This window comes from Arthrobacter globiformis, from assembly GCF_030818015.1.
GTDB lineage: Bacteria > Actinomycetota > Actinomycetes > Actinomycetales > Micrococcaceae > Arthrobacter > Arthrobacter globiformis_C.
Genome location: NZ_JAUSZX010000001.1, coordinates 1,592,441 through 1,707,783, shown reverse-complemented (window position 1 = coordinate 1,707,783; position 115,343 = coordinate 1,592,441). Strand labels below are relative to the sequence as shown.

At 67.6% G+C, this 115,343-nt stretch carries 84 protein-coding genes, 1 tRNA gene and 1 pseudogene (2 of these 86 running past the window's edge); 38 read left to right on the top strand and 48 right to left on the bottom strand.

Annotation, left to right across the window (positions count from 1 at the left end; translation table 11 throughout):
• The 14 genes from QFZ23_RS07815 to QFZ23_RS07750 all read right to left on the bottom strand — a co-directional run.
• Nucleotides 1–2,478, bottom strand: the 5' portion of a protein-coding gene (locus tag QFZ23_RS07815; RefSeq protein WP_306921873.1) for an FtsK/SpoIIIE domain-containing protein. It extends 1,983 nt beyond the left edge of the window; the window shows 2,478 of its 4,461 coding nt (coding positions 1–2,478); the start codon lies at nucleotides 2,476–2,478; its stop codon lies beyond the left edge, outside the window.
• Nucleotides 2,475–3,179 carry a hypothetical protein gene (locus tag QFZ23_RS07810; RefSeq protein WP_306921871.1) on the bottom strand — a complete coding sequence of 235 codons (705 nt, stop codon included), beginning with the start codon at nucleotides 3,177–3,179 and terminating at the stop codon, nucleotides 2,475–2,477. The genes QFZ23_RS07815 and QFZ23_RS07810 overlap by 4 nt, the downstream gene beginning before the upstream one ends.
• A 68-nt stretch (nucleotides 3,180–3,247) precedes the next feature.
• Nucleotides 3,248–4,903, bottom strand: coding sequence for a serine/threonine protein kinase (locus tag QFZ23_RS07805; RefSeq protein ID WP_306921869.1), 1,656 nt, complete (start codon nucleotides 4,901–4,903; stop codon nucleotides 3,248–3,250).
• Nucleotides 4,900–6,690 carry an FHA domain-containing protein gene (locus tag QFZ23_RS07800; RefSeq protein ID WP_306921867.1) on the bottom strand — a complete coding sequence of 597 codons (1,791 nt, stop codon included), beginning with the start codon at nucleotides 6,688–6,690 and terminating at the stop codon, nucleotides 4,900–4,902. The genes QFZ23_RS07805 and QFZ23_RS07800 overlap by 4 nt, the downstream gene beginning before the upstream one ends.
• Nucleotides 6,677–7,555 (bottom strand): PP2C family protein-serine/threonine phosphatase, encoded by an 879-nt coding sequence (locus tag QFZ23_RS07795; protein WP_306921865.1) that lies wholly within the window; start codon nucleotides 7,553–7,555, stop codon nucleotides 6,677–6,679. Before QFZ23_RS07795 ends, QFZ23_RS07800 begins: the two co-directional genes overlap by 14 nt.
• Nucleotides 7,552–8,679: an RDD family protein gene (locus tag QFZ23_RS07790; protein WP_306921863.1), complete on the bottom strand. Its 1,128-nt coding sequence runs from the start codon at nucleotides 8,677–8,679 to the stop codon at nucleotides 7,552–7,554. The genes QFZ23_RS07795 and QFZ23_RS07790 overlap by 4 nt, the downstream gene beginning before the upstream one ends.
• Before the next feature lie 278 nt (nucleotides 8,680–8,957).
• Nucleotides 8,958–11,399 carry a transglutaminase family protein gene (locus QFZ23_RS07785; protein ID WP_306921861.1) on the bottom strand — a complete coding sequence of 814 codons (2,442 nt, stop codon included), beginning with the start codon at nucleotides 11,397–11,399 and terminating at the stop codon, nucleotides 8,958–8,960.
• Nucleotides 11,396–12,706, bottom strand: coding sequence for a DUF58 domain-containing protein (locus tag QFZ23_RS07780; RefSeq protein WP_306926737.1), 1,311 nt, complete (start codon nucleotides 12,704–12,706; stop codon nucleotides 11,396–11,398). Before QFZ23_RS07780 ends, QFZ23_RS07785 begins: the two co-directional genes overlap by 4 nt.
• Nucleotides 12,707–12,737: 31 nt before the next feature.
• Nucleotides 12,738–13,709: an AAA family ATPase gene (locus tag QFZ23_RS07775; RefSeq protein WP_306921859.1), complete on the bottom strand. Its 972-nt coding sequence runs from the start codon at nucleotides 13,707–13,709 to the stop codon at nucleotides 12,738–12,740.
• Between the two features lie 63 nt (nucleotides 13,710–13,772).
• Entirely contained in the window at nucleotides 13,773–19,877 is a 6,105-nt protein-coding gene (locus tag QFZ23_RS07770; protein WP_306921857.1) for an Ig-like domain-containing protein, read from the bottom strand.
• A gap of 230 nt (nucleotides 19,878–20,107) precedes the next feature.
• Complete coding sequence (locus tag QFZ23_RS07765; protein ID WP_306921854.1) at nucleotides 20,108–21,286, bottom strand: adenylate/guanylate cyclase domain-containing protein; 1,179 nt, start codon at nucleotides 21,284–21,286, stop codon at nucleotides 20,108–20,110.
• Nucleotides 21,276–21,875, bottom strand: coding sequence for a PH domain-containing protein (locus QFZ23_RS07760; RefSeq protein ID WP_306921852.1), 600 nt, complete (start codon nucleotides 21,873–21,875; stop codon nucleotides 21,276–21,278). Before QFZ23_RS07760 ends, QFZ23_RS07765 begins: the two co-directional genes overlap by 11 nt.
• Nucleotides 21,868–22,884, bottom strand: a complete 1,017-nt coding sequence (locus QFZ23_RS07755; protein WP_306921851.1) for a biotin--[acetyl-CoA-carboxylase] ligase — start codon at nucleotides 22,882–22,884, stop codon at nucleotides 21,868–21,870. The genes QFZ23_RS07760 and QFZ23_RS07755 overlap by 8 nt, the downstream gene beginning before the upstream one ends.
• Nucleotides 22,885–23,013: 129 nt before the next feature.
• Nucleotides 23,014–23,916 carry an SDR family oxidoreductase gene (locus QFZ23_RS07750; RefSeq protein ID WP_306921850.1) on the bottom strand — a complete coding sequence of 301 codons (903 nt, stop codon included), beginning with the start codon at nucleotides 23,914–23,916 and terminating at the stop codon, nucleotides 23,014–23,016.
• Between the two features lie 230 nt (nucleotides 23,917–24,146).
• On the opposite strand from QFZ23_RS07750, the gene QFZ23_RS07745 reads away from it, so the two are divergent.
• The 5 genes from QFZ23_RS07745 to QFZ23_RS07725 all read left to right on the top strand — a co-directional run bounded on the left by QFZ23_RS07745 (nucleotide 24,147) and on the right by QFZ23_RS07725 (nucleotide 30,224).
• Nucleotides 24,147–25,730, top strand: coding sequence for an acyl-CoA carboxylase subunit beta (locus QFZ23_RS07745; protein WP_306921848.1), 1,584 nt, complete (start codon nucleotides 24,147–24,149; stop codon nucleotides 25,728–25,730).
• On the top strand, nucleotides 25,727–25,954 hold the full coding sequence (locus tag QFZ23_RS07740) for an acyl-CoA carboxylase subunit epsilon (RefSeq protein WP_306921846.1): 228 nt from the start codon (nucleotides 25,727–25,729) through the stop codon (nucleotides 25,952–25,954). The genes QFZ23_RS07745 and QFZ23_RS07740 overlap by 4 nt, the downstream gene beginning before the upstream one ends.
• Nucleotides 25,955–26,141: 187 nt before the next feature.
• Entirely contained in the window at nucleotides 26,142–27,842 is a 1,701-nt protein-coding gene (locus QFZ23_RS07735; RefSeq protein WP_306921845.1) for a DUF885 domain-containing protein, read from the top strand.
• Nucleotides 27,843–27,998: 156 nt separating this feature from the next.
• Complete coding sequence (locus QFZ23_RS07730; RefSeq protein WP_373427859.1) at nucleotides 27,999–29,402, top strand: dicarboxylate/amino acid:cation symporter; 1,404 nt, start codon at nucleotides 27,999–28,001, stop codon at nucleotides 29,400–29,402.
• A 117-nt stretch (nucleotides 29,403–29,519) separates the two neighbouring features.
• Complete coding sequence (locus QFZ23_RS07725) at nucleotides 29,520–30,224, top strand: alpha/beta fold hydrolase (protein ID WP_306921844.1); 705 nt, start codon at nucleotides 29,520–29,522, stop codon at nucleotides 30,222–30,224.
• A 59-nt stretch (nucleotides 30,225–30,283) separates the two neighbouring features.
• On the opposite strand, the gene QFZ23_RS07720 is transcribed toward QFZ23_RS07725, so the two are convergent.
• Nucleotides 30,284–30,847, bottom strand: a complete 564-nt coding sequence (locus QFZ23_RS07720; RefSeq protein WP_306921841.1) for a hypothetical protein — start codon at nucleotides 30,845–30,847, stop codon at nucleotides 30,284–30,286.
• A 178-nt stretch (nucleotides 30,848–31,025) separates the two neighbouring features.
• Here QFZ23_RS07720 and QFZ23_RS07715 point away from each other — a divergent pair.
• From QFZ23_RS07715 to QFZ23_RS07705, 3 genes and pseudogenes are all read left to right on the top strand, one after another.
• Nucleotides 31,026–31,838: pseudogene (locus tag QFZ23_RS07715) on the top strand (MMPL family transporter); the annotation flags it as partial.
• A gap of 30 nt (nucleotides 31,839–31,868) precedes the next feature.
• Nucleotides 31,869–32,528, top strand: a complete 660-nt coding sequence (locus QFZ23_RS07710) for a Maf family protein (RefSeq protein ID WP_306921839.1) — start codon at nucleotides 31,869–31,871, stop codon at nucleotides 32,526–32,528.
• Between the two features lie 102 nt (nucleotides 32,529–32,630).
• Nucleotides 32,631–34,442 carry an acetyl/propionyl/methylcrotonyl-CoA carboxylase subunit alpha gene (locus tag QFZ23_RS07705; RefSeq protein WP_306921837.1) on the top strand — a complete coding sequence of 604 codons (1,812 nt, stop codon included), beginning with the start codon at nucleotides 32,631–32,633 and terminating at the stop codon, nucleotides 34,440–34,442.
• Between the two features lie 97 nt (nucleotides 34,443–34,539).
• Here QFZ23_RS07705 and QFZ23_RS07700 read toward each other — a convergent pair whose 3' ends face one another.
• Nucleotides 34,540–35,949, bottom strand: a complete 1,410-nt coding sequence (locus tag QFZ23_RS07700) for an MFS transporter (protein ID WP_306921835.1) — start codon at nucleotides 35,947–35,949, stop codon at nucleotides 34,540–34,542.
• Nucleotides 35,950–36,229: 280 nt separating this feature from the next.
• On the opposite strand from QFZ23_RS07700, the gene QFZ23_RS07695 reads away from it, so the two are divergent.
• The 5 genes from QFZ23_RS07695 to QFZ23_RS07675 all read left to right on the top strand — a co-directional run bounded on the left by QFZ23_RS07695 (nucleotide 36,230) and on the right by QFZ23_RS07675 (nucleotide 42,835).
• Nucleotides 36,230–37,654, top strand: a complete 1,425-nt coding sequence (locus QFZ23_RS07695; protein ID WP_306921832.1) for an MFS transporter — start codon at nucleotides 36,230–36,232, stop codon at nucleotides 37,652–37,654.
• Between the two features lies 1 nt (nucleotide 37,655).
• Nucleotides 37,656–39,911 (top strand): molybdopterin oxidoreductase family protein, encoded by a 2,256-nt coding sequence (locus QFZ23_RS07690; RefSeq protein ID WP_306921830.1) that lies wholly within the window; start codon nucleotides 37,656–37,658, stop codon nucleotides 39,909–39,911.
• Nucleotides 39,908–41,470 carry an FAD-dependent oxidoreductase gene (locus QFZ23_RS07685; RefSeq protein ID WP_306921828.1) on the top strand — a complete coding sequence of 521 codons (1,563 nt, stop codon included), beginning with the start codon at nucleotides 39,908–39,910 and terminating at the stop codon, nucleotides 41,468–41,470. The genes QFZ23_RS07690 and QFZ23_RS07685 overlap by 4 nt, the downstream gene beginning before the upstream one ends.
• A gap of 114 nt (nucleotides 41,471–41,584) precedes the next feature.
• Nucleotides 41,585–41,905, top strand: coding sequence for a hypothetical protein (locus QFZ23_RS07680; protein ID WP_306921826.1), 321 nt, complete (start codon nucleotides 41,585–41,587; stop codon nucleotides 41,903–41,905).
• A gap of 222 nt (nucleotides 41,906–42,127) precedes the next feature.
• Nucleotides 42,128–42,835 carry a hypothetical protein gene (locus QFZ23_RS07675; protein ID WP_306921824.1) on the top strand — a complete coding sequence of 236 codons (708 nt, stop codon included), beginning with the start codon at nucleotides 42,128–42,130 and terminating at the stop codon, nucleotides 42,833–42,835.
• A gap of 112 nt (nucleotides 42,836–42,947) precedes the next feature.
• Here the strand turns inward: QFZ23_RS07675 and QFZ23_RS07670 are convergent, their stop codons facing one another.
• Entirely contained in the window at nucleotides 42,948–43,322 is a 375-nt protein-coding gene (locus tag QFZ23_RS07670; protein WP_306921822.1) for a hypothetical protein, read from the bottom strand.
• Between the two features lie 182 nt (nucleotides 43,323–43,504).
• Nucleotides 43,505–44,920 (bottom strand): NAD(P)H-quinone dehydrogenase, encoded by a 1,416-nt coding sequence (locus QFZ23_RS07665; RefSeq protein WP_306921820.1) that lies wholly within the window; start codon nucleotides 44,918–44,920, stop codon nucleotides 43,505–43,507.
• 117 nt (nucleotides 44,921–45,037) lie between these two features.
• Here QFZ23_RS07665 and QFZ23_RS07660 point away from each other — a divergent pair, with 117 nt between their 5' ends.
• Nucleotides 45,038–45,856 (top strand): purine-nucleoside phosphorylase, encoded by an 819-nt coding sequence (locus QFZ23_RS07660; RefSeq protein ID WP_306921818.1) that lies wholly within the window; start codon nucleotides 45,038–45,040, stop codon nucleotides 45,854–45,856.
• Here QFZ23_RS07660 and QFZ23_RS07655 read toward each other — a convergent pair.
• Nucleotides 45,853–46,347 carry an RrF2 family transcriptional regulator gene (locus tag QFZ23_RS07655; protein WP_306921815.1) on the bottom strand — a complete coding sequence of 165 codons (495 nt, stop codon included), beginning with the start codon at nucleotides 46,345–46,347 and terminating at the stop codon, nucleotides 45,853–45,855. The two genes, QFZ23_RS07660 and QFZ23_RS07655, sit on opposite strands and share 4 nt — an antisense overlap.
• 132 nt (nucleotides 46,348–46,479) lie before the next feature.
• Here QFZ23_RS07655 and QFZ23_RS07650 point away from each other — a divergent pair, with 132 nt between their 5' ends.
• Nucleotides 46,480–48,234: a phospho-sugar mutase gene (locus tag QFZ23_RS07650; protein ID WP_306921813.1), complete on the top strand. Its 1,755-nt coding sequence runs from the start codon at nucleotides 46,480–46,482 to the stop codon at nucleotides 48,232–48,234.
• Nucleotides 48,235–48,260: 26 nt separating this feature from the next.
• Here the strand turns inward: QFZ23_RS07650 and nirD are convergent, their stop codons facing one another.
• The gene (gene nirD / locus QFZ23_RS07645; protein WP_306921811.1) at nucleotides 48,261–48,623 is read right to left on the bottom strand and encodes a nitrite reductase small subunit NirD; all 363 of its coding nucleotides are present in this window, start codon (nucleotides 48,621–48,623) and stop codon (nucleotides 48,261–48,263) included.
• 296 nt (nucleotides 48,624–48,919) lie between these two features.
• On the opposite strand from nirD, the gene nirB reads away from it, so the two are divergent.
• From nirB to QFZ23_RS07615, 6 genes are all read left to right on the top strand, one after another.
• Complete coding sequence (gene nirB / locus QFZ23_RS07640; protein WP_306921808.1) at nucleotides 48,920–51,550, top strand: nitrite reductase large subunit NirB; 2,631 nt, start codon at nucleotides 48,920–48,922, stop codon at nucleotides 51,548–51,550.
• 2 nt (nucleotides 51,551–51,552) lie between these two features.
• Nucleotides 51,553–52,587: a uroporphyrinogen-III C-methyltransferase gene (gene cobA / locus QFZ23_RS07635; protein ID WP_306921806.1), complete on the top strand. Its 1,035-nt coding sequence runs from the start codon at nucleotides 51,553–51,555 to the stop codon at nucleotides 52,585–52,587.
• A gap of 14 nt (nucleotides 52,588–52,601) precedes the next feature.
• Nucleotides 52,602–53,753, top strand: coding sequence for a uroporphyrinogen-III synthase (locus QFZ23_RS07630; protein WP_306921804.1), 1,152 nt, complete (start codon nucleotides 52,602–52,604; stop codon nucleotides 53,751–53,753).
• Nucleotides 53,754–54,001: 248 nt separating this feature from the next.
• Nucleotides 54,002–54,862 carry an FAD-dependent oxidoreductase gene (locus QFZ23_RS07625; RefSeq protein WP_306921802.1) on the top strand — a complete coding sequence of 287 codons (861 nt, stop codon included), beginning with the start codon at nucleotides 54,002–54,004 and terminating at the stop codon, nucleotides 54,860–54,862.
• Nucleotides 54,863–54,945: 83 nt separating this feature from the next.
• On the top strand, nucleotides 54,946–55,689 hold the full coding sequence (deoC, locus tag QFZ23_RS07620) for a deoxyribose-phosphate aldolase (protein ID WP_306921801.1): 744 nt from the start codon (nucleotides 54,946–54,948) through the stop codon (nucleotides 55,687–55,689).
• Between the two features lie 46 nt (nucleotides 55,690–55,735).
• Complete coding sequence (locus tag QFZ23_RS07615) at nucleotides 55,736–55,969, top strand: hypothetical protein (RefSeq protein ID WP_306921799.1); 234 nt, start codon at nucleotides 55,736–55,738, stop codon at nucleotides 55,967–55,969.
• 64 nt (nucleotides 55,970–56,033) lie between these two features.
• On the opposite strand, the gene QFZ23_RS07610 is transcribed toward QFZ23_RS07615, so the two are convergent.
• Together QFZ23_RS07610 and mfd are read right to left on the bottom strand one after the other, a co-directional pair.
• Entirely contained in the window at nucleotides 56,034–56,855 is an 822-nt protein-coding gene (locus QFZ23_RS07610) for a metal-dependent hydrolase (protein WP_306921798.1), read from the bottom strand.
• A gap of 5 nt (nucleotides 56,856–56,860) precedes the next feature.
• The gene (gene mfd, locus QFZ23_RS07605) at nucleotides 56,861–60,586 is read right to left on the bottom strand and encodes a transcription-repair coupling factor (RefSeq protein ID WP_306921797.1); all 3,726 of its coding nucleotides are present in this window, start codon (nucleotides 60,584–60,586) and stop codon (nucleotides 56,861–56,863) included.
• Between the two features lie 295 nt (nucleotides 60,587–60,881).
• Between mfd and QFZ23_RS07600 the strand changes: the two genes are divergently transcribed.
• From QFZ23_RS07600 to nhaA, 4 genes are all read left to right on the top strand, one after another.
• A complete protein-coding gene (locus QFZ23_RS07600) occupies nucleotides 60,882–62,351 on the top strand; it encodes an SDR family oxidoreductase (protein ID WP_306926734.1) in 1,470 nt (489 codons plus the stop codon).
• Nucleotides 62,352–62,398: 47 nt separating this feature from the next.
• Entirely contained in the window at nucleotides 62,399–62,896 is a 498-nt protein-coding gene (locus QFZ23_RS07595; protein ID WP_306921796.1) for a DUF2505 domain-containing protein, read from the top strand.
• 4 nt (nucleotides 62,897–62,900) lie between these two features.
• On the top strand, nucleotides 62,901–63,122 hold the full coding sequence (locus tag QFZ23_RS07590) for an SCO4848 family membrane protein (RefSeq protein ID WP_306921795.1): 222 nt from the start codon (nucleotides 62,901–62,903) through the stop codon (nucleotides 63,120–63,122).
• Nucleotides 63,123–63,311: 189 nt separating this feature from the next.
• On the top strand, nucleotides 63,312–64,700 hold the full coding sequence (gene nhaA / locus QFZ23_RS07585) for a Na+/H+ antiporter NhaA (RefSeq protein ID WP_306921793.1): 1,389 nt from the start codon (nucleotides 63,312–63,314) through the stop codon (nucleotides 64,698–64,700).
• A 43-nt stretch (nucleotides 64,701–64,743) separates the two neighbouring features.
• Here the strand turns inward: nhaA and sufU are convergent, their stop codons facing one another.
• The 9 genes from sufU to QFZ23_RS07540 all read right to left on the bottom strand — a co-directional run bounded on the left by sufU (nucleotide 64,744) and on the right by QFZ23_RS07540 (nucleotide 76,969).
• Entirely contained in the window at nucleotides 64,744–65,193 is a 450-nt protein-coding gene (gene sufU / locus QFZ23_RS07580; RefSeq protein WP_306921791.1) for a Fe-S cluster assembly sulfur transfer protein SufU, read from the bottom strand.
• A gap of 29 nt (nucleotides 65,194–65,222) precedes the next feature.
• Nucleotides 65,223–66,548, bottom strand: a complete 1,326-nt coding sequence (locus QFZ23_RS07575; RefSeq protein WP_306921789.1) for a SufS family cysteine desulfurase — start codon at nucleotides 66,546–66,548, stop codon at nucleotides 65,223–65,225.
• A gap of 510 nt (nucleotides 66,549–67,058) precedes the next feature.
• Nucleotides 67,059–69,821, bottom strand: coding sequence for a LuxR C-terminal-related transcriptional regulator (locus QFZ23_RS07570; protein WP_373427858.1), 2,763 nt, complete (start codon nucleotides 69,819–69,821; stop codon nucleotides 67,059–67,061).
• A complete protein-coding gene (locus tag QFZ23_RS07565) occupies nucleotides 69,799–72,537 on the bottom strand; it encodes a LuxR C-terminal-related transcriptional regulator (protein ID WP_306921785.1) in 2,739 nt (912 codons plus the stop codon). The genes QFZ23_RS07570 and QFZ23_RS07565 overlap by 23 nt, the downstream gene beginning before the upstream one ends.
• A gap of 174 nt (nucleotides 72,538–72,711) precedes the next feature.
• Nucleotides 72,712–73,296 (bottom strand): aminoacyl-tRNA hydrolase, encoded by a 585-nt coding sequence (pth, locus tag QFZ23_RS07560; RefSeq protein WP_306921783.1) that lies wholly within the window; start codon nucleotides 73,294–73,296, stop codon nucleotides 72,712–72,714.
• A gap of 118 nt (nucleotides 73,297–73,414) precedes the next feature.
• Entirely contained in the window at nucleotides 73,415–74,026 is a 612-nt protein-coding gene (locus QFZ23_RS07555) for a 50S ribosomal protein L25/general stress protein Ctc (RefSeq protein WP_306921781.1), read from the bottom strand.
• Between the two features lie 272 nt (nucleotides 74,027–74,298).
• Nucleotides 74,299–75,279: a ribose-phosphate diphosphokinase gene (locus QFZ23_RS07550; RefSeq protein ID WP_306921778.1), complete on the bottom strand. Its 981-nt coding sequence runs from the start codon at nucleotides 75,277–75,279 to the stop codon at nucleotides 74,299–74,301.
• Between the two features lie 5 nt (nucleotides 75,280–75,284).
• A complete protein-coding gene (glmU, locus tag QFZ23_RS07545) occupies nucleotides 75,285–76,775 on the bottom strand; it encodes a bifunctional UDP-N-acetylglucosamine diphosphorylase/glucosamine-1-phosphate N-acetyltransferase GlmU (protein WP_306921776.1) in 1,491 nt (496 codons plus the stop codon).
• Between the two features lie 122 nt (nucleotides 76,776–76,897).
• A tRNA-Gln gene (locus QFZ23_RS07540) sits at nucleotides 76,898–76,969 on the bottom strand.
• Nucleotides 76,970–77,215: 246 nt separating this feature from the next.
• On the opposite strand from QFZ23_RS07540, the gene QFZ23_RS07535 reads away from it, so the two are divergent.
• Nucleotides 77,216–77,815: a TetR/AcrR family transcriptional regulator gene (locus QFZ23_RS07535; RefSeq protein ID WP_306926732.1), complete on the top strand. Its 600-nt coding sequence runs from the start codon at nucleotides 77,216–77,218 to the stop codon at nucleotides 77,813–77,815.
• Between the two features lie 7 nt (nucleotides 77,816–77,822).
• Here QFZ23_RS07535 and QFZ23_RS07530 read toward each other — a convergent pair whose 3' ends face one another.
• The 5 genes from QFZ23_RS07530 to QFZ23_RS07510 all read right to left on the bottom strand — a co-directional run bounded on the left by QFZ23_RS07530 (nucleotide 77,823) and on the right by QFZ23_RS07510 (nucleotide 84,088).
• Nucleotides 77,823–79,649, bottom strand: coding sequence for an ABC-F family ATP-binding cassette domain-containing protein (locus tag QFZ23_RS07530; RefSeq protein ID WP_306921774.1), 1,827 nt, complete (start codon nucleotides 79,647–79,649; stop codon nucleotides 77,823–77,825).
• 34 nt (nucleotides 79,650–79,683) lie between these two features.
• Entirely contained in the window at nucleotides 79,684–80,652 is a 969-nt protein-coding gene (locus tag QFZ23_RS07525) for a 4-(cytidine 5'-diphospho)-2-C-methyl-D-erythritol kinase (protein ID WP_306921772.1), read from the bottom strand.
• Nucleotides 80,652–81,539 carry a 16S rRNA (adenine(1518)-N(6)/adenine(1519)-N(6))-dimethyltransferase RsmA gene (gene rsmA / locus QFZ23_RS07520; protein ID WP_306921770.1) on the bottom strand — a complete coding sequence of 296 codons (888 nt, stop codon included), beginning with the start codon at nucleotides 81,537–81,539 and terminating at the stop codon, nucleotides 80,652–80,654. The genes QFZ23_RS07525 and rsmA overlap by 1 nt, the downstream gene beginning before the upstream one ends.
• Before the next feature lie 203 nt (nucleotides 81,540–81,742).
• Nucleotides 81,743–82,930 (bottom strand): resuscitation-promoting factor, encoded by a 1,188-nt coding sequence (locus QFZ23_RS07515; RefSeq protein WP_306921768.1) that lies wholly within the window; start codon nucleotides 82,928–82,930, stop codon nucleotides 81,743–81,745.
• Nucleotides 82,931–83,200: 270 nt separating this feature from the next.
• A complete protein-coding gene (locus QFZ23_RS07510; protein ID WP_306921765.1) occupies nucleotides 83,201–84,088 on the bottom strand; it encodes a TatD family hydrolase in 888 nt (295 codons plus the stop codon).
• A gap of 236 nt (nucleotides 84,089–84,324) precedes the next feature.
• Here QFZ23_RS07510 and QFZ23_RS07505 point away from each other — a divergent pair, with 236 nt between their 5' ends.
• The 4 genes from QFZ23_RS07505 (at nucleotide 84,325) to QFZ23_RS07490 (ending at nucleotide 91,054) form a co-directional block, all read left to right on the top strand.
• Entirely contained in the window at nucleotides 84,325–85,434 is a 1,110-nt protein-coding gene (locus tag QFZ23_RS07505; RefSeq protein WP_306921763.1) for an AAA family ATPase, read from the top strand.
• A 14-nt stretch (nucleotides 85,435–85,448) separates the two neighbouring features.
• Complete coding sequence (locus tag QFZ23_RS07500; protein WP_306921761.1) at nucleotides 85,449–86,873, top strand: DUF58 domain-containing protein; 1,425 nt, start codon at nucleotides 85,449–85,451, stop codon at nucleotides 86,871–86,873.
• Nucleotides 86,870–89,410 carry a transglutaminase family protein gene (locus QFZ23_RS07495; RefSeq protein ID WP_306921759.1) on the top strand — a complete coding sequence of 847 codons (2,541 nt, stop codon included), beginning with the start codon at nucleotides 86,870–86,872 and terminating at the stop codon, nucleotides 89,408–89,410. The genes QFZ23_RS07500 and QFZ23_RS07495 overlap by 4 nt, the downstream gene beginning before the upstream one ends.
• A 234-nt stretch (nucleotides 89,411–89,644) precedes the next feature.
• A complete protein-coding gene (locus tag QFZ23_RS07490) occupies nucleotides 89,645–91,054 on the top strand; it encodes an MFS transporter (protein ID WP_306921756.1) in 1,410 nt (469 codons plus the stop codon).
• Nucleotides 91,055–91,146: 92 nt separating this feature from the next.
• On the opposite strand, the gene QFZ23_RS07485 is transcribed toward QFZ23_RS07490, so the two are convergent.
• Together QFZ23_RS07485 and rsmI are read right to left on the bottom strand one after the other, a co-directional pair.
• Nucleotides 91,147–92,697 (bottom strand): NAD-dependent succinate-semialdehyde dehydrogenase, encoded by a 1,551-nt coding sequence (locus tag QFZ23_RS07485; RefSeq protein ID WP_373427857.1) that lies wholly within the window; start codon nucleotides 92,695–92,697, stop codon nucleotides 91,147–91,149.
• 241 nt (nucleotides 92,698–92,938) lie between these two features.
• Nucleotides 92,939–93,760: a 16S rRNA (cytidine(1402)-2'-O)-methyltransferase gene (gene rsmI / locus QFZ23_RS07480; RefSeq protein WP_306926730.1), complete on the bottom strand. Its 822-nt coding sequence runs from the start codon at nucleotides 93,758–93,760 to the stop codon at nucleotides 92,939–92,941.
• A 189-nt stretch (nucleotides 93,761–93,949) separates the two neighbouring features.
• Here rsmI and QFZ23_RS07475 point away from each other — a divergent pair, with 189 nt between their 5' ends.
• Together QFZ23_RS07475 and QFZ23_RS07470 are read left to right on the top strand one after the other, a co-directional pair.
• Nucleotides 93,950–95,656 (top strand): dolichyl-phosphate-mannose--protein mannosyltransferase, encoded by a 1,707-nt coding sequence (locus tag QFZ23_RS07475; protein WP_306921752.1) that lies wholly within the window; start codon nucleotides 93,950–93,952, stop codon nucleotides 95,654–95,656.
• A 55-nt stretch (nucleotides 95,657–95,711) separates the two neighbouring features.
• Nucleotides 95,712–97,541 (top strand): AMP-dependent synthetase/ligase, encoded by a 1,830-nt coding sequence (locus QFZ23_RS07470; RefSeq protein WP_306921749.1) that lies wholly within the window; start codon nucleotides 95,712–95,714, stop codon nucleotides 97,539–97,541.
• A gap of 82 nt (nucleotides 97,542–97,623) precedes the next feature.
• On the opposite strand, the gene QFZ23_RS07465 is transcribed toward QFZ23_RS07470, so the two are convergent.
• Nucleotides 97,624–98,850, bottom strand: a complete 1,227-nt coding sequence (locus QFZ23_RS07465) for a TIGR01906 family membrane protein (RefSeq protein WP_306921747.1) — start codon at nucleotides 98,848–98,850, stop codon at nucleotides 97,624–97,626.
• A gap of 157 nt (nucleotides 98,851–99,007) precedes the next feature.
• On the bottom strand, nucleotides 99,008–100,000 hold the full coding sequence (locus QFZ23_RS07460; RefSeq protein WP_306921745.1) for a stage II sporulation protein M: 993 nt from the start codon (nucleotides 99,998–100,000) through the stop codon (nucleotides 99,008–99,010).
• A gap of 69 nt (nucleotides 100,001–100,069) precedes the next feature.
• Here QFZ23_RS07460 and QFZ23_RS07455 point away from each other — a divergent pair, with 69 nt between their 5' ends.
• Nucleotides 100,070–100,882 carry an RDD family protein gene (locus QFZ23_RS07455; RefSeq protein WP_306921742.1) on the top strand — a complete coding sequence of 271 codons (813 nt, stop codon included), beginning with the start codon at nucleotides 100,070–100,072 and terminating at the stop codon, nucleotides 100,880–100,882.
• An 8-nt stretch (nucleotides 100,883–100,890) separates the two neighbouring features.
• Here QFZ23_RS07455 and QFZ23_RS07450 read toward each other — a convergent pair whose 3' ends face one another.
• The 4 genes from QFZ23_RS07450 to QFZ23_RS07435 all read right to left on the bottom strand — a co-directional run bounded on the left by QFZ23_RS07450 (nucleotide 100,891) and on the right by QFZ23_RS07435 (nucleotide 104,527).
• Nucleotides 100,891–102,123 carry a L,D-transpeptidase gene (locus QFZ23_RS07450; RefSeq protein WP_306921740.1) on the bottom strand — a complete coding sequence of 411 codons (1,233 nt, stop codon included), beginning with the start codon at nucleotides 102,121–102,123 and terminating at the stop codon, nucleotides 100,891–100,893.
• Nucleotides 102,124–102,276: 153 nt separating this feature from the next.
• Nucleotides 102,277–103,758: an adenosylhomocysteinase gene (ahcY, locus tag QFZ23_RS07445; protein WP_306921739.1), complete on the bottom strand. Its 1,482-nt coding sequence runs from the start codon at nucleotides 103,756–103,758 to the stop codon at nucleotides 102,277–102,279.
• 52 nt (nucleotides 103,759–103,810) lie between these two features.
• Nucleotides 103,811–104,050, bottom strand: coding sequence for a Trm112 family protein (locus QFZ23_RS07440; protein ID WP_306921737.1), 240 nt, complete (start codon nucleotides 104,048–104,050; stop codon nucleotides 103,811–103,813).
• Nucleotides 104,051–104,143: 93 nt separating this feature from the next.
• Nucleotides 104,144–104,527, bottom strand: coding sequence for a DUF3499 domain-containing protein (locus QFZ23_RS07435; RefSeq protein WP_306921735.1), 384 nt, complete (start codon nucleotides 104,525–104,527; stop codon nucleotides 104,144–104,146).
• 122 nt (nucleotides 104,528–104,649) lie between these two features.
• On the opposite strand from QFZ23_RS07435, the gene QFZ23_RS07430 reads away from it, so the two are divergent.
• Nucleotides 104,650–105,162, top strand: coding sequence for a metallopeptidase family protein (locus tag QFZ23_RS07430; protein ID WP_306921733.1), 513 nt, complete (start codon nucleotides 104,650–104,652; stop codon nucleotides 105,160–105,162).
• 57 nt (nucleotides 105,163–105,219) lie between these two features.
• On the opposite strand, the gene QFZ23_RS07425 is transcribed toward QFZ23_RS07430, so the two are convergent.
• Genes QFZ23_RS07425 through QFZ23_RS07415 form a run of 3 tightly spaced genes read right to left on the bottom strand, consistent with a single transcriptional unit; the run spans nucleotide 105,220 to nucleotide 110,847 of the window.
• Nucleotides 105,220–106,917: a DUF5719 family protein gene (locus QFZ23_RS07425; RefSeq protein WP_306921732.1), complete on the bottom strand. Its 1,698-nt coding sequence runs from the start codon at nucleotides 106,915–106,917 to the stop codon at nucleotides 105,220–105,222.
• Complete coding sequence (locus QFZ23_RS07420; protein WP_373427856.1) at nucleotides 106,910–110,257, bottom strand: glycosyltransferase; 3,348 nt, start codon at nucleotides 110,255–110,257, stop codon at nucleotides 106,910–106,912. Before QFZ23_RS07420 ends, QFZ23_RS07425 begins: the two co-directional genes overlap by 8 nt.
• Nucleotides 110,258–110,286: 29 nt before the next feature.
• Nucleotides 110,287–110,847 (bottom strand): WhiB family transcriptional regulator, encoded by a 561-nt coding sequence (locus QFZ23_RS07415; protein WP_306921730.1) that lies wholly within the window; start codon nucleotides 110,845–110,847, stop codon nucleotides 110,287–110,289.
• Between the two features lie 350 nt (nucleotides 110,848–111,197).
• Between QFZ23_RS07415 and QFZ23_RS07410 the strand changes: the two genes are divergently transcribed.
• Nucleotides 111,198–111,896 (top strand): TIGR03089 family protein, encoded by a 699-nt coding sequence (locus tag QFZ23_RS07410; protein ID WP_306921729.1) that lies wholly within the window; start codon nucleotides 111,198–111,200, stop codon nucleotides 111,894–111,896.
• Nucleotides 111,897–111,958: 62 nt separating this feature from the next.
• Here QFZ23_RS07410 and QFZ23_RS07405 read toward each other — a convergent pair whose 3' ends face one another.
• A complete protein-coding gene (locus QFZ23_RS07405; RefSeq protein WP_306921727.1) occupies nucleotides 111,959–112,525 on the bottom strand; it encodes a GtrA family protein in 567 nt (188 codons plus the stop codon).
• A 196-nt stretch (nucleotides 112,526–112,721) separates the two neighbouring features.
• Between QFZ23_RS07405 and QFZ23_RS07400 the strand changes: the two genes are divergently transcribed.
• The 3 genes in view from QFZ23_RS07400 to QFZ23_RS07390 are tightly spaced (at most 9 nt apart) and all read left to right on the top strand, a layout consistent with a single transcriptional unit that may run on beyond the window.
• A complete protein-coding gene (locus QFZ23_RS07400) occupies nucleotides 112,722–113,915 on the top strand; it encodes a 5-(carboxyamino)imidazole ribonucleotide synthase (RefSeq protein ID WP_306921726.1) in 1,194 nt (397 codons plus the stop codon).
• Nucleotides 113,912–114,499, top strand: a complete 588-nt coding sequence (gene purE / locus QFZ23_RS07395) for a 5-(carboxyamino)imidazole ribonucleotide mutase (protein WP_306921725.1) — start codon at nucleotides 113,912–113,914, stop codon at nucleotides 114,497–114,499. The genes QFZ23_RS07400 and purE overlap by 4 nt, the downstream gene beginning before the upstream one ends.
• 9 nt (nucleotides 114,500–114,508) lie before the next feature.
• Nucleotides 114,509–115,343: the 5' portion of an LCP family protein gene (locus QFZ23_RS07390; protein ID WP_306921724.1), read on the top strand. It continues 818 nt past the right edge of the window; only the first 835 of its 1,653 coding nucleotides appear in the window; it begins with the start codon at nucleotides 114,509–114,511; its stop codon lies beyond the right edge, outside the window.

The following is a 115,343-nucleotide window of genomic DNA, read 5'->3' as shown; positions in this document are numbered from 1 at the left end:
AACCACGCCGTCCACGAATTCGGGCACCTCGGTGGCCAGGGCAGCGAATTCATCCACCACGATCACCAGGTAGGGCGGGGCCTCGGGATCGGCCTCGCGCTGGAGCGCGAGCAGGTCCTTGGCCTTCTTCCTGTTGAGCAGGTGCTCGCGGTAGTGGAGCTCAGCCCGCAGCGAGGTGAGGGCGCGGCGCACCAGGTGCGGCGAGAGGTCGGTGACCAGGCCCACGGTGTGCGGCAGGTGGACGCAGTCGGCAAACGCGGCGCCGCCCTTGTAGTCCACGAACAGGAAGCTGACGCGGTCCGGGCTGTAGGCAGTGGCCATGCCCATCACCCAGGACTGCAGGAACTCGGACTTGCCGGCGCCGGTGGTGCCGCCCACCAGCGCGTGCGGCCCTTCGTTCTTCAGGTCCAGGTGCAGGGGCTCCACGCCCTTGGACCCCACGAGGGCACGCAGCGAGCCGTTGTCCTTGCGGTTGGCAACGGCGGTGGAGCGGACGGAGTTGTTCTCCTGCCAGCGTTCAGCCACGGCCTGCGGCTTGTCGAGGAAGTCCTTGCCCACCAGCGCCGCATAGGACACGGCCCGCGGCAGGTTCGAGTCGTCCTCGATGGGCTTGCCGGCGTCTACCACGGGCGAGAGCATGCGGGCCAGCTGGCCGGCCAGTTCAGCGTCAAGGCTTTCACAGCTCACGGGGTAGGTGTGGCGTCCCAGCCGGACCTGGCCGGTGGTGGTGCCGTGCTCGCCGTCCACCGCCATGAAGTCACGGCAGGCCGCCGGAAGGGATTCGACGCCGGCAGCCACCCACAGCACGTGGACACCGGTATCGGGCCCGCGCTCCACGAGCCTGGTCAGCCGGCCGCGGTCCACGGGCGCGTCGTCCTCGACGATGACCAGCACCGACGGCAGCACCGGCGGCGGAACGTCCGCGGTCTCTTCGAGGACGCCCGCCCGATGTGCGGGGCCCTCTGACCGCATGGCGGCCTCGCGGAGTTCCACGAGGTCCTCGATCCGGGCGAGCAGGCTGGTTCCGCCCGCCGAGCCGGCAGCAAGGTGGTCGCCGCCGAGGGGGCTGTGGCTCGAGCCGACGTGCGGCAGCCACTGCAGCCAGTTCCAGCGTTCCCGGGACCGCGCCGAGGTGATGGCGGCCACGGCTACTTCCGCCGGGGAATGCAGGCCCACGAGCTGGAGCACCACGCCCCGTGCCACGTCATCGACGAGTCCGCGGGGCCCGGCGAGGCCGAACGAGCCGGCGGACCGCAGCTGGGATACCACCGGCACGCCCTCGATTTGCCGGAACTGGTCCAGGCAGTCCTCGATCTCGCGCCGGTACTCCGTCTCGGTCTCCGCGGTGTTCGGCTCCTCGAACGGAATCCGGGACGGCACCGTGCCGAGCCCGAACCGGAGGGCCAGGAACCCGGAGTGTTCCGGCCGGTGGGTCCAGAGCAGGGGGCCAAGCTTGTAGATGGAGTCGACAGTGTCACTGACGGACGGCGCTTCCTGGAGCCGGACGGCCCGCTCCACGCGCTGCAGCTCGGTGGTGTCCTGCCGGAAGGCTGCCATGGCCTCCCTGAACTGCTTCAGCTGTTCCTTGCGCTCGCGCTTGTTTTGCAGCTTCTGGTCCACGTAGTGGCCCACGATGAACAGCGGCATCATCAGCATGAACAGCATGGACAGCAGGCTTTGGGTCACCGCGAACAGCACCGCGCCCATCATCAGAGGGGCGATCAGCATGATGTAGGGGAACGGGTGGTGGTCCTGCCGCTTGGGTCCGGCCGGGGGCACGCGCTTGCCGGGGGCGAACCGGGGCACCACCCGCGGGGAGCGGTTGAAGTCCACCAGGGGCGACGTCGGAGCTGCCGCACCGCTGCGGGCCAGCGGCACCACTGTCAGCTCGGTGTCGCCCAGGGTGACGGTGTCGGAGGAATTCAGGGTGGCCCGGGTGACGGGCAGCCCGTCCATCTGAAGGCCGTTGGCGGAGTTCGTGTCCACGATCTCGATGCTCTCCCCCACCGTGATGCGCGCGTGCCGCTTCGACGTCAGGGGGTCGGTGAGCCGGACGTCCACGTTCCGGTCCCGTCCGATGTAGCTGGTGCCGGAGGGCAGGGAAAACTCCCGGCCGACGTCGGGCCCCGAGACTATCCGGAGCGTCGCCGCGGCGGGGCCGCGGTCCGCGGCATGGCCGGCGTCGTTGGGGTTACCGAACTGGTCGCTCACCTGGGTAAGCGAAACGACCGACCCGGGCCGCAGCCCGGATTCCAGCAGGTTGTCCGCCCGGTCAAGGACGATGCCGCGCATACCGCCGGCCACGAATGCCTCGTCGATCCGGAGTGAAAGGTTCGGCGGAGCGGGCTCCTGCCGCCGGGCGGGGTCGGCGGTCCACAGTTCGGTGGCGATGTCCGCGACGGTGGCGCGGCCGTCCACGGTGACGGCCAGATCCCTGGCCTCGGCAGGATCCCGGCGCAGGGTCAGTCGGATCCTCATGCTTCGCCGTCCCCGCGCATCTTTTCCAGGAGGTGGAGGTCGTCGGCGGTGACCAGGTGCGAGGTGACCGCGTGCTCCACAAGGCGTGCCCGGCGGTTGGTGGCCAGCTTGCCGCCGCCTCCACGAAGGCCGGCCACCCCGGCCCGGTCCAGTTTGTCGCACACGTTGTCCAGCTTCCGGTTGAACCGGGTGATTGCCCAGCCTAGGGTCCGGGCCGCCTCTGCGGAGGACGGAATGGCGCTGAATCCCGTGCCTTCGCGCCGGAGCATGGGCTCGGCGAGCGCCACGATGAGTGCTTTCTGGGAGTCCGTGAAGACCACCGGGCCGATGGTGGTGTCGCCGCCACTGGCTTCGCTGCTGGTCTCCTGCCGGAACGACGGGGTTTTCAGGTGGACGGCGAATTCGTAGGTGGTGGGTCCGGCCGTGAAGATGACGCTGGTGTGGCTGAAGACGAGCGGCAGCCGGGCGCCGGGTGAGAGCCAGGCCTGCATGCCGCCGGATCGGTCAGCCACCGTGGCGGAAAGCCGGCTGCCCACGTTGCTGAGCCACCAGATGCCGTCGTACCTGGCAATCTGCAGGAAGCGCCGGTGCAGGTACGGGTTGTCGTCCACCTCGAGGTCGCCCTCGCGGCCGATGCTGAAGATGTCCTCATCGGTCGGTTCGTACCACTCGCCGCAGAAATCTATGGCCAGGTCTCCCATGTTTTCCCGTCTTGTCGCTGGGTCTGTTGTTGCTGGGCGGCTGTTGGTGCTTCTCGCGCCGCAGGGTGCTAGAGGCACGCGATGGAATCCTCGCCCGCCGGTGATGCGGATCCATCGCTGCGGACGATGATCACCTGGACGCAGGTGGGTTCCGCCGGATTCGCCGTGACGTCCACCCGGGTGGCCGACGTCGACAGGTAGCTTCCGCCGCCTTTGACCGTTTTGATCCGCCACTTGTAGGTGTCCCCGGGCTTCGGCTGCGGGTTGGTCCAGGTGAAGCGGACCTTTCCTTGCGCGCCTGCGCTGCCGGCGAGCTTGGCGACGTCCGGCACGGACCCGTCGTCGATGGCGTCGGCGGGCGGCTTGCTGACCGTTTCGGTGGGCCGGGCCTCGGGCTGCGGCGCGGCCGATGCCACTACAATGCCCACGATGACCGCCAGCACCAGGAGCGTTCCGCCGGAGATGGCGAGCCACAGGTTGCGCTTCCCGCGGTCTACCGGCTGGTCCCCCGGCTGGCCGGGTGCATCATCCCCGGCAGCTTTGGGCTGGTGGCTTCGCAGGACCGTGGCGTCGGCCCAGTCCTCCGCTGCCGGCTCCCGTGCCGCTGTCGCAGGGGCCGACGGCGGGATGCCGGGTGCCTGCCCAACGACCCGCCCCGGCGTTGGTACAGCGGGGCCCGGCGCCCGTGTTGGTACAGCAGGGCTCGGCGCCGGCCCGGCTCCCCCGTCCAGCGGCTTGGTGCGGGCCGGGAACGTGGGGGCGCTTCCGGTCCGGTCGGGGTCGATGGAGGCGACGTTGCGGACCCGGGTCTCTTCCACGCCGTCGTCCAGGTGCACGTCCTCCGGCAGGCGCTCCTCGAGCACCTCGAAGGGCGTGACGGACAGGTTGAGCTCGGCCTGGATCCGCTGCAGCGCCAGGGCGAAAGCGTGGGCCGACGAGTAGCGTGAGGCCGGCGACTTGGCCATCGCCGTTGCCAGGGCCAGTTCAAGGGATTCCGGCACGTCGGCGCGGCTCAGCCGGGGTACGGGCAGGTTGGTGATGCGCGAAATGAGCTCGCGCTGGGAGTTGTCGGCGCCCGGCAGCACGAACGGCGACCGTCCGGCGAGAAGTGTGTACAGCGTGGCGCCGAGGGCCCACACGTCCACCAGCACGCCGTCGACATTGCCGTCCCTGAACTGTTCCGGCGGCGACCAGGGGATGGACATCCCGGCGTCCTCGTCGACGTCGCCGGCCAGTGTGCCGGAGATGCCGAAGTCGGTGAGCGCCGGACGGTTGTAGTCGGTGACCAGGATATTGGCGGGCTTGATGTCACGGTGGGCGATGCCGGCCCGGTGCGCCGTTTCGACGGCGGAGGCCACCTGGATGCCGACGGCCAGGACCTCGTCCACGCTGAAGCGCTGCCGGCGGTACCGGACGTCCAGGCTGGGCCGGGAGCAGTACTCCATGGCGAGGTAGGAATGCCCGTCCTCGGTCACCTCGGCTTCAAAGATGGTGACGATGAAGGGGTGCGACGACAGCTGGGCCATCAGGTTGGCCTCGGACTCAAACCGGCGGCGGGCGCCCTCCGTCTTGAGGCCGGACAGCAGCACCTTCACGGCCACCTTGCGGCGCGGCCGGTCCTGCTCATAGAGGTAGACGTCAGAGAAGCCGCCCGATCCGAGCAGGCTGACGTAGTTGAAACCGGGAATGCGGGGCGGTGGCGCCGCCGGCCGCTTGGAACTCACAGGATCTCCTCAAAGCGCAAGGAAACGTCATCGCCGAGTTCTGCGATGTCGCCGTCCAAGATAATGGCCATTTCATTCTGGGCAAGGCGCCGCGGCGGTTGCCCCTCGCGGATCAGCACGGTGCCGTTGGTTGCTTTCAGGTCGCAGAGCATCACGTGCCAGCCCTCCAGCCGGACCTCCACGTGCGACCTCGAAATGTCGCCGCCGGGGCTGGCAACCTGGACCAGCCGCGGCATGGTGCCGCCCTGGACCCGGGACACGGACGGCTGCCGCCCGATCACGAGCGACTGTTCGAGGTCGATCAGCTCCCCCGTGGACAGCCGCAGCCGGCCCAGCCTTGGGCGCGGCACCTGGATGGCGACGTCGGGCAGCTGCGCCCCACAGGTGAAGCACTGTCCGCTGGTGGGAGGGTTGGCGTGGCCGCCGTGGCAAACACGGGCCAGCACCATGGGGCCGTTGCCTGCCGCAGCCCCTTGGCCGGGTTCCTGTCCCTGCCCTGCCTGCTGCCCTCCGGGCGCGGGGAGATCGCTCTTGAGGATGGTCTGACCGTCGTGGTCGCCTTCCGCCGCCTCGCGCGGCTCGGGCACGGGGATGAACGACGGCGGGACCTGGGGTCCTGAGAACGACGGCGGGACCCCCGGTCCCGGGGCACTGTCGCCGCCGGTCGCCCACGGCACTGAGTCGATCAGTCCTGATGGTGCGGGGGCTGACGGGGGCGCCGGAGCTGCTGCCTCACGGGCAATGACGGGCGGGCCGGCTTCCGGAGAGCCGGCATCCTGGCCCGCAATTTCCTGGCCCGCAATTTCCTGAACCGCTGTTTCCTGGATTGCGGTCTCCGGAACTGCCCTCTCCCCGACTGCGGGGGCACCGCCGTCGTCCTCCTGGCCGGTCCGCACGGCGGCGCCCTCAATGCTGCGCACCACGGTCTTGTCCCAGAGATGGTCGTACGAGCTGGTGAGTTCGGTGGCTGGGCTGTCTTCCTGACTCAGTGACTCCTGGGACGGTGATTCCTGGGACGGTGATTCCTGAGACGGTGATTCCTTGGGCAGTGCTGCCTCCGGCAGTGCTTCCTCGGGCAGCGTCCCGGCAGTGGCAGCGCCGGTCCCGGTGAATCCGGTGATGGTTTCCTGCAGCCCCGCAACTGTCTCTGCCGACACTTCCTGCACAGGCTCTGCCGACAGGGAAAGGTCCTCGGCGGGCGCCACCATGGTCTCGGCCGACGCCTCCAAAGGCGGGGCAGAGGTAGATATTGTTGCAGTTTCCAGGCGGAATGACGGGAGACTCCCGGGTTCGGTGACGCTGACGCGCAGCGACCGCAGAAGCACCGCCCCTTCCACCAGGGGCAATTCAGCGACAGGCAACGCAGCGGCCGGCATTTCAGCAACGGAGCCCGGCTCCGACGAACCGGACTGCGCTGTCGCGGCTGCGGGGACCGCCACGCTGAACCACTCGGGTGCATCCATCCATCGCTCGGTCCAGGTGGTGACGTTCCGGCCGTCGAGTTTCACGGGACCCGACGGGAGCCGGACTGTCATGTCGATCTCGCCGCGCAGGAATACCCGCAGCGAGTCGCTAAACCCGATGATCCCGAACCACGGGCTGGCGGACAGCGGCGCACCGAACCCTCCGGTCACGGCATGAAGAACCTCGGATGCGTCCGGGCCTTTCGCCAGCAGATCCCACACCGTGCTGACCAGCGGGCCCGGAGTGGCGGGGTCAAGGATCACCGCAGTTCCCGACCGGATGAGGCCTAGCCATCCGCCGGGGACATAGCTAGCTGAGGCCATTGACGGCGTCCTCGCTTCCGGCACGCGGCAGCGTGTCCTCCTCTTCCGCGTCGGCAGCGGTCCGGGGCGCCGTCGTCGCGACACCGGCATCGTTGAGCACGTTCCTGGCATCGACGACGATCACCGTGATGTTGTCCCGGCCGCCGCGTCTCAGGGCTGCCTGGATCAGGGCATCCACGGCCTCCTGTGGGTCCTCGACCGTGCTGAGGATGTCCAGCATCTGTCCGTCCGTCAGCTCCCCGTTGAGACCGTCCGAGCACACCATCACCCGGTCACCCTCCTCAATCGGCAGGAGCCAGTAGTCAGCTTCAGTCTCGTCGCCCGCGCCCAGCGCTCGCGTCACGACGTGCCGGCGCGGATGAACCGCCGCCTCCTCGGCGGTGATCGAGCCACTCTCGACGAGTTCCTGGACCTCGGAGTGATCCACGCTGACCTGCGAGAGCCGGCCCTGGCTCAGCCGGTACGTCCGGGAATCCCCGATGTTCATGACCAGCCAGTAGGGAACACCCATCTGCTCCACCACCACCACGCCGCTGAGCGTCGTTCCGGCCCGCGAGCCGGTGGCGGAGCGGATGGATTCGTCGGCGCTGGCCAAGTACTGCTGCACCACTCCCGCGGTGGCTGTGCGCTCCCCCGTGGCCAGTTGCGGCAGCTGTGCCAGCGCCCGCACGCACATGCCGCTGGCCACCTCGCCGGCTTCATGGCCGCCCATGCCGTCAGCGACGGCGAACACGGGATCCGAGGCAATGTACGAGTCTTCATTGAGCTCGCGGCGAAGGCCCCGGTCGGTTCCGTAGCCGTAGCTCAGCTTGAGGCCGGGCTCTCCGCCGGTCCCTGGAGTTCCGGCCACCTGCTGTGAATTCATGCGTGTCCTACGTTGAAGGTGCGGTCCCCGAAATGAACTGTGGTTCCGGGGCTGACATATGCGGGCACGCCCGGCTGCAGCGCCGTGCGCATGCCGTCGGGTGTGGTGACGGCGCTGCCGTTGGTCGAATGGCGGTCGGTTACCCAGATGCCGGTGCAGTCCGTGAGCAGGTGGAGGTGCGTCTTGGAAATGGTCCTGCCGGGGTCCGGAACCGGCAGGAGCTGCGCCTGCGATTCCCCGGCGGCGGGGGCAGGATTGCGGCCGATCAGGACGGTCCGCTCCAGGCGGAAGTCGCGGCCGTCGTCGAGCGTTATCCTCAGCACCGCCTCAGGCGCGTCCTGGCGCACCCCGGCGCGCACCTGGGTGCGGTCCATCGCGTCATCCGGATGGACCGGCGGGCCCGGGGCTGCAGGCGGGAGCGGCTCCGCTGGGGTTTGGGAAGCAACCGGGCCCGGGACAACCGAGGTCCGGGAAGCAACCGGGGAGGCCACCTGCTGCACCGGGGGCAGGTCCAGTGGTGCGAAGCTGTACGGGCCTTCGATGCCGCCGGTGGCCACGGGGTTGCGGCCGTTCACGACGTCGAACACGAGGGTCTTGGCCGCACGGTCGTGCCAGCCGCGGAGCTTGCCGTTCCGGTCCCAGGCGCTGGATACCACAACGACGACGGCCCAGGCGGTTCCGAGGAGCAGCAGCGGCCCCAGGATCAGCAGGGCGGCGTCGAACCACCTGAAGACCGCCACCAGTACTGCGGCAAGGACGGCCAGCAGGATGCCGGCACCGGTCACGATGCCCCGCAGGAACACAGCACCGAGGCCCGGCGCGTAGCCGTCCTTGTCGGCGCTGCGGATGCCCATGAGCTGGTTACCGATGGTGTTGCCTGAGCGGCCCTCGACACCTGCGACGGCGAACGCGTAGACAAGGGTCAGTCCGGCTCCGATGCTTCCAAGGAGCGCCAGCAGGCTTGTGTCGTAGATGATGAGTCCGGCGCTGCGCGTGCTCGTGATGCCTGCGAACCCGAAGGACAGCAGAACCGTCAGGATGGCCACCGGCGCAAGCCAGTCGAGGACGGCTGAGCCGAGGCGTTTGCCCGGCGCCGCTGGAACCAGCGCAAGAGTGCCTGACATCTCCGATCCTTCCCCCAGCCCTACCGGGATGCTACCGGGAATCGGAGCGGCTTGCCTCCCGCCGCCGCGGGGTGTGACTCCCCGATCGAGCCGGGCTGCCCGGTTGACCATGGCTCCCCTGTTGGGAAGCGGGGTGCCGCACGCACCGCAAAAGCTCGCTCCGGCGCGGACAGTCTGCCCACAGCGCAGGCACGGCCCTGGTCCGTCCGCGGCTACAGGCCCGGCGGCTGCTGGCCTCTCCCCAGCTCCGGGCCCCCCGCCGGTCACAAACGAACCGGTCACCGCCGGAACCCCCGCGCGGCCAGGGCCGTCCTGGCCTCGGCCAGCAGCGACCGTGGCGAGAACCGCGCCTGCTGACGCCGCCAGAAACCAACGGTTCGGGTCATCTCCTTGAGCGAGCCATCCACGACGTCCCAGTACTCCCGCACCTCATCCTCACTCGGCTGTCCCGCCCCGAAGATGGAGGCGTCCGCCCGGTGCGCGAGCAGGGTTGTGGTGGTCCCGGTGGCGGGAAAGGCCGCAGCGACGACCGCAGCCGTTTCCCGCCTGGTTGCACGGTTGTCCACGGCGGCACCCATGTCCGTTGCCAGGCTAAGGACCTCGTTCCAGCCCCCGCCGACGCGCTGGGCAGGATGGCCGCCGGTGAAGCGGGCCTTCCGGCGCCGGGACTTAAGCAGGGCGATGAGCAGCAGCGGCAGGGCGAGGACGCCGACCGGAATCATGGCGATGCCAATGGCCGTGAGGATGGGACCCCAGAGCAGCCAGGGGTTGTTCTTCTTCTCGTCGGCGTCGAGCGCGTCGGGAGAGGAGTCCGGCGGCAGGTCAGCCGGTTCCTGCGGCGGTGGCGGCGGCTGCAGGACCTGGGGCTTCGGCTTGGACTTGTTTTCTGGATCGGGCGGAATGGGAATGTTGTCCTTGGGCGGTGTGGGGTCGAAGGCCACCCAGCCCACCCGGTCGAACGCCACTTCCACCCAGGCATGGACGTCCTTGCCCAGGATCTTGATTTCGCCGGCACCGTTCTCCGGGCTCTTGGGGTCCGGATAGAAACCCATGACCACGCGTGACGGGATGCCCAGGTGCCGCAGCATCAGGGACATCGCCACGGCATACTGCTCGTCGTCGCCCAGCATCTGCTTGGCGGTCAGCAGGTCGCGGATGCGCGCCGCACCGTGCCCGGAGACGCTGGGAAGCTGCCCGTCGGCGATGAGCCCGTTGCTGAAGGCGCCCTTCTTCTGGAAGTGTGCCTCGATCTGCCGGACCTGGTCCACGGCGGTCGGGGCGTCCGCGGCCAGGTCATTTGCCTGGGCACCCACCACCGGCGGCACGTCGGTGGTGTCAGGAAGGCTGACCCTGGCGAAGTCGTATTGCGTCAATTGTCCGTGCTCGAGCTTCACCGGGTCCGAGACCTGGACGGTGTAGGAATCGCCCCGGGACAGGCCCTGGGTGGTCACCGCCGTGTCGGTCCCGGAGTTGAAGTACAGCCCCGAGGCGGCGCCGGACGAGCCCGGGCCAAAGCTGAGTCCGGTGGTCTTCCGGCCGCCCGGAACGAAGTAGCCCTGATAGTCATCAATGGTGATGTCCAGGCTGTAATCGTTCGTCGGCACCGCGTCCGTGGAATCGGCAAGGGTGTTGATCGATTTCGCATCACCCACCTTGCTGAAGCTGCCGGAGCCGTTCGGATCCATCGTGTAGTTGGTGCCATTGAAGGAATCGAGTGCCCCGAGCCGGACGCGCGCGTCCTTGGGCAGCCCCTTGACGGTGAACAGGGCTTCGTCCTTCTTGTCCTTGACGAAGTTGCGGAAGCTCGCCAGCGGCGTGACGTAGGCCTTGGGGTCAAAGGGCGGTACGACGACGTTGCGGAGGACGCGCCGCTCGTCACCGCCGGCGATGAGCGGCGACACCGCCGCGGTGATTCCCACCGTCGCCGCCAGCACGGCGGCTCCGGCAGCCAGGCGGCGCATGCGCGCCTTCCCGGCCGTGCCGGCGTCGTGCTGGGGACGGTTCACGGAGACCTTGTGCGTGTCGCGCCGGCGCAGGGCGTCCCGCCGGAAGGTGGCCCAGGCGATGCCCACCACCGTCAGTGCGATGCCCCTTTCCACCGTCAGGAACCCGGCGTTGGTGCTGAAGGCGATGCCCGTGACGAACAGGACCAGGACCGGCAGCAGCGGCCAGTAGGGGCTCCGGATCCGCCAGGTCAGGATGCCGGCGGCAACTGCCGTGATGAGTGAGCTCAGGAAGGGGACGATCAGCACGCCGCCCGCGGTGCCCACCGGCACTCCTACGGTCAGCATGTCCTTCCACGAGAAGACGACGCCGAGCAGCAGCGTCCGCAGCGATGCCAGGCTGGGGAGGAACCCAGCCACCGCGGCGTCGGGCACGGCCAGGGCCGTCCCCAGAACCAGGTAAGCGCCGAAGGCCAGGGCTGTGGTGATCAGCAGGCCCAGCCGGAAATGGGCGTTGCCGGCTGCGATGGCCAGGCCCAGGATGATCCCGCCAAAGCCGGCAACCAGGTAATGGGGGTCGCCGCCGAAGCTGAGGCTGAACCCGAGGACACCCAGCCCGAGCAGAATGGAGAGGGCACCGCCGTCGAGCACAAAATGCCACGGCGGCCGGCCGTCCGCGAACGCGGACCCGGCAGCAGGCCGGGCTGAACGGCGGGTGCTGTCTGAACGGCGGGGGCTGTCGGAACGGCGGGGGCGGAGACCGGTGGCCTCACTCATGCTGCCGCCTTTCGCAGGACGGAGGGAAGGTCGGAGAGGTCACCGACCGTGAGGACGGTCAGGTCGCCGATGTTGGCGCGGGCCGGGGCAGCCCCAAGGTCGACGAGCACGGCGAGACTTCGGACGCCGGGCGGCACCGAGGCGGCGGCCGAGCGCAGCTGGGTGGGCGTCACGTGGCTGCCCACGACGAAGAAAACCACCGAGGCGTTGGGCACCGTGTCGGCAAGGGTGCGGGCGAGGTCGACGGCGGTCTTCCGCAGCGGGCTGCCGGCGATCCGGGTCATGTCGTCCAGCATGTTGCGGCCGGTCTCGCAGCGCAGCGGACCGACCTGCGTCAGGACGTCCAGCTCGCGCTGCTCGCGGATGGCCTGCCGGCCGATGGACGCGGCTGCCGATATGGCCAGCTCGAATTCCTCTTCCGACGCGTATTCGTCCGTGTTGATGGACAGCGAAATGGCCAGGTGGGCGCGGCGGGTTTCTTCGAACTGGCGGACCATGAGCTTGTTGGTCCGGGCGGTGGTTTTCCAGTGGATGTGCCGCCTGTCGTCCCCCGGGACGTAGTCGCGCAGGGCGTGGAAGGAGACGTCGGCGCTGGACAGTTCAGTGGTGGGCATGCCCTCCAGGTCGCGGATGAAACCGGCGGCGGAACCGGCAAGCGCCACCGTCCGGGGGTGCACGTACAAGTCCTCCGGTTCCGTCCAGAGCACCTGCCGGCGGAGCAGGTGCAGCGGATCAGCCCGGACGGAGCGCACCGGCCCCACCACGATGACGGCCCTGCGCGCCGTGGGGATGGTGAAGAGATCCTCGTGCACCTGCTGCGGCTTCATGCGCGGAAGGTGGAAGACGGCAGTGGCTGCCCCGACGGGCAGTTCGAGGTCAGCGGGCAGGAGCGGCCGGGCCGACGTGTTGGACACGGCGATGCTTCCAACGGCGCTGTCCCCCACCGCCACCCTGGTCCGGGCCAGGTCGAGCAGGACCCCGTACGAGGACCTGCCCATGATGAAGCCGACGGCGATGACGAAGAGCACCAGCGCCGCAATGGCTGCCGCCTTGGCTTCCTGCCAGCCGTAGGCGTTTCCGGCCGCCCAGAGGAGAACCGCTGCGGCCAGCACGGACCAGCCGAGGACGCTGACCACGGACAGGACGGGCCGGACATGGCGGCCCCACACGGCACCCGCTATCCGCCAGGCGGGACCCAGCGCGAGGCTCGCGGTGCTGCTGACCTCCGACCACACCCTGGACGGTCGACTTTGGGGCCGCACCCTGGGCAGCCGAACTTTGGATAGCCGAAGTTTGGGTAGCCGCATCCTGGACCACTGCACTTTAGACGGCCGCACCTTAGACGGCGGCGCGCTGCTGCGGCGCTGCGACATCGGCCAGGACGCGTCCCAGCACGGCTTCGGCCGTTGCCCCGGAGAACTCGGCTTCGGGGTCCATCACGAAACGGTGGGTCCAGACGACGCCGGCAAGGTCCTTGATGTCGTCCGGCAGGACGAAGTTGCGCCCCTGGCCCGCGGCCCAGACTTTGGCCGCCCGGACCATGGCGAGGGCGCCGCGCACCGACACACCCAGGCGGGTCTCGGGAGCGTTGCGGGTTTCCTCGCAGAGCCGGGAGATGTACTCAAGCACGGCGGTGTCGACGTGCGTGGTGGCGGCGAGGTCCGCCATGTCAGCGACGGCCTGCGTGGTGATGACGGGCTGCAGGTCCCGGGACCGGTCCTTGAGGTTGCTGCCGCCCAGGAGCTGGACGGTGGAGGCGTGGTCCGGGTACCCGATGGAAGTCTTGATCAGGAAGCGGTCCAGCTGGGCCTCGGGCAGCCGGTAGGTGCCCGCCTGCTCGATCGGGTTCTGGGTGGCCAGCACCATGAACGGGCGGCCGGCTTCGTAGGTGGTGCCGTCCACGGTTACGCGGGACTCCTCCATGACTTCCAGCAGCGCCGACTGCGTCTTGGGCGAGGCCCGGTTGATTTCGTCGGCGAGCACGATGTTGCTGAAGATCGGCCCCCTGTGGAATTCGAACTTCTGGGTCTTCTGGTCGTAGATGGTGACGCCGGTGACATCCGAGGGCAGTAGGTCCGGCGTGAACTGGATGCGGCTGTTGGACCCCTGGACGGTGGCCGCCAGGGCCCTGGCGAGCGAGGTCTTTCCTGTGCCCGGGGCGTCTTCGAAGAGGACGTGGCCTTCGGCGAGCATCGCAGTGAAGGTCAGGCGGATGACGTGGGCCTTGCCCAGGACCGCCTGGCCCACGTTGGCAACAAGCTTCTCGAACGTCCCTGCAAACCAGGCGGCCTGCTCGTTAGTCATTGTCATTGTTGTTCCTCTTCTGTGTCATTCCAGGCATATTCGTTCTCAGCAGGCGGTGGCCCGGCACGGTCAGCACTGGCCCACGCCGGGGCCCCGGATGTCGACGGTGACGCCCTTGACGTACCAGCCTTTGTGAGGCCCGCCGTCCATCAGGTACCACCGGCTGCCGTTGTTGTAGATGTCCGCCCAGCAGGTTGTGGGGATCCAGCCGTCGGAGTAGGACACCCAGTTGGCGTCGCTGCCACCGCAGCTGCGCGTCGCAGCGTTGTAGCGGTCCGGGACGCCGGGCTTGCCAGGGCAGCTGTTGTTGTCACTCTGCTTGACCCTGACTTCTGTCAGCGGCGGCGTGGGATCTGCGCCTGACGTGGCAGCTGCCGAGCCCGGCTGTCCGCAGTCCTTGTCCCCGTCGGTGCCGTTGCATGCACGGACCTGAAGGGTATGCCTTTGGTTCCAGCCTCCGGCGTTGCGGCTGTACTGCCGGTCCAGACCCACCGACCGGAATCCTGTGCCATCAAAGTTGACTTCGTAGCGGTTGATTACGCGCCCGTTGTCGTAAGGCTTATTCCATGTCCAGTGAACCTGAGGGTCCCCCTTGGCTGACGCCTCGCCGGTAACCACCGGAGATGCGGGCGCCCCATACGGCACGGCCGAGCCAATGGCCTTGCCGTCACCGGAAATGTTGTTCTTGGTGGAGAAGGCAATGATGTTGACCGTGATGTTCTTGCCGTTCGGCTGCCCGTAGATGGTGCCGCCCGGGGCGTTAATCGGACCGGAACCGTAGGCAGTGGACCAGCGGTAGCCAATCTCCGATGCCTGCGATCCGTTTCGCTGGGCCTGGGTCAACGGCGTGAAGGTGACCTTCAGCTGGCCGGTGTTTCCCGGCGCATGGACGGTGCCGCCGCTCACGGTACCCGGCTTGCCGGCGGCCCGGATCGGCGCGGACTGGGCGCTGGTCCCGGACGTGCCGGCTTTGTTCGTGGCGGAAACAGTGAACGCGTAGTCCGCTTCGGAGTTGTCCACCGTGACGTTCAGGGACGTTCCGGAAGTCACCTTTTGGCTCTTGACCACCGATCCGCCGCGCAGCGTGGTCAGAGTGTAGGCCGAGACTGCATCGCCATTGTTGTCCGGAGCTGGCCAGCTGACGTTCAGCTGGGACTGGCTGCCCACAGGGCCGGCCCCAGCCGCGGTGGGGGCTGCCGGCGTCACAGGCACGCCGGCCGGCACCTCGGCAGCGGAGTAGGTGCTCCACTCCGAGGGGTCCTTCGCATCGTTGCGGGCGAGGACGCGTACCTTGTAGGCGACCCCGTTGGTAAGGCCCTTCCAGACGTAGCTGGTGGACGTCAGGTTCTGGATCTGCGGGTTCTGGCCGCTGGGTGCTGGCGAGATTTCCAGATCGTAGGACTTGACCGGCGAACCCTTGCTTGCCGGTGCCTTCCAGGCAACGGAGAGCTGCTTATCGCCGAACTTCAGCGCGGGGGCCAGCGGCATCTCGGGCTTGACGTCGGGCCGGACCTCGGCCGAAACCGGTGACCTGCCGGACTCGCCGAAGTCGTTCGTGGCCGTCACCTGGAAGTGGTACCTGGTGTTGTTCACCAGGTTGTTCAGCGTGCACGAGTTGGCCGGGCAGTCCTGCTTGAAGCCGCCCTCGCCGTACACCGTGTACTTGGTGATGGGTGATCCCCGATCCGCCGGCGCCGTCCAGTTCAGCAGCGCCGTACGGTCGCCAACGCTCTGCGCCTGCGGCGTGGTCGGGGCGAGAGGCTCGTCCTTGACGGTGAGTCGGATGCGGGCGGTGGCGTACCGGGACGAGTCATCGGTCTTGTCCCCCACGGTGTAGGACACAATCAGGGTGCCGGAGAACCCGGCCGACGGCGTGACCGTCACCGCGTCGCCGCTGATGGCGGCAGTGCCCTGGCCCGTTTCGGTGGCGACGCCGATGATTTTCAGCGGGGAATCCGGGAACGGGTTGGCATCATTCGCCATCACCTTGACTGTCATGGGCTTGCCCGCGGCGGCATTTTCCTCCACGTCGTCGTTGGCGACGGGCTTGGCCCGGTTGGTTGCCGTAACTGCGAGCCGGAACGTGGCGGTGGATTCAAGGCCGCGCGGGTCCTTCGCCTTCACCTGCACGGCGCCCCCGTCACCGGTCCTCACGCCGTCCTTCGCCGAGACTTTGAGAGACGCGCCGTCGATGGCCACGTTGAAGCCCTGGGGAACTGCGCCGGCGATCTCGTACTTCATGTTCGCGGCGTCGTCGCCATCCGGGTCGGTGGTCAGTTTGGCCAGGTCGGCCGCGGCGGAGTCACCCAGCGGAACATCCACCGAGCCGCCGAGCAGCACCGGCGGGTTGTTGCGGTTGGGGTCTGGCAACACCTTGGTGCGGATGCTCAGCGTGGATTTGAGGCCGGCGGGGTCGTCCGGGCCCGAGCCGTCCGTCACCTCGAAGGTGATGGACCCCGGGCCCACGTAGTCCCTGTCCGCCGTGTACTTGACGGCGGAACCGTTGCCGGCCACCGGATTGCTGCCGTCCGCACCGATGAGCTTGATCCGGTCGGTCTGGGTCAGCCGGGGCGAACGGCCGTCCCGCACCTTGACCCATTCGGCGAGGTCTGCGGTCACAGACTGGCCGGCGACCACTTCGAGGACCTCATCCTTGGCCAGGGTGGGAACCTGCTGGCCCAGGCCCGGCACCCAGATGATCGCCGTCGACTTCTGGCCGTCGACGTCCTCAACCGTGTAGGGCACCAGCTGTGGCTGCTCGGTCAGCCCGACGATCATGTTGCCGTCCGGCCCCGGGCGCGCGGTCTCGGCGGCGCTGCTGACCTTGAGGTTCTCGCCCACGCCGTCAGGGTCCTCGTCGTTCTTGAGGACGGGGACGTCGACGGCGGTTTTACCGAGCGTCTGCGCGGAGGTCACCCGGTCATCCCGGGCGATCGGTGCCTGCAGCGGGACGTTGCTGTCCACCACCATCCTGATGGCTGCCTGCGCGGAGGCTCCGCGTTCGTCGGCCACGGTGTAGCGGACGTTGACGGTACCTTCCGTGGCCGGAGCCTGCAGCAGGATGCGGCCGCTTTGCCTGCTGACCGTGGCTTTCAGCGCGGCATCGGCCTCGATGCCGTCGGTGAGGATCCGAATCAGGTCCCCGTCCGGATCGGTGTCGTTGCCGGCAGCATCGACGGCGATCTGCCGCCCGGGCCGGACCTTGACCTGGTCGTCCACGGGAGTGGGCTTCTGGTTGGTGTCGCTGCGGGGTGCGATGCCCACGGTAACGGTGCCGGTGTTTACGGCGCCCTGCCGGTCCACGACCTTGTAGCGGAACGTATCGGTTCCGGCGCCGTTTCCGGCCGCGACGAAGTCGATGAAGTTGCTGCCCGCCGTCGCGGTGCCCATGCCGGGCGTGCTGTCGATGCCGGTCAGCTGGACGGAGTCACCGTCGGGGTCAATGCCGTCCAGCGGCACCGGAATGCGCACCGTGCCGGCCGCCACCACCCGAGCCGTCAGGTTTTGGGGCTGCGGGCGGGAGTTTTCGGCGCCCTCCAGCGGCAGGATGTGGATGGTGACGGCGGCGGCGCTCTTCTGGCCCTGCGGGTCCACCGCGTTGTAGATGGCGCGCACGGTCTTGGGCTGGCTCCCGGCGATGAACCGGAGGGTGTTCTCCGAGACGAAGCTCTTGCCGTCCTCCGCCGGGACGGCCTGCGGCAGGAGTGGGTCTACAGTCAGCTTTTCGCCCTGCGGGTGGGTGTCATTGTCCAGCACCGGGACGGTCACGACGTCATTGACGCGGACGTTGACCTCATCGGGTTTGGGCTGCGGCGCCTCCACCACAGCCGGGGCGGGGACAGGCACCACCGAGACGCTTCCCGTGGCGGAAGATTTGCCGTTGGACATCGTGTAGCGGAACAGGAAGGGGTCCTTGGTGCCCGCGATGTCGGTGATCCGCAGGACGCTGTGGTCGATCACGCTCACCGACGCCGTGGCGTTCTCCGGCACCGCGACGGACTGCAGGACCAGGACGCCCCCGGAGGGGTCCGAGTCGTTGGCCAGCGGGTCCAGCAGCACGCTGCCGCCCACCGGCAGGAGTGCCACGTCATGGACGGCGACGGGATTTCCCGAGTCCTTGCCGGATTCCACATCCACCCGGATGAGGCCCTGGCTGCTTTGCGGTCCATTGCTGGCGAGGTACGTCAGGTAGACCGGGCCCGGGGTCCGGCTGCGGAAGGTGAAGGTGCCGCCGTCGGTGACAGGTCCCAGTTCTGCAGCTCCGCTGGCTTCCACCTGGGCGAGGCGCAAGGCGCCGCCGTTGGGATCGACGTCGTTCTTCAACGGCGCGATGACCAAGTCCTGGCCCACCACCGCCGTGACGTGGTCGGCGTTGACCACGGGAGCGAGCGCTCCCGGCGGCTGGACGTTGACCGCCACCTTTCCCGTTGTGGTGGCGCGGCCGTCCCAGACGGTCACGGTGACACTTTTCTTGCCGGCCGAGGCGCCGGAGTCCTGGTACGTGAGCAGACCGTCGCGGCGGACCTTGACCTGGTCCTGTTCGTTGTCGGCGGTGGCTGACATCAGGACGAGGTCGTCGCCGTCGGGATCGGCCCAGTCGGTGAGGATGTTCTGGCTGACCGTCTTGCCCTGCTCCACGAGGAGTGTGGTGGGGTCGCCGCGCTTGAAGGCCGGGGGCCGGTTCTCGTCCGCCCCCACGACGCTCAGGCTTACCTTGCCGCCGGCGGACAGGCCGCGGCCGTCCGCCGCGGTGTAGTCGAAGGTCTCTGTCCCCGGTGCGGCGTCGGCCGGTACCGTGATCTGGAAGGCGGACCCGCCGTAGATGCTTTCAATGCTGCCGGCCTGCGGGCCTTCCGCACTGAGTGACGCGGTCAGCACGTCGCCGTCGGGGTCGGAGTCGTTGTCGAGGACGCTCAGGACAGTGGTTCGCCCCGGCCGGACGCCGACGACGTCGGGTTTCGTTTCCGGGGGACGGTTCGGTTTGGTGCGGTCCGGCAGAACGTTGATGGTGTTGTCGTCGGCCGACTCCTCATCGGGGTCGTCAGCCTGGTTCTTGGACGGGACAACGTCGTCCCAGTTGTTGACCAACTGCATGTTCTGGTTGACCAGCCACACGTTTCCCGAGTTCACGTCGTTCAAAACCACCACGTCCCGGTTGACGCGGAACACGTAGCGGGGCGACGCACTGGCTTTGGGCACGGCCACGTTTTTGTTGTCCGAGTCATTGGCGCAGTCCCGGACGTACTTGTTCGCCCCGGACCATGCTGCGTGGACGCAGCCGCCCAGCTGCACCGGCGCTGCCGGCACCCCCTGGCCACCGAACGTCACGGTCTTCGCGGCGGATCCGTTCAGCGGCTGTTTGAGGAGTGCTTTGCTGGTGGCCACGGCCACGGAGTCTGACGCCGGGCCTGACTGCTGGAGCTTCGCCTCCCGCGCGTCGGCCAGCGGCACTTCGCGCCCGCCGGGCAGGAACAGTTTTCCTGCGGCTGCATCCAGGACCACAGGCTGGTCCCCCACGACGGCGAGCTGGAGGTCCCCGGCGCCCTTCAGCCCGTCCCACGTGCTGTGCTCGGTGTCGGTGGCTGCCCCAGCGGCGTCCACCGTGGTCACAGTGACCTGCCCCGTCTTCGGATCAGCCGAGTAGATCCGGTCATCCGGGCCGACGGCGGACACGAGACCCGGGGATCCCGACACGGCGGGCTCGCTGGACTCCTCGTCGAAGGCGTTAACGGTTGACGGGGACATGGCCCACATCTTGCCGGCGGAAGGGTCGGTGACCGAGATGACGTCGGCGCCGAAGCTCACCTGTGCCGTACCGGGAAGCCTCTTGTCGCCGCCCAGCCGCATATTGGCGGCGGACACCTGGTTCAGGGTGGCGCCGGATTCGTCGTCGACGAACACCTTGCCGGCATTCTGCAGGACATCGAACGTGGTGCTGGCCGGGGTCACGGCACCGTCAAGGACCCGCGAGGGGTAGTTGAGCCGGCCGACGGCGTTGCGGGCCTTGCTGACCACCCAGACGCCGCCGTCGTTAAGGTCAACCTCGGTTGTCTTGAACCCCGGGTAGATCACAGCACCGGCCACCAGTGCCGCAGCCGCAGCGGAAAAGACGGTTCCGGTGACGATCTTGTTGCGGCGTTTCCTCAGCCCCAGCCTGCCGAACAAAGTTGACACAGCGTTATTATTCCCCTGAAATCACAGCCGCCTGAGCGCGGCTTACTAGCCCCTGATGTTCATCACGGGCCGGTGACATTCCGCCACTCCCCCATAGAGACGCCGGAACAATTCTGAGTCTCGACTATTACATGGGCACCGGCGGCTTGTCCAAGAACAGCCCTATGGCCATCCGTTACCCCGTCAGCCTACCCGCGCAGTCCGGCCCGGGCGATGGGGAGGACTGCCCACTAGTCCAGGACCAGGCCCTTGCCCCGTCCCCGTGCCAGGGTCACCGGCTGGATCTCCCCGAATCCCCGGACGTTCTCCACGTCCTGCGGAATCAGCACGAACCGCTCGTCCTGGTCCAGCGCTGCCGCGGTCATCGAATCGACCAGCACGGTCCCCGGATCGGCGAGTGTGGTGAGGCGGGCAGCAAGGTTTACGGTGGGCCCGTAGATGTCGCCAAGGCGGGAGAGGATCCGTCCCCAGACCATGGCAACACGGGCCTCGGGCAGGATTTCGTCCCGGGTGAAGGCCTCGGCCAGGGCAAGGGAGATTTCGGCGCCCGCTGCCGGGGTCTCGGCGATGTAGAGGACTTCGTCGCCCACGGTTTTCACCAGCCGGCCGCCGCCCACCGAGATGATCTCCGCGCACTTGTTCTCGAACCGCTGCACCAGCTTGGCGAGCGTCTTCTCGTTCATCCGCCGGGAAAGGCTCGTGTAGGACACCAGATCGGCGAAGCCCACGGCACGCGCCAGGGGAAGCGGGGCGTCGTCCTCGTCACCCTCGCGGCCTTCCTCGCTGGCCTGCAGGCCGGCTTCAGCACGGACGGCGAGCCGCTGCACGCCGGCGTTGAGCTGGCGCCGCCAGGAATAGACGAGCATCTCCTCGAGGGGGTCCACCAGCGCGGGCAGCTCATGGACAAGGCGCTTGCGGGCCTGGGCGTCCGTAAGCCCCTGTTCGTGCACCATGTCCTCGACCAGGGCCTCGATCTGCCACACCACCATGCGGTCCGTCATCTGCCCGATGGCACGGGTCACCGAGATGGCGGCCTCCTCGGTGAGCATTCCGGCCCGGACCATGCCCACAGCCGTGGACAGGGCGGCCTGGTCGCGTTCGGTGAAGGCGACGTCGTCGTCACCGAAGTTGGGGAAGCCCAGTGCACGCCACAGCTTGCGCGCCGAGAGCAGCGACAGGCCAACGCCGCCCGCTACCTCGCGCCGGCGCAGCTTGCGTTCCCCGCCCAGAAGCCTTGCCTCGAGGGATTTTGCCGCGATTCGTTCCGCGGACAGGGTACCGGTGGCCGGATTTCCGACGACGGCGTCCGTCACCTCCCGGTGACCGGTGCCCTGCGCGCCGCCGGCCTCGACTGTGCCGGCCTCATGGGTGCCTGCCTCCTGGCCGCCGCGCTGATCCTCATCGTTCATCTCTTCCACCTTCTCTCACATCCCGCGGAAACCGGGCGCCGGGCTCATCCGGCGCCTGACCCAATCCAAATGGTTCGTCATCCGGAAGCTCTTCAAGGGCATCCAGCAAGAACCTGTGGAAGGTGGCAACTTCCGGCACATCCTTCAGCACGGTGCCGAAATGGTGCCCGGCATCCAAGGATATATTCCCCGAACGCAACATCCGCTGGAGCATCGACTGGCTGATTGTGACATTACGCACTGAGACCAGGAAAACCTGCCGGTCCCGGCGCCGGAGCATGCCGTAGCGCGCCAGGACCCGCTGGCTGGTCAGGAAATACCTTGTGGTCTGCCACCGCAGCAGCCGGGGCAGGCAGTACCCCAACAGGATCCACAGGCCGGCAAGCACGCAGCCGGCCACCGCCCAAAAAGTCCATTCCCTGGTGATGGCAGGGGCCAGCGCGGACAGGCCGCCGCGGATAATCCACGCGCTCGCAAATGCAGCCAGGGCGGGCACCACAATGAAAACCACCGCCGGGAGGAACAGCACCCTGGGCTGCGGGCGGGTCACCACGATGACCTGCTCGCCCGGGAGGAGTTCTTTACGCATAACCGCTTTCGCCGGACCCCTGCTTATCAGAGCTGTGCCTCCCGGAGCTGAGCTTGTCAGAGGCGTTTTTGGCAGACGTCTCCGGCGACCACGGCCGCAGGTGGACCACGTCCCCCGCAGTCACCACGTGCTCATGGGCAGAGGCATCCACCACCAGCAGGGACCCCGAGTCATCAAGCCGGGAAGCGTGGCCGATGATTTCGTGGTCGCCCGGCAGCTGGGCGCGGACCTGCTGGCCCAGGGTGACCATCGCCGTTTCGACGCGCTTGTGCAGCGACGGCCCGCCGGCAAGACCGGCCGTGGCGTCGCCGTCGGCGTTGCAGAAGCTGCGGTACAGCGTGCAAAAACGGGACAGGTAGCTCTTCAGCAGCGCGGTGCGGTCCACCGTTCCGCCACCTTCCAGCTGGACGGACGTGGCTGTGGGCACCGGCAACTCGTCCTCGGTGAGCGTGACGTTCAGACCCGTGCCGAGGATGACAGGCGGCACCGAGCCGTCGCCCAGGGGGCCGAGCTGGGCGAGGATGCCGGCAATTTTCCCGCCGCGCACCAGGACATCGTTCGGCCACTTCAGCTCAGCGGGAATGCCCGCTGTCCCATCCAGGGCGTCGCGCAGCGCGACGGCGGCCAGAAGGGAAAGCCATGAGTAGGTCTGGGTGGGCAGGGGGCGGCCGTCAGCATTGACGGGCCGCAGCACCAGCGAGACCAGCACGGAGCTGCGGGCGGGCGCCTCCCAGGCGCGGTCCAGGCGTCCGCGGGCGGCAGTCTGATGCTCCGCCGTCAGGACTGCCAGGTCCGGCCAGGCCTTGGGGTCGACGGCCACGGCCCGCAGAAGGTCGGCGTTGGTGGACCCGGTTGTCTCCACGACCGTCAGCTGCGCGATGCCGGTGCCGGCGAGGAAGTTGGCGTCGGACAGGGCGTCCCGGTCCAGAGGCGGCCGGTCGGGCAGGCCCTTCGCTCCGCTGAGATTCTCCTGCGGTTCACGGCTATCGTCAGGGCGTGCGGCATCCATAGTTGAATCCTAGCGACTCGCCGGGCCGCGCGGCCGGGAAAGCCTCGGTCAGAGGCCGGCTCACAGGAAGATGCCAGCTAATCGGAAGATACGGCCCACGGAATAATGCCGCCCACAGGAGGTGCCGGCTCACAGGAAGATGTCCTGGACGAGGTCTGCTTCGGCAGCCCCCAGGCTGTAGGGCCGGAAATCCGTGACTCCGGCGGCGGCCAGGACGTGCTCGTCCGTATAGAAGTTGCCGGTGTTGGTGCCTTCAGCGGTACTACTGCCCGTCCGGTCCGCGGCCCCCGTGAGCACGGCATGGGCGGCGTCGGCCATGATCTCCGGACCGCGGGCCGCCCGGACCATTGCCTCACCGCCGGCCATGTTCCGGATGGCTGCCGTATCGATCAGCGTCCGCGGCCACAGCGAGTTGACGCAGATGCGGTCGTTCCTGAGCTCCTCCGCCAGGCCCAGCGTGGTCAGGCTCATGCCGTACTTGGCCATGGTGTACGCCAGATGCCTGCCCGCCCACTTCGGGTCGAGGTTCAGGGGCGGCGAGAGCGTGAGGATGTGGCCGCCGGAGGACTTGCGCAGCGCCGGCAATGCCAGTTTGGAGAGCAGGAACGTGCCGCGGACGTTGACGTCCTGCATGAGGTCGTAGCGCTTCATGTCCACTGCGTCGGTCCGCGAGAGGTCGATCGCGGAGGCGTTGTTGATGACGACGTCGATTCCCCCAAAGCGGCCGACGGCGGCGTCCACGGCGCGCGCGACGTCGTCGTCGTTCCGGACGTCCCCCACCAAAGGCAGGGCGCTGCCGCCGGCGGCCTCCAGTTCTTCGGCGGCGCTGTAGACGGTACCCTCGAGCTTTGCGTGCGGCTCGCCGGTTTTGGCGAGCAGCACCACATTGGCGCCGTCGCGCGCCGCCCGCCGGGCGATCGCCAGGCCGATGCCGCGGCTGCCCCCGGACATCAGGATGGTCCGGCCCCGAAGGCTGCCGGTGGCCCGGTACGGCGTAGCCGGAACTGGGTAAGCGTCGCTGCTCGAAGTCATAGGGACACTCTAGCCGCAATTTGTTACCCGTGAGTAACATCCGCGCTTCCGGCGACGCCACGAACGAAAATTGTAGGAACCCTACAGCGGTCCCGGGAATTTGCGTCACTAGACTAGCCATCAGGGCTTTGGATTTGTACGGATGCTACTTAAACCGGCAGCCAGGGCCCGCGTTACGCTGCCGCAGCAGAACAGCCACAGCACAACAGCTACAGAGCCGGAGACACTTCATGAGCCACGATCTGACCACGACGGCGGGAAAGATTGCCGATTTCCGCGACCGCCAGGCCCGTGCTGAGCAGCCGTCCGGCCCTGAAGCCATCGAGAAGCAGCATGCGCGCGGCAAGAACACCGCCCGCGAGCGCATCGACCTGCTCGTGGACGAAGGCTCCTTCGTGGAGTTCGACGCCCTTGCGGTCCACCGCTCCACCGCCTTCGGCATGGAGAAGAAGAAACCGCTCGGTGACGGCGTCGTGTCGGGTTACGGAACCGTGGACGGCCGGCTCGTGGCCCTCTACAGCCAGGACTTCAGCGTCTACGGCGGCTCCCTGAGCCAGGTCAACGGCGAAAAGATCGTGAAGGTCCAAGAGTTCGCGCTGCGCAACGGCTGCCCGGTGGTGGGCATCAACGACGGCGGTGGCGCCCGGATCCAGGAGGGTGTTGCCTCGCTGGCCATGTTCGCGGACATCTTCCGCAACAACGTCCACGCTTCCGGCGTGGTGCCCCAGATCTCCCTCATCATGGGCCCGTGCGCCGGCGGCGCAGCCTACTCCCCCGCGCTGACCGACTATGTGGTCATGGTGGACAAGACTTCGCACATGTTCATCACCGGCCCCGACGTCATCAAGACGGTCACCGGCGAGGACGTGGACATGGAGACCCTCGGCGGCGCCCGGCAGCACAACGCGACCACCGGCACGTCCACCTACCTGGCCTCCGACGAGGCCGACGCCATCGAGTTCGTCCGCGAACTGCTGGACTTCCTGCCCTCCAACAACCTCTCCGAGGCGCCGGTGCAGGAGCACCAGCAGGAGCTGGAGCTCGACGACGACGACCTCACACTGGACACGCTGGTCCCGGACTCCGCGAACCAGCCCTACGACATGCGCAAGGTCATCGAACAGATCGTCGATGACGCCCACTTCCTGGAGATGCAGTCGCTGTACGCTCCGAACGTGATCATCGGCTACGGCCGCGTCGAAGGCCACACGGTGGGGATCGTGGCCAACCAGCCGCTGCAGTTCGCCGGCACCCTGGACATCTCGGCGTCCGAAAAGGCGGCCCGCTTCGTCCGCCACTGCGACGCCTTCAGCATTCCGATCATCACGCTTGTCGATGTTCCCGGCTTCCTGCCGGGCAAGGACCAGGAGTTCCAGGGCATCATCCGCCGCGGAGCCAAGCTCCTCTACGCCTATGCCGAAGCCACCGTGCCCAAGCTGACCGTGATCACCCGCAAGGCCTATGGCGGCGCCTACATTGTGATGGGCTCCAAGAAGCTCGGGGCTGACCTGAACCTCGCGTGGCCCACCGCCCAGATCGGCGTGATGGGCGCACAGGGCGCCGTCAACATCCTCTACCGGCGCGACCTCGCCGCCGTTGCCGAGGCCGGGGGCGACGTGGAGGCCAAGCGCGCCGACGTCATCCGGCAGTATGAGGAAGAGCTGCTCAACCCGTACCAGGCCGCAGAGCTGGGCTACGTCGACGCCGTCATCGCGCCCTCGGACACCAGGCTGCAGATCATCAAGGGACTGCGGGCGCTGCGCGACAAGCGTGCGAGCCTGCCCACGAAGAAGCACGGGAACATCCCGCTGTGAGCGCCCGGAATCCGGCGGTTGGGCCGGCCGAAACCCTGTTCTCCGTTACCAAGGGCGAACCGACGCCCGAGGAGCTGGCGGCGCTTACCGCCGTCGTGCTTTCCCTGGGTCCCGCCGCAGCGGACGGCCCAGCGAAGCCGAGCACGCGGCACTGGGTGCGGCGCCAGCAGCTGCGGCTGGAGCCGACACCGGGTCCGGGAGCCTGGAAGCGAAGCCGGGGCTAGGGTCCGTCCCCACCGCCTCCCTAAGGAAACCTCGCTTCGCTCGGCCAGGAAACCTCCCCGCTGCCTCCCCAATCTCGCAAGCTCGATTTGGGCCCCTCGGCGGCGTGGGCCCAGGCGGCGGAGGCCCCTGCTACTGAATAGTTCAGTGAGTCTTTCATAACCGGAATCCCGCGGTTAGTCTCGTGGGGTGACTACTGAATCTGCAGCCCCAGCGCGCCCCCGGACCGCCATTGACGCCGTCGCCGACGCCCACACCGACGCACTCGTTGTCCTGGACCCGAGCCTGGCCACCACGCTCGGCATCCCGGGGCATGACACCGAGTTCCAGGACTTTTCCCCTGCCGGACTCGGCAGGTTCGCCACCGCAGAAAGAAAGACCCTGGAGGCCCTCGAGGGGCTGGAACCCGTCGACGACGTCGACGCCGTCACCCTCGATGCCCTGCGCGAACGCCTCGGCCTCCAGCTGGAGATCCACGACTCGGGCTGGAATCTCGCCGAGCTGAACAACATCGATTCCCCGGCGCAGAACATCCGGTCGATCTTCGACCTCATGCCCACGGACACCGAGGAGCACTGGGCGAACATCGCGGGCCGCACGCACAGCGTGCCGGCGGCCATCAGCGGCTACATCGAGTCCCTGCGGACGGCCAAGGAGCGCGGCAAGGTCTCGGCCCGGCGCCAGGTGTCGATCGTGATCGAACAGACCACCAAATACGCCGCCGAGGACGGCTTCTTCGCCAAGCTCGCGGCCGAAGCCAAAACCGCGGACGGCCCGCTGCCGGCGGAACTGCAGGAAAAGCTCGACGCCGGTGCCGCCGCTGCCCGGGGGGCGTACGCCGGGCTGGCCGCGTTCCTGCAGGAGGAGTTGCTGCCCGTGGCGCCGGAGAAGGACGCCGTGGGCCGGGAGCGCTACGCCCTCGCCTCGCGGGTGTTCCTTGGCGCCGCCGTCGACCTCGAAGAAACCTACGCGTGGGGCGTTGAGGAACTCGAGCGGATCATTGCCGCCCAGGAACAGGTAGCTGGGCAAATCAAGCCGGGCGCCTCCATCGCGGAGGCCAAGGAGATCCTCAACAGCGACCCCGCCCGCCGGATCAGGGGAACAGATGCCCTGACCGCATGGATGCAGGAGCTGTCCGACCGCGCCATATCCGATCTTGCCGGCGTCCACTTCGAGATTCCCGACGTCATGAAGACGCTTGAATGCCGGATCGCGCCCACTGACGAGGGCGGCATCTATTACACGGGGCCGACGGACGACTTCAGCCGGCCCGGTCGGATGTGGTGGTCCGTTCCCGCAGGCGAGGACTCCTTCACCACCTGGGCCGAAACCACCACGGTGTTCCATGAGGGCGTTCCCGGCCACCACCTGCAGGTGGCCACCGCCGTCTACCGCCGCGAGCTGCTCAACAGCTGGCGGCGCAACGTCTGCTGGACGTCGGGACACGGCGAGGGCTGGGCCCTGTACGCCGAAAAGCTCATGGAGGAACTCGGCTACCTTAAGGATCCGGGCGACCACATGGGCATGCTGGACATGCAGCGGATGCGGGCTGCCCGTGTGGTGTTCGATATCGGGGTGCACCTGGAGCTTGACGTGCCCGCACGCTGGGGAACGGGCACGTGGACACCGGAGAAGGGCTTCGATTTCCTCAAGGCCAACCTGGACATCAGCGAGGGCAACCTTCAGTTCGAGTTCGCACGCTACCTCGGCTGGCCGGGCCAGGCCCCGTCCTACAAGGTGGGACAGCGGCTGTGGGAACAGATCCGCGAGGAACTCGAAGCCCGGCCGGATTTCGACCTCAAGGCCTTCCACACCAAGGCACTAAACATCGGCTCCGTGGGCCTCGACACCCTGAAGCGCGCCATGCTCGACTCGCCTGACCGCCGCTGAGGCGAGATGTTTGCCACACGCGCCGCGGGAATAACTTAATAAAACACCGGCCTCGCGCCGATTACCGGGCATCGGGACCATCAACCACTCATCCACACGCGTAATATTTCTCAATGTCCGCTGGAAGCTGTATTTTAGGCGGCCTAGCTTGTTCTGGTGAGCAATCAAACCACTTCATCCACGGCCGGGCGCCCCGGCTTCCAACTGCCCCGGTGGGCAGGTTCCTTCGGCTTCCAGATCATCGCGGCCCTGATCGTCGGGCTGGGGCTTGGCCTGCTGGCCAAGTACACCGGCAGCACAAAGACCAACCCCAACGGGCTGGGCGCTACGCTGCAGACCATCGGCTCCAGCTACGTGTCACTGCTGCAGACCGCCGTCGTGCCGCTGATCTTCACCGCCGTGGTGAGCTCCATCTCCAACCTGCGTGAGGTCTCCAACGCGGCGCGGCTGGCCTGGAACACGCTGCTGTGGTTTGCCATCACGTCGCTGGTCGCCGTGCTGATCGGCATCGGCCTGGGCGTGCTCCTGCAGCCGGGCGCAAACACCGGAATCTCCGGCGACGCGGAGTACGACGGCAAGCAGGGCGACTGGTGGGCGTTCCTCATAGGCCTGTTCCCCAAGAACTTCCTGGGCCTTGGCGCCAGCTCCACCGTCACCGGCTCCGGCGCCGTAACCACGTCCGTCAGCTTCAACGTCCTGCAGATCCTGGTCATCGCCATCGCCGTCGGCGTTGCCGCCCTCAAGGTGGGCAAGCAGGCCGAGCCGTTCCTGGCCCTCAACGCCTCTGCGCTGGCCGTCATCCAGAAGGTGCTGTGGTGGATCATCCGCATCGCACCGCTGGGCACCGTGGGCCTGATCGGCAACGCGGTGGCCGTCTACGGCTGGGACACCATCGGCTCACTGGGCAAGTTCACGGTTGCCATCTACCTCGGCCTCGCCCTGGTGCTGTTCGGCGTCTACCCGGTCCTGGTCCGCTCCCACGGCCTGTCGGTCAAGCAGTACTTCTCCGGCGCGTGGCCGGCCATCCAGCTGGCCTTCGTTTCCCGCTCCTCCATCGGCACACTGCCGCTGACCCAGCGCGTCACTGAGCGCAACCTCGGCGTTCCCCGGGGCTACGCCTCCTTCGCCGTTCCGCTGGGCGCCACCACCAAAATGGACGGCTGCGCGGCAATCTACCCGGCTGTAGCGGCCATCTTCGTAGCCCAGTTCTTCGGGATCCAGCTCGACTTCAGCCAGTACGTGCTCATCGCCCTGGTTTCCGTCCTCGGGTCCGCTGCGACGGCGGGAACCACCGGCGCCGTCGTCATGCTGACGCTGACCCTGTCCACGCTGGGACTGCCGCTGGCCGGCGTCGGACTCCTGCTGGCCATCGACCCCATCCTGGACATGGGCCGCACGGCGGTCAACGTCGCCGGCCAGGCACTCGTGCCCGCCATTGTGGCCAAGCGCCAGGGAATCCTCGACGAAACCCTCTACAACGCACCCCGCACCGGGGAGGCCTTCCGCGAGGAAGAGGCGCCCGCCGCCGCCGAGCGTGAACTGGCCGAGTCGAAGGCCTGATCGCCCCTTGAATGCGTGTGCCCCGGGAGTTCCTGAACTGGCCCCGGGGCACACGCATTTTAAGTCCGGCCGCCCAAATGGGCCCCGGGCGGCGGGCAGCAAGGGTAGGGTACCGGCATGGACATCATTCTGGTTCCCGGTTTCTGGCTCGATGGTTCCTCCTGGTCCGGTGTCACTCCCCCGCTTGTGGAGGCCGGACACCAGATCCATGCGCTGACCCTTCCGGGGCTCGAAGGGAAGGACGCCAAGCGGACCGGCATCGGGCTCCGCGACCACATCAACGCGGTCGTGGAAGCGATTGACGGCATTGAGGGCCCGCTGGTCCTCGTCGGCCACTCCGGCGGCGGGGCCATCATCCACGGCGCCGTGGACGAGCGCCCGGACCGCGTAATCCGGGCCGTGTACGTGGACAGCGGACCACTCGGGGAAGGCGGGGTCATCAATGATGAACTGCCAGCTGACGGTGACGAGATCCCCTTGCCCTCATGGGACGTGTTCGACGACGCCGACCTCACCGACCTCGACGACGGGCTGCGGGAAGCATTCCGCGCACGGGCCATCCCGCAACCAAAGGCCGTGGCCTGCGACAAGCAGCACCTGCACGATGTGCGCCGCTACGACGTCCCTGCCACGGTGATTGCCTGCGAGTTCCCGTCCTCATTGCTGACGGAGTGGATGGACGCCGGGCACCCCTACGTTGAAGAGCTCGCCCGCATCCGCGATGTGGAGCTCGTGGATCTTCCCACCGGGCACTGGCCCCAGTTCACCAAGCCCGCGGAACTCGGAGCGGCAATCCTCTCCGCCGTCGACCGGACAAGCTGACAGACCAGCCCCTCCGGCATGGACCAGACCACGCCGGGTTCCGGGCCCGCTGACCGGGCCTAGTGGCCGCCGATCACGCCCTTTTCCACGGCCTTCGTCACGGCGTCGGCTTCGGACTGGGTGAGCGTGCCGTCCTTCACCGCCTGATCGAGCCGGCTCTTCAGGGCAGCCGCACGGCCCGCCTGCGCCTGGGTGCGAAGTTCCTCGAGTGCGGCCTTGACCTTGGCTTCATCGATGCGCAGGGATTTGGCCAGCGATGCTGCCAGCGCACCCTCCTTGGCTGCCCTGTCCGGTTTGGTGCCATCGGTGCGGGGGCCGCTCGGACGGTTGGCCTGGCGGAATGCCCGCAGGGCGTCCTCGAGCTTGGCCTGATCCACGCCCAGCTTGGCCGCGAGCACCGCGGCGTCCGCTTTGACCACCCCGTGACCGCGGCCACGTCCATCTCCGTGCCGGCCGCCGTCGAAACGCAGCCCGTCAGCGGGACCGCTGGATGTACTGCTTGATGTGGGGGTAAGCGCCGGAGTGGCTGTTGTTGTGGCTGCCATTCCGCTGACACCGAATCCGGTGCCAAGTGCCAAGGCAGTCGCGCCCAGTCCGAGAGCCACCTTCTTTGAACGCTCCATGGTCCGCTCCTCGATTCGCCGGCCTTGAGGCATCATTGCCGCCGTGCCGGCCACGACAACAGGATGCACCCTCCTCCTCAAGAACGTCTCTTGTCCGGCTGTGAAGACGCTGTGAATTTTGCCGTGCAAGCTGTGAAGCATTCCAAGCACAGTTGCGCAGAGTGCAAACTTGCAAACCCCGAAGGAAGGGCCGGCAAGCGCAGGCACCGTCAACGCGGTCTCCGGCATCCGCGCCGAGCGCGCCGAAATCGAGGACTCCACCGGAGTCAGCATCGGCCTGACCGGCCAGACGGCAGGCAACATTGACGTTTCCACCAAGCTGGGCGAGGCCTTGCCGTCGTACCTGGCCATCGTGGTGGGGCTCTCGCTGATCCTGCTGCTGCTGGTGTTCCGCTCGATCGTGGTGCCGCTGCTGGCGACCGGAGGCTTCCTGCTTTCGCTTGCGGCCGCATTCGGCGCCGTGGTGGCGGTCTACCAGTGGGGCTGGCTGGGTGCGGTGTTCGGCGTCGACAACCCCGGCGCCGTGCTGAGCTTCCTGCCGATCATCCTGATCGGCGTGCTGTTCGGGCTGGCCATGGACTACCAGATGTTCATCGCCTCGGGCATGCGTGAGTCCTTCATGCGCGGCGAGTCCGCCAAGGACGCCGTCCGCTCAGGCTTCAGCCACGCTTCCGCGGTAGTCACCGCTGCCGCCATCATCATGGTCAGCGTCTTCGCGGGCTTCATCTTCTCGCACCTGAACATGTTCCGGCCGCTCGGCTTTGCGATGGCATTCGGCGTACTGGTCGACGCCTTCGTGGTGCGCATGACGATCGTTCCGGCGGTCACGTACCTCCTCGGCGAGAAGGCGTGGTGGCTGCCGCGCTGGCTGGACCGCATCCTGCCGGATGTTGACGTCGAAGGGGCGAAACTCCGCACGCCCGAGCACGCAACGGCGGCCGCGCCCGACGCCGAGCCGGATGCGGAGCCCTTGGAGGTCGCCGCTAGGTGAGCAATTGCCGGGATGAATTAAGCTGGAGCCGTGACCCGCCTCATCCTTGCCTCCCAGTCCCCCGCCCGCACCAAGCTCCTGACTGAGGCCGGCATCGAACACGAGGTCCTCGTGTCCGACGTCGACGAGGACGCCGTGCAGGAACGCTACGGCGTTACCGATCCGCACGACACCGCCTTGCTCCTGGCCCGCGCCAAGGCCGAGGCCGTCGCGTCGCTGCCGGAGGCCGAGGGGGCCCTGGTGCTCGGCTGCGATTCGGTTTTTGAGTTCGACGGCGAGTCGCACGGCAAGCCGTACACAGTGGACGTGGCCCGGCAGCGGATGCTGCGGATGAGCGGCAACAGCGGGGTCCTGCACACCGGCCACTGGCTGGTGGACTGCCGCGACACGGACGACGACGGGGGCTCCGGCGCCACGCTGGGCAGCGTCGCCTCCGCCGAGGTGCACTTCATGGAGATGCAACTCGCGGAGATCGACGCCTACATCGCCACCGGCGAGCCGCTCCACTGCGCCGGCTCCTTCACGATCGACGGCCTGGGCGGCGCTTTCATCCGGAAAGTCGACGGCGACCCGCACGCCGTCGTCGGCCTGTCGGTATCCACCCTGCGCTCCCTGCTGGCCCAGGCGCACGTGAGCATCACCGAGTTCTGGCAGGACCTGCCCGACTCAGCAATTCCCGGGGAGTTGTAGCTTCCCTACAAAGACCGGGCCTCTTACACGCGGATTCCGCCAGCAATATCAGCGGAATCCTCAAAATCAGGCTAGGCTCCCTGAAGGAAAGAAGGAGACGTCTTGTCAGTAAAGCCGGAGCAGTCCGCAGGTCCAGTGCATTCAAAACTCACCAAGGTTCTGATCGCGAACCGCGGTGAGATCGCCGTCCGCATCATCCGCGCAGCCCGGGACGAGGGCATCGCCTCCGTCGCCGTTTACGCGGACCCTGACCGGGACGCCCTCCACGTCCGGCTCGCCGACGAAGCATATGCCCTGGGCGGCAACACGGCAGCCGAGTCCTACCTCGTGATGGACAAGCTGCTCGACGTGGCCCGCCAGTCCGGCGCCGACGCCATCCACCCCGGCTATGGCTTCCTGGCCGAGAACGCCCAGTTCGCAGCCAAAGTCATCGACGCCGGCATCACCTGGATCGGCCCGTCGCCGGAAGCCATCTCCGCACTCGGCGACAAGGTCCGGGCCCGCCACATCGCCGAGAAGGTGGGCGCCCCGCAGGTGCCCGGCACCGCCGACCCCGTTGAGTCCGCGGAAGAAATCCTCGAGTTCGCGGACAAGTTCGGCCTGCCCGTGGCCATCAAGGCCGCCTTCGGCGGCGGGGGCCGCGGCATCAAGGTGGCCCGCACCCGCGAGGAAATCCCCGAGCTCTTCGATTCCGCCGTCCGCGAGGCCACCGCAGCCTTCGGCCGTGGCGAGTGCTTCATCGAGCGGTTCCTCGACTCCCCGCGCCATGTCGAAACCCAGTGCCTCGCCGACGCGCACGGCAACGTCGTGGTCGTCTCCACCCGCGACTGCTCACTCCAGCGCCGCAACCAGAAGCTCGTGGAGGAGGCCCCGGCCCCCTTCCTGACGGAGGAGCAGAACCGGCGCCTCTACGAATCATCCAAGGCCATCCTGAAGGAAGCCGGCTACCTCGGCGCCGGAACCTGCGAGTTCCTCGTCGGCCAGGACGGCACCATATCCTTCCTCGAGGTCAACACCCGCCTGCAGGTGGAGCACTGCGTCTCCGAGGAAGTCACCGGCATCGACCTGGTCCGCGAGCAGTTCCGCCTGGCCTGCGGCGAAGAGCTGGGCTACGGCGACCCCGAGGTCCGCGGGCACTCCTTCGAGTTCCGCATCACCGGCGAGGATCCGGGCCGCAACTTCATGCCCGCGCCCGGCACCGTGAGCACCCTGAAGAACCCCACCGGCCCCGGTATCCGCATTGACTCCGGCATCGAAGAAGGCGACGTCATCAGCGGCAACTTCGACTCGATGCTCTCCAAGCTGATCGTCACCGGAGCGAACCGGCCCCAGGCCCTGCAGCGTGCCCGCCGCGCCCTCGAGGAGATGGTGGTGGAAGGCATTCCCACCGTCATTCCCTTCGACCTGGCCGTGGTCAGCAACCCGGCGTTCGCGCCGGCCGAGGGTCCGTTCAGCGTCCACACGCGCTGGATCGAAACCGAGTTCGTCAACGACCTTCCCGCATGGACGCCCAACGGCGCCGCACCGGAGGGTGAGGACGCCACTGAGCGCCGCACCGTGGTGGTGGAAGTGGGCGGCAAGCGCCTGGAGGTGGCACTGCCCGCCAGCCTCGGCTTCGGCGGAGCCGCAGCAGCCGGCGCTAAGCCGGCCAAGTCCAAGAAGCGCAGCCGCACCGGCGGCGCCACCGCCGCCGCGGGCGGGAACGCGCTGGCCTCCCCCATGCAGGGAACAATTGTTAAGGTGGCCGTGGCCGACGGCGACGTCGTCGCCGAAGGTGATCTCGTCGTCGTACTTGAGGCGATGAAGATGGAACAGCCGCTCACAGCACACCGTGCCGGCACCATCACCGGCCTGTCCGCCGCGGCTGGCCAGACGGTGGCGGCGGGCGCCGTCATCGCAACGATCGAAGACTAAGGCGCCGGAGCCTAGGGCGACCCACGACTAGACAGCGCATGAAAATGCCCGGTGTGATCCACACCGGGCATTTTCGTTTCCCATCTAAACCTGGAAATCAGGCCACGTTGTTCTCGTAGTCCGTGTCCTTGGTCTCCCTGCTGATCCACAGGGCGACGAGCGTCAGCACTGACATGACGCTCAGATAAACGCCCACCAGGACCGGGCTGCCTTTCGCCGATTCCCACAGCCACACGGCGATGAACGGTGCAACTGCGGCACCCAGGATACTGGAGACGTTGTAGCTCACAGCCGACCCGGTGTACCGGACGTTGGTCGGGAACAGCTCCGGCAGCAGCGCGCCCATGGGGCCGAAGGTGAGGCCCATCAGGGTGAAGCCCAGGACCAGCAGCGCCATGGTGCCGATAAAGCCGCCGCTGAACAGCGGTACGAACAGGAGGCCGAAGACAAAGATGCCCGCGGTCACGCCGATCAGCATCTTGCGGCGGCCGTACTTTTCGGCCAGCGGACCCGAAACCAGCGTAAAGATTCCGAAGAACACCACGCCAGCGATCAGCATCCAGAGGAAGTCGTTGCGCGTATAGCCCAGGCCCGGAACAAAGGCAGCTGCGGCGGCCTCTGTCATGGGCTTACCGGTCTTTTCTGCCGCCGCCTTCGCGGCTTCCAACGTGGCCGGGCGGGTGCCATAGGTCAGCGTGAAGGTGGTCATGAGGTAGAACAGCACATACGTGGCCAGCATGATGAACGTACCCAGGATGAGCGGACGCCAGCTGGTCTTGAAGACGCGTCCGATGGGCAGCTTGGCCACCTCGTTGGATTCAAGGACCTTAGTGAAGGCCGGTGTTTCGATCAGCTTGAGCCGGACGTAGAGGCCGATGATGACCATGACGGCGCTCACCAGGAAGGGCACGCGCCAGCCCCAGGCTTCGAAGGCCGCCGGGGTCAGGGTGTAGCTGAAGACCAGGAAGATCACGTTGGCAATGATGAAGCCGATCGGCGCGCCCAACTGCGGGAACGTGCCATAGACCGCGCGCTTGTTGGCGGGGGCATTTTCAGTGGCCAGCAGCGCCGCCCCGCTCCATTCGCCGCCAAGGGCCAGGCCCTGCGCAAAGCGCATAATCACCAGCAGCGCCGGAGCCCAGAACTCCCAGCCGGGCACTGTGGCCGTGGGAAGGCAGCCGATGAGGAACGTGGCAATACCCATGGTCAGCAGGGAAGCCACCAGGGTTCCCTTGCGGCCAAACTTGTCGCCGAAATGGCCAAAGACCACGGACCCGAGCGGGCGGGCGATGAACGCGACGCCGAAGACTGCGAAGGAGCTCAGCAACTGGGTGGTTTCGTTCTGGCCCGGGAAGAACAGCTTCGGGAAGACGAGCACCGCGGCGGTGGCGTACACGTAAAAGTCGTAGAACTCGACGGTGGTGCCGATGAGGCTAGCGACAATCACGCGGCCGCGCGAGTTCACCGTCTTGGCGGAGCCGGACTGCGAGGTGGCAGTGGATGACATGTGGGGGACGCTTTCATGAGAACTGGCGGACCTCGCGTGGAAGCCCGTCCAAACATAGGGATAAAACAGAGTTCAATCTTAGTTCCCGCCGTCCACTCAACGGACAAGCGGTCCGTTATACGGACTTTCGGATTTGTCTCAGCATGAGGTCGTCCGCCAAGCCTAACGCTGTCCAAAGCGGCCTGATAGGCAAATGTCACAGCACGTTAACAAACTGCGACCGTCTGCGAAACGCGGCTTCCCTACCTTGGAAGGACAACATTCCCCAAGGAGGTATACCGTGACTGCTGACCGCACCGCAGACGCCGGAACCCACAATTCCCTCGATCTTGCCGCCGCCACCACCACCGACGCACCCGCCCTGGAAGTGCGTCCCGGCCGCTGGATCGCCAACTGGGACGCCGAGAACAAGCACCAGTGGGAATCCCAGGGCCGTTCCATCGCGCGCCGCAACCTCAACTGGTCCATCTTCGCCGAATTCCTTGGCTTCGTCGTCTGGCAGCTCTGGTCCATCGTGGTGGTCCAGCTTCCCGCCGCAGGATTTACGTTCAGCACCTCCGAAATCTTCTGGCTGATCTCCATGCCGAGCCTCGTAGGCGCCACGCTCCGGATTCCCTACACGTTCATGGTTCCGCGCTTCGGCGGCAGGAACTGGACCATCGTCTCCGCCCTGCTCCTGCTGATCCCCTCGACCGGGCTGGCCCTGTGCGTCTCCAATCCGGAAACACCGTTCGGCGTCATGCTGCTGGTGGCTGCGCTGGCTGGCTTTGGCGGCGGCAACTTCGCCAGCTCGATGGCCAACATCACCTTCTTCTACCCCGCCCGTGAAAAGGGCTGGGCACTGGGCCTGAACGCCGCCGGAGGCAACCTCGGCGCAGCCGTGGCGCAGCTTGCTGTCCCGATCGCCATCACGCTGCTGGCCGCCGGCACGGTCAACCTGCCCGTAGCCGGCCTCATGTGGGTGCCGCTGATCCTCCTGGCAGCCTTCGGCGCCTACAAGTACATGAACAACCTCACGAGCGCCAAGGGCGACGTGGCCGGGTCCCTCGCAGCCATCAAGGAACCCCACCTGTGGGTCATGGCCCTGCTTTACATCGGAACGTTCGGCTCCTTCATCGGCTTCGCCGGCGTTTTCCCCAAGCTCATCAAGGACTACTTCCCGGCCTTCTCCTCCATCTCCGTCGGCGCAGTGGCACTCTCGCTGGCCTTCCTCGGTCCGCTGGTCGGCTCGCTGGCCCGCCCCTACGGCGGTCGGATGGCTGACCGCATGGGCGGAGCCCGGATGACCGTGACAGCCTTCGCCTCCATGGCCGTCATCACGCTGACGATGATCTGGACCCTGCCGCTGAAGAACTTCTGGCTCTTCCTGGTCCTGTTCCTGATGCTGTTCACGGCCAGCGGCTTCGGAAACGGCGCCACCTACCGCATGATCCCGGTGATCTTTGCCACCTCCAGCCGCGCGGCCCGTTCCGGGGCCAGCTCGGTGCAGACGCAGCGCCTCGCCTCCTCCGCGCTCGGCCTGATCTCCGCCATCGGAGCCTACGGCGGGTTCGTCATCCCGCAGGTGCTCAACGCCTCCAACACCGCGAGCGGCTCCTACACCCCGGCCTTCTACGGCTTCGTCGGAGCGTACGCCTTGATGCTCACCGTCTGCTGGTTCTGCTACATCCGCAACGCCAATCGAAACGCGATGGGACACGTCTAACATGACCAAAAGCGCCGACACGCACTGCCCTTACTGCGCTTTGCAGTGCGCCATGACGCTCAAGTCCCCAGCGGCTAAGGCCGCAACGGGTCTGACCCCGGCTGTCCAGCCGGGGTCAGACCCCGTGCCGGCTGCTCCCGCCCAAACCGGAGTAGCACAGGCCGGACAGGACGGGGCAGCCCTGACCGCGCCCGCCCTCGAGGTCAGCGGCCGCGACTTCCCCACCAACCGCGGCGGCCTCTGCCGCAAGGGGTGGACGTCGGCGTCGCTCCTCCAGCACCCCGGACGCGTCACCGAGCCCATGTTCAAGGGTCCCGACGGCGTCTTCCGCCCCATCTCCTGGGACGAGGCCCTGGGCCGCGTCACCGCCGCTGTCAAGGACGCCCGCGCCAAGTACGGTGCGGACTCCGTCGGCGTCTTCGGCGGCGGCGGCCTCACCAACGAAAAGGCGTACCAGCTGGGCAAGTTCGCCCGCCTCGCGCTGGGCACCTCCCGGATCGACTACAACGGCCGGTTCTGCATGTCGTCGGCAGCCGCCGCGGGTATGCGCGCCTTTGGCCTGGACCGGGGGCTCCCCTTCCCGCTTGAGGCGCTGGACACGGCCAGCACCATCCTGATGCTCGGCTCCAACGTCGCCGAGACCATGCCACCGTTCGTCCAGCACCTGCAGGGCGTCCGCGACGCGGGCGGCCTCATCGTGGTGGACCCGAGGCGTTCCGCCACCGCCGCGTTCACCTCCGACGGCGGCGGCATCCACCTGCAGCCCCTTCCGGGCACCGACCTCTCGCTCCTGCTGGGTCTCTCCCACGTGGTGATCCATGAAGGCCTGCTCGACGCCGACTACATCCAGGCCCGCACCACCGGCTTCGACGCCGTGGTCCGGTCCGTCAACGCCTACTGGCCTGAGCGCGTCCAGTCCATCACCGGCGTTCCCGCCGAACTCATCCGCGAGACGGCCCGGCGGCTGGCCAGCGGCGCCCGCCGGGGCGGCAGCTACATCCTGACCGGACGCGGCGTGGAGCAGCATGTGGACGGCACCGACACCGCCACGGCAGCCATCAACCTCAGCCTCCTGCTGGGCCTGCCCGGCAGCACCCGCAGCGGCTACGGCACACTCACCGGCCAGGGCAACGGCCAGGGTGGCCGCGAGCACGGCCAGAAAGCCGACCAGCTGCCCGGCTACCGCAAGATCACCGATCCCGCCGCCCGGGCACACATGGCGAAGGTCTGGAACGTCCCTGAGTCGCTCATTCCGGGCCCCGGCCTGCCGGCCGTGCAGCTGCTCAAATCACTGGGACAGCCCGACGGCGTCCGCTGCCTTCTGGTGCATGCCTCCAACATCGCGGTCGCCTCGCCGGACGCCAACGCCGTCATCCGCGGGCTCCGCAGCCTGGATTTCCTGGTGGTCTGCGACTTCTTCATGTCCGAGACCGCAGCCGAGGCCGACCTCGTCCTGCCGGTGCTGCAGTGGGCCGAGGAGGAAGGCACGCTGACCAACCTCGAAGGCCGCGTCCTCCGCCGACGCCAGGCGATCCAGCCGCCCGCCGGTGCCCGCAGCGAGCTGTGGATCATGGCCCGGCTGGCCGAGGCCCTGGACGCGCCGTCCACGTACAGCGACGATCCTGAGACGGTCTTCGAGGAGCTGCGCCTGGCCTCCGCCGGCGGAGCAGCCGACTACTCCGGCATCGATTACGCCATGCTGGACAGCGGCGCGGCCGCGTACTGGCCCTATCCCGCCGGCAGCACCGGAACCCCGCGCATGTTCCTGGATGCGTTTGCCCATCCGGACGGCAAGGCGGTCATGACACCGGTGGCGCCCCGACGGCGTCGTAATCCAATGGCGAATCCTGACCCGGCCGCCAAACCCATGACCCTCATTACCGGCCGCCTGCTGGAGCACTACCAGTCGGGCGCGCAGACCCGGCGGGTGGCGGAGCTCCTGGCCTCCCAGCCCGAGGCCAGGATGCAGATCCACCCGGCTGCTGCCGCGGCCATGGGCATCACGGAGGGCGCCGAGGTTTCGGTGGCGAATGAGCGCGGCGAAGTGGTCTGCCGGGCCGAGCTCAGCACCGCCATCCGCCCCGAGACTGTCTTCCTGCCGTTCCACTTCCCCGAACTGGAAAGTGCAAACCGGCTGACGGAAGCGGCCACGGATCCCATTTCGGGAATGCCCGAATTCAAGTTCAACAAAGTGTGGGTCCGGCTGGCAGCGGACGCCCGAATCACCAGTGTTCTTCAGACATCGGAGGCCTCATGAGCGAGCAGATTGTAATTGTCGGATTCGGTCCGGTGGCAGCCCGGCTGGTCGACGAACTGCTGCCGGCCTTGCGGGCCGGGCAGGTGGGGTTGACGGTCATCGGCCAGGAAACGGAGGCCGCGTATAACCGCGTGCTAGTAGCCGACCTCGGGGTTGGCCGCACCACTCCACAGGCACTGGCCCTGGCCGACGCCGCAGCCCTGGTGGCCGACGGCGTGGACGTCCGGCTGGGCGTGAAGGTCAGGCGCGTGGACCGCGCACGGCAGACCGTCAACCTCTCCGACGGCACCTCGGCCCGCTACGACCGGCTGGTCTTCGCCACCGGTTCACGGCCCGTGATCCCCAACCTCACAGGGCTTAATCCGGACCCTGCAGCTCCCGTCCTCCCGCCGGGTGTCACGGCACTCCGCGACCTCCGCGACGCCGAGGTACTGCGCAAGGCAGTGGAAGGCCGCAAGCGTGTGGTGGTCCTGGGCGGCGGCGTGCTGGGGCTCGAGACGGCCCTCGCGGCCGCGGAGGAAGGCGCCACGGTCACGGTGGTGCACAACGGCCCCCACCCGCTGGGCCGCAACATCGACCGCGGCGGCGGCGCCGTCCTGGCCGCGAGCCTGCGCAACTGCGGCGTCAGGATGGCCGGCAACGCCCGCTCTACGGGCATTGAGCACAACGCGCCTGGCGGCGGGTTCTCGGCTTTGCTGCTCGACGACGGATCGGCGATCGACGGCGACCTGCTGGTCCTGTCCTGCGGCGTCCGGCCGCGCATTGAGCTCGCCGAGGGCTGCGGGCTCTCCACCGGAACAGGAATTCTGGTGGACCACCGGCTGCGCGCACACCACGAGCCGCACATCTTTGCCATCGGTGACTGTGCCGAGGTCCGCTGCCCGGATCCGGCCTGCATCGAGTGCCGCACCGCGCGGGGACCGTCCGGCCTGGTGGGTCCGGGCTGGCGGCAGGCCGAATGGCTCGCAGAATACCTCCTGCTACTGTCCGAGGGTGCCGTGGAGGACGCCGACTCACTGCCCCCGCTCCCCCAGGAAAAGCCGGGCGTGATCGTGCTGAAGGCCCGCGGCTTGAACATGGCGGTGGCCGGGGACAACTCCGCAGAACCCTGGGATGAGGAAGTCCTGACGGCCGGCGCCGTCAACGGCAGGCCGCGCCTGCAGATCGCCCAGTGGGCCGACCCCGAGCACGGACGCTACGTCAAGATGACCACCCGCGGTGGAGTGCTGGAGGGCCTGGTCAGTGTGGGCATGCCGCGCACCGCGGGAGAGCTGGTGCAGCTCTTCGAGCGCGGCGCCGAACTGCCCGCGGACAGGTCCCTCCTCCTGCGCCTCGACGGACCCGACCAACTGGCGTCGGCGGGTGCCTCCAACGACCCCGAGAGCACGGTGTGCCGCTGCGCCGGCGTGAGCGGAGGCAAGATCGCCGATGCGGTCGAGGGCGGCTGCTCCACGGTGGCCGAGGTTTCCGCGGCAACCCGTGCCGGTACCGGCTGCGGCGGCTGCCACGACGACATCAAGGGGCTGATCGAGCGGCACTTTCAGGGAGCTGCCGCCTGAAGGCTGACTGCCCTTCGTCCATTCCGCCTCCGAGGCGGCCGAAGTGGTGGCGACGTTTCGCGTACATGCACGCTTCCCGCCGGGTCCGACCTCTTCTTTCCCCTCATTAATATCGTGGACGTTGAAGCCAAGGCGGATCACCGCACACCTGGTGACGTTCGAAAAATACTCGCCAGCTTGGACGTCAAGAAGGGTACGAGTAATTTGACGGTTACTTTCGACGGTAAGACTATCGGCCCGGACGTCATTCGGTACGAGGAAAGCCCTATTTTTGCGGTCGCCCTTCCCAAGCACAATATCTTTGGCACTCCGGCGGGGGTTTATGATCCGCGCGCGGATAACGGTTACTACGCTCTCATCCGAGGGCTACTCCAGGAGAGCAAACGCTCAAATTCATGGGCGCATATACCGGATCGCTTTTCTCATTCTCTATAAATGCAACGTACCATCTGACCATCACCGGCTGACCAGCAATCCCACGCTCTGCTGGCCGGGCCTGCCGAATGTGACAGGCGGATAAATCGCCCCACGCCTCGGCAAGTCTGGCCAGCAGGCAACTCGCTGGATCCTGCGTAACTTCGTCTGGCAATCAGTTGGCTTTCAGGTGCCGCGTCACACAAATCGGGCATGCCGCGGCCGGCCGGTAGCATCGGGAGCATGAATGCCGACGAAGACGACGACATCACCGAAGAGCTGCTGGCCGACGCCGAAAAGCTCACCGGGCTGAGCCTTGAACTCCTTGGTCTGGACCCCCACCCCGATGACATGACCGCCGAACAGCGGCTCCAGTTCGACCCCGAGGACCTAGCCGAGATGGCCACCGCCAGCCCGGACGAGCGGGAGCGGTCAGTACACCAGACCCGCTTGCTGGCTGGCCTGCTGTGGAACTCGTCCAGCATCCTCATCGACCAACTGTTCCGCGACCTTGGCTCGCTGCAGGGACTGGACACCGTCACACCCGAGGTCATCGCCGGAACCTCGGTGCTGTCGTCGCTGCCCCCGCAGTTCGCTCCCAGCTATGACGCCAAGTTCACGCAGCGGTTCATTGTGGTGGCATCGGACGTCACCGCATCGCTTGCCCGCGGCTGGACAGCTCCGGGCTGCCTCGCCGGCGGGCTCGCCGTCCATTGCCTGCTCGATCAGGCCCGGATCACCGAGGACATCTACGAACTGGACCTCCCCGAGGAATGGCGGGCCATCGTTGAGGAAGTCCTGCTGGAGGACGCCGACTCTGAAACCCTGTACGCGGACGGCGCCGGCGAAGCGGACACCGCCGTCGAACAGAACCTTGGAAACCTGGATATCCGGCACTGGTTCGAACCCTTCGCTCCCGGCGACGCGGTTCCCCCTTACGCCTGCTCCTGAGCCGCCGGCACAACGAGAATTCAGCACATGCAGAGAGCCCGATGGCATGCCATCGGGCTCTCTGTGCTGAACTTTTCCGCCGCAATTGCCTGCGCCACAAGCCGCCGGATACTTACCGTCCGCGTCCGGCTTCCGTGGCTGTGATGTTGAAGGAACCGTCCAGCTTTACTGTCGCCCGCGAGCCGTCAGCCTTGGTGATGTGGGCTTCGTAGACCGCACCCTCGGCGTCGGTCTCAACCCGGTGAACCGTCGCGCCGGGGTTGGCCGCCAGCACCGCGTTCCTCACCCGTGTGGCGGTGCTCCCCGTCAGCAGCTGCTCGGTGATCCCGTTGGCCTGGTGGCCACCTTTGGCGGAGTCCGTGCTGGACTGGCTTCCCGTGTTTGTGGACGAGGCAATGACGGGGTAGCCCATGGCAAGGTAGGCACCACCGCCCACGAGGGCCGCTACGAGGGCGGTGTTTATTGCGGCTTTTTGAACTGTGATCATGGCACGCTCCTGGCTTCCGCGGTCCGACCGTTCGGAAGAAAATCTCCGCATAGCTGACCGCTGGTGATCGGTCTGTCGGAGCCCGGTGCCGCCAATCCCGGGGATCGACAGTCTGAATTTTACTCAGCTCTGCCGGTGGCGACTAGGAGACTGCTGTCATTCACAGGTTGGGCGGCGACCACTTACATGTGTACGTGAAGGCGTCGTGCCGCTTCGGAGATGGAGCCGCTCAGCGACGGGTACACCGTGAAGGTGCTGGCGACGTCGTCGACGTGCAGTTTCTGCTTCACCGCGATGGAGATGGCGAAGATCAACTCCGACGCATTGGCGCCCACCACCACGCCGCCGATCACAGTGCCAGATCCCTTGCGGGCGAAGATCTTGACGAAGCCGTCCTTGACGTTGCGCATCTTGGCGCGCGCGTTGCTCTTCAGGGAGAGCTTGATGATGTCACCCTGGTACTTGCCGGACTCGATCTCGGCCTCGGAGACACCCACGGACGCGATCTCGGGCGACGTAAAAATGTTGGACGCCACCTGGTGCAGCTTGATGGGGGTCACCTGGTCGCCGAGGAAGTGCGCAATGGCGATCCGTCCCTGCATGGCGGCGACCGAGGCGAGCGCCAGGACGCCGGTGCAGTCGCCGGCAGCGTAGATGTTCGGGGCAGTGGTGCGGGACACGCCGTCCACCTTGATGTGGCCGCTTTCGGTCAGCGCCACGCCGGCTTCCTCCAGGCCGATGCCGGCGGTGTTTGGGATGGAGCCCACACACACGAGGCAGTGGCTGCCGGTGACCTTGGAGCCGTCACCGAGGGTGACCACCACGCCGTCGTCGGTCCGTTCCACCGTCTCGGCACGCGAACGGGACAGCACCTTCACGCCGCGGCGTTCGAAAACCTCTTCCAGCACCTCGGCAGCGTCCGTGTCGGAACCCGGAAGCACGCGGTCGCGGCTGGAAATGAGGGTGACCTTCGAGCCCAGGCCGTTGTAGGCGGAGGCGAACTCGGCGCCGGTCACGCCGGAGCCCACCACGATCAGTTCCTCCGGCAACTCGTCCAGGTTGTAGATCTGTGCCCAGTTCAGGATCCGTTCGCCGTCCGGCCGTGCCGTGGGCAGTTCCCGCGGGTGTGCCCCGACGGCCAGCAGGATGGCGTCAGCCTCGACGGTTTCGGTTCCGTCGGCGGTCAGGACCTCGATGGTGTGGTTGTCCACCAGCTTGCCGGAGCCGTTCAGGATGCGGACGTTCTGGTGCTCCAGGCCGGTCTGGATGTCGACGGACTGCTGGCGGGCGAGGCCGAGCAGGCGGTCGTTGATGTGCTTGAGATCGGCGCGCATGACCGGAACGAAATCCCCGCCGTCGACGTCGAACTTGACTCCCAGCTCGCCGGCACCGCTCACGCGGGTCATCAGGTCCGCCGTCGCGATCAGCGTCTTGGACGGCACGACGTCGGTCAGTACCGCGGAGCCGCCGAGGCCGGAGCGCTCGATGATGGTGACTTGGGCTCCCAGCGAGGCGGCCACCATGGCGGCTTCATAGCCACCCGGACCTCCGCCGAGAATTGCGATTCGGGGGGCGCTGAAATCAGGATGCATAGTCACAAACGACCATTCTCCTGCATCCTGCGCCGGACCACCAACCGTCCTGGACGGGTCGAGCAGCCCCAAGGGGCGCGTTTCTGCTGCCCGCACCGGCTCCGGCACGGTAGCTTGGACCGGGTGAGCACAACAGATTCCCTGGACCCGGATCCCTTCGAAGCAGCGCGGACGGCCGCGGACTACATCGCGTCGGAGACCGGCGTCGAAGCCCACGACACCGCCCTGGTCCTGGGCTCAGGCTGGGCCGAGGCCGCCGACCTCATCGGCGAGACCACCGCGACGCTGGCAGCCTCGGAGGTCCCCGGCTTTTCGGCTCCTGCTGTGGAGGGACACGTGGGCACGATTCGTTCCGTGCTGACCCGGGAAGGCAAGCGCGCACTGGTCCTCGGCGCCCGCACCCACTACTACGAGGGCAAGGGCGTGCGCGCCGTTGCCCACGGCGTGCGCACCGCGGCCGCCGCCGGCTGCCGGACCCTGGTGATCACCAACGGCTGCGGCGGACTCAACGAAGACTGGGCGCCCGGCACCCCCGTGCTCATCAAAGATCACATTAACCTCACCGCGACGTCCCCGCTCGAAGGCGCAACCTTCGTGGACCTGACTGACCTGTACTCATCGCGGCTCCGGGACCTGGCCCGGGACGTCGACCCGTCCCTGAACGAAGGTGTCTACGCCCAGTTCACCGGCCCGCACTACGAGACGCCCGCCGAGGTGCAGTACGCCAAGCGGATCGGTGCCGACCTGGTGGGCATGTCGACTGCGCTGGAGGCCATCGCCGCCCGGCACGCCGGCATGGAGGTCTTTGGCATCTCGCTGGTCACCAACCTCGCGGCCGGCATCAGCCCGACCCCGCTAAGCCATGAGGAAGTGCTCGAAGCCGGACACGCTGCCGGGCCGCGCATTTCCAAGCTCCTGGCGGAAATCATCGGCCGGCTCTAGTCCCGCCCGTTGTTTGTGGCGAGGAGTTGGGCGAGCGAGTCGGCACGCGCCTGGGGAAAACGCCGTTCGAGGGACTGCGCAATGCCTGCCACGGTCTGCCGCGCGAGTTCGGTGCGCCAGGCCAGCTCCGCATGGCGCATGGACTGCGAAATGATGCAGCTCCGAAGGTAGTCCTCGTCCGCGTCACCGCCGGGGCAATTCGCCAGGATGCCGTCGCAGCGGAACGCCAGGTCCCGGCCTTCGATGGCCAGCACCACGTCCAGCACCGAGATCCGGTCAGCACGGCGCGCCAGCTGGAACCCTCCCTTGGGGCCGGACACGGACTGCAGGACGCCCGCCCGCACCAGGCATTGAAGCTGCTTGTTCAGGTATGCCGGCGGCAGCTTATACAGCTCGGCCAGCCGGCCGCTGCTGATCGGTTCTCCCGCGGGCGCCCATGCCATGTTGACGCAGCAGTGGAGAGCCCACTCCACCCCCTGGTTCAACTTCACAACCCAGACGTTACGTGTCCAGAATTTTTGCTGTCAAGCAGCATTCCGGCGGCCACGAACGGGTGGAGTTATGACAGGTCCGCTGCGCTGTCCGGCACCGCTCCGCCGGGTTTTGACGATAGTTTGGTTTCCATGACGCCTTCCGAAGCCGATCTGCAGCTGCTCAACGACGCCCGTGCCTGGGCTGCCCAGGATCCGGACCCGCTCACCGCGGCAACGCTGACCGAACTCGTGAAGCTCACCGAGGCCGGCACGCCCGCGGCCCGGCAGGACCTCGAAGACAGCTTCCGGGGAACACTGCAGTTCGGAACGGCGGGCCTGCGCGCTGCCCTGGGACCGGGGCCCAACCGGATGAACCGCGTCGTGGTCCGCCGCGCAGCGGCGGGCTTCGCCAATTTCCTGGTCCGGACGGTGGCGGAGGCTGCGCCCGGCACACGGCCGCGCGCCGTCGTCGGCTATGACGCCCGCTACAACTCAGACATCTTCGCCGCGGAGACGGCGGCGGTGCTCACCGCGGCCGGAATCGAGACGTTCCTGATGCCGGCTGCCCTGCCAACGCCGCTGCTGGCGTATGCGGTCCGGGCGCTGGAATGCGACGGCGGTGTGATGGTCACTGCCAGCCACAACCCTCCGCAGGACAACGGCTACAAGGTGTACCTCGGCCGTCATGCCGTGGAGGAAAACGGCCGGGGCGCGCAAATCGTGGCGCCGTACGACGCCGTGATCGCCACCGAAATCAGCAACGTGGGCGACCTTGCCTCGATCCCACTGGCCCAGGACGGATGGACGGTCCTGGACGCCGGGATCGTTCAGGACTACGAGGCCGCCACGGCGGGGCTTGCCAACCGCGGGCTGTTCCCGGCCCGGAACCTGAAAATCGTCCTGACACCGTTGCACGGCGTCGGCGGCACCACGGCTGTCGCCGTCCTCCGGGCAGCCGGGTTCACCGACGTGACGCTGGTCAGCGAGCAGGCCGAGCCAGACCCGGACTTCCCCACCGTGAGTTTTCCCAACCCCGAGGAACCGGGCGCGCTGGATCTGGCGCTTGGCGCGGCGATGCAGGCGGACGCGGACATCGTCCTGGCCAACGACCCGGACGCGGACCGTGCCGCGGTGGCCGCGAAGGACCCGGACACGGGTGCGTGGCGGATGCTGCGAGGCGATGAGGTGGGCGCCCTCCTGGGAGCGCATGTCGTGGCGCGGCTGGCCGCCGCGGGGGTGGACGACTCCGAAGGGGACGCGGGCGGCGGAGTATTCGCCAATTCGATTGTTTCGTCCCGGCTGCTTTCACGCATCGCCGCGGCAGCCGGGTACGCGCACGAGGAGACGCTTACAGGATTCAAGTGGATTTCCCGCGTGCCGCGCCTCGTCTACGGCTATGAGGAGGCCCTGGGCTACTGCGTTGCACCGGATCTGGTCCGCGACAAGGACGGACTGTCCGCCGCGGTGCTGATCGCGGAGCTGGCGGCCGCAGCCAAGTCCGAGGGCAAGACGATCTTCGACACCCTGGATGAGCTGTACCTGGTCCACGGGCTCCACGCGAGTGACCAGCTGAACATCCGCGTGGGTGACCTCGGCCTGCTGGATGCCATGATGAACCGGCTGCGCGTGAACCAGCCCGAATCATTTGGCGGTTCAGCCGTGGAGTCATTCGTGGATCTGGCCGAAGGCAGCGAACAACTGCCCCCGACCGACGGGCTGCTCTATGTGACCCGCGACCTCAGCCGGGTGATCATCCGGCCAAGCGGCACGGAGCCGAAACTCAAGTGCTACCTGGAGGTCATCAAGAGCGTCGGGTCTGCAGCCGAACTGCCCGAAGCCCGGCTGGCTGCCAGGGCCGCGCTGGACCAGGTGCTCACTGACGTGCGCGAGGCCCTGGGCCTGTAACCGGCCCGGTGGCTCTGTAAGAAGCCTTAGAGCTCAACCTCGATGACGCCATCGACGATGCGCGTGGCGAACGTGGCCAGGCGCAGGTCCGCGTTGCCGAAGCACTCGCCCGTCTCGAGGTCGTAGACCTCCTTGTGCAGCGGCGAGGCGATGGTGGGGCGCGTGCCGCGTGATCCGAGGATGCCGCGTGCCATGACGAAGGCGCCGGTGGCCGGATCCTCCTGAGCTACGGCGAAAACCTCACCTGGCGCCGTGCGGAACAGGGCCACCTGCTGGCCGGCCACGAGTGCCGCTTCGCCCCAGGCCAGTTCCAGGTCCTCCACGGCGCAGACGCGGTGCCAACCTGCATATCCGGTGGCGAGATCCTCAAGTTCCAGTGTTGCCGTCATGTCCGGCTCCTCTCCCTTTTTGCGTGCTTTCCGGCGGCGGGCCGGTCCTGCGAGACGTGTAATTGCGCCTGCTGTAGCCGCCGCTGCGGCCGTATACCAAAACTAGGGCGGCGGTGTTTCGACGGGGTGCAGTCAATGTGTCAAGAACGTAAAAGACACCTCACATGGCCCGAAACAAGCCCGTGATGCAGAAGTTAAGTTCACGAAACAATTGGGAAACTGAAGCGAAACTGCGCCTCCCTAGTCTGGATGGACAAGCTGCAGAGCACCGTCTGCGGCCCAGCGAAAGGCCCACAGTGACCGAACAGACTTCAACCTCATCGACTCCGCGCCGCATTGTGGTCGCCGGCGGCGGCCCTGCAGCCCACCGTTTTGCGGACGCCATGCATGCCCGGGGCCTCGAAGGCTGGCACGTAACTGTTCTGACCGAAGAAGCCCACTTGCCCTATGACCGCGTTGCCCTCAGCAAGGCCCTCACGGACAGCACCGTTGACCTGACGCTAGGTGCGGCTTCCATGTGGGAACACGAGTCGCTCACCCTGCGGACCGGCGAGCGCGTGGTGAAGATCAACACCGCGGGCAAGTCAGTTGAAACCGCAGCCGGCAACACCTATGAATACGACGAACTGGTGGTTGCCACCGGTTCCGACGCCGCCCGGCTCCCGCTGCCCGGCGCCGAGCGCGTGCACGTCTACCGCACCCTCGAGGACGTCTGGGCCATCAACAAGTCCATCGTCGAGCTGACTGAAAAGCTCGGCCGCAAGGTCAACGCCGTCACCATCGGTGGCGGGCTCCTGGGCCTCGAATCCGCGGCCGGCACCGAACAGCTCGGCGCCACGCCCGTCGTCATCAACGGCGCCCCCTGGCTCATGAACACCCAGCTCGACGAAGGCGCCGGACAGGCCCTGGGCCGACTCATCGAGGCGAAGGGCTTCGAAGTCCACGGCGGTGTGTTCCCGTCCGAAATCCAGGCGGACGACGACGGCCAGGTCACCGGTGTGCTGATGGCAGACGGCCGCATCATCCCTGCCGATATCGTCATCGTGGCCATCGGCGTCAAGCCCCGCGACGAGCTTTTCCGCGCCGCCGAAGGCGAGGAGTCCCTGTTTGATCTGGGCCCCCGCGGCGGAGTCGTGATCAACGATTACTGCGCCACCCAGGTGCCCGGCATCTGGGCCATCGGTGAGGTAGCAAACTTCGAAGGCATGTGCCTGGGCCTGGTGGCCCCTGCCAACACCATGGCCGAAATCGTGGCCGACCGCCTGCACGGTGGCGAGGCCACGTTCCCCGGTTTCGATACCGCCACCAAGCTCAAGCTTTCCGGCGTGGACGTGGCCAGCTTCGGCGACGCATTCGCCCGGACGGAGCACGCCCTCGAAATCGTCTACGCGGACCCGGCCCGCGGCGTTTACCAGAAGATCGTCACCACCGACGACGCCAAGACCCTCCTCGGCGGCATCTTCGTCGGCGACGCAGCCCCCTACACCAGCCTCCGTCCTCTCCTGGGCCGCGAGCTCCCGGCAGAACCGGGCGCCTACCTGACCGCCGCCGGTGGCGGGGAAGCCCCCGAGACCGAGCTGCCGGACGACGCCACCCTCTGCTCCTGCAACAACGTCACCGCCGGAACCATCCGCGACGCCATCAACGGCTGCGGCGCCTGCGACGGCAACGCCCCCGTACAGGAACTCGGCGAACTCAAGGGCTGCACCCGCGCCGGAACCCAGTGCGGTTCCTGCGTGCCGATGCTGAAGAAGCTGCTGGAAACCGAACTGACCAAGTCCGGCGTCGAGGTTTCCAAGGCCCTCTGCGAGCACATCGAACTGTCCCGCCAGGAACTCTTCGACGCCATCCGCGTCCTGGAACTGACCTCCTTCGAGGAGATCATGGCCAAGTACGGCACCGGCGCAGGCTGCGACATCTGCAAGCCGACCATCGCCAACATCCTCGCCAGCCAGAACAGCAACTACGTCCTGGACGCCGGCCGCGGCACCCTGCAGGACACCAACGACCGCGCGCTGGCCAACATGCAGAAGGACGGCACCTACTCGGTGGTCCCCCGCATCGCCGGCGGTGAGATCACCCCGAAGAAGCTGGGCGTCATTGCCGCCGTCGCCGAGAAGTACAACCTGTACACCAAGATCACCGGCGGCCAGCGCATCGATATGTTCGGTGCCCGGCTGGAGCAGCTTCCGGAGATCTGGAAGGAGCTGGTGGACGCCGGCTTCGAATCCGGCCAGGCCTACGGCAAGAGCCTGCGCACGGTGAAGTCCTGCGTCGGCTCCACGTGGTGCCGCTTCGGTGTCCAGGACTCGGTGGCCATGGCCATCCAGCTCGAGCTCCGCTACCGGGGCCTCCGCAGCCCGCACAAGCTCAAGATGGGCGTTTCCGGCTGCGCCCGCGAGTGCGCCGAGGCCCGCGGCAAGGACGTCGGCGTGATCGCCACCGCGGACGGCTGGAACCTGTACGTCGGCGGCAACGGCGGTGCCACCCCGGCCCACGCCCAGCTGCTGGCCAAGGACCTGGATGACGAGACGCTGATCAAGTACATCGACCGTTACTTCATGTACTACATCCGCACCGCCGACCGTCTGCAGCGCACCGCGCGCTGGCAGGAGGAGCTCGACGGCGGCATCAAGCACGTCGAGGACGTCGTGGTGCACGACACCCTGGGCATCGCCGAGGACCTCGAGGCAGCCATGGCCAAGCACGTGGACACCTACGTCGACGAGTGGGCAGACACCCTGAAGGACCCCGAGCGCCTGCGCCGGTTCCGCTCCTTCGTCAACGCCCCCGACCAGAAGGACGATTCCATCACTTTCGTCCCGGACGAGCGCGGCCAGATGCGTCCGGCAACGGCAGAGGAAAAAGGCAAGGTGCTGATCGGGGCTTCCATCCCCATGCGGCCCCGCGATGAGAACGAGGTATAGGCATGCAGCTCAGCATTGATCTCACCGGCCGCGACGTCCTGGTCACCGGTTCGGATTTCGCCGCCCGCCAGGCCGTCCGCCGCTACGAGGCAGCCGGAGCGGTCGTCTCGCGCCTCAGCACCCCGCAGGGTGCCGGGCACGATGGTCCCCTGCCCGAGCGTCCCTTCCTGGTCGCGGCGGTGGAGGACGGCCAGACCGGCTGGGAGCCTCTGCTGGACCGCTGCCGCGCCGCCGGCATTCCGGTGGCGGCCGAACCGGCCGCGGGCCGGGCCGGCCACGTCACGCTGGTTGGCGGCGGCCCGGGCACCGGCGAGCTGCTGACCGTGGCGGCCGTCAAGGCACTGCGGGATGCCGACGTCGTGTTCTACGACCGGCTGGCCCCGTACCAGGAGCTGGCGTCCCTCACCTCTGCCGAACTCGTCGACGTCGGAAAGCGGCCGGGACACCACAAGGTGAGCCAGGGCGACATCGAAAAGCTCATGGTCGCTTCCGCCTTGGAAGGCAACAACGTGGTGCGTCTCAAGGGCGGCGACCCGTACGTCTTCGGCCGCGGCGGTGAGGAAGTTGCTTCCTGCGTCGCCGCCGGCGTCCCCGTCCGCGTCATTTCCGGCGTGACCAGCGCCATCTCCGTGCCGGCTGCCGCCGGCATCCCCGTGACGCACCGTGAAGTCAGCCACATGTTCACCGTCGTGTCCGGCCACGCCCCGCTCACGGAGAAGGAACTGACGCACCTGGCCGGCCTTGGCGGGACCATCGTGGTGCTGATGGGCATCGGTACGCTGCACCACCTCGCCGCCGGCCTGCGCCGCGCCGGGATGCGCACGGACATGCCCATGGCTGTGGTGGAGCGCGGCTACCGGCCGGGCCAGAAGACCACCATCGCTGAACTGGGCAACATCACTACTGCCGCCGCCGGCTGCAGTAATCCCGCTGTCCTGGTGATCGGCGAGGTGGTGCGGGTGGCTGAGGCCAACCGCGGGCATGCCGAGGCCGCGGCGGAACTCGACCGTCTGGCGGCCTCGCTGCTGGGTTCGTGATAGGCATGAACGCAATGAATGCACTAGCCCCCACTGACACACTACCCACCGAAACAGCGCCGGAGGCTGCCGCCGAGGCCCCGTTGGAGGGCTTCCGGATCGGTGTGACGTCCCACCGCCGTTCGCGGGACCTCATCGAGGCCCTGGAACGCCGCGGCGCCGAGGTCCTGCATGCCCCGGCACTGAAGATCGCCCCGGTGAACGAGGACATCAGCCTGATCGAGGACACCAGGGCGATCATCGCAGCCAAACCTGACCTCTGCATCGCCACCACCGCCTACGGCATGCGCCGCTGGTGCGAGGCGGCGGACGCGTCGGGGATCGGTGAGGAGCTGCTGGAAACCCTTGGCGCCTGCCGGATGTTCGTCCGCGGACCCAAAGCCCGCGGCGCCGTGCGCGCCGCCGGCCTGGCCGACGTCGGAATCAGCAGCGACGAGACCACGGCGACGCTGGTGGACATGCTGCTGGCCGAGGGCGTGCGCGGCAAGACCGTGGCAGTGCAGCTGCACGGCTACACGGATGTCCGTCAGCTGGAACGGCTCCGGATGTCCGGCGCCACCGTCCTGACCGTGACCCCTTACCGCTGGGTCAAGCCCGACGGCGCAGACCGGCTCCCCCGCCTCATCGAGGCGGCCTGCAGCGGCAACCTCGACGTCCTCACCTTCACGAGCGCCCCTGCCGTGGACGCCATGTGGAGCACGGCCCACGAGATGGGGCTGTACAAACAGCTCGTGGAGAGCCTCAAGACCACCGTAACGACCGCCGTCGTTGGTCCGGTGACGGCGCAGCCGCTGCTCGATGCCGGCATCAGTCCGCTGGTGCCGGAGCGTTTTCGGATGGGCGCGCTCATCAGGCTGGTGTGCGAGCACCTCGCGCTGAACCATGTGCGCCGCCTGGACACCCGCTCCGGAAACGTGGAACTGCGCGGCCGGTCGCTGCGCATTGACGGCGAGCCCGTGGAGATCGCCCCGGCGCCGCTGCTGCTGCTCCGCGCGCTCCTGGGCGCCGGCGGTGCGGTCCTTTCCCGGGAGTCGCTCTCCGAGCTCCTGGAACTGCGCGGCTCGGTGCACGCTCTGGACATGACGGTCAGCCGGCTCCGCTCCTCCCTGCCGGACGGCAAGCTCGTGGAAACCGTGGTGAAGCGCGGCTACCGCATCCGCGTGTAACCGGTTCTCCTACAGCAACGCGGGGTGACTTAGCGCCCAACCCACCCCCTGGAATTGGGCGCTAAGTGACCCCGGGTTGCTGTGCCGGGGCATATTGTTACCGGGTGGTAAAAAGCAGCGAACAGCCGGGGACAATTCCGCAATGGCAGGGAAACACCGGCGAAAAACGCTCCCCCTAGGCTGGGTCCCATCAGCACAACAGGGCCCGAGACCGGCCCGCCTGGTGCAGCATTCGAAAGGGCCCGCACATGTCCGCCACGGCACAGTTTCCGTCCACCGCCACCCCTTCCGCCAAAATCCTCATCGCCGGGGCAGGCCCGGCCGCCCAGGCCCTCGTGGCCCAGCTCGCCGCGGTGCAGTTCTCGGGAACAGTCACCGTGCTGAGCAGCCACGACGACGCCCCTGACGACCTGCTGGACCTGGCCGCCCTGCCGTTCGTTTCGGTGCGCTTCGGCCAGCCCGCCAGCCACATCGACGCCACCGCCAGGGTGGTCACCACCGCCGACGGCATGGAATTCTCCTACGACCAGCTGGTCATCGCCACCGGCTCGGCCCCGGTGCACTCGCCGGTGGACGGCTCCGGTCGCTGCCTCAGCTACTCCACCATCGATGACGCCGCCAAGATCGGCAACGCCGTCAAGGAAGTCACCAGGGTCTTGGGCCGCAGGCCGCTCGGCATCCTGGTGGGCACCGGTCCCGCCGCCGGACAGGCCGAAGCGGTGCTTCGCGCCCGCGGCGTCCGTCCGGTCCGCACCACTGCCCGGCCCGCCGCCGTCGTGCCAACACTGGCCGGATCCGTGCTGCCGGCCGCCGGCGTTGTGTTCGAGGACGGCAGCCGCATGAACGGCGACCTCGTGGTCCTCGCCGAGGACCGCACGCCCCGGGACGGGCTGGCAGCAGCCGCCGGCGTTAAGACGGCGGCGGCCGGCGGGATCGTCGTCGGCCGCGACTTCCGCTCCTCCGTGCCGGGCATCTGGGCCATCGGGGATGCGGCAGCGTTGGACGGCGTGCGGCTGGGTCTGCTGGTGGCGTCCGGGTCCGCTGCCGGCGCATGCGCGGCCGAGCTCATGGCGGCACTTTCCGAGGGGCAGCTGGCCACCGCTGCCTAGCTTTCCTGCTGTGGCAGGATGGTTCGCAAGGACGCCGCGACACCCGGGGCGCCTTCGGCCAAAAGCCCATGGAAAGGACCAGCATGAGCAACGAAGCCAGCCCCGGAACGGGCACCGCGACCAGCCCCGCAGGATCTCCAGGGGAGGGTAGCGGGGCGCCGGGCATCGCTTCCTTCATCGACCACACGCTGCTGAAGCCGGAGGCCAGCGAAGCGGAAATCCTCAAGGTGTGTGCCGAGGCCGCCGAGTACAAGTTCAAGTCGGTATGCGTGAACCCGGTGTGGGTCAAGACGGTCAAGACGGCCCTCAAGGGCACCGGCGTGCTCACCTGTTCCGTGGTGGGTTTCCCGCTGGGCGCCACGCCCAGCGATGTCAAGGCGTTTGAGGCGCGCGGGGCCGTGCTGGACGGCGCCGACGAAGTGGACATGGTCATCGACATCGCTGCGGCCAGGGCTTCGGACAGGGGCGCCCTGGTGGACGACATCAAGGCCGTCGCCGAGGCCGTCCACACCGGAGAGGCGATCCTCAAGGTCATCATCGAGACTGCCCTGCTCACCGATGACCAGAAGGTCCTGGCCTGCGAAGCGGCCGTGGAGGCCGGTGCCGACTTCGTCAAGACCTCCACGGGCTTCAACGGCGGCGGAGCCACCGCCGCGGACATCGCCCTCATGCGGCGCACCGTGGGCCCGGACGTGGGCGTCAAGGCCTCCGGCGGCGTGCGGTCCCTCGAGGACGCACAGGCTATGATTGCTGCAGGTGCAACACGTATTGGCGCCAGCTCCGGTATTGCAATCGTCAAAGGCGAACAGGGTTCGTCTGCGTACTGACCGGCGGCAGCCACAGTTTGAGCCCCGCGGGGCCGAGGAGGAATGAATGTCCAGCAAGATTGACCAGCAGGTAAAGACGCCCCAGAACGAGAACCCCCTGGCCGGCAGCATCGTTCTGTTCGTGGTCATCATGGCCCTGTTCCTGGGCGCCATCTACTCGCTGTCCTTTCTGACGCTGGGCAACCCGTGGCCGATGGCTGTGTGCCTTGGCCTTTTCGCCCTCGCATTCTGGATCCCGCAGACCATCACCGGCCGCTCGGACAGCGCTGGCGAACACTAAGACCAACTGAATTAAAAAGCCGAAGCCCCGGACTGTCCGGGCTTCGGCTTTTTTAACTCCTATTTCATGGCAGTCCGAGCATGCTGCTGGCCAGCCGGCCGGCCAGCGCCAGCACCGCAGGGAAATGCGCACCGGCCAGCGACCAGGCCGCCAGGCACATTCCCACCATGGCGTAGCCGCTCACCGGTATCAGCACCAGCCACTCCCGCCGGGACCCTGCCCGGCCGAGCAGCGGGATCGAGAAGGCGCCGTTGGGCCGCCAGAAGTTCCTCAACACCCACATCCGGCGCAGGAACCTTGGCGGTTTGATCACCAGCGGCCAGAGGAGCGGAACACCGCCGGTGGTCACCATGTCCCCCACGATGTGGACCACCACGCCGATCAGCATGGACATGGGCAGCCAGGTCCACTGGTGGGGCGCGAACCAGGTCACCAGGCCGGCCATGACCAAGGCAAAGACCCAGTTGGTGATCCACCCGGACTTTGGAAACAGTTTCAGCGCCTTGGCGGCGATGTTGATCATGAACATGCACAGCAGCCCGGCACCAAGGGACAGCACACCCCATGGCGTGTCCACCTGGATCTGCGCCGCAACCGCGGCGAGCAGCACGAACATGGCTGCCCCCAGCACCGAATGCGTGCCCTGCCGGTGGCCGCCGCTGGCGTTCTCGATGCCCAGGGCGATCATGTTGGACAGCGGCGGCAGCGAGTGTGCCACGGTGCTGGAGCGGTGGTCCCAGTCGCACACCAGGGCGGTGCCCGCCGTCGCCATGCCGCCGATCAGCACGCCGGTGGCGTCCAGCGGGTACCAGCCCAGGGTGTACGGCCCCGTCGCGGCAACAGCCACCCACGCCGCGGCTCCCGACGCGGCGTGGTGTCCTCCCATCACGGCTAGCCCTTCGTGGCTTCGAGCGGGACCGGGGCGTCGGCGAAGATGTTGCGGATGACCCCGTCGGCCCATTCCAGGATTTCGGCGTCCTGCAGGTCGCGGCCGCCGATCCTTGCCGTTTTCGGCTTGGGGATGAGCACGGCGTCGAGGGCAGGCTTGGACTGCGCGCCCGGGTACATGCGGTTGAGCCGCATGGTCTTCGATTCGGGCAGCTGCGCCGGGGAGAACCTGATGAAGTTTCCCTGCAGGGCGACGTCGGAGAGCCCGGCTTCGCGGGCACCCACCCGGAAGCGCGCGACGGCTACCAGGTTCTGTGCGGGCAGGGGCGGCTCGCCGTAGCGGTCCACGAGCTCGGCGAGGACCTCGTCGATGGCCTCGTGGGTGACGGCGGACGCCAGCTTGCGGTAGGCCTCCAGCCGCAGCCGCTCCCCCGGGACGTAGTCGTGCGGCAGGTGCGCGTTCACGGGCAGCTCGATCTTCATTTCGGCGGCCTTCTCCTCGGCTTCACCGCGGTACTCGGCCACGGCTTCGCCCACCAGCCGGATGTAGAGGTCGAAGCCGACGCCTTGGATGTGGCCGGACTGCTCACCGCCTAGCAGGTTGCCGGCGCCGCGGATTTCCAGGTCCTTCATGGCCAGCTGCATGCCCGCGCCGAGCTCGTTGTGGGTGGCCACGGCCTTCAGCCGTTCCAGCGCCACCTCGCCCAGCGGCTTCTCGGAGGGGTAGAGGAAGTAGGCGTAGGCGCGTTCACGTCCGCGGCCCACGCGCCCACGCAGCTGGTGGAGCTGCGACAGGCCGTACTTGTCCGCGCCGTCTACGATCAGGGTGTTGGCGTTGGAGATGTCCAGGCCGGTTTCGATGATGGTGGTGCACACCAGGACGTCGAAGCGCTTCTCCCAGAAGTCGACGATGATCTGCTCCAGCCGGCTCTCAGACATCTTGCCGTGTGCCACCTCGACCCTGGCTTCGGGGACGAGGTCGCGAATTCTGGCTGCGGTCTTTTCGATTGTGGAAACGCGGTTGTGCACGAAGAAGACCTGTCCCTCGCGCATCAGCTCGCGGCGGATGGCGGCGGAGGTCTGCTTGTCCGTGTACGGCCCCACATAGGTGAGCACCGGATGGCGTTCCTCCGGCGGGGTGGCCAGGGTGGACGTTTCGCGGATGCCGGTCAGCGACATTTCAAGCGTACGCGGGATCGGGGTGGCGCTCATGGCCAGGACGTCCACGTTGGTGCGCATCTTCTTCAGCGCTTCCTTGTGCTCGACGCCGAAGCGCTGCTCCTCGTCCACGATCACCAGGCCCAGGTCCTTGAACTCAAAGTCCTTGGACAGCAGCCGGTGCGTGCCGATCACCACGTCCACGGAGCCGTTCTTCACGCCCTCGGCGGTTTCCTTGGCTTCCTTGGACGCCTGGAACCTGGACAGCGGCTTCACGCGCAGGGGGAACCCGGAGAACCGCTCGGTGAACGTCTCGTAGTGCTGCTGCGCGAGCAGGGTGGTGGGCACTAGCACCGCCACCTGTTTGCCGTCCTGCACGGCCTTGAAGGCGGCGCGGACGGCGATCTCGGTCTTGCCGTAGCCGACGTCGCCGGAGACCAGCCGGTCCATGGGGATCTCACGCTCCATGTCGGCTTTGACCTCGTTGATGGTGGTGAGCTGGTCCGGGGTCTCCACGTACGGGAAGGCCTCCTCCAGCTCGCGCTGCCACGGTGTGTCCGGCGCGAAGGCATGGCCGCGCGACGCCATCCGGGCCGAGTAGAGCCGGATGAGCTCGCCGGCGATCTCCTTGACCGCCCGGCGCGCCTTGGACTTGGTGCTGGCCCAGTCCGCGCCGCCCATCTTGCTGAGCACAGGGGTGTCGCCGCCGACGTAGCGGGTCACCTGGTCCAGCTGGTCGGTGGGCACAAACAGCCTGTCCCCCGGCGCCCCGCGTTTCGACGGCGCATACTCCAGCACCAGGTACTCGCGCACGCCGTCCCCGCCCCCTGCCACCTTGCGCTGGATGAGCTCCACGAACCGGCCGATGCCGTGCTGCTCGTGCACCACATGGTCCCCGGCCACCAGCTGCAGCGGATCCACGGCGTTCCGCCGCTTGGACGGCATGCGGCGCATGTCCTTCGTGGAGCCTGCGGAGGTGCGGCCCAGCAGGTCGGCCTCGGTCAGGAGACCGAGTTTCAGTCCGTCCAGGACAAAACCGCGTCCGACGGCGGCGGTAGTCACCTCGATGATCCCTGCCTGGGGTTCGTGGTCCAGTGTGTCCACCCGGGAGCAGGGGATGTCGGCGTCGTGGAACAGTTCAGCCAGGCGCTGCGCCGGGCCCGGGCCTTCGGTGGCCACCACGATCCGCCACTGGTCCCGCACGTGCGAGCCAATGAAGTCCATCATTTCCGCCACGTCGCCCTGGTAACCGCGCGGTTCGCGGGCGTGGAGGTTGAGCACGTCGATGTCCGGTGTCAGTTCCTCATCGGTGGCGAGCGACGTGATGGACCACCAGGACACCTCGTGCCCGAGGGCCGCCGATCGGGTCTCGGCCAGCGACCGGAAGCTGGCGGAATGCAGGGCGGCCGAGGCCTGCGAACTGAGGTCGAGCGGGGCAGTTCCGCCGTCGGAGGCCGTGGACCACGCGGCTTCCAGGAACTCCTCGTTAGTGGCCGCGAGGTCGTGCGCGCGCGTGCGGACCTTCTCCGGTTCAATGACCACCGAGATGGAACCCTCTGGCAGCTGTTCCATGAACGGGACCATGGCGTCCACCAGGACAGGCGCCAGGGATTCCATGCCTTCCACGGCAATGCCGCCGGCGATCTTCTCCAGCATGTCGGCAGCAGCGGGCAGCTGGGACTTCAGCGTCGCGGCCCTGGACATGACCGACGGGGTGATGAGGATTTCGCGGCAGGGCGGGGCGTGGAGTTCGGTGGGATGGTGCAGGCCGGGCGAGGACAGCGAGCGCTGGTCGGCGACGGCGAACCAGCGCATCTGGTCCACCTCGTCGCCGAAGAATTCCACCCGGATGGGGTGGTCCTCGGTGGGCGGGAAGACATCGAGCATGCCGCCGCGGACGGCGAACTCGCCACGGCGGGTCACCATGTCGACGCGGGCGTAGGCGGCGTCTGCGAGGTTCTTGACGACACTGCTGAAGGGGGCCTCCTGGCCGACCTTCAGGGTCACCGGAACCAGTTCCCCCAGACCGGCCACGATCGGCTGGAGCACGGCGCGGACCGGGGCCACGACCACCCGGAGTGGTCCCGCCGCTGCGGTTTCCGGATGCGCCAGGCGTCGCAGGACCGACAGCCGGCGGCCCACCGTGTCCGAGCGGGGGGAAAGCCGCTCGTGCGGGAGGGTTTCCCAGCTGGGGAACTCGGCCACGGCGTCGGCGGGCAAGTAGGCACGGAGCGCGGCGGCAAGGTCCTCGGCCTCGCGTCCCGTGGCGGTGACGGCCAGGACAACACCCGGCGCGGCATGGTCAGCGGCGGAGCTCCCATTTTCCGCAGCGTTCAGCAGGCCGTCCGCCATCTCCGCCAGGAGCACGGGCCGCAGTCCTGCCGGGGCGCTGATCTGGTAGTCCTCGCTGCGGACGCTGAAGCTCCTGCCCGCCTCGGCCTGCACGCGGGCGAACGTCCTGTCCGTAGAAAGGACGCGGCGCAGGCCGTTGAGGGGCAGTCCGTTGAGGGACTGGCCTGAGGGCAGGCCAGTGGAGGGCTGGCCTTTGGGGCGCTGGCCGCTGGGGCTCATGGCAGGATCTCCTGGAATCTCATTCGAACGCAGGCAACACGAAAAGCCGAGATTCTTGCGAATGCCGGGGCTTCCAGCCTACCCCTGAGGGCGCGCCGGCGGCATCCGGGCTCCGGATACCGCATTGCTAAGCTTGCTGAGCAGGTGAGGTTCAGCACAGCCTGAAGATCAGCACAGCAATGCCGCCGCCCCCAAGGAGACTCCCGTGAGCGACCAGACCGGAAATGACAGCAGCGGAAATGACAGCAGCACCGGCGGCGCGGCAGGAGCCGGCAGCAGCCCCGACGCCCGGACGGTGCTTGTCACGGGCGCCACGGGGTACATCGGCGGGCGGCTGGTCCCCCGGCTGCTGGACGCTGGCCACCGCGTCAAGGTGCTCGTTAGGTCCCCGGAGAAGATCGCCGGCGTGCCGTGGTTCGACGACGTGGAGCTGGTCCGCAGCAGCCTCGGCGACTCCGCGGCGCTGGAGGAGGCCCTGCAGGGGGTCGACGTCCTCTATTACCTGGTCCATTCCATGGCAGCGGGCTCCGGTTTTGAGGCCAAGGAAAAGGTCATGGCCGGGCTTGTGGCCGGTGCCGCCGCGGCTGCCTCCGTCCGGCGGATCGTCTATTTGGGCGGACTGCACCCACGCAACACTGCACTGTCAATGCACATGCGCTCCCGCGAGGCGGTGGGCGAAGTATTTCTCTCCGGCCCGGTGGATGCCATCGTGTTCCAGGCCGGGGTGGTCATCGGCTCCGGCTCGGCGTCGTTCGAAATGATCCGCCACCTCGCCGAAACCCTGCCCCTCATGCCGGCGCCCAGCTGGGTCCGCAACCGGATCGAAGCCATCGCCGTCCGGGACGTGCTCTACTACCTCGTCGGGGCCGCGTCTCTGGTGGAACCACTCAACCGCACCTTCGACATCGGTTCCCGGGACGTCCTGACGTACGCCGGCATGATGAAGGAGTACGCGGCCGAGGCGGGCCTGCCGCCGCGCCCGGTCCTGGCGCTGCCAGTGCCGGCACCCAGGCTGGCCGGATTGTGGGTTGCCCTGGTGACCCCGATTCCGCTGTCCATGTCCGTGCCGCTGGTCCAGTCCCTGCAGCACGATGCGGTCTCGGCCGAACACGACATCGATAACTACATCAAACAGCCCGACGGCGGGCTGACCGGCTACCGCAGGGCCGTGGCCTTGGCGCTCGGCAAGGAACGCGACGGCCAGGTGGAAACGACTTGGGCCAACGCCGGCGCCGATGCCGACCCGCTGCCGAGCGACCCCGGCTGGGCCGGGCACAGGGTGTATGTCGACGAGCGGACCTTTCCCAGCGACGTTGACCCGTCGCACGTGTGGACGATCATCGAGGGGATCGGCGGCCGCAACGGCTGGTACTCGCTCCCGCTGGCCTGGAGCGTCCGCGGCTTGCTGGACAAGCTCTCGGGCGGAGCGGGCCTGCTCCGCGGACGCCGGCATCCGCACCATCTGGTGGCCGGTGAGGTGGTGGACTGGTGGCGCGTGGAACGGATCGAGCGCGGCCGCCTGCTCCGTCTGCGGGCAGAAATGCGCGCCCCGGGACGCGCCTGGCTGGAGCTCTGCGTGGAGCCTGAGGGCGGCGGAAGCCGCTACCGCCAGCGGGCGATTTTCTTTCCCAAAGGACTCAGCGGGCGGCTCTACTGGCTGGCCGTTCTTCCGTTCCACAGCATCATCTTCCCGGCCATGTCCCGCAACATTACCGCGGCAGCCCGGAAGGTGGCCGGTGCGGAAGAGTCCGCCGCCACCCCGTAGGATGTGGTGAGCAAAAAGCGTTCTGACCCCACAACGACGGAGGATCTATGGCACTGAGTGCATCCACCACCCTTCCCCACGGCGTCGACAGCGTCACCGCAGTCTTCACGAACGAGGACTTCCAGCGCCACACCAGCGAATACGTCGGCGGCAGCCTCGAGTCCTTCACCGTGGTGGGCGACATTGCCGGAGAGTTCAGCACGACGTCCGTGCGCACCCTCCCCACGACGCGTCTGCCGGAAATCGCCCGCAAGTTCGTCGGCGAGAGCCTCAAGGTGACCCAGGTGGAAAACTGGGAAGCTCCGGCAGCCGACGGTTCGCGCCAGAGCACCATCTCCCTGAAGATCGCCGGCGCGCCGATCGACGTGTCCGCGGTCCAGCGTCTCGTTGCTGACGGCGGCAGCACGCGGGTTGAACTCGAAGGCAACGTCACGTCCTCCGTGCCGTTCCTGGGCGGCAAGATCGCCGACGCCGCCGAGCCCATGGTGGGCAAGGCGCTGAACATCCAGTCGCAGCAGGCCCAGGCCTGGCTCGAAAGCCACTAGTCCTGTGGACGTCCCAGCCTTCCTTGCCCTGGTCCTGATCGTTTCGGGCGTGTGGTCCCTGGTGGTGTGGCCGCAATTCCTGCGCCGCGTCATGAAGGACCCGCGGGCACGGGACGGCGCTGGCAAGGCCACGAAGTTCCTCACCGTCCACGTGGTCCTGGTAACGGTATCCATGGTGTTGGGTGCCGCCACGGCCGCCATCGGAATCGCGGCGCTCGTCGGCTGAGCGGCGCGGGCTAACCGGCTCCGGCAGGCCTCCCTGCATCGGGGTGGTCTGGTTGAGCGGGTCGAAAGGGTTTCGATCCGCTCAACCAGAAGGCCTCGGCGGACTTTCGCACGTCAGATAAGCTGGGTACACATGGTGCGCCGGGAAGTCTGGTCGGCAAGACGTTAGCCGATCCCTCGAGGAGCTCCAATGACCAAGCCGTCCCTCCCGTCCCGTAAATTTCCCTCCCGGCAATTCCGCGTATTCAGCCGCTCCACCTACCCCGAGTACCTCCGCATTGCCGCGATCCTCCGGACGGAGACAGTCGGCGGCGCGCTCCTCCTGGTCGCCACTGCTGCCGCCCTGGTCTGGGCCAACTCCCCAGCCGCGAACGCCTACTTTGGATTGCGCGACTTCAAGGTTGGCTACGAGCCCTGGCACCTGCAGCTGAGCCTGGGGCACTGGGCTTCCGACGGACTGCTCGCACTGTTCTTCTTCATTGCCGGCCTGGAACTTAAGCGCGAGTTTGTCTCCGGCGACCTGCGCCAGCCGTCCCGGGCGGTCGTCCCGGTAACGGCGGCAGTAGGCGGCGTTGCCGCGCCGGCCATCATCTACTCCGTCATCGTCTGGAGCCAGGGGGCCGAGGCCCTGAGGGGCTGGGCGATCCCCACCGCCACCGACATAGCATTCGCGCTGGCAGTGCTCGCCGTCATCAATACCCACCTCCCGGCGGCGCTGAGGACATTCCTGCTCACCCTCGCCGTGGTGGATGACCTGATCGCCATCGGGATCATTGCATTCTTCTACTCCACCGGGCTCCAGCCGGCCCTGCTGCTCGCCGCCCTGGTCCCGCTGGCACTCTTCGCCTGGCTGGTGCAGAAGCGGGTCACCCACTGGTACCTGCTCCTGCCGCTGGCGGCGGCCACGTGGGGCCTGGTGCACGCGTCCGGCATCCATGCCACGGTGGCCGGCGTCCTGCTCGGCTTCACCGTTCCGGTGGCTGCCTCGCGGCGGGACCTCCGCCACCCGGGGAGCACCACCGGCGACATCAATGACGACGGCATGACTTCCGACGGCGGCGGCACCGGCATGGCCGAACGCCTGGAACACCTGCTCCGGCCACTGTCTGCAGGTTTTGCGGTGCCTGTCTTCGCGTTCTTCTCGGCGGGCGTTGCGCTCGGCGGCGCCTCCGGCCTGACGTCCACCCTGGCCGACCCCGTGGCCGTGGGCATCGTGGCAGCACTGATCGTGGGCAAGGCCCTTGGCGTCTTCGGGGCAACACTCCTGGTCACGAAAACCACCCGCGCGCAGCTCGACGACGGCCTGAAGTGGGTCGACGTCGCCGGACTGTCCCTCCTGGCGGGCGTAGGCTTCACGGTCTCGCTGCTGATCGCCGAACTGAGTTTCGGCTCGGGCTCAGCCCGGGACGACCACGCAAAGGTGGCCATCCTGGCCGGTTCACTGACCGCCGCGGCGCTGGCCGCCGTCGTGCTTAAGGCCCGCAACAGGCACTACCGGCGCGTGGAAGAGATGGAGGCGCGGGACGACGACGGCGACGGCGTGCCGGATGTCTTCGAACGGTCCGAACAGGACGGCTAGTTCAGGACCGCCAGGTCCGGGCAGGACGGCTAAAAAGGTGCGGTCAAGCTGCCTGGTTCAGGGCATCCTCGGCCGCAACCCAGGAGATCATGGCGCACTTCACCCTCGCAGCGTAGCGGGCCACACCCTCGAAGGCAGCGGCATCGCCCAGGATTTCGGGGTCGGCGGGGATTTTTCCCCGGGACCGCAGGACCTCGCGGAAGTTCCCGATCACCGAGCGGAGTTCGTCCACGGTCATGCCCTCGGCCAGCTCGCTCAGCACGGAGGCGGAGGCCATGGAGATCGAGCAGCCGGCCCCGTCCCACGCCAACTGCGTGACCGTGCCGTGGTCAACGGCCACGCGCAGGGTGACCTCGTCGCCGCACACGGGGTTGAGCTGGTGAGACTGACCGGTGGCCGCGCCGTCCGGGACAGCCGTTGCGGCCAATCCGCTGCCGTGCCGGGCCTTGGAGTGGTCAAGGATAATCTGCTGGTAAAGCTGGTCGAGGCTCATGCTCAAGTACCTGTCGTCGGGATCCGGGGCTAGGCCCGGAAGTAGGCGCGGACTCCGGACACTGCGTCCAGGAATTCGTCCACGTCGTCGGTGGTGTTGTACAAGTAGGCGCTGGCCCGGGTGGTGGCCGTCAGTCCCAGCCGACGGTGCAGCGGCTGCGCGCAATGGTGGCCCACGCGGACCGCAATGCCGCGCGCATCAAGGAACTGGCCGACGTCGTGCGCGTGGACACCGGCAACGTCAAAGGCCGCCAGGCCGATGCGGTCCTGGCCGGCGGCCGGACCCAGCACACGGACGCCGTCGATGGCTTCCAGGCCTGCCACCATCCGCTGGCCCAGCTCGGACTCCCAGCGGTGCACCCGGTCGATGCCGGTTTCCGTCAGATAATTGACCGCGGCGGCAAGGGCCACTGCCTGCGAAATTTTCTGCGTCCCGGCCTCGAACCGTTGCGGCGCGGGGAGGTACTCCGCGCGTTCCATGGTCACTGTGGTGATCATGGAACCGCCGGTCAGGACCGGCGGGAGCACGTCCAGGAGCTCCTGCTTGCCGTAAAGCACTCCGACGCCGGTGGGTCCCAGCATCTTGTGGCCGGAAAACACGGCGAAGTCGACATCCAGCTGCTTGACGTCCAGGGCAAGGTGCGGTGCCGACTGGCAGGCATCCAGCACCACGAGGGCGCCCGCCCGCCGGGCGAGGGCGACGAGGTCGCTGACCGGGTTGATGGTCCCCAGCACGTTCGAGGCGTGGGTGAACGCCAGCAGCCGGGTGCGCTCCCCCAGGATTTCCGCCGCTTCATCCATGCGCAGCACCCCGGCGTCGTCCAGCGGGATGTGCCGCAGCGTGGCACCGGTCCGGTAGGCCAGTTCCTGCCACGGGATCAGGTTTGCGTGGTGTTCCATTTCGGTGACCACGATTTCATCGCCCGGTCCCAGGGCGAGGTCCCGCAGCTTGGCGTCGCCGCGGCCCTGGGCTGCCCACAGTGAGGCGTTCGACAGAGCGTAGCTGATGACGTTGAGGCCCTCGGTGGCGTTGGAGGTCCAGACGATCTCCTCATAGGCCGCCCCGACAAAGTCGGCGACGGTCTGCCGGGCATCCTCAAACACCTCGGTGGCCTCCACGGCAAGGTGGTGGGCACCGCGGTGCACGGCAGCGTTCCGCTGCTCATAAAATTCCTGTTCCGCCTCGATTACGCTCAGCGGATTCTGCGAAGTTGCGCCGGAATCCAGATAGATGAGCGGGCGGCCGTTGACCGTCTGATTCAGCACGGGAAAGTCGTTGCGGATCCGCAGGACCTCGGCATTGTCCATCGCAGAAAGGGCACGCGTCAGCGTGGTTGGCGTTGATACTACGGCCAATGGGACTCCTTGGGTGCCTCGAGGTACCTCTCAATTGTCCCACAGCACGTTTGGGGCGCAGCAGGGCACGAGCCGGCCTGCCTGATCGGGGCGCACGTTCCGGGATACCTGATGAGGCGCACGCAAAAGGGCCCCCGTCGCTGCGGGCCGCCCTATTCACGCCGTCGGATATTCACTTGTTGCGGACCCGCTACTTTTAAGGACCGGCGACGGCTGGGGGGAGAGCCTCGGTCTCAGAAGGCTCTGACGTCGCCGGCCCCGCCTTACCCGGACCCGAGGGCCGGAAATCTGGTGCGAGACCTGGAAAAATCTGGTGGCAGCTTCGGGGGGAGATCAGCCCTGCTTCCGCTGCCACTAATAGTTAATCGCGTACCGGCGCCCGCGGCACGAGTATCATGTACTCGTTTTTCTGAGTACTCAACTACTGGTTCCCGCAGGTAGCCATGCCCGGCGCGCAACCGCGCGGATTTTGCCCGGAGGGGCCAGAAAAAAATCAGCTTGGGAAGCGTGCTACTTCTTCGGAAGGGCAAGCGCGAGCTCGTCACGCCGGCGGACGCCGAGCTTGACGTAGCTGCGGTACAGGTGCCCCTCGACGGTCCGCACGGACACCATCAGCTGCTGCGCGATCTCGCGGTCGGAGAGGCCCTGCACCGCCAGCTCAACGATGTCCCGCTCCCGGCGGGTCAGGTGGACACTGGGGACCGAGGCCACAAACGGGCTCTCCCGGAAGCGCTCCCCGAGCTCTTGGTCGCATTTCTCCCGGTGCGCGATCGCCTGGCGGGCTCGGCGCCGCTCCCCCGCCGCGTCCAGCAGGGCACCGGCCCTGGCGTACGCCTCGCGCGCCAGGTTCAGCAGGCCCGCCTCCTCCAGGGCGGCGGCCGTGTCCATGAGGACATCGGCGTCTTCCGAGGCCCAGGCCTGGGCGAGCTGCCGCCAGCCGGCAGCCCACCGGCCCTCAACGGTAGCGGCGAGGGCGGCGAGTTCCTGCGCCAGAGAATGCTCGCCAAGATCCGAGCAAAGGATGAGGCACTCCATCCTGGTTCCTGGATGGTCGGTAACTGACTCGGACCCCGCGAGCTCACGGAGCCTGTCCAGTCCGCTGCCCTTCCGGTCAAGGTATTCAGCCGCGGCGGCCGCATAGGCTTCCGCGACTGCGTCGCAGCCGGGTCCGCTCGCGTGCCTGGCGGAGATGAAGTCCTGTTCGAGCCGCTTCGCCTGGGCGGTGTCGCCCAGCCGTGCAGCGGCGTAGAAGGCAAGCGACGAGCCGAACCTGAATTCCTGCAGCGGGTCATTGACCCGAAGCGCCTCGACAGCGGGCAGGAGGACCTGGTAGGCGCGCTCCAGCTGCCCCTGCCGCAGCAGTCCAAGGCCTCGCAGTGCCTGGATACCGCCGCCAAAGGTCGAAGCGCCCTCGGTGCGCTCAGCCGGGTATCCGGACAGTTCATGTTCGGCCGATTCCCAGTTGCCGGCAGCGAGGGTGCTGATCGCCAGTCGGGTCAGGACAAACTCATTGAAGAAATAGAGGCCGCCGCTGAGCGCGTGCAGGAAGGGGCCGGCCGCCGCCGCAGCGGCGTGGGCCTGGTGTGACCGGCCGGCAGCAACCAGCGCCTGGGCAAGCAGGGCCTGCGCCACGGCGTGCAGTGTTGCCTCAACGCCGGATGCAGTCTCCGGATCCGTGGTCCCCAGCGCCGCGACGACAGCACCAATGCCTTCATGGTCCCCGGCGGCCGCCATCTCCAGCAGTTCGTGGATCCTGTCCTGCCACGCATCGTCGGGGGCGATTCCGGCCTCCTCCAGCTGGTGGCGCGATTCAGCCCGGAGCGACGGCACGGACTTTCCCAGAGCCATGTGGGATGACGCCCTGAGCATGAGCACCTGCGGAGCTTCCGGATCCCCCGCCAGATCAAGCCAGCAGCCGTCAAGGAGTTCGGCGGCCTCGCGGTACTTCCCTTCATTGAAGTGGGCCCGCGCTGTGATGGAGAGCGCGTGGGCCTGCAGCACCGGTGCACGCACGTGACCGGCCATGAGCCGGGCGCCGGCATTATTGAACGTGGTCGCAGCCAGCAGGCCGGCGTTCAGAAGGTCCCGGTCGGGCACCTCCAGGCCGCACTCCAGCGACCATTGGACCAGCCGCAGCCTGCCCTCAGCGCTTGCGGCTGCGGGGTCCAGGTGGGCGTCAAGCTTCTGCCGTAGCTGCAGGCTCCGCGAGACGGACACCTGGCGCCGCGTCGATTCGCCCAGGATGGCATGGGTGAGCCGCAACTCGGTATGCGTCGCGGTTGATTCGCTCACCACCTGGTTATCCAGCAATGAACGTACGACGCCGGCGCCGCAGACGTCCTCGATCAGGCCCCTGGGCACCGGCTCCGCCAGGGCGATCATCTTGAGCGCATCCTGTTCCTCCGGCGTTCTCCGGAGGAGATCCTTGGCCACGAGATCCGAAAGCCTGGGTCCGTCGGCCGGCAACGGTCCGAGCAGCACCCAGATCCCGTTCCGCTGGACCAGGGTTCCGGCGGCTGTTGCGTCACTCAGCAGGCAATCGAGGAGCAGCGGGTTGCCGCCCGAAGCGGACCACAGCGACTGGACGGTGCTCACGGGAACAGTCCCCTGGAGAGTGTGTTCCACTACCTCCCTGACCTGCTCGCCGTTGAGCGGCCGGAGATCGATGCGTTCGGCCAGGCCGTCATACCAGAGCTGGTTCAGGGCCTGGGGCAGGCCCGGCCGCGGCCGTCCGGCTGCCAGCACGGTCGCCCAGCCTGCCGACGTCATGTCTACCACCATGCTGGCCGTGGCGTCGTCGAGGTGGTGGGCGTCGTCCACCACCAGGAGCACCGGGGCGTCGTTGCCGCCTTTGAGGCCGCCGCCCTTCAGCTCCTGGAAGTGGGCCCAGACGGCCCGCAGCACCGCGATCGGCGAGTCCGCTTCCTCCGGGGCGAGCCCGGACGTGTAGGGCGCCAGCACGCCGTAGGGGACCTTGGCCAGAGAGGAGCTGCCGTGGATGCGGAGCACGGTCATCTCTGCCGCCAGCTTCTCCCGCACGGCGTCCGTCACCGATGTCTTTCCCACGCCGGGGCCTGCCATCAGGTAGACCGCCTGGCTGGCACGGCTGCGGATTATGGTGCAGACATGCTCTATCGCTTCACGGCGGCCTGTGAGCTGGCGGAGTTCGGATTCCGCTTCTGCACCGCGGCCATTGGACGAGCCGCCGTGGGACGAAGGGTTGGGCGACGCGCTGTTTGATGGGGAGCTGTTAGACGAGGCCAGGCAGATCACCCCTGGATGTCACGCCGAGCTTGGTGAACACCTGGTACAGGTGGCCCTCCACCGTTCGGACTGATACGCCCATCTCCAGGGCGATGTCCCGGTTGGATACGCCCCTTCCGGCCAGCCGGGAGATCTGGCGTTCACGTGCGGTAAGGAGCGGGCTGCCGCTGCTGGGAACGATCGGGAGGCTGGGCACCGTGGCGGTGAGGCTGTCCAGCCGGGCCTGGGCAACGCGGGCGGAGGCAGAATCGCCGGAGTGGCGGGCAAAGTCTACGGCGAGCGCAACGCACCGGGCCTCAACGGCGTCGAGCTCCAGTTCGGCGCACAGGTGCGCGCCTTCCAAAAGAACCTTGGCGTCCTTGGTGCGGGTGCCCACGGCGATGAGGCGTGAGATCTCGGCGAGGGTACCTTGGCGGTGGCCCGCCACCTCCTCCATCAGGCGGAAGTCCTCATCGGTCCCGTTCACGGTCGCTCCGAGCAGGCTGATGCCCGCCAGCGTGTACCGGCCGGCATCGATGTCGCGGTGTGCTGCCTCGAGCAGACGCTTCACGGCGTCGGTGTCCCCCAGCCACCGCCCCGCCATGTCCGCACAGAACTCGGTGACGAACACGGTGCCAAAGTTGCAGTGGCCGCGCACCCCGTGGAGCTTGTCGAGGTATTTGTGCGCCTGCCCGGCGTTGCCGATCTGGGCGTAGGCGAAGGCCGTGGCGGCGTAGGCGGCCTGCAGCATGTTCAGCACCGGGCGGAGCTCGAGCTGGGCGACGGCGGACAGCAGCGAATCCAGGGCCGCCGCACCACGGCCTGAGAAAACGTAGGCGATGCCGGCGGCCAGCTCCGTGGCAGATGTCCGGTAGGCCAGCCGGCGCTCCTCCTGCCCCTTGGGCGGCCCGACGAGTTCCAGGCACCGTTTCCACTGGCCGGCCTGCAGCAGCACGTTGAACGCCGTCATCGCGAACCGTTCCCGCAGGCCGGTCAGCGGACCCGCATCCGAGAGCTGCCCGCCGACCCGGCGCATGAGCTGGAGGGCGTCCATTTCCCGGCCGACCGCCGACAGGGCGAGCATCAGGAGCAGTGCTGCCTGGATCCTGAAGGCCGGGTCCTTGTTGACCGCCGGGTCGGAGGCTTTCTCCAGCTCGCCGATCATGGAGTCGTAGTCGCCGATGAAGGACTTGTATTCAAACTCCGCCAGGGCAATGACGTTGGCGGCCGTGCCAAGCGGATCGGGCCAGCTGGATGCCACCCCTGCGCCAACGCCAAGCCGCTTGCGGGCCGCCGCCAGCTCGTCCGGCACCTGGCCGCACAGTTCCGGCAGCCACACCATGACCCGGCTCTTGGCTGCCACCACGCGGGCGAAGGCCTCCTCACTGAGCGCATCCAGCTGCACCCGGGAAATGTCCTCCAGCGAGGCCATGGCCTGCAGCGGCAGGTCGAGCAGCAGGTACGCAGTCGCCTTGTGCAGCTGCGCTTCCACCCAGACGTCGTCGGTCTTCTTGATGTCTTCAACGCAGGAGATCGCGAACCGCGGGTCAAAGAGCAGCACCGCCGCCTCCGCTGCGGCCACCGCCATGGCAGGGCTGAGCTCGGCCTGGCACTCCTTGGTCCAGGCGGCGAACTCGATCCGTTCCTCCATGGTCAGGGCGGACAGCTCGGGTTCGTGGCCGCCCAGCAACAGGGTCCGGAGTTCACGACGGCGGGAGATGCTTAGCCAGGAGCGCACCACGTCCCCAAGGTACTGTTCCCGCAGGGAGACCCAACGGTCCCCGGTGTCGGCCACCGTCAGCAGCCCGGCGTCCTCCATGTCGGCCACGGTGGCTGTGCCGTAGATGTCGGTCAGCCTGGTCAGCGGGACACGCCGTGCACAGGCAAGCATCTCAATGACTTCGCGGGTTTTCGGCTCTTCCCGGGACCAGCGGGACCGCACGATGTCATCCAGGCTGGTGGCGCCGTCGAGCACCACCCTGTCCCGCAGGGTCCAGACGGAATCCGATAGGACGAGGTTTCCTGACTGCTGCTGCTCCGTGACGAGCGCCTTCAGCAGGAGCGGATTGCCGCCCACGATCGAGTGGTAGGTGCTCACGAGCGAGGCCGAGACCCGGTGGCCCAGCAGGGTCAGCAGCACCTGCCGGGTCTGCAGTTCGTTGAGGTTGTCCAGCCGAACTTCCGTCAGCCGCCGGTCGGTGAGCAGCCAGTGGAAGTCCGCCGGAAGGTCGCTGGTGCTGGGTGCGATGGCGATGACGCGGGCGGTGTGCGTCAGCATGATGTTCAGGATGACGCCGGCACTCATGTCATCGATCTGGCCGGTGGTGTCCAGGGTGATGACGCAGTCGCGGCCCGCGGCGTCGGACCGGATCAGGGAGGTGATGCCCTGGAGGATGGCGGTGGGTGAAGCCATCGCGGACTGCGGAAGCCTCGCCAGGAGGAAGGCGAGGCAGCCGTACGAGGTTTGTGAGCCGGACAGGGGGCTGCGCAGCTGAAGCGCCCAGACGTCGGGACCGAGCTCGGCTACGGCGGTGCGGGCGAGCGAGGATTTCCCCACACCGCGGGCACCGGTGATAACTACGCCCAGGGACTCAGGATCTGTCAGCGCAGTGCGGATGGCGTCAAGGTCTGCGCTCCGCGCCGGAACCGACCATCGTTGGAGGTCCGTCCCGCCCGCGACGCCCGCCGGTCCCGCCAGCACGCCCGCCGTAGACCCACGTCCCCAGCTCAGTGGCTCAATTGACATGAACTTTTCCTTACATCCCGCCAGGCAGGATAAAGGCTCCATCGCCTCCCCCGCTTAGAAAGTAGACTACCCCGTTACTTTGCAGGGATATAGGGCACTGCGTTCACATTTCGCAGACCTTGATGCGAGCTTGAGGGTTGGGGCGGCGGGGAGGAGACACCGTGGCGAAGGGCGTTACACCCTGGCGGTGTGGAACTGCTGCTGCGCGGCCGTCAGCCCCTCCCTGATGAGGAGTTCGACGGCGTCGGCGGCGTCTTCGAGCAGGAAGGGCAGTTCCTTCTTTTCCGTGGTGCCGAAGTCCCTGAGCACGTAGTCGGCGGTGTCCATCCGGCCCGGCGGCCGGCCGACCCCCACCCGGACGCGGATGTAGTCCTTGGTGGCGAGGGCCTTGGAGATGTCCCTGAGACCGTTGTGCCCTCCCTCACCGCCGCCGATCTTCAGCTTCACCGTATTAAAGGGGATGTCAATCTCGTCATGGACGGCCACCACGCGGGACGGCCCGACGTCGTAAAACCTGGCAAGTGCGGACACCGGACCGCCGGAGACGTTCATGTACGTGCCAGGCTTGGCGAGCACCACGCGGGGACCGCCGATACCCAGCCGGCCTTCTAGGACCAGGGCCCTGACCTTGTGCGCCTTGAACTTCCCGCCGATCCGTCCGGCCAGCCCGTCCAGCACCATCTGGCCGACGTTGTGCCGGTTGCCGCTGTACTCGGGTCCGGGGTTGCCAAGGCCTACGATCAGCCAGGTGTCAGTCATGAATCAATCCTAAGGCGGGGTTTGCACGCAAGTGGGGCAGTGACAGCAGTGGCCGGGCCCAGAAAGGACCCGGCCACCGGTCCGCGCTGTCTGTAACGCGGGAAGGGTTGTGCGCGAATTACTCGGCAGCAGCTTCTTCGGCCGGAGCCTCTGCTGCGGCGGCTTCCTCGGCTTCGCCCTCTCCTTCGGCCGCTGCCGTGGCCTCGGAGACGTTGACGACCAGAGCCTCGGCGTCGGTCAGCAGGACGGCACCCTTGGGGAGCACGAGGTCGGAGGCGTGGATGTGTTCGCCGGCGGCGCGGCCCTCGATGTTGACCTCAACGGACTCGGGCAGGTGGGTTGCCTCGGCCTCGAGGGAGACGACGGTCAGTTCCAGGTTGTGCGCGGTGCCCGGGGCGGTTTCACCGGAAAGGTGCACGGGAACGTCCACGGTGACCTTCTCGCCCTGGCGGACGGTCAGCAGGTCGATGTGCTCGATGATCTGCTTGATGGGGTCGCGCTGGACGTCCTTGACGAGGGCCAGGTGGCCTTCACCGTTGAGGTCCAGGGACAGCAGGGCGTTGGCCGTGCGGACAGCCAGGGTGGTGGCCTTGGCCGGCAGGGTGATGTGGATGGGCTCTGCGCCGTGGCCGTAGATCACGGCGGGGATCTGGCCGGCGGCGCGGGCGCGGCGGGCGAAGCCCTTGCCGAATTCGGTGCGTGCTTCTGCTGCGAGCTTCTGCTCAGACATGTGAATCTCCTGGTGGATTGTTGGTTCAGCAAGGGCGGAGGTCTGGAGTGACCTTCAACGCCGGGCGGCCCGAAGGCGGCCCCACCAGAAGGGTGATTCAGACCCAGTCGATAACGGAGACCAGCAGTCCGGTGTTCCGGAGGTGCTCTCCCTCGCCAAGGTATCGAAAAAAGCTTACCAGTGCCTGGCCCGTTTACTGAAAACGGTCCCCACCAGCCCCCTATGCTCGCTCAGGGAACCCGGCTGGCGTGGGCCCAGTTCAAGCAGCGCCGTTAGGCGTTGCCGTCGAAAAGGCTGGTGACCGATCCGTCGTCGAACACTTCCCGGATGGCCCGGGCGATGAGCGGCGCGATGGACAGCACGGTGAGCTCGGGGAAGCGCTTGTCCACGGGGATGGGCAGCGTGTTGGTGACCACCACTTCGCGGGCGCCGGACTCGGAGAGGCGCTGTGCAGCCGGATCGGAGAACACCGCGTGCGTGGCGGCAATAATGACGTCCTTGGCGCCGGCGTTCTTGAGCACCTGCACAGCGCCGGAGATGGTTCCGCCGGTGTCGATCATGTCGTCGATGAGCACGCACGTGCGGCCCTCGATCTGGCCCACCACGGTCTTGGACACGGCCTGGTTGGGCACGGTCAGGTCGCGGCTCTTGTGGACGAATGCCAGCGGCGCGCCGCCGAGTCGTTCGGCCCACTGTTCAGCCACGCGCACGCGGCCAGTGTCCGGGGAGACCACTGTGATGTTGTCGGCGCTGACGCGGGTGCGGATGTAGTCCGCCAGCAGCGGGATGGCCATGAGGTGGTCCACCGGGCCGTCGAAGAAGCCCTGGATCTGCGAGGTGTGCAGGTCCACGCTCATGATGCGGTCGGCACCGGCTGTCTTGTACATGTCGGCCACGAGGCGGGCGGAGATGGGCTCGCGGCCGCGGCCCTTCTTGTCCTGGCGCGAGTACGGGTAGAACGGCGAAACCACGGTGATCCGCTTGGCCGAGGCACGCTTCAGCGAATCGATCATGATCAGCTGTTCCATGAGCCAGTTGTTCAGCGGTGCGGGGTGGGCCTGGATGACGAAGGCATCGGTTCCGCGGACGCTCTCCCCGGCGCGGACGTAGATCTCGCCATTGGCGAAGTCGTAGGCGTCCACAGGCAGCAGTTCCGTGCCCAGCTCCTTGGCGATCTCCCGGGCAAGCTCCGGGTGTGCACGCCCTGCGGCGAGCACCAGTTTCTTCTCGCCGTGAGCCGTAATTTCGGTCATGGTTGCTAGCCCTCTTCTGTAGATGCGGGGGAATTTGAGGAATCGGTGCGGCCTTCGCGGGCCGCGGCGGCTTCTGCCAGTTTCGCGGACAGCGAGCCGGGGCGGTTGGCGGCCACCCAGCCTTCGGCGTTGCGCTGTGCTGCCATGGACAGCGCCAGGGCACCGGCGGGCACGTCCTTGCGGATCACGGCTCCGGCGCCGCTGTAGGCACCGTCCCCCACCGTGACCGGAGCGACGAATACTGTGTTGGAGCCGGTGCGCACGCCCGAGCCGATCACCGTGCGGTGCTTCTTCTCGCCGTCGTAGTTGGCGGTGATGTTGCCGCAGCCGATGTTGGTGTCCTCGCCGATTTCAGCGTCCCCGGCGTAGCCCAGGTGGGACAGCTTGGAGCCGCGGCCGATCCTGACGTTCTTGGTTTCGTAGAACGCGCCGATCTTGCCCGTCTCGCCCAGGACCGTTCCCGGGCGCAGGTAGGTGAAGGGGCCAACGCTGGCTCCCGCGCCGATCTCCGCGCCGGAACCGTGGGTGCGGGTCACCTTGGCGCCTTCCCCGATGCTGACATCGGTCAGCGTGGAGTCGGGGCCGACGACGGCGTCCCGCGCCACCGTGGTGGCGCCGTGCAGCTGGGTGTTGGGCAGGATCCGGACGTCCTCCGCCAGGGTCACCGTGGAGTCGATCCAGGTGGTGGCGGGGTCGACGACGCTAACCCCGGCGCGCATCCAGGCTTCCACGATCCGGCGGTTGTGCTCGGCGCCGAGGGCGGCGAGCTGGACGCGGTCGTTGGCGCCTTCGACCTGCCAGCGGTCGGCGGTGACGACGGCGGCCACGCGGCCGCCTGCCTCGCGGGCCAGCCCGAGGACGTCGGTCAGGTACTTTTCGCCCTGCGAGTTGTCGGTGGTGACGTGGCCGAGGGTGTCCCGGAGGACGGCAGCGTCAAAGGCGTAGATTCCGGAGTTGATCTCATGGATCGCACGCTCGGCGTCGGTGGCGTCCTTGTGCTCGCGGATGCCGGTCACGGTGCCGTCTTCGCCGCGGAGAATGCGGCCGTAGCCGGTGGCGTCGTCCAGGATCGCGGTGAGCACCGTGATCGCGTTGCCCTCGCGCTCGTGGGTGGACACCAGCTCGGAGAGCATTTCACCAGTGAGCAGCGGAACATCGCCGTAGGTGACCACGACGGTCCCGGCGACGGGCTCCTTGGCGTCAAGGGCTTCGAGGGCAAGCTCGACGGCGCGTCCGGTGCCGGGAACTTCGTCCTGGTCCACGATCAGGGCGTCCGCATCGAGTTCGGTGAGGTGGGCTGCGACGCGGTCGCGCTCGTGCCGGATCACCAGGGCCAGCCGCCGGGGGCTGATGCTGCGGGCGGCAAGCAGGGCGTGGCCCACCATGGAACGGCCGCCGATTTCGTGGAGGATCTTGGGGGTACGGGATTTCATCCGGGTACCGGCACCTGCAGCTAGGACGATAACGGCGGCTGGGCCGGATTTCTCGGGGCTCACGTACGGGCTCTCCTTGCTCGGTTGCGCTGTACTGCATCCGCGGCTGCCTGCGCGGCGGTGTCCGAACCTGTGCCCGGAACCGGCAACAGGGTTCATCCTACTGGACACCTCTGATGCAGCTGTTCCGCCCATAGGATTCGAACCTATACTCCACGGCTCCAAAGGCCGGGGTGCTGCCATTACACCAGAGCGGACCATGCCCGGCACTAAGCCTGGGCACGAGAACCAATTCTGCCACGAACGTTGACGCTCGTGCGACCTCGGCGCATCCGGTGCGCCGAGGTCGGCTCGGGCAGCGCGCCGGGACCGGCCGCCACCCCTGCCGGCCCCTTGGCATAAGGCATGATTGGACGGTGAGCAACAGCACAGGGCCAACTGACGGTCCGGGGAACCTGCCAGCAAGGCCCGAAGCAGCGGCGGGGCGCATCCCCCGGTCGCGGATGACCGGACCCCAGCGCCGGTCCCAGCTCATCGAAGTAGGGCGGGCGCTGTTCGCGATGCGCGGACTGGACGGCACCACCATCGAGGAGATCGCTGCTGCCGCCGCCGTTTCCAAGCCTGTGATCTACGAGCACTTCGGCTCGAAGGAGGGCCTGTACACGCAGGTTGTCGAGTACGAGTTCCGGATCCTGCTCGCCGACATCAACAACGCCCTGGCCGACGAAGCCAAGCCGCGCGTCCTCGTGGAGCGCGCCGCCCTGGCCTTGCTCACCTACATCGAGGAACGCATCGACGGCTTCCGCATCCTCATGCGGGACGCTCCCCCGTCCCAGCCCGAAGGCGCCTTTTCCACGCTGCTCTCCCACGTGACAGCCCGCGTTGAACACATCCTGTCCGACGAATTCGCCCGGCGCGGGTTCAGCGCTGCCGACGGCGCCATGTACGCGCAGATGCTCGTAGGCATGGTGGCGATGACGGGCCAATGGTGGCAGGACGCCCGCCAGCCCGACAAGCGAGCCGTGGCCGCCCACCTGGTCAACCTCGCCTGGAATGGCCTGACCGGCCTCAAAAAGGACCCGGAACTCCGCAGCGAGGCCTGAGTTCGCCCTATTCGCCGAGGACTTCTGACGCCTCTAGCCATTCGAATTCGAGGGCGTCCTTTTCGTCGGTCAGGTCCTTCAGTTGCTTGTTGAGGTCGCCAAGTCGGTCGAAGTCGCCATCGTTGGTGCTGGCGGCCATTTGAACGTGGATCTTCTCTTCCTGCTGGGCGAGCTTGTTGAGCTGGCGCTCCACGCGGTTGAGGGACTTGCGGGCCTCGCGCTTCTCGGCTTCGGAGGGACCGGCGGGGGCTGCTTCCCCGCCGGCTGACGGGCCCGTGACGGGGTTTCCGCCGCCGGTGACGGTGGAGCCGGCGAGGGCGTTCTCGCGGAGTTCGAGGTACTGGTCGACGCCGCCCGGCAGGCCGCGGATCTTGCCGTCGCCCAGCAGGGCCATCTGGTGGTCGGTGACGCGTTCGAGCAGGTAGCGGTCGTGGCTGACCACCACGAGCGTGCCCGGCCAGCCGTCCAGGACGTCTTCGACGGCGGCGAGGGTGTCGGTGTCGAGGTCGTTGGTGGGTTCGTCCAGCATCAGCACGTTGGGCTCGCCCACCAGCAGCCGCAGGAGCTGCAGGCGGCGCCGCTCGCCGCCGGACAGGTCGCGGACGGGCGTCCACTGCTTCTGGTTGGTGAAGCCGAGCTGCTCCACGAGCTGGCCGGCGGTGAACTCCTTGCCGCCCACGTTGAAGGACCGCTTTTCGCGCTCGATGACCTCGATGACGCGCAGGTCGGCGACGTCGTCGAGCTCCTTGACCTCCTGGGTGAGGACGGCGGTGACCACGGTCTTGCCCTTCTTGACCTTTCCGGCCGACGGCTGGATTTCGCCGTTGAGCAGTTTCAGCAGCGTGGTCTTGCCGGCGCCGTTGACGCCCACGATGCCAAGCCGCTCCCCCGGCGCGAGCCGCAGCGTGATGTTGTTGAACAGTTTCTGCCCGGCCTTGCCGCCCAGGAAGTCGAGCGAAACGTTCTCCAGGTCCAGCACGTCCTTGCCCAGGCGCGCGGTGGCCATCTTGCTCAGGGCCGTGGCGTCACGCGGCTCCGGAACGTCGGCAATCAAGGCGTTGGCCGCTTCGATCCGGAACTTGGGCTTGGACGTCCGGGCCGGGGCGCCGCGGCGCAGCCAGGCGAGTTCCTTCTTCACCAGCTGCTGGCGCTTGCTTTCGACGACGGCGGCCGTGCGGTCCCGCTCGGCGCGGGCCAGCACATAGGCGGCGTAACCGCCGTCGAACGGGTCAACGATCCCGTCATGGACTTCCCAGGTCTTGTTGCAGACTTCGTCGAGGAACCAGCGGTCGTGGGTGACCACGAGGAAGGCCCCCTGATTGGGCCGCCACCGGGTCTTCAAGTGCCGCGACAGCCAGGCCACGCCCTCGACGTCCAGGTGGTTGGTGGGCTCGTCGAGCATGATGACGTCGTGGTCCTCGATGAGGAGCTTGGCCAGCGCGACGCGCCGCTTCTGGCCGCCGGACAGGGCGTGCACGTTGGCGTGCCAGTCGACGTCCGACACCAGTCCGCCCATGATTTCGCGGATCTGGGGGTTCGCGGCCCACTCATGGTCGGCCTTGTCGCCGACAATCGCGGCACCCACCGTCAGGTCGGCGTCAAGGACGTCGCTCTGGTCCAGGTAGCCAACGTTGACGTCCCCGCGCTTGGTGACCCGGCCGGAATCCGGCGTGGACCGCAGCGCCAGCAGCCGCATCAGCGTGGACTTGCCGTCGCCGTTCCTGCCCACCATCCCGATCCGGTCGCCCTCTTCAAGCCCAAGGGTGATGCCGTCCAGAACGGTGCGGGTTGCGTACGAGACCTTGAGGTTCTCGCCGCCGAGCAGGTGTGCCACGGGGAACTGCTTTCTGCTGTGAAGGTAAAAGGTATTAAAGGAGCGTATCGGAGATGATGCGGGCCCCGGGCACCGGGCCGTGGACGGCCCGGGCGTTGAGGCCCTTGTGCTCCAGCTCCCCGGCGAGGTTCTCCGCCGCTTCTGGATTGTGCGCCAGCAGGGCCACGGTGGGTCCGGAGCCGGAAACGATCCCGGCAATGGCTCCGCAGGATTCGCCGAGGCCAAGGGTGTCCCGGAGCCCGGGGGCGAGTTCGATGGACGCCCGCTGGAGGTCATTGACCAGCACCCTGCTCAGGGCGTCGGCGTCGCCGCTGCGCAAGGCCTGCAGGATCTTCGGGTCCACCGCCGTGGGCTCCTCGACGTCCAGGCCCTCGGCGTCGCGGAGCCGGTCCAGCGTGCGGAATACCTCCGGCGTGGACAGCCCGAACTCGGCCGTGACCAGCACCCAGTCCATCTGGGCCTTTGCCAGGGCAGGCGACAGGTCATCGCCCACGCCCAGCCCCACGGCCGTGCCGCCCAGCAGTGCGAAGGGAACGTCCGCCCCGAGCTCGGCGGCCAGCTGGGCGAGTTCGTCCCGGGACAGGCCGCTGTTCCATAACGCGTCGCACGCCAGGAGCGTGGCCGCAGCATCCGCAGAGCCGCCGCCCATGCCGCCGGCCACGGGAACCCGCTTGGTGATTTCAAGGTGCACGCCGGTGGCGTGTTCTGACACATCGGCCATGATGGCGGCTGCCTTGTAGGCGAGGTTCCGCTCGTCGAGCGGGATGTCCACGCCGTCGAGGTCCAGCGTGCTGTCGGGACTGATGCTGACGGTGATGCCGTCGGAATCTGTGCTGGTGGCCGCTACTTCCTCGTACAGCGACACAGCCAGGTAGACGCTGGCCACGGAGTGGTAGCCATCCGGGCGCAGTGGCCCGACATCCAGCGAGACGTTTACTTTGCCCGGGGCCTTGACCCGGACGGTCCTTGCCGCAAAGCGCCCCTTCAGGCCCCGGACCGCCATCAGGCGTCCGCGGCCGCGCGGGCTTCGGCGATCCTCGCGAACGCGGCGATGTCGATCACTTCGCCCCGCGCGGTGGGGTCGACCCCGGCCGCGACCAGGCAGCGTTCCGCTTCGGCGGCACTGCCGGCCCACCCGGCCAGGGCTGCGCGGAGTGTCTTGCGGCGCTGCGCGAACGCAGCATCGATGACGGCGAAGACCTCCTCGCGGCTGGCGGTGGTGGCCGGGGGCTCACGCCGGGTGAAGGCCACGAGGCCGGACTGGATCTTGGGTGCGGGCCAGAAGACGTTCATGCCGATGACGCCGGCCTTGCGCATGCTGCTGTACCACGCGGCCTTGACCGAGGGCACGCCGTAAATCTTGGAGCCGGGGTCAGCGGCGAGCCGGTCGGCAACTTCGTCCTGGACCATGACGAGGCCGTGCCGGATCGACGGGAAGTACTGCAGCAGGTGGAGCACCACCGGCACCGCGACGTTATATGGCAGGTTGGCGACGAGGGCTGCGGGCTCGGCCGGCAGCTCCGTCACCTTCATGGCGTCGGCGAGGACCAGGTGGAAGTCGCCGGCGGAGTCGGGCCGCCATTGCCGGATGGTTTCCGGCAGCTTCGCAGCCAGGACGGGGTCAATTTCGACGGCGACCACCGCCTTGGCGGCGTCGAGGAGCCCCAGCGTCAGCGACCCCAACCCGGGTCCGATTTCGAGGACCGTCTCCTCCGGGCCGATGCCGGCGGCGGCCACGATCCGGCGGATGGTGTTGCCGTCGATGACGAAATTCTGGCCAAGTGTCTTGGTGGGGCGGACGCCGATCTCCCCGGCCAGCCTGCGGATATCGGAGGCACCGAACAGTGGAGCGGGCGCAGTGCCGGAGGCGGCGGGGGTCGGGTCAGTCACCTAGGTATCCTATCCCGGCGTTCCAGATGGAACGGGGCTCAGTGTTCATCAGGGCCGGTCACCCGTAGGGCAGGAACGGCGAATGCCGGGCCCGGAGGTTCCGGGCCCGGCATTCGCGGCCGTCGCGGCTGTGGTCAGCTGCCGCGGTGGCGAGGGTTTACTGCGCAGGATTATCGCGCCAGGTGGCTGGCTGGCGCCGGTGGCTAGCTGCTGGCGGCCCAGCCGCAGCCCCATGGCTGGAGGCCGCGCTCCGCATAGATGCGGTTGGCAATGTCGATCTGCTGCGCCTTGGACGCCTGGCTGGCGTTCGGTGCGTAGGAGCCGCCGCCGGCTCCGATCCAGGTCTGGATGTCGAACTGCAGGCCGCCGTAGTAGCCGTTGCCGCTGTTAATGGACCAGTTGCCGCCGGATTCGCACTGGGCGATCTTGTCCCACATGCCCACGTTCATCATGGCCGGGGCTGCGGCCCCGGTGTTCCCGCTGTCCGCCTCCGCGGCTGCTGCCGGCTTGGGCTCTTCCTTGGTGCCGACCGTGATCTTCTCGGTTACCGGCTCTCGGGTGGTGGTCTTGGAGACGAGCGTCCGGGAGGCCTCGCGGCCATCGACGAGGAGGAGCTTGTAGGTGAGGGTGGTCTCGCCGGGAATGCCTTCCTGGGTGACTTTCTCTTCACCCTTGGGGAGGGAGGCACTGTCCGTGCTCAGCGTCTGGAACGCGACATCTTCGGTGACGGTGGCGGTCTTGCCGACCACGCGGGACACCTTGATCACCATGTTGTTCACCACCGGGGCGTGTGCCGGCTGCGACGTCCGGTCAGCGGCGGCGAGCCGGATCCCGGCGTCCTTGAGGACCTCGCCGACGTTGGCGGCCGTGGTGGTGGTCTTCCTGGCCTTGCCGTCGGCGATGATGCTGACGGTCTTCGGCGTCGAGATGGCCACGAACGAACCGTCCACGGCCAGCTGCGCGTCCTTCGGCACGGAGAGCTCCGAAGAACTGGCCACGCCGAGCTGGGTCACGAGCCCGGCCACGTCCTGCGCCGTGGTGCTCACGGTCTTCTCTGCACCGTCCAGGCTGACCTTCACGGCCTTCGCCATGTTCACGTTGATGACGGAGCCGTTCTGAACATTGGCATCGAGTGCGGGAGAGACGCGGTCGGCCGGGTGCAGCTCGACATTCGCGCTCTTCACCACCTGTTCAACGGTGCCGCCGAAGGTCTGGACGGAGCTTACTTTCCCGTCAACGTTCAGGGTGACTGTCTTGTTGTTGCCCACAAAGGCAACGAGCCCCAGCACGAGGGCGGAGAGCACCACCAGCTGCGTGCCGACCTTGATGAAACTGAACTTGCCGTCTGACGTGAAGAAGTTGACCACGATTGCCCGTAACTTTTGAGCCATCCGGGCACGGGGAAAAACGCACAGAGGGACCCCCAGCGGACACCGAAGAGGTGGCTCCGGGCAGACCGGAGCAGGCCGCAGGCATGTGCGTCGCCACACTCACATGGCAGGGCATCCGAAGGCGCCCTGCCTGTCACGAAAGTGAGTTACATCATCCGGAGGCCTTCCCCGACCCCGGCTAATAGTTTTTCACTGTAACCGAAGCGTTATAAACCATCCAAAATATTTGCCTACCAGGTATGTATATCCCGGCTTATTAGCCGCGGAGTCCTAGTCCCAGGATCCGTACGCCCGCACGGTATTTGCGCTGACTAGGCCACAAAGCTCGGCCAGGTCCGTTCCTGTCAATTCCGCCATGGCCCGCACGGTGTACGGCACCATGTAGCTGGCGTTGGGGCGGCCGCGGTGCGGGTGCGGAGTGAGGAACGGCGAGTCGGTTTCAACCAGCACCAACTCCGGATCGGCCACGGCGAGCGCCTCCCTGAGGTTGGTGGCGTTCTTGAAGGTCAGTGTCCCTGCGAAGGACATGAACCATCCTTCGCTGTTGCAGATCTGGGCAAGCCCTGCGTCTCCGGAAAAGCAGTGGAAAACAACCCGTTCCGGGGTGCCTTCCTCGCGCAGGACCTGGACCACGTCGTCGTGGGCGTCGCGGTCGTGGATCTGCAGGGTCCGGTCCAGCCGCTTCGCGATGTCAATGTGCCGGCGGAAGGAGTAGCGCTGATGCGCCAGCCCCTCCCCTTCCGTGCGGAAGAAATCCAGGCCGGTTTCGCCGATGGCGCGCACGCGGGGGTGGGCGGCAAGCTCCTCGATCTCCGCCAGGGCGTCCTCAAGCTCACCGCGGGCAGCGTAATCCGGCGCATCGTTCGGATGCAGGGCCACCGCCCCCAAAAGGCGCGGATCCAGATCGACGGCGCGCACGGTAAACCTCGAGGATTCGAGATCGCAGCCCACCTGCACGGCGCCGCAGACACCCACGGCTTCGGCTGCATCGAGGGCAGCGGCGATGTCCACCCGGACATCGTCAGTCGGAAAGTCCAGGTGCGTGTGGTTGTCCATCACGGGAACGGGCAACGGTTCGGGCGCCGGCGGGAAACCCCGCTTGCCAGAACCGTCGCTGCCGGGAGCCCGGTAGGGCCCGGGAGTCAGGGAATGCCGCATTCCTCCAGCCTAGCGGCCGCCCCGGCTCGGTATTTCCCACCTCACCGGCTGCGCCTTTCCCGCTTAGCATCACCCGGAGACTACGCTCGGCATTCCCCGGAGATTTACGGGGAACTCTCTGTTAGCCACGGCAGTTGTGTTAGTACGCTGGTTATGGACGGATGTGAGCGCCCAACGCGGGCAACGGCAGACCTCCGCCGCTTCGTTCCGCTTCACTCTGGGCTGAAAGGTTGCTGATGGAACCGCACCGACGCATCACGATCGACGAAGCACTACCCGGCGGACAGGGCTTCACTGGAAGTGCTGCGCGCAACGTCAACGCCCTCAACGGACACAAAATTGTCCCCCTGGAAGCTTCGGCTTTCCGGGCCGCCAGCGAACGCATTCTCAGCGCCATCAACACCGTCATCGACGGCAAGGCCGAGGCCGCGAAGCTGGCGCTGACGGTCCTGCTCGCTCAGGGCCACCTGCTCCTGGAGGATGTCCCCGGGGTGGGCAAGACGCTGCTGGCCAAAACGCTGGCACGCACCATCGACTGTTCCGTCAGCCGGATCCAGTTCACACCCGACCTTCTCCCGTCGGATGTTACCGGCGTCTCCATCTACAACCAGTCCTCCCGCCAGTTCGAGTTCCGGCCGGGAGCCGTGTTCGCGAACATCGTGATTGGCGACGAGATCAACCGGGCCTCCGCCAAGACGCAGTCCGCCCTGCTCGAATGCATGGAGGAGCACCAGGTCACGGTGGACGGACATTCCTACAAGCTCGGCGAACCCTTCATGGTGGTGGCCACCCAGAACCCCATCGAGATGGAGGGGACGTATCCGCTCCCGGAAGCCCAGCGGGACCGCTTCATGGCCCGGATCTCCATGGGATACCCGGACAAGGACTCGGAGATCGAAATGCTCGAGACGCACCAGGCCACGTCCCCCCTTGCCCGGGTCATAGCGGTCGTCACGGCAGCGGATGTCGCCGCCATGATCGCCACCGTCCAACAGGTGTTCGTCTCCGAAGCCGTGAAGGAGTACACCGTGGCAGTCGGCCGTGCCACCCGTGACAGCGCCATGCTGCGCCTGGGTGCGAGCCCCCGTTCCCTGCTGCAGCTGCTCCGGGCCGCGAAGGCGACGGCGGCTCTGGACGGCCGTGATTTCGTGCTGCCGGATGACGTCGTAGCCGTTGCCGAGGCGGTGCTGGCGCACCGGATCATCCTGGACCGCAAGGCCGCGAGCACGGGCGAGACACCCCAGGGCGTGATCCGCAGCGTCCTTGCCCGGATCCCGGTCAGCCAGGAGATGACGGACACGGCAAACGACGGGCGGACCTCACCCGAACTCCGCCATAGCCGCTAGTCAGGACCATCGCCGTGGCACTGCTGGACAGCCTCCCCCGACATCTCTTCAGCTCCCGGGGCTGGGGACTCCTGGCGGCCGGCGCCGTCTCACTGCTCTGTGCCCAGGTCATGGGCCGCCGCGACCTTCTTGCCCTCGGCGTCCTGCTGGTTGTCCTCCCGCTTGTTTCACTGGCCGGCATCAGGGTGGTCAAACCGCGGTTCCGCGTGTACCGGGAGTTCAGCCCCTCCACTGTTGAGACAGACTCCGTCACCACGGTCCGGCTCGCCGTCGCCCGAACCGGGCTGGGCACAGGCCGCGTCATCATGGAGGAGCGGTTGCCGCCACGATTCGGTGAATCACCGGCCTTCCGCTTTCCCGCCAGGTCCGCCTCGGGCGGCACCAGCCGCTACGAGTACCACCTGCGGTCGGGAAAGCGTGGACAGTTCACCATTGGCCCCGTCACCGCCGAGTTCACGGATCCGTTCGGGCTGTCACTGCACAGGCATTCGATCGACGACGGCGACACCCTGACCGTGACGCCGGCCGCCGTCGAACTCCCGTCCACCGGCCTTGCCGGCGCGCGCGGCAACGATGGCATCACAGCCACCAGGACCAGGGCCAATCCCAGCGACGACGACGTTATGACGCGCGAGTACCGGCACGGCGATCCGATGCGGCGGGTGCACTGGCCGGCCACCGCCCGGCACGGCGCCCTCATGGTCCGGCAGGAGGAATCGGTCACCACACCGGAGGCCACGGTCATCCTGGACCACCGGTTCGGGGCCCATTCCTCGGGCTATGGCTCGGTGTTCGGCAGCCTGGGTGACGATGGGAGCGACCTCGTCACCAGCGACACCTTTGAGTGGGCTGTTACGGCGGCCATGTCCGTGGGCGCCCACCTCGCCGAGCTCAATTACTCGTTGCGGTTCCTGGACGCCGCGGGTGAGCCTGCCTTCCACCGTTCGTCCTCGGCCCCCGAGCCCGAGAACGAGGAGTACAGCGGCGCGGCCGGCCTCCAGTCGATCGCCGAAAGCCTCGCCGCGATCCAGCTAACGGGCCCGCACCACGCGCGCAGGGAACACGACACCGCACGCCGCGAACATGCAGGAAGTGCCGACCCGGCCCAGTCCGTCTTTAACGACCGGCTCATGGACAAACTCGCGGCCCACCGGATGCGCGGCCCGGTCCTGGCGCTCCTCGGGAAGATTTCACCCGCGGAGGCGCGGGCCCTCGCCCCCGCGGCGGGCTACGCCGCCAACGCCTTTGCCGTGGTGATCACGGACAAACCCGCGGAATGCCACGATGTGCTCGAGGCCCTGCGGCTGGGCGGCTGGCGCGCTGTTGCCGTCGAGGCCTCCACCTCGCTGCCGGCCGCCTGGATTTATTTCGACGAGGGCGACGCCGCGATGTGGACGGCGGCGGCGGACGTCCGCCGTGGAGCGGAGGTCGGGCGATGACACTGACATCACAACGGCAGGCAGAGACCGATGCCCAGCCGCAGCCCGCTCCGGCGTCCCCCGGCAGCGGAAGGTTTGGAGCCGGCACCTTTCCGTGGGTCATGTCCGGCGCAGTGGCAATCTCCGTCTGCGGCGCGTCGCTGTCCCTCAACGGGGTCCTTCGCGGCTGGGCGTGGTTCCTGCCGGTCCTGACCACGGTGGTGGTGGTCTCGCTGACCATGGCCTTGCTCCGCACGTTCCGCGCCGCGCCCGTGCTGGTGGCTGCGGGAGGCCTTGTGTCCCTGGCCTTCATCCTGACGTTCACATTCTTCCGGCGCGACAGCATTGCGGGCTTCCTCCCCTCGCAGGCCACCCTCGACGCGCTGGGCAGGCACCTCCGCCGGGCCAGCGAAACGGTGCTGGCCGAAAGCTCGCCGGTGGCGCCCAACGCCGGCATCGTCCTGGTGACGTGCGCCGCGCTGGGACTCGTCGTCATCCTCGTCGATGCATTGGCCCTCCCCTTGGGCATGCCAGCCACGAGCGGACTCGGCCTGCTGGCGGTGCTGGTTGTTCCGGCCATGATCAAGCCCCAAAGCGTGGGCTGGCTGGGATTCGTGCTGACGGCGGCCGGGTATCTGGTGATCCTCGCTTGCAGCCAGTGGTTTGCCCCCGACGCGCGGACGCAGGCGGACACGGCCCGCAACCCGGGCCAGATCAGGCGCGCCACCCTGACCGGAGCCGTGACTCTGGTGGTCACACTGCTGCTGCAGCTTGTGGTTCCCGGGTTCGACCAGGGCACGTTCCCCCAGGGCTCCCGGCTGAACCCCTGGGGTACAGCCACAGGACTGAACCCCATGATCAGCCTCGGCAACAGCCTGCGCACCCCGACGGGCGAGGGCAGGATCACCTACGCCACCAGCGCCACCACGCCGCTCTACCTGCGCTCGGTCACGGTGGACCGGTTCGACGGCGAGTCATGGTCCCCGGACGACCGCGATGCCAACCGCCGGGCGGGTACCGGGCGAATGGACGTGGGCCACGAGATCCTGGCACCCGAACAGACCCGGCAGGTGACGGTGGTGAACACCGGGGACTTCACCAGCCCTTATCTCCCTGTCCCGTACGCCCCCGAATCCGTCAACGGGCTGACCGGGCGGTGGAGCTGGGATCCTGCGACTTTGAGCATCAAAGGCACCGACACCAACTCCCGGGACCAGCAGTATCTGGTGCAGTCCTCGGTGCCGAAGCTGACCACGGAACTGCTGGACGCATCCTCCGCACCCGTCCAGGGCGTCCCGGAGGAGTTCATCCGGCCGCCGTCGAACGTTCCGGACATCGTCCGGACCACCGCTGAATCCGTCACAGCAAACAGCCGGACAGCCTATGCCAAGGCCATGGCGATCCAGAGGTTCTTGCGCGGGCCGGACTTCACCTACTCCCTGGAGTCGCCAGTCCAGGGAGGGTATGACGGAAACGGGCTGTCAGTCCTGGCGGATTTCCTGACCCAGAAGAGCGGCTACTGCATCCACTTCGCCTCCGCCATGGCGGTAATGGCCCGGCTCGAAGGCATCCCGAGCAGGATCGCAGTCGGCTACGCACCGGGTAGGCAAACCGGCGCCACTGTGTCCATTGCCGGCCAGGGAGCGCTCCCGGAGTTCGAAGTGGACGCCCGTGATGCCCATGCCTGGCCCGAGCTGTACTTCCAGGGCCTCGGCTGGGTTCCCTTTGAGCCCACCCCCTCGCGCGGCATCGTGCCGCCCTACGCGCAGGACTCCTCGACATCAGGCGGCGCCAGCACCAACGACCAGAACAATGACGGCCTGGTGCCGAGCAACGGTGCCACGGCACCGTCGGCGCCGGCCCCGGCCCCCCTCCCTCTGCCGGGGCGCGGAACCGCCGACGCCGGGAACCAGTTGACGCCCGCACTCTACACCGCCGCCGGGGTTCTGCTGCTGGTCCTCCTGGCCGCCTCACCCCGCCTGGTGCGCGGAGGCATCCGGGCAAGGCGCCTGAGGGGCACAGGCACCGGCAGTAACCGGCTGGCCGAGCCGCCGCTCGTCTGGTCGGAGCTCCAGGACCTGGCCACGGACTACGGCGTCCGTCCTGAGCCGAGCGAGACCCCGCGGACATTCTCGGCCCGACTGCGCGGCTCCCCGGCAATGCGCCTGCGGACCGAGCCGGACTCGGGCAGCGGATCAGACACCAGCATCGGAAATGGGCCCGACGCCGAGACCGTCCAAGCCGTGACGGTCCTGACGGATGCCTACGAGCGGCATCAGTACGGCCGGCCCGCGGCCCAGGACGGCACGCGCCGCGGCCTGCCGGAGGAAACCGCCGTCGAACACATCGGCCAGGTGCGGCGGGCGCTGCGCCGCAACGCCGGCATAGTCAGCCGGCTCCGCGCCGACTGGCTGCCGCCCTCTGTCCTCTCCCGCTGGGGATCCGCGGCCGGATGGCCTTTCCGCGTCGTGGGCCGGGCGGCGCTCCGGATCGGACACGCCGCCTCTGTACTGTGGCGCAGGACCCGAAGCGGCCTTCGGCGCCTTCGGGAAGGCTAGCCGCCCGCCCCGTCTGCCAGCCGACATTCCCATCGTTTGACATGTGACCGCCGCCACCTTATCTTTGAGAAACGGGAAAGCGCATTCCAACCGCCATTATCTCTTGGGAAACCAGAGAAAATGTCCCCGGACCGCAGCAGCCTTGGCGGCGCGAGGCGCAACCTTCCCACCTGATCTGACACCCAGCGACGGGGCGAATCCGGCGGGGCAGACGATTGTCCAAAGGAGGACGACATGAAGAGCGACACACACAAGCTGCGGACTTCGGCTGAACCGCAACAGTCCGGCATGCACCGGACGAGCAGCACCAGGAAGGCTGCCGCCAGCGGCTGGGTGGGCAGCGCCCTCGAGTACTACGACTGGTTCATCTACGCCCAGGCCGCCGCCCTGGTCTTTCCCACCGTTTTCTTCCCCGCAGGAAACCCGACCGTCGCGCTGATCGCCTCGCTCGGCACCTACGCAGTGGGATACGTCGCCCGCCCGATCGGGGCATTCGTCCTTGGCCAGTGGGGCGACAAGCACGGCCGCAAGAACGTCCTGGTCCTTGCCATGCTGCTGATGGGCGTCTCGACATTCGCGGTGGCCCTGCTGCCCACCTACAACCAGGTTGGCATCCTGGCCCCGGCCCTGCTGCTGGTCCTTCGCCTCGTCCAGGGATTCGCGGTGGCCGGGGAGCTGAGCGGTGCCAGCGCCATGATTGTGGAGCACGCACCGTTCGGCCGGCGCGGCTTCTATGCAAGCTTCGCCCTTCAGGGCACCCAGGCGGGGCAGATCATCGCCGCTGCCGTCTTCCTCCCGCTCTCGGCTGTGCTGTCCGCGGAGGACTTCCATGCCTGGGGCTGGCGGGTCCCGTTCCTCCTCAGTGCCCTGGTGGTGTTCGCCGGCTACATGATCCGCCGCCGCGTTGAGGAGACGCCCGTCTTTGTGGAGGAGAAAGCGCACAAGGACGTTCCCAAAATGCCGGTGGTCCAGGTGCTGCGCGAAAGCGGGCTGAACGTAGTGCGGGCGGTCTGCATGACGCTGGTCAACGTTGTGGGCGTCACCGTGGCGGTCTTCGGCGCAGCCTACGCCACGCAGCCCGGGTACGGCATCGGCATGAGCACCACTGTCTATCTCTGGATCCCGGTGCTGGCCAACGTCATCGCGCTGGCCCTCATCCCCTGGTTCGGCGACCTCTCGGACCGGTTCGGCCGGCGCCCGCTGATGATCGTCGGTTCACTCGGCTCCGGCGTGCTGGCCTACGGGTACCTCTACGCGGTCAGCCAGAACAACGTGCCGCTGACCATCGTCCTCGCGATCCTCATGTGGGGCACGCTGTACCAGGTCTGGAACGCCACCTTCGCCAGCTTCTTCCAGGAGCTCTTCCCCTCCCGCACGCGGGTCACCGGGTTCGCCATCTCCCAGAACATCGGGCTCCTGATCACGTCCTTCCTGCCGAGCCTCTTCGCGGTGGTCGCTCCCCCGGGTTCGGCAAATGTTCCGCTCACCGTCGGGTCCATCTGCTTCGGCATCACCGTCATCGGAGCGATAGCGGCCTGGTCCGCCAAGGAGACGCACCGGATTCCGCTCCACCAGCTGGGATCGCCGGACGCCACGCCGGTCTCCCGCGAGGAGTACGCAAGCGTCCGGGCTGCGGCCCGCTAACGCTGGGACAACCACCGTCACGCAAAAACGCACTGGCCCGCAGGATTCCTGCGGGCCAGTACGTTTTGTCGTTCTCTCCGGCGCCAGACTTATTAGCCGGCGTAGGGGTCGGCGATGCCGATGTACTGGGTGTAGAGGTATTCCTCGATGCCCTCCAGTCCACCCTCGCGCCCCAGGCCGGACTGCTTGACGCCGCCGAAGGGTGCCGCGGCGTTGGAGATGACGCCGGCATTCAGGCCGAGCATGCCGGTCTCGAGCCGCTCGCCCATCCGGATGCCGCGGTTGAGATCCTTGGTGAAGACGTAGGCCACCAGCCCGTATTCGGTGTTGTTGGCCAGGCGCACGGCCTCGTCCTCGGAGGAGAAGGTGATGATCGGGGCGACCGGGCCGAAGATCTCCTCGGACAGGATCCGGGTTCCCTCGGTCACGCCCTTCAGGATCGTGGGCTGGTAGAAGTACCCGGGGCCCTCCACCGGAGCGCCACCCACAACGGCGGTGGCGCCGGAGGAGACGGCGTCGGAGACCAGTTCGTGGACCTTGTCCCGGCTCTTCGCGTCGATCAGCGGACCAACCTTGGACTCGGGCTCGGTGCCGCGTGCGGTGGTCATCTCCTTCATCTTCACAGCGAACTTCTCCGCGAATTCGTCGGCGACGGATTCGTGCACGATGAAGCGGTTCGCCGCCGTGCAGGCCTCGCCCATGTTCCGGAGCTTGGCGAGCATGGCGCCGGCGACGGCGGCATCGACGTCGGCGTCCTCGAACACCACGAACGGGGCGTTGCCGCCGAGCTCCATCGAGGTGCGCAGCACCGTTTCGGAGGCGTCAGCGAGCAGGCGGCGGCCCACCTCGGTGGAGCCGGTAAAGGACAGTTTCCGCAGCCGGGAGTCCTTGATCAGCGGGCCAGTGGTGGCGCCGGCCGTAGAGGTGGGGATGACATTCAGGACACCGGCAGGCAAGCCGGCTTCCTGCATGACGGCGGCAAACAACTGGGATGTCAGCGGTGTGAGGTTCGCGGACTTGAGGACCATGGTGCAGCCCGCGGCAACGGCCGGGGCGATCTTGCGGGTGGCCATGGCCAGCGGGAAGTTCCACGGCGTGATCAGCAGGCACGGGCCCACGGGCTTCTTGGTGACCAGCAGGCGGGACTTGCCATCCGGGGACACGGAGTAGCGGCCGAACGCGCGGACGGCTTCCTCGGAGAACCAGCGCAGGAACTCGGCACCGTAGGTGACCTCGCCGCGTGCTTCGGCCAGCGGCTTGCCCATCTCCATGGTCATCAGCAGCGCGAAGTCCTCGGCCCGCTCGGTGACCAGTTCAAAAGCGCGGCGCAGAATCTCGCCACGCTCCCGCGCCGGCACCTTGGCCCAGGACTCCTGGGCAGCGGCTGCGGCGTTGAGCGCGGCAGCGCCGTCCTCGGCCGAGGCGTCGGCGATGCTCAGCAGCACCTTCCCGGTGGCGGGATCCTCGACGTCGAACGTCTTGCCCGACGCCGCGGGACGCCACTCGCCGTTGATGAGCAGGCCGGTGGGAACAGACGCGAGCAATGCGCTTTCGCGTTCTGCGGTAGCAGTGGACTGTGTAGTAACAGACACGGTGACTCCCTCGTCAGCAATCGGATTGCCGGTTATGTGCAGCTCCTGCATACGGCGTGCCGCCGCCTGCCGCCCGCTGCTTGCTTGGCTGGATTAATGCCACGGTACTGCCCGCGTCTCGGCAGTGTCTACGCATCGGCGCACTGCCCGTCCTGTCATTCGTTGTGCAGCTGCACAGCACGCTCCGGGGCGGCAACGGGCGGCTGCAAACGCGTCGGCTGGCGGCTGCAGCAGGCTCATCAGCACCGCCGCGGCGGGTCACCGGATCGGGGATGTCACCGTGCCGGCGATGTCACCGCGCCGCGAGCACGGCGGAGTAGAGTTCCCGCTTGCTCACACGGGTTTCCTCGGCCACGGCCGCCACGGCTTCCTTGAGCCGGACGCCCTTGGCCACAAGTTCGTTGACGGCGGCGACGCCGTCCTCCGGCGAGCCGGGCGCACGCTCCGGCGCACCTGCCACCACGACGGCGATCTCGCCGCGCACCTCGCTGGTCTCCGCCCACTGCAGCATCTCGCGGAGCGAGCCGCGGAGGACTTCCTCGTAGGTCTTGGTGAGTTCCCGGCAGACCGCCGCGCGCCGGTCCGGGCCGAAGCGCTCGTGCAGCGCCCGCAGCATGGCCTCAAGCCGGTGCGGCGCCTCAAAGAAGACCATGGTGCGGCGTTCGGCGTCGAGATCCGCCAGGCGGGCGGCGCGTTCGCCGGCCTTCCGGGGGAGGAACCCTTCGAAACAGAACCTGTCGGTGGGCAGGCCGGACAGGGCCAGGGCGGTGAGGACGGCCGACGGTCCGGGGACGGCCGTGACCGTGAGGCCGGCGGCCACCGCGCCTTCGACGAGCCGGAAGCCGGGATCGGAGACAGCAGGCATGCCGGCGTCGGTGACCATGACAAGGGTTTTCCCGGCGCGGACCTGCTCCAGGAGCTCCGCGGTCTTGGTGGCCTCGTTGTGCTCGTGGTAGCTGATGATCCGCCCGCTCACGTTGACGTCCAGGCCCTGTACCAGGCGGTGCAGGCGACGGGTGTCCTCGGCCGCCACGATATCCGCCGTGGCCAGCAGCTCCACCAGCCTTGCTGAAGCGTCGCCCACATTACCGATGGGTGTTGCCGCCAGGACGATCCGTCCCGGACCGCCGCTGCGGAGGTCCTGCTCCCTTCCGCCGGCGGTGCCGGCCGGTTCTGCACTGCTGGAAGAGTCGGAGCTGCTGTCAGGGGCGGTGTTCGCATCATGGTCCACGGATCCAGCCTACTGCCGACCGGCCTTCCCGCCCCTCAGGTTCCAGGGAGCCGCAAACGGTAGCATGGGCTCGTGACGCAGACCTCCGTGCGGCCTGACGGGGCCGAACCAGCAAGTACCCCGGCTTTCGTTCCCGCCGCGGAAGTCCGCGGCCCGCACGCCAAGCGCTGGATCAGCCGCCCCTCGGAGGCATTCACGGCAGACGCCCTCACCCGGCGACTGATCGGCGGCATCCGCACCTGGCGGGACTACCCGCCGTCGCTCCGGCTCTGGTTCTGGCTGGTTCCCGCCTTGACCGCCGTCGCGGGAGGGATCCTGCGGTTCGTCCGGCTGGATGTTCCCCGCAGCCTCGTGTTTGACGAGACGTACTACGTCAAGGACGGCTACTCGCTGCTGGTGAGCGGCTACGAGCGGAGCTGGCCGGACAAGGCTAACGACGCGTTCGTGGCCGGCAACCCCAACGTGCTGCTGAACACCCCCGAATACGTGGTGCACCCGCCCGTGGGCAAGTGGATGATCGCGGCAGGCATGTGGCTGTTCGGAGCAGACAACCCCTTCGGCTGGCGGTTCGCCGCGGCACTGACCGGCACCCTGTCCGTCGCCCTCCTCGCGCTGATAGCCCAGAAACTCTTCGGCTCCCTGATCCTGGGAGCGGCAGCAGGCCTCCTGCTCGCCGTCGACGGCCACCACCTCGTCATGTCCCGCACGTCACTGCTGGACATCTTCCTCATGTTCTGGGTCTTGGCGGCATTCGGCGCGCTGCTGCTGGACCGCGACGACGGCCGGCGCCGGCTGGCCGCCAGGCTCGGGAGGCAGGCGGCCGCCTCCCCCACCGGCAGACCATCAGCGCTCCAGCTCCTATCCGGCCCGTGGCTGGGAGTCCGCTGGTGGCGCGTTGTGGCGGGCATCTGCCTGGGCCTGGCCGTCGGCACCAAGTGGTCGGCGCTGTTCTTCCTGGCCGGCTTCGGGCTCCTGACGGTGTTCTGGGACCTGAGCGCCCGCCGGATCGCCGGCATCCGCGGCTGGGTCAGCGCCGGAATCATCAAGGACGGGCTCCTGGCCTTCCTCAGCATCGTGCCCGTGGCCGCCCTGACATACGCCGTCAGCTGGACGGGGTGGTTCCGGTCCACCGATGCCTACTACCGGCGGTGGGCGCAGACGAACCCCAGCGCGGAGTGGGGCTGGCTGCCGGACTCCGTGCGGTCCCTGGCGCACTATCACCTTGAGGCCTACAAGTTCCACCAGGGCCTCAGCTCGGAACACCCGTACGAGGCGAGCGCCTGGAGCTGGCTGGTGATGGGCAGGCCCACCTCGTTCTTCTACGAGTCCCCCAAGCAGGGCACCCCCGGGTGCGATTTCACCAACTGCACCTCGGCCATCCTGTCCGTCGGCAACCCCCTGATCTGGTGGAGCGCTGCCATCTCGCTGGTGATCCTCTTGTTCTGGTGGGCGGGCAGGCGCGACTGGCGCGCCGCGGCGGTACTGGCCGGCGTCGGCTCCGGCTACCTGCCGTGGTTCATGTACCCGGAACGCACCATGTTCTTCTTCTACGCGGTGTCCTTCGAGCCCTTCCTGGTCCTGGCGCTCGTGTACTGCCTGGGCCTGGTACTGGGGAAAACCACCGACCCGCCGTGGCGCCGGCGTTCCGGGCTGTACGGGGTTGCCCTCTTCCTCGTGGCCGCGGTCCTGATCTCGTCCTTCTTCTACCCGGTCTGGACCGCCGAAATGATCACCTACCAGGACTGGCGGCTCAGAATGTGGATGCCTTCCTGGATCTGAGGCACGATTGCAGGTGGAGCCCGGACGTGATCATCAACGAAATGGAGACCCGCCCGTGAGGGAAGCAAGCACCGAACTGATGGTTGCCCTCAAGGACAGCAGCAACGTCACCGACCTGCTCCTGGACTGCTACCGGCACAATCCTTCGCACGCCGTCTACGCCCGCCGGGACCCCAGCGGCTGGCAGAACGTCACGGCCGGGCACTTCCTCGACCAGGTCACGGCACTGGCCAAAGGCCTCATTGCCGGCGGCCTGGCAACAGGGGACACCGTTGCGGTCCTCTCTGCCACGCGCTACGAGTGGACATTGGTGGATTTCGCCATCTGGTTTGCCGGCGGCGTGACCGTGCCCATCTACGAAACCTCCTCGGCGAGCCAGGTCGAGTGGATCCTGTCTGACTCCGGCGCCGGGCGGGTCTTCGTTGAGGACCGGCAGAAGGCGGCGCTGCTGGACCGGGTCCTGTCCGCCTCCAGCGTCCTGGCCGGCCGCGTGGTGCCGGTGGTCCGGATGGATTACGACGGCGACGCCCCCAACCTTGCCAGCCTCGCCGCCGCGGGGGCAGGGGTGTCAGACGCCGAACTGGAGCGGCACCGCTCTGCAGCCGGGTTGTCGGATGTGGCGTCCCTCGTCTATACCTCCGGAACCACCGGCAGGCCCAAAGGCTGCGAGATCACGCATGGAAACTTCGCCCTCGTGGCCCGGAACATGGTGGCCTTCCTGCCCGAACTGCTGCAGCAGGAGAACGCCAGGACCCTGATGTTCCTGCCGCTGGCCCACGTGCTGGCCCGGGCCGTCCAGGTGGTGTGCCTCACCGCAGGTGTCACCCTCGGCCACACTTCGGGGAACGCGCAGCTTCTTGATGACCTGGGAACCTTCAAGCCGACCTTCCTGCTCGCCGTGCCCCGCATCTTCGAGAAAATCCACGCCGGAGTGGAACAGAAGGCGAAGGATGCCGGGAAGTCGCGGCTGTTCAGTGCCGCCGCGGGGGTGGCCGTCCGCTACTCGGAAACTCTGGATGCCGCCGCGCGCGGCGAGGGCAGCGGTCCGGGCGCCATGCTGCGGGCACAGCACGCACTGTTCGACCGCCTCGTGTACCCCCGGCTGCGCCAGGTGTTCGGCGGGAACATGAAGTACGCCGTTTCGGGCGCGAGCCCGCTGAATGCGCGCGATACGCATTTCTTCAGGGGCGCTGGGATCGCCGTGCTCGAAGGCTACGGCCTCACGGAGACGACCGCGCCCTGCACGGTAAACACCGCCGGCCTCGCCCGGGTAGGCACAGTGGGGATCCCGGCGCCGGGCACCACCATCCGCATCGCCGAGGACGGTGAGGTCCTGGTCAGCGGCATCGGTGTGTTCAAGGGCTACCACGCGAACGAGGCGGCCAACGCCGAGGCGTTCAAGGACGGCTTTTTCCGCACCGGGGACCTGGGCTCCCTGGACGCCGACGGGTTCCTCACCATCACGGGCCGTAAGAAGGACCTGCTGGTCACGGCTGCCGGTAAAAACGTCGCTCCCGAGCCGCTTGAGGAGAAGATCCGCGAACACCAGCTGGTGGGCCACGCCGTGGTGGTGGGTGACGGAAAGCCGTTCGTTTCAGCCCTGGTCAACCTCGACCCCGAAGGCCTCGAGCACTGGTGCACCGTGCGTGGCGTTCCGCCGCTCAGCCCCGCGGAAGCCCGCACGGACCCCGCGGTACGCAGTGCCATCCAGGAAGCGGTGGACCAGGCCAACAGCCTCGTGTCCAAGGCCGAATCCATCCGCAAGTTCCGGGTCCTGGACGCAGCCTTCACCGTGGAGTCCGGGCACCTGACGCCCTCCCTCAAACTCAAGAGGGCCGCCGTCGTCAGGGACTTTGAAGCGGAAATCGAGCAGCTGTACGGCTGAGCAGACTCATCTGCCGGGCGCCTGAACAGCTACACAGCCTGTACTGCACCGACGCCTGTACTGCTGCCCTGCCGGGAAGCCGCTACAGGTTCACGGGCCGTACGATGCCTGCCTCCGGAGCGTCATCGCCGCTGGCGTCGTGCTTGACGTCGCTGCCGTCCACGTCGTGACCCTTGCGGCCCTTCCGTGCCGGTGCCAGCCCGCGGCGCCTGCGGGTGGGCCAAGTCAGAATCAACGTCACCACAGCGGTAATCAGGACAAGCGCGGCGATGACCAGGCCGGCGTCGATCCAGAACTGCCCGGGGAAGAGCCGGATGAGCGTATCCTCCAGCGCAAACGTCCAGGAGCCGGCGGCGAAGAAGATGCGGTGGAACTCGGTGAAGAACTGCTGCCAGCCGAGGGCGGCGAGCGTGCCCAAGCCGATGATAATCACCAGCGTCACGATGGAGCCGGCGAACAGCCCCCGGCGCACTCCGCCGGGCGTGCGCCGCCGCAGGTAGATGATCGCGATGATGCTGATCAGGGTCAGCAGCGCCCCGGCTCCGAGGGCGGACAGGAAGACGAGCTTCACGTCGGCCATATGGCTGACCTCGCCGTCCTTGAACAGCTTTTCGCCGCTGCGGTTAACCAGTTCGCCCAGATACCGCGGACCGGACCAGTTGCTCAGGTAGTCCACGGCGTAGGAGCCGTAGGTCATGCGGTCGTCCGCGTTGAAGCCGTAGCCGTCCCCGGGGAAACCGGGGCGGTGGTACTCGGCCCACAGGAACAGCGGGCTGGTCACGGCACGCACGGCAAGGACCAGGAGGATCACCGGATAGAAGGTGGCCAGCAGGACCTGGAGGACCCGGGGCAGCACCGGTTTGGCTCTGGCTGCCTGCTCGCGCTCGGCGTTGCGGCGTTCCACTTCCTCCTGCGGCGGGCGTACCTGCAGGGCGGATGTGGGGAGCGGCTCACTGTAGTGGGTGCCCGTGGAGGAGGAGCGGGCCGTGGACGGAGCACCGGACCGGGACGGCTGACCCGCCTCCGCGCTCCGGTCGGGTTCGGCACTCTCGGCGGCGGCCGCCTCAGCAGCCTTGCGGTCGGCACGGCTTTCCGGCTGGCCGGCTGCTGGGTTTGCATCAGGACCGGACGCCGGACGTGGTTGGGAACCAGTTGCGCCCTCCCCCTCGGCGGCGCGGGCTGCAGGCGCGGGCTTCATCCATTCAAACGCCGGCTCGTCGGTGTCCTCCGCGGGATCCAGAGCGGGGCTCGCCGCCGGATCCAGCCGCGGATCAAGGCGTCCGGACGGTGTCGGAGTATTGTCTTTCACTGCAGCTTCACTTCCGTAGGCGTCCACGCTCCATGGTCACCGGCTAGGCCGGGGCCAGGCAGCGCTTTGTATCTCCCCAAGAGCCTACCGTCAGCCGCTCCGGCACCGCGATGTGCCACCCCGCCGCCTGCGTCGAATATTCGGCTGGCCGTAATAATCAGACTGCAGGTTCGGTGTAGCCGGCGTCATGGCTGCCCAGGTCCCCGCGGGCGCCGGCGCGGTAGGCCCGACCCCCGCAGACCAGCACATATAACCAGTATGCCGCCAGCACGGCCGCGCCGATACTGATCTTTGCCCACACCGGCAAAGTACTGGGCGTAACAAAGCCCTCCACGAGGCCCGATACAAGCAGAACCAGAACCAGGCCCAGCGCCACCGTGATCATGGACCGGCCCTCTGCTGCAACGGCGCGGGACCGGGTCCGGGCGCCCGGCGACACCATGGCCCAAAAGATTCGCAGCCCGGCCGCGCAGGCCACGAAGACTGCCGTCAGCTCCATCAGACCGTGCGGCAGGATGTAGCTGAAAAACACGTCAGTCTTCCCCACCGCGGCAAACATCCCAGCGGCCACGCCCACACCCTGCGCGTTGGCGAACAGGATCATGGGCACCCAGAAACCGGTGATGCCCAGAGCCACGGCCTGGGCACTGATCCAGGCGTTGTTGGTCCAGACGGCACCGGCAAACGACGCCGCCGGATTCTCCGAGTAGTAGTCGATGAAGTCCTCCTCGACATACCGCTGGACTTCCGTTTCCGAGGCAACGGCACGCAGGGCCTCGGGCGAGGTGCCAATCCACAGAGCGAAAGCGCAGCCTACAAGGCAGAACGCGGCGCCGCAGGCCACCGTCAGCCAGCGGATCCGGTACAAAGCGGCCGGAAGGGACAGCACGAAGAACTGCGCCAGGTCTTCCATGAAGTTCGACCGCGCACCGGTGAAGCGCGTGCGCGCCTGCGCCAGCGTGGCAGACAGAGACGCGGACAGGCCGCTTTCCGGCCCGGTGGAACGCAGCAGGGAGAGGTGGGCGGAGGTCACCTGGTACAGGCGCAGCAGTTCATCGGCGTCGGCGCCGCTCAGGCGCCGCTTGTTCGCAAGGTGATGCAGCCGCGACCATGTGTCCGAGTTGACGGCGGAGAAGGCGTCCATGTCCACGCTCCTACCCTAGCCTGCGGAGAACTAGACTTAGGCGACCGGTGGCCGGAACGACGTACGGGGCAGGAATTGAGTCCACTCATCACAGGCGAGGCAGTCGTCCTTGAACTCCGTCCGGCATCCTTCGCTGCCCGTTCCCTCGGTCTTATTCTCGACGTCGTGGTGCATTCCGCCCTGCTGATGGCAATCCTGCTGGCAATGGGCGCCGCCCGGGATGAACTGGACGCGGCGGCTGCCGGGGCGCTCACCCTGGTCAGCGTGGTGCTCTGCTTCGTCATTGTCCCGGCAACCGTGGAGACCCTGACCCGCGGCCTTTCGCTGGGGAAACTGGCGGCCGGGCTGAGGATAGTGCGTGACGACGGCGGGGCCATCCGTTTCCGCCACGCGGTCATCAGGGCGCTGATCGGCTTCCTGGAGATCTACCTAACCTTCGGCGGCGTTGCCATTGCCGTCGGGCTCTTCGACGGCAGGTGCCGCCGGCTCGGTGACATCGTGGCGGGCACCTATTCACTGCGTCGCCGGGTCCCGGTGGAACCCGCAATCGTCCCCGTCACTCCGCGGCACCTCGCCGGCTGGGCGGAAGCCGCGGACATCGGCCGGATTCCGGATGCCCTGGGACGGCGCGCCGCACAATTCATGCGCCAGGCGCCGCGGATGTCGCCGCTGTCGCGCAGCGGCATGGCCGCAGCCCTCGCCACCGAAATGTCCGGATATGTGGCACCGTCGCCGCCGCCCGGAACCACCCCCGACGACTACCTGGCTGCCGTGCTGGCCGAGCGCCGCATCCGCGAACTCCGCCGGCTGGGCGCGGCACGCACGGAAAGCAACCGGATCGGGGAACGGCTGCACCGGCTGCCGTTCACGGCGGCCCGGGACAGCTAGTACTGCCTCTAGCGCTTCGCGTACTGGGCCCAGGGGATGTTCCAGTCGCCGTAGCCCTCGAGCGGCTCGACCGGCGCGGCGCCCGTGTTCAGGACCTGGACGACGTCACCGGACTTCATGTTGTTGAAGAACCAGGCGGCGTCCACGGGCAGCAGCCCGACACAGCCGTGGGAGACGTTGGATACGCCCACGTAGCCCCATGCCGATTCGAGCGCCTGGTGGACATAGACACCGGAGGAGGTGAGCCGGTTGGCGTACTCCACGTTCAGCGGCGGGTAGTAGCCCTTGTCGCCGGGTTTCAGGCCGATGCTCCCCGCGTTGAACTTGGAATGCCGTTCCTGCTCCATGATCACGGCGTAGCCGGACGGGGAAAGCCAGTCGGAGCCGCCCAGGGTAACGGGCGCGGTCCTGACCAGCTTGCCGTCGAAGTAGACCTTCATGGTCTTGGTGTTGTCGTCCACCACTGCCAGGCGCTGCTGGCCCACCTTGAACTGCAGTTTGGCGTTGAAGTTGCCGATCATGCCCTTGCCGAAGTCCACCCCGAACAGCTTCATGTCCAAGGTGACCTGGGTGTTGGATGCCCAGAACTTCTCGGGGCGGATGCGCACCTTCTGGTCCGAGTACCAGTGCCAGGCGACGGGCTGCTTGGAGGAAACGGTGATCCTGACGGCCTTTTCAACCGCCGCCTTGTTGGTGACCGGTTCACTGAAGACGATATCGATGGGCTGTCCTGCGCCAACTGTGGAGCCGTTCTCCGGGTACACGGCGGCGTCCGCCTCGTTGGCGGGCTCCACGGTGGTGAAGGTCTGGACCTTCTTGGTTTCCCGGCCCGCCTCGTCCACGATGGTGTAGCTGTAGTTGTACGGCGTATTGAAGAGCAGCGGGTCCACTGCCGTCCACGTGCTGCCGTCAGCGCTGACAGTGCCCTTGACGGCCTCTCCCCCGGCGGCCGGCACCAGCACAACGTCCTGGACGCGGCCGTTGACCGCCTTGACGGAGGGCGCCACCGCGGGGTTTACGCCTTTGGCGCCGTCGAGCGGTGTCACACCCAGTTCGACGGCCTTGACCACGGGAGTGGCCAGGCCCGGTTCGTTGCGGACAGGGCTGGAGGCCTCGGATTGCGGTGCGGGATTGGCCCAGCCAGGGGCGGTGGCCACGCCGATACCGCCGGCGGCAACCGCAGCGCAAATGGCAACGACGGCGATAATTTTGCCGGTTTTCCGGTTGTTCTTTTCCGTCATGACTGGTTTCTCCGTGTCCCACTGGGCTGCCGATCGGCATCCGTCCGTGTGCCCAGCGGCAACGCTGACCAGTCAATTTTATCGCACGGCACAGCTAACCCCGGCCGCCGTGGCATGCCACGGCGCGCCGGGGTGCTGCGTTAGCGCCTGCGGCTAGTAGCGGTAGTGCTCCGGCTTGAACGGGCCGGCCACGTCCACGTCCAGGTAATCGGCCTGGTCCTTGGACAGTTCGGTCAGCTCCACACCCAGGGCATCGAGGTGCAGGCGTGCCACCTTCTCGTCCAGGATCTTGGGCAGCACGTAGACCTGGTTTTCGTATTCCCGCTCGCCTTCGGGCTGGTCCTTCTTGGTGAACAGCTCGATCTGCGCGATGGTCTGGTTGGCGAAGGAGTTGCTCATGACGAACGACGGGTGGCCCGTGGCGTTGCCCAGGTTCAGCAGGCGTCCTTCGGACAGGACAATGATGGACCGGGTACCGTCCGCCGAGTCCCCGCCGAAGACCCATTCGTGGACCTGGGGCTTGATCTCGACCTTGCGGATACCGGGGATCCGGGCGAGGCCTGCCATGTCGATTTCGTTGTCGAAGTGGCCGATGTTGCCCACGATGGCCTTGTTCTTCATGCCGGCCATGTGCTCGGCCATGATGACATCCTTGTTGCCCGTGGTGGTGATGAAGATGTCGCCCTGGTCCAGCACGCTCTCCAGCTTGGCTACCTGGTAGCCGTCCATGGCGGCCTGCAGTGCGCAGATGGGATCGATTTCGGTGACGATCACGCGGGCGCCCTGGCCGCGGAGCGCCTCGGCAGCACCCTTGCCGACGTCGCCGTAGCCGCAGACGACGGCGACCTTGCCGCCAATGAGGACATCGGTGGCCCGGTTGAGGCCGTCCGGCAGCGAGTGCCGGATGCCGTACTTGTTGTCGAACTTGCTCTTCGTGACGGAGTCGTTGACGTTGATGGCCGGGAAGAGCAGCTTCCCCTGTTCGGCGAGCTGGTAGAGGCGGTGCACGCCCGTGGTGGTTTCCTCGCTGACGCCGTGGATGCCGGCGGCGAGCCGGGTCCACTTCTTCGGGTCCTCGGCCAGCGTCCGGCGCAGGACGTCAAGGACGATCCCGTATTCCTCGGGGTCGTTGGCTGCGGCGGCCGGAACGGCGCCGGCTGCCTCAAACTCCACGCCGCGGTGCAGCAGCAGCGTGGCGTCGCCGCCGTCGTCGAGAATCATGTTCGGGCCCAGCTCAGGGTTCGCGTCAGCACCGGGCCAGGTGAGGATCTGCTCAGCGGTCCACCAGTATTCCTCCAGGGTTTCGCCCTTCCAGGCGAACACGGGAACGCCCTGCGGGTTCTCCACGGTGCCGGTGCCCACAACCACTGCGGCGGCGGCCTCATCCTGGGTGGAGAAGATATTGCAGGAGGCCCAGCGGACCTCGGCGCCGAGTGCGGTGAGGGTCTCGATGAGCACTGCGGTCTGCACGGTCATGTGCAGCGACCCGGCGATCCGGGCGCCTTTGAGGGGCTGGCTGGGCCCGAATTCCCGGCGCAGCGACATGAGCCCCGGCATCTCGTGCTCGGCGAGGCGGATCTGGTGGCGCCCGGCCTCGGCCAGGGAGATGTCGGCAACCTTGTAATCGAACGTCATGGGAATCCTTTGCTGTGTCCGGCGTCGAGCCTTCTGCGTTGCTGGCTGGGTATTAGGCGGTGGGGGCGGCCGCTGCGGGGCCGGCGTCGTGCTGGTCTGACCGGGCCGCCGTGGCTGCGGTGCGGAGCTCCGGGGGAAGCAACAGCGGAATGCCGTCTTCGATGGCGTACCGCAGCCGTTCGCCGCCCTCGGCCACCGACGTTGAGACGAGTTCCTCGCCCTCCTGGGTCAGAGCCGATCCGGTGACCGGGCACCGCAGAACGGACAACAGTTCAGGACTGATCTTTGGCATGGTGGATGCTCCCTGCTGGGCACAAGCGCTGTGGCTGACGGATTTCAGCTTCCAGCCTACCGCCAGTTCGGTATGAGGAAGGTTTGTGCAGAATTAGGACGGTTCGCGCAGGATGCGCAGGTGGCCACGGCGGGTGCCTTCGGTTGCGGCGGGCGCTTCCAGCGCCGAGTGGGCGGGGCGCTGGCCCGGAGCCGGGGACGCCGGCCGGGACGCTGCCTCACGGACGGCGTCGGCAAGGGCGAGAAGGTCGTCGGGACCGGGCTGGGGCGGTTGCGAGGGCATGGCGAGGCGGAGCACTTCCCAGCCGCGCGGGACGGTCAACGAACCGGCGTGCTGCTCGCAAAGGTCGTAGCAGTGCGGCTCCGCGTAGGTTGCCAGCGGGCCGAGAACGGCCGTCGAGTCCGCGTAGACGTACGTCAAAGTTGCCACCGCAGACTGGCGGCAGGCTGACCTGGAACACTGACGTATTGCACCCACGAAAACACAGAATACTCCGGCTCAGGCCGATTTCCCGACATTGACGGACGGCCCGCGCCACGACAGCGCGGCTCCGGTCCGGTTATGTCGCGCAAATCATTCGGCGGGTCTAAAGTCTGTATATGCAGTCATCGCACCATGCTTCGGGCTTTACGGTCCGGTTGGCTGACCCGGAAACGCCCCGGGACGCTGCCGGGGCTCCCGCTGGCCGGAGCTTCACACAACGCCGGCGCAACCGGCACGGCCGCGGCCTCCGGGGCGAACTGCTGCTGCCCACGCTCCCCGGCTACCGAAGCCGCTCGGACCGGTTTGATGAACTCGTCATGGACTCCGCCCAGCGGCTCCATGACATCTGGGGCAAGCCGCTCGACGGCGTCCGGTTCGCCGTCGACGAGATCCCGCCGAACCTGGAACAGCTGGTGGCCGACGGCTCGCCCGCTCCCCTGGGCTGCTACACCCCCGCCACCGAGGACGAGGGACCCATCATCACGCTGTACCGCCGCGTGGTTGAACAGGCCTGCCCCGTCAAGGAGGAACTCCAGGACCTGGTACATGACGTGGTGGTGGAACATACCGCCGAAATGCTGGGCGTTGCCCCGGAAACACTGGACCCGGTGTACCGCCGGCGCTACTAGGCCGCGTTCCACCGCCTGCGCTACCGGGCGGGTTTTTCCGCCGGCGCACGTCCGCGGCTAGTAGCCCAGCGTCACCGGTACTTTTTCCTGGCCCTCTGCGCCCGGAGCGATGGCCACGGTGGAAACATCGTTCCGGTCTTCCCGTTCCAGCAGCACAGTGCCGTAGGCCGCTCCGCCGGAGGCGGACACCAAGTATCCGACGACGGCGGAGTTGCCGATCTTGTCCGCTGCCTTGAGGGTTGTGGTGGTGCCGGCCGCGATGTCCGCGGTCGCCGCGGTGCGGAGTTTCCCGTCGGCCGTGATCGGGGCATAGGAAATGGTGGCCCTGCCGTCCAGGGCGCCGAAGACCAGCTGCCGCTCCCCGCCTTGGGGCAGCGGGACTACGTGCTGGCTGCCAAGCTGGGCGGTGGCCGGGGACCACGCGAAGTCCAGGCTCTGGCTGGCCTTCAGGCCACGACTCACGCGAGCTGCGGCCACAATGCTGACGTCCGACGTGGCGGAAACGGTGTACGTGCCGGCAGGAACGCCAGCCAGGGGCACCTCGGTGACGCTGCCGGCCTTGGCCGTGACAACGCCTCCGCCCGGGAGGGCCTGCTGCCCGGCGCGGCCAAACAGCTTGACCTCCACCACGGCATCCGACGGGCCGGGAACGGTGATCTGCAGCGACGGTCCGGCGTCGTCAAAACCCGGTTCGCCGGTCAGAGACTTCACGTCCCCGGCATCCTGGATGTCGATGCCTGTCATCACCTGGGACGGGGCCGCGGAGATCCCCGGTGCGATGAAATCCACGCCGCCGGAGGTCAGCCCGCGCAGCACGCTCTGCTGGATGAAGGCGCTGACGGGCCCGCCGGAACTCCGGACGTGCACGCTCAGCCGTTCTTCACCGGGCGCGAGACCGGCCAGGACGATCGAGCGGGTCGATTTCGGTCCCACCAGGAGGCCGCGGCTGCCCGAGGCCTTGACCTGGCCGGCCTTTCCGTAAAGCTCAAGGTTCACTGTTGCAGGGGTGGTGGAGGCGTTAGTGAGATTGATGACGCTGCTGCGGCCCACCGCGGTGTTGGCGCCGCTGAGCCAGAGGTCGTTCGAGGGCGCCTGGCAGGCGGCTGCCGCCGATCCCTGCAGGTCCCCGTCAGTGGCCGTGTAGGCCATGAGGGCTGCCGCCGCCGGCTGCCGGTTGGCGAGGGCATCCGCGGACAGCACGCTGATGTCGTCCACGGTTTCCCCCTCGACCACCCCGGCGAGCACTCCGGAGGAGCCGGCGGGAGCCGCCGCCGAGGCGGGCGCCTTGGCGATCCGCCTCAGTTCGGACCCCTTCAGCGCGGAGAGCGCGCTGCCGGGAAGGGTGCCGCCCGCCGAGCTGACCACCGCCGCGGACACGGCGCTCTTGGCCGTGGCGGATTCGGGGCTGAACTGGGGGTCGGTCCCTACCGGCGTTCCTTCAAGGAGCCGCGCCGGAGCAGGGCAGACGTCCTGGACGCTTCCGGCTGGTACGGCCGCTTCCGCCGCATCGAGCGGCTTGGCTGCCGATGGCTGCGGCGCCAGGGTGGCTGCCGCCACAATGCCTCCGCCGGCGGCGAGAATGACCACACCGGAGAGCACCCCCGCGACGATGCCGCGGGGGCCGGCTATGCGCCTGGCACCGCTGGACCGGGTGCCGGAAACGCTGCTGCCAGAAGCGTTGCCTCCAGTAGCCCGGACTACCGGTCCGCTGCCCCGCTTCGCCGGAGTCCCGCCGTCGTTCTCTTCCTCATGCATTCTGGTATTCCTTACGCAGGGAGCCTTCGTCCCTGGACAAGCCGGTGTTGGGGCGCCGAGCCGGCATCGGGAGCGCCAGCAGGACGGTCAAGCCAATGACGGCGGCCTGGAGGACGCCGGACCAGAGCGCCCACGGGCTTTCATACCGGACTGTCACCTGGCCCGCCTGCGGGGGCAGCGTGAAGGCTTGGGACCAGCCGGAGGTGGTGGACGTCAGTTTGCGGCCGTCGAGCCAGGCGGTCCAGCCGGGATCTGCCCGCTCGGCGAGTACCAGCAGCCGGCCCTCGGGTCCCTTGGGCACCGAGGCGTTGGCTCCGGTCAGATCCGAGGGAACCAGCCCGATCGTGGCGCCCTTGCTGTCGATGATGCGCACGCGATGGGCGACGTCTGCGGGCTGCAGGACGGCGTCATTCAGCGGTGCCACGCGCCAGAGCCAGCCCGTATTGGTGGGCCCGACGGCCGCCAGCCCGGGAACCGCGTCCATCCGGCTTGCAGTCAGCTGGGCTGCGGTGTCTGCGGCGCGCAGGACGACGAATCCGACGCCGAGCCGCTCCAGTTCGGGCCGCGGATCGACGCCGCGGGCAGCCACCAGGGTGGCCACGCTGGTGCGCAGCGCCGCGGTGACTTCGTCGTCGTCGCGGACCGATTCCTGCCCGGGGTTGCCGATGATGTCCCGGGCGGCCGCGATCGTTGAGAGGCCGTCCAGCGTGGTGCCCCCTCCGCGCATGAGGGTGGCGCTGTACGTTCCGTCCTCGCCGGTGCTGATCAGCAGCGTTCGGGTCTGCTCCGGCCCCTCGCCACGGTCCACCGCGGTGGCGGGCAGCATCCGCGGGTCCGTGGGGCCCACGAGCCGGGGCGCCCCGAGGTCCGCCGTGTCAGCGTGCACCGCGGCGTCGGCCGGCTGCACAACATTCTGCACCGTCCAGGCCGCCAGCCCGGCCAGCGGCCCGGCGAGCAGGAGCACCAGCGCCAGCGCCGCCGCACTGCGGGCCACGGCGCCGTGACGCACTCCCGCACCACGGGACTGGTTGTCCGATCCGGAGGCGGCAAGCGTCAGCAGGCCGTCTCCGCCGATGATGGCCGCCCCCAGCAGCGCGAACACGGCAGCGGAAACGGCCGGACCGGTGAAAGGCACAACGAGCGCCTGGGTGCCGGCCCCGGTGGCGACGTGCGCTGCCAGCCATCCGCCGGCCAGCGCGAGCAGCGCCGCGACCCAGAGGGCCTTGGCGATGCGGCCGCGGCGGTCCGGGTGGATCCGGAGCGGAACAAAGAGCGCGGCAACGGCCAGCGCCAGCAGCGGGGCTCCGACCAGGAGTGCCAGCAGCAGCGCCCAAGGGACGGACCCGCCGGAAAAGAGCGCCAGCCCGGAGAGACCGCCGGCGGGGTCGAAACTGAGCGGCTGGCCCAGAATCTGCTGCCATACCGGAGCACCTTCGAAGGGCAGGGGCAGTCCGGGGTCGGCCAGCAGTGCCCTGGGCCGGTCGAGGGTGGACAGGGCAAACGGCACAAACAGCGCAGCGCTCGGCAGGAGCGCCCACCAGAGCGTGCGTCCGCGCTTCCCCAGCACCAGGCTCAGGAGGATGATGGCGACGGCGGCCGGCAACAGGAGCGACGGGGCGGCGGCCGTGATGACCGCCAGCGCCAGCCCGGCGGCCGCGGCTGCCGTCCACGACGGCGTGCCATTGACGCCGGGCTTGGCTGGCGGCTGGTCCGCGAGGCTGCCGGGCGGAACGGGGGCGAAGCGGCCGCGTCCGAACGCGGAGCCGGTGGCCCGCAGCAGTGCCAGGACCAGCAGTGGCATCATGAGGTGCGCCAGCAGGGCTCCGATGCGCCCCTGGTTGACAGCCACTTGCAGGGCCGGCGCCGCCGCCCAGACCAAGGCAGCCGCCAACCGGAAGCGGCGGTAGGAGGTCAGGGCACCGGAGGCGAACCAGGCAGTCAGGCCGGAGAGCGGCATGGCCAGCAGGAGGAGCCAGATGACGGCACCGTTAGCGTTGCCTCCGCCCAACAAGCCGAGGATCCAGAGGACGTAGCCGAAGGGGTCGCCGTGTCCCGGGAGTCCGGCGCCCAGCCCGATCCACCAGCTGGAGGCGTGGTGCCAGATGTCCTCCAGCCGGGCTGAGACCGGCAGGAGCGCTCCGCCGGCGGCGGCGTCGGCCTGGAAAAGCGCGGCAAGGCCGGCGAAGGACGCCACGGTGGCAAGGATCACGGCGGCGACGGCACCGTTGCCCACCCAGCCCCGCTCGTTCGTGGACAGGGCGGCGAAGTCGTCCGTCGAGTCGCCGCTGGGCTGTTCCTCCAGCGGATCATTGCTGTCCTCGGAGGCCCGGGCGTCGTCCGCGCCAAGCGCTTCCATCAGGGAGCGCCTGTGGCCCCACACTTCACGCCGTTCTGTCTGCAGGGCTTTAACCACTGAGCGGCGGACGCGGCGGGTGCGAGCAGCGTTGCGCCGCCCACGGGCGAGGGCGGCGGGCCTGGCGAGGGCCGCCGCTGTGGCCAGGAGCTGCGAAAAGCCGTAGCCGGGGTCCTTCACGGCGATGCTGAAGACTAGCCGGAGTAGGCTGCCGAGGAGGGCGCCGACAGCGTGCAGCGGCAGCGCCCACAGCGGGGCGTGCTTAAGCCGCAGGTGAACCTGTGCCCGGCGCGCTGCCGAGGCCGTGCCAAGGGCGTGCGGCCGGTGGGAGACGTGGAACATACTCGCGCTGGGAACCACCACCACCCGGTGCCCGGCCAGTCGGTTACGCCAGCAGAAGTCGACGTCGTCGCCCGTGCCGGGAAGCGCGAGGTCAAACCCTTTGAGGTGCTCCCAGATGTCCCGCCGAACCAGCATGCCGGCGGAGTTGACGGCGAACGTGTCGGAACGTCCGTCGTACTGCCCCTGGTCGAGTTCGTCCGCCTCGATCAGCGTGAGCCGCTCTGCCCAGCGGCTGGTGGAAAGCCCGACGTCGATCAGACGCCGTTTGGCGTTCCAGTCCAGTTGCTTGCAGCCCGCGACTGTAACGGAGGGGGCACGCTCCACGGCGTGCAACAGTTCGGCCAGCGCCTCGGGGGCGGGTGCCGCATCATCGTGCAGCAGCCAGATCCATTCGGACTGGCCTTGCTGGCCCCGCCGGTTCCACGGGGCCAGGGCGGCCAAGCCGGCCCGCACGGCAGCGCCCATCCCCGTCTTGCCGCCATTGACGGCAATGACATTGGCATCGCCGATGGCACGCTGCAGGAGGGCAGCCGAATTGTCCTGTGAGCCGGTATCCACCCCGATCACGGTGTCCGCCGGCCGGGTCTGCGCGGCCAGCGCTGAAAGTGTCCTGGGCAGATAGTCACTGCCGTTGTGGGCTACCACAACGGCAGTGACGTGTACTTCCTGAAGAATTAGACCGCTCGCTTCCTCAGCCGTCGGCGCTCACGCTCGGAGAGGCCACCCCAAATCCCAAACCGTTCGTCATTCGCCAGTGCATACTCCAGGCACTGCGACCGCACGCTGCACGCTCCGCAAACTTTCTTGGCGTCCCGTGTGGAACCGCCCTTTTCCGGGAAAAAAGCCTCCGGATCTGTCTGGGCGCACAGCGCATCGGTCTGCCACCCAAGCTCGCCTTCGTCGTCGAAATCCTGCCCCAGCGGCAAACCGATCCACACCGGCTGGGCCAGGGTGGAGGATGCCGGGTTACTGATCTCCATGGGGGGATCAAAATCGTCCTCGTCCTGCTCCGGCTGCCCGGCCAGCAGGGACTCATTCTGGAGGGCGTCATGCTGGGCCAGGAAGGCCGTGGCCTGGTCCTGCAGCGAGGCAGACGTGTCCTTGTTGTACCGCTCTGCGGCGTCCGGATCAGCCGGATCTACGTACCAGTCGCTGGGTACCCCCCGTGACCTGTACTTTGCTGTGGCCTGGCCGGCCATAACAGCATCATCATGCATACGCTCCGCTTGCCCCATGGCGTCCCCTCCTGAGTAGTGCGGCCCCCGGCCCGACGGTCAGGACACTACGTGGTGTTCCTGAGAGTTCGCCGCGGCTTTTCGATATCTAATTACACGGGTGTAAGTAGTAGGGAGTCAAGCCGCGACGGAATAATAATCAATACCGGTCCGAATCAGCAGGCGCGCCACGCCCGGGAATTATTTTCCCGCCCCGCGCGGCGCCCGCCCGGAATTTGACAGCAACCTTAGTATCCCGCCCGCCGCGCGTGCAATTCCGGCAATTCTGCCGCGGGCCGGTAGGTTAAGGCAAACGACGTTACAAACTGTTGTGCCGGAGATCACGGTAAAAGCCGTGGCAAGATGAAGCCATGAACATCCCGGCCACTGATCTGATGACGGCCCTGCGCTCGGGCCACTCCACCTCACCGCGCCTGACCTGGTACGGCCCCGACGCGGAGCGGGTGGAACTCTCCGGCCGGGTGCTGGACAACTGGGTCGCAAAGACCAGCAACCTGCTCCAGGACGAACTCGACGCCGAGCCGGGAATGCGGCTGCGGCTGGACCTGCCCGCACACTGGAAATCCATCATCTGGGCCCTCGCCGCCTGGCAGCTGGGCATGGAAGTGGTGCTCGGATCCGGCGACGCGGACCTGCTCGCCACGTCCGAGCCGGACGCCGCAGAGGACGGGTTCGACGCCGTCGTTGCTGTTCCGCTGCCTGCCCTGGCGATGCGGTGGCCAGGCGATCTGCCCGCCGGAGTTCTCGACTATGCCGCCGAGGTCCGCTCCCACGGTGACGTGTTCATGGCCCACAATGACCCCGATCCGGGAGCTCCTGCGGTCCGCGGCTCAGACGGTGCAGCCGTCCGGCATGAAGCCCTCCTGGCGGAGTTTGCCGCGGGACACGAGCCGAGCGCGAGGCTCCTGGTGCGCGCGGCCGACGGCCTCGAGGCGGCGCTGGCCAACGCCCTGGGCGCGTGGAAGAGCGACGGTTCGGTGGTCCTGGTCCATGGCGACGTGGAGCTGACGGAGAAGCTTCTGACAGCCGAGCGCATCCACGGCGAGTGAGCCGCTAGCCCGGGCTTGACGGAACTAGCGTGGCGGGACGGAACTAGCGTGGCCGGACGGTACTAGCTTGGCCGGACGGGCCGCTCGGGGTCGTCTACGTCCGGTTCCAGGACGCGCTCCGCCGGCTTGGCGGGGTGGTGGTGGAGCTCTATGATCTCGTGGTCGTGCGAGAACTCCGGTTCCTGGTCGAGTTCCTGGTTGAAGACGAGGAACCGGTAGGCAAAGAAGCGGACGACCGTGGCCACCAGAATGCCCACGACGCCCGCGGCGAAGAGCATGTTCTTGTCCGTGACGCCCAACGAATACTTCGCCAGGGCCGTGAAGCCGGTGGAGATGCCGATCCCGATGCCGTTGATGAGGATGAACATCAGGAATTCACGGAGCACGTTGGCCTGGCGGCGGTGCCGGAACGTCCAGAGACGGTTGGCGATCCAGGAAAAGACGGTGGCGACGGTGGCGCCCACGAAGCGGGCCTTGGCCTCGCTGTCCGTCATGGGTCCGTGCATCAGGTAATAAGTCAGCCCGTTGTCAATGACAAACGCCACACCGCCCACGGCACCGAACTTCGCCACCTCGCGCCAGAAAAGCGAGGCGAGTCCCCGGATGCGCTCTGCAAGTGTGTTAATCATGACCCTCCGTGGCCGTTTGAATAGTGGGGGCCGTTGGGCCAAGCTCCCATTTTAGCGCCGTTTGCCGGGAGTAACCTCAATGCGTTCCTGCGCCGGAGGGCCCCATCCGCAGCCGCGCCGCCAAAATCGTGCGACTTGGGAAGCTTCACAGCCATGAAAGACAGCAACCGCGCTCCTTTTCTGTAGGCTGGAACATGTGACTTTTCCAGTAATCGGCGTGGTTGGCGGCGGCCAGCTTGCGCGCATGATGGCCCCCGCCGCCACGGCCCTGGGCTTTGAACTCCGTGTTTTGGCTGAAGGCGAAGACGTATCCGCGGTCTCCGCTGTCCCCAATGCCCCCGTGGGCGACTACAAGGATCTCGCGGCCCTGATGGAGTTCTCCAAGGGCCTGGACGTGATGACCTTTGACCACGAGCACGTCCCGGGCGACCACCTCTATGCCCTGATCGAGGCCGGAGTGAACGTCCAGCCCGGCCCGGACGCCCTGGTCAACGCCCAGGACAAGCTGGTCATGCGCGCCGCCATCGACCGCCTCGAACTGCCCAACCCCGAGTGGGCCGCGGTGGACGACGTCGCCGGGCTGGTCAGCTTCGGGAACCGGATCGGCTGGCCCGTGGTGCTCAAAACACCGCGCGGAGGCTACGACGGAAAGGGCGTGCGGATCGTCGGTTCCCCCGAGGAAGCCGCAGAGACCGCCGACTGGTTCGAGGCCATGAGCCCGCTCCTCGCCGAGGCCAAGGTCGAGTTCAGCCGCGAACTCTCGGCACTCGTAGCCCGCACTCCGGACGGGGCGTCCCGCGCCTGGCCGGTGGTCCACACCATTCAGGTGGATGGCGTCTGCGACGAAGTGATCGCGCCGGCACAGAACATTTCCCTTGAGGTGGCTGCGGCCGCCGAGGAGGCTGCCCTCCGGATCGCAAATGAACTCGGCGTCACCGGCGTCATGGCCGTGGAGATGTTCGAGACGCCCGGCAGCGGCGCCGGCTTCCTGATCAATGAATTGGCGATGCGGCCCCACAACACGGGGCACTGGACGCAGGACGGCTCCGTCACCAGCCAGTTCGAACAACACCTGCGGGCGGTCCTGAACCTGCCCCTGGGTGCGACGGACGTCCTGGGCCAGGTCGCCGTGATGAAGAACTTCCTGGGCGGCGACAACCAGGACCTCTTCTCCGCCTTCCCGGCCGCGCTGGCGGCAGAACCGGCCGCCAAGGTCCACTGCTACGGCAAATCCGTGCGTCCCGGCCGAAAGATCGGGCACGTCAACCTGGTGGGCGCGTCCGCTGCGGACGTTGACTCCCTCCGCCAGCGCGCCACCACCGTGGCGAACATCATCCGTGACGGCAGACTGCCGGCCGCGGCATCAGGCACCACCGAGGAGACCTCATGAGCCCCGAATCCGCTGCAGCCCCGGAAACCGGTGCCCCCGCCCCCCTCGTAGGCCTCGTCATGGGCTCGGATTCGGACTGGCCCGTCATGGAGGCTGCGGCCGATGCCCTGGCCGAGTTCGGCATTCCGTTCGAGGCGGATGTTGTCTCCGCCCACCGCATGCCCACCGAGATGATCCGCTACGGACAGACCGCGCACGAGCGCGGCCTCCGCGTGATCATTGCCGGAGCCGGCGGTGCGGCGCACCTGCCGGGCATGCTTGCGTCCGTCACCCCCCTGCCAGTGATCGGTGTTCCGGTCCCGCTCAAGACCCTGGACGGCATGGATTCCCTGCTCTCCATCGTGCAGATGCCCGCCGGGGTCCCCGTGGCCACGGTCTCCATCGCCGGGGCCCGGAACGCAGGCCTGCTCGCCGTCCGCATGCTGGCGTCCGGCACCGATGAGCTCTCCGCCCGCCTCCGCACGGAGCTCCTGGACTTCGCCCAGGAACTCAACGACGTGGCAAGCCGGAAAGGCGCCAACCTGCGCCAGAAAGTCAACGAAGTCTTCTCCGACGCAAACGTGGCTCTCCGGAGCAGCCGGTAGGGATCTGCCATGTCCAACACCGAATTGCCGTCCCAGGGCCCACTGACGGATCCCGTCCGCAACCCGTCGAGCGCTGCTGAACCTGTCCGGACCAAGCGCGCGTTCCTGCTGATCCTACTCACGCTGCTGGTGCCCGGGAGTGCCCAGATCGTGGCCGGCGACCGCAAGCTTGGCCGGATCGCCCTGCGCGTGACGCTCAGCGCCTGGCTGCTCGTGATCCTTGCCCTGGTGCTGCTGTTCACCAACCGGACCCTGCTGATCAACATCATCACCAATCCGGTTGCCTCGCTGCTCATCGTCCTTGTCCTTGCCGCGCTGGCAGTGGGCTGGCTGGTGCTGTTCGTCAACACCCTGCGGCTCATCCGGCCGGTGTTGCTGCCCACCCGGATGCGGCCCGCCGTCGTGATTGCCCTTGTCCTCGCCATGGTGGTGAGCAGCGGATCGCTGGGCTACGCCGCATACCTGCTCAACGTCAGCCGGAATGCGATCGGCAGCATCTTCAACGCCAACGGACCGGCCATCGAACCGGTGGACGGCCGCTACAACTTCCTCATGATGGGCGGCGACGCCGGTGCCGACAGGACCGGCCGGCGCCCGGACAGCCTGTCCGTGCTCAGCGTCGACGCCAAATCCGGCCAGACGGCCATCATCTCGGTGCCGCGTAACCTGCAGAACGCCCAGTTCAGCGAAGGTTCGCCCATGCGGAAGATCTATCCGGACGGCTACAACTGCGGCGACGAGTGCCTCATCAACGCGATCAACACCGAAGTCACGAACGAGCACAAGGACCTGTACCCCGGGGTTGCGGATCCCGGAGCGCAGGCCACCCTGGAAGCGGTTTCGG

What these genes read in the sequence shown, in the direction of transcription:
- QFZ23_RS07810 (WP_306921871.1), bottom strand. Translation starts at nt 3,179, where the DNA reads ATGGGAGACCTGGCCATAGATTTCTGCGGCGAGTGGTACGAACCGACC.
- QFZ23_RS07800 (WP_306921867.1), bottom strand. Translation starts at nt 6,690, where the DNA reads ATGGCCTCAGCTAGCTATGTCCCCGGCGGATGGCTAGGCCTCATCCGG.
- QFZ23_RS07795 (WP_306921865.1), bottom strand. Translation starts at nt 7,555, where the DNA reads ATGAATTCACAGCAGGTGGCCGGAACTCCAGGGACCGGCGGAGAGCCC.
- QFZ23_RS07790 (WP_306921863.1), bottom strand. Translation starts at nt 8,679, where the DNA reads ATGTCAGGCACTCTTGCGCTGGTTCCAGCGGCGCCGGGCAAACGCCTC.
- QFZ23_RS07785 (WP_306921861.1), bottom strand. Translation starts at nt 11,399, where the DNA reads ATGAGTGAGGCCACCGGTCTCCGCCCCCGCCGTTCCGACAGCCCCCGC.
- QFZ23_RS07780 (WP_306926737.1), bottom strand. Translation starts at nt 12,706, where the DNA reads ATGCGGCTACCCAAACTTCGGCTATCCAAAGTTCGGCTGCCCAGGGTG.
- QFZ23_RS07775 (WP_306921859.1), bottom strand. Translation starts at nt 13,709, where the DNA reads ATGACAATGACTAACGAGCAGGCCGCCTGGTTTGCAGGGACGTTCGAG.
- QFZ23_RS07765 (WP_306921854.1), bottom strand. Translation starts at nt 21,286, where the DNA reads ATGAACGATGAGGATCAGCGCGGCGGCCAGGAGGCAGGCACCCATGAG.
- QFZ23_RS07760 (WP_306921852.1), bottom strand. Translation starts at nt 21,875, where the DNA reads ATGCGTAAAGAACTCCTCCCGGGCGAGCAGGTCATCGTGGTGACCCGC.
- QFZ23_RS07755 (WP_306921851.1), bottom strand. Translation starts at nt 22,884, where the DNA reads ATGGATGCCGCACGCCCTGACGATAGCCGTGAACCGCAGGAGAATCTC.
- QFZ23_RS07750 (WP_306921850.1), bottom strand. Translation starts at nt 23,916, where the DNA reads ATGACTTCGAGCAGCGACGCTTACCCAGTTCCGGCTACGCCGTACCGG.
- QFZ23_RS07745 (WP_306921848.1), top strand. Translation starts at nt 24,147, where the DNA reads ATGAGCCACGATCTGACCACGACGGCGGGAAAGATTGCCGATTTCCGC.
- QFZ23_RS07725 (WP_306921844.1), top strand. Translation starts at nt 29,520, where the DNA reads ATGGACATCATTCTGGTTCCCGGTTTCTGGCTCGATGGTTCCTCCTGG.
- QFZ23_RS07720 (WP_306921841.1), bottom strand. Translation starts at nt 30,847, where the DNA reads ATGGAGCGTTCAAAGAAGGTGGCTCTCGGACTGGGCGCGACTGCCTTG.
- QFZ23_RS07700 (WP_306921835.1), bottom strand. Translation starts at nt 35,949, where the DNA reads ATGTCATCCACTGCCACCTCGCAGTCCGGCTCCGCCAAGACGGTGAAC.
- QFZ23_RS07690 (WP_306921830.1), top strand. Translation starts at nt 37,656, where the DNA reads ATGACCAAAAGCGCCGACACGCACTGCCCTTACTGCGCTTTGCAGTGC.
- QFZ23_RS07685 (WP_306921828.1), top strand. Translation starts at nt 39,908, where the DNA reads ATGAGCGAGCAGATTGTAATTGTCGGATTCGGTCCGGTGGCAGCCCGG.
- QFZ23_RS07675 (WP_306921824.1), top strand. Translation starts at nt 42,128, where the DNA reads ATGAATGCCGACGAAGACGACGACATCACCGAAGAGCTGCTGGCCGAC.
- QFZ23_RS07670 (WP_306921822.1), bottom strand. Translation starts at nt 43,322, where the DNA reads ATGATCACAGTTCAAAAAGCCGCAATAAACACCGCCCTCGTAGCGGCC.
- QFZ23_RS07650 (WP_306921813.1), top strand. Translation starts at nt 46,480, where the DNA reads ATGACGCCTTCCGAAGCCGATCTGCAGCTGCTCAACGACGCCCGTGCC.
- nirD (WP_306921811.1), bottom strand. Translation starts at nt 48,623, where the DNA reads ATGACGGCAACACTGGAACTTGAGGATCTCGCCACCGGATATGCAGGT.
- cobA (WP_306921806.1), top strand. Translation starts at nt 51,553, where the DNA reads ATGCAGCTCAGCATTGATCTCACCGGCCGCGACGTCCTGGTCACCGGT.
- QFZ23_RS07630 (WP_306921804.1), top strand. Translation starts at nt 52,602, where the DNA reads ATGAATGCACTAGCCCCCACTGACACACTACCCACCGAAACAGCGCCG.
- QFZ23_RS07625 (WP_306921802.1), top strand. Translation starts at nt 54,002, where the DNA reads ATGTCCGCCACGGCACAGTTTCCGTCCACCGCCACCCCTTCCGCCAAA.
- deoC (WP_306921801.1), top strand. Translation starts at nt 54,946, where the DNA reads ATGAGCAACGAAGCCAGCCCCGGAACGGGCACCGCGACCAGCCCCGCA.
- QFZ23_RS07615 (WP_306921799.1), top strand. Translation starts at nt 55,736, where the DNA reads ATGTCCAGCAAGATTGACCAGCAGGTAAAGACGCCCCAGAACGAGAAC.
- QFZ23_RS07610 (WP_306921798.1), bottom strand. Translation starts at nt 56,855, where the DNA reads ATGGGAGGACACCACGCCGCGTCGGGAGCCGCGGCGTGGGTGGCTGTT.
- mfd (WP_306921797.1), bottom strand. Translation starts at nt 60,586, where the DNA reads ATGAGCCCCAGCGGCCAGCGCCCCAAAGGCCAGCCCTCCACTGGCCTG.
- QFZ23_RS07595 (WP_306921796.1), top strand. Translation starts at nt 62,399, where the DNA reads ATGGCACTGAGTGCATCCACCACCCTTCCCCACGGCGTCGACAGCGTC.
- nhaA (WP_306921793.1), top strand. Translation starts at nt 63,312, where the DNA reads ATGACCAAGCCGTCCCTCCCGTCCCGTAAATTTCCCTCCCGGCAATTC.
- sufU (WP_306921791.1), bottom strand. Translation starts at nt 65,193, where the DNA reads ATGAGCCTCGACCAGCTTTACCAGCAGATTATCCTTGACCACTCCAAG.
- QFZ23_RS07565 (WP_306921785.1), bottom strand. Translation starts at nt 72,537, where the DNA reads ATGTCAATTGAGCCACTGAGCTGGGGACGTGGGTCTACGGCGGGCGTG.
- pth (WP_306921783.1), bottom strand. Translation starts at nt 73,296, where the DNA reads ATGACTGACACCTGGCTGATCGTAGGCCTTGGCAACCCCGGACCCGAG.
- QFZ23_RS07555 (WP_306921781.1), bottom strand. Translation starts at nt 74,026, where the DNA reads ATGTCTGAGCAGAAGCTCGCAGCAGAAGCACGCACCGAATTCGGCAAG.
- QFZ23_RS07550 (WP_306921778.1), bottom strand. Translation starts at nt 75,279, where the DNA reads ATGACCGAAATTACGGCTCACGGCGAGAAGAAACTGGTGCTCGCCGCA.
- QFZ23_RS07535 (WP_306926732.1), top strand. Translation starts at nt 77,216, where the DNA reads ATGACCGGACCCCAGCGCCGGTCCCAGCTCATCGAAGTAGGGCGGGCG.
- QFZ23_RS07525 (WP_306921772.1), bottom strand. Translation starts at nt 80,652, where the DNA reads ATGGCGGTCCGGGGCCTGAAGGGGCGCTTTGCGGCAAGGACCGTCCGG.
- QFZ23_RS07515 (WP_306921768.1), bottom strand. Translation starts at nt 82,930, where the DNA reads ATGGCTCAAAAGTTACGGGCAATCGTGGTCAACTTCTTCACGTCAGAC.
- QFZ23_RS07510 (WP_306921765.1), bottom strand. Translation starts at nt 84,088, where the DNA reads ATGCGGCATTCCCTGACTCCCGGGCCCTACCGGGCTCCCGGCAGCGAC.
- QFZ23_RS07505 (WP_306921763.1), top strand. Translation starts at nt 84,325, where the DNA reads ATGGAACCGCACCGACGCATCACGATCGACGAAGCACTACCCGGCGGA.
- QFZ23_RS07495 (WP_306921759.1), top strand. Translation starts at nt 86,870, where the DNA reads ATGACACTGACATCACAACGGCAGGCAGAGACCGATGCCCAGCCGCAG.
- QFZ23_RS07490 (WP_306921756.1), top strand. Translation starts at nt 89,645, where the DNA reads ATGAAGAGCGACACACACAAGCTGCGGACTTCGGCTGAACCGCAACAG.
- QFZ23_RS07485 (WP_373427857.1), bottom strand. Translation starts at nt 92,697, where the DNA reads ATGCAGGAGCTGCACATAACCGGCAATCCGATTGCTGACGAGGGAGTC.
- QFZ23_RS07450 (WP_306921740.1), bottom strand. Translation starts at nt 102,123, where the DNA reads ATGACGGAAAAGAACAACCGGAAAACCGGCAAAATTATCGCCGTCGTT.
- ahcY (WP_306921739.1), bottom strand. Translation starts at nt 103,758, where the DNA reads ATGACGTTCGATTACAAGGTTGCCGACATCTCCCTGGCCGAGGCCGGG.
- QFZ23_RS07440 (WP_306921737.1), bottom strand. Translation starts at nt 104,050, where the DNA reads ATGCCAAAGATCAGTCCTGAACTGTTGTCCGTTCTGCGGTGCCCGGTC.
- QFZ23_RS07430 (WP_306921733.1), top strand. Translation starts at nt 104,650, where the DNA reads ATGCAGTCATCGCACCATGCTTCGGGCTTTACGGTCCGGTTGGCTGAC.
- QFZ23_RS07425 (WP_306921732.1), bottom strand. Translation starts at nt 106,917, where the DNA reads ATGCATGAGGAAGAGAACGACGGCGGGACTCCGGCGAAGCGGGGCAGC.
- QFZ23_RS07415 (WP_306921730.1), bottom strand. Translation starts at nt 110,847, where the DNA reads ATGGGGCAAGCGGAGCGTATGCATGATGATGCTGTTATGGCCGGCCAG.
- QFZ23_RS07410 (WP_306921729.1), top strand. Translation starts at nt 111,198, where the DNA reads ATGAACATCCCGGCCACTGATCTGATGACGGCCCTGCGCTCGGGCCAC.
- QFZ23_RS07405 (WP_306921727.1), bottom strand. Translation starts at nt 112,525, where the DNA reads ATGATTAACACACTTGCAGAGCGCATCCGGGGACTCGCCTCGCTTTTC.
- purE (WP_306921725.1), top strand. Translation starts at nt 113,912, where the DNA reads ATGAGCCCCGAATCCGCTGCAGCCCCGGAAACCGGTGCCCCCGCCCCC.